Source organism: Flagellimonas flava, assembly GCF_900129665.1.
GTDB lineage: Bacteria > Bacteroidota > Bacteroidia > Flavobacteriales > Flavobacteriaceae > Flagellimonas > Flagellimonas flava.
The window spans coordinates 864,111-979,453 of sequence record NZ_FQWL01000001.1 but is presented as its reverse complement, the minus strand read 5'-3'; the positions used below and the strand labels follow the sequence as shown (position 1 = coordinate 979,453).

The window sequence follows — 115,343 nt, the reverse complement described above, 5'->3', positions numbered from 1 at the left end:
ATGTCGTCGCTGATGAGTTTCACTTTCAAGATAGTCTTGAGAAATTGAAGCAAGAGTTGCAGTCGGTTTTGGACAATTATGATGTGGTACTTCTTAGTGGAGGGGTATCCAAAGGTAAGTTTGATTTCTTACCCGAAGCCTTTGAAGCCCTCGGGGTGACCAAAGCGTTTCATAAAGTACTTCAACGCCCTGGAAAGCCTTTTTGGTTTGGTAGACATAATACCTCGAATACAGTCTTGTTCTCTTTTCCGGGCAATCCGGTTTCAACCTATGCCAACTACCATATCTACTTTATACCATGGCTTAACAAAACTTTGGGAGTGCATGCACCGGGATTTGATGTATTTTTAGATGAGGCTCTTGCGAATACAACGGATTTGACCCTTTTTATTGGCGTCTCTACCAATCTGGAAAATGGTAAGTTAATTGCACAAAGGATTTCCACAACAGGTTCCGGGGATTTGTTAGCCTTGGCAAAATACGATGGATTTGTAAAGATTTATCCTGGTCAAAAGATTGAAAAGAATGCACTTGTGCCGTTTGTGCCGACCAAACCCTTGGGAGAATGACACATGAATTAAAACATATTGTAAAGCAATTTGAAACCAGGAAAGAAGAGGAGAGCAGGGCAGTTCTAGCTACTGTTGTCGCTCTGGATGGTTCATCGTACAGAAGACCTGGAGTGCGAATGCTGTTGTTTGATAACGGCGATAGGGTTGGAGCAGTGAGCGGGGGTTGCGTGGAAAAGGAAGTGTGGCGACAGGCCACTTCCGTTTTGACTTCTGGGACATCCAAAATCATGGTGTATGACGGACGATACCGTTTAGGTTGTGAAGGCATACTCTATATTTTATTGGAATTGTTCGATCCTAGCGCAGCTTTTTTTTCTGCGTTTTGGGATACCATTCAGGAAAGAAAAAACTTCAAAATCAGTTCATTTTTTAAAAAGGAATTGAGTGAGAGCTCAGGATACCATACCGTTGTTGATTTTGGAGGAACGGTGATGGCCATAAATCAATTGGAGAAGAAATCAACCGAAGGTTTATCCTGTTTTAAGCAAGAAATGTATCCTTGTTTTCAACTTTTGATTATTGGAGCGGAGCACGATGCCGTTCAATTGTGCAAATATGCTGCTCTTACAGGATGGGAGGTTACAGTGGTGGCCAACCCTAAGGAGGAAAAATCAGAGGTTGACTTTCCTGGAATCAAGCGCTTGTTAAATATAGACCCAGAGTTGTATCGACCAGAGGTTGATGCTCAAACGGCTGTATTGGTAATGACCCATAGTTTTGTCAAGGACCTTCAATTTTTAATGACACTCCAAGACCAAAACTGTGCGTATTTAGGCCTTTTAGGCCCCCTAAGAAGGCGTGAAAAGCTTTTTGACGAGCTTTTGGAAAGAAGTCCAGAAATTTCAGAAGAGTTTCTTGACCAAGTACATGGCCCTTCGGGACTGGATATTGGATCAGAAACACCGCAAGAAATAGCGATTTCAATTTTATCGGAAATTTTGGCTGTCATAAACAGAAAAGAACCTTCCTTGCTCAAATATAAAGTAGGCCGTATTCACACCTGAACCATGTCTTCAGATATTCATGCTATAATTCTTGCAGCAGGCGCCTCCACCAGAATGGGAGGTACCATAAAACAGTTGTTGCCATGGAAAGACAGTACCTTGCTTGGAACGACAATAAAACAAGCGACCCAAATAGCAGGTAAATCTCTTGTGGTTTTAGGATCAAATGTGGAGGCTATTCGACCTTCAATTCCCGATTCGGTGGAAGTAGTTGTCAATTCCAATTGGCAAAAAGGTATGGGAAGTTCTATTTCATTTGGGGTCGGACATATTTTGAAGTCGGGTCATAATCCAAGTGGTATATTAATATTGTTATCAGACCAGCCCTTGGTGGATAGGGATTTCCTCCATCAAATGAGGTCCACCTTTCTTTCAGGGAAATATAAGATTGTAGCTACCAAATATGGAAACAAGGCTGGTGTGCCGGCCATTTTCGACCATTCAATTTTTTCAGAGTTAACCGGGCTCGGTCAGGATTTCGGAGCTCGTGATATAATTAAAGCACACATCCAACAAACTTTTTCCATAGACCCTGTAGGAAGAGAAATAGATATAGATACCTTGGATATATATAATCAATTAATTGATAAATAATAATTTAATGATTAAAACCTATACTGTTACTTTAATTTTTTTATGGCTAATTTCTTTTGGGTATACGCAAGAAATGGGTTTTGAAGAATATAATCCTGAATCCACCTTGGTGGTCCCTGAACATCCAGTCCAAAGCGCAAAATTTCCGTTTATAGATGTCCATAGCCACCAATTTGGGATGGCTTCCCAAGATTTGTCCGAATTGGTCAAAGACATGGACGCACTTAATCTTAGTGTTATGGTTAACTTAAGTGGAGGTTCAGGAGCGGGGTTACGGGCGATGCTCAAAAATGTTAATGATAACTATCCAAACCGATTCGTAGTCTTTGCGAATGTTGATTTTAGTGGAGTTGGCAGCTCAAATTGGGGAGAGCTAGCAGCTGCTCAATTGGAGCTGGATGTTAAGAGCGGGGCGAAGGGTCTTAAAATCTACAAAAGTTTGGGGATGCGCTATAAGGATACCGATGGTAATCGTGTTTCCGTTGATGACCCACGCTTGGATCCTATATGGGCCAAGTGCGCAGAACTGGGCATTCCCGTATTGATCCATTCTGCCGATCCAAAATCATTTTGGGACCCTATGGACGCACAAAATGAACGTTGGTTAGAACTTAAAACAAGACCACGACGCAAGCGATCGGATAACAATCCTGCCCCCTGGCAGCAGATTATTGACGAACAGCATCGAATGTTTAAGAGGCATCCCAAGACAAAATTTATAAATGCCCACATGGGGTGGTATGCCAATAATTTGAAAAAACTGGGACAGCTATTGGATGAAATACCTAATATGTATGTTGGTATTGGGGCGATTATCGCTGAATTGGGAAGACAACCGCGCCAAGCAAAACAATTCTTCATTGCTTACCAAGATAGGATTCTGTTTGGCAAGGACAGTTGGAAACCGGAAGAATTTCCAACCTATTTTAGGGTTTTGGAAACTGCTGATGAATACTTCCCCTATTACAAAAAATACCATGCTTTTTGGGCCATGTATGGCTTGGATTTACCAGATGAAGTACTCCGCAAAGTGTACCATGAAAATGCACTAAAATTAATTCCCGGTTTGGACACTTCCCTTTTTAAATAAGTCTCAGTTTTATGTTTTGATACTTTTTTACCTGGATCAAGGCTGGATAAATGCATAACATTGGAGAAAAATTCTTCCACATGATAAAATGTATCTTGCCCAAAGGTCTTTTTTGCTGCTTTATCATGGTTAGTTTTATTCTCTCGTGCTCTAGCGGTGACGACCCCAACGGGGATGATGATGCTTTAACCGTTGACTCCATAGAGGGTTTTTATACAGGTTCCTTGGAATTAACGCTTTCCGGTGACGATATTACTGTACCGGTTTCTTTGACGGTGAATGAAACTTCCACAAATAAATTTGCAGGGGACTATTTTGAAACCAATGATTTTATGGCCTGTTGCAGCACCAATGGAAAAGATGGAACATTCAACTTTGATTATGATCCAGCTACGATGGCCATTGAGAACTTCATCATTCGCGTGGATTTTAACATTGACCCCACCAATCCATGCACCGGAACTTACACGGGCTCGGGTAGTATCGAAAGAAATGGCAATGCCAATCAACTGGTGGCGCAAATCATTGTTGATGATTGTAATGTTTCGAGTACACCTGCAGTTTTGAACCTAACCCAGTTGGGAGGCTCATAGTTTATCCTTAAATCGTTTTTGGAATTCGTTGGGTGTTATACCTTCGAGGGCCTTGAATACCCTGAAGAAAGTGGCATTGGATTGAAAACCGACCAAAGTAGACAATCCTTGAAGGCTGTAGTTTTGGTAGTTTTCATCAAGCAATAAACTTTTAAACTTCTCAACACGCTTGGCATTCAGGTATTTCTTGAAACTTGTATGCTGAGATTTGAAGAACTGCCGCAATTGACTAACATCGAGATTAGTTCTTTCGGCCAAGTCAGAGATACTAAGTGTTGGATTGGCATACAATTGTTGATTATCAAGGGTGTCGTTTAGCTTTTTCTCAAAATCGGAGTGGTCTATGATCATTTCATCTGGGTTCAGATGTAGTAATCGAGGCACAAAAAGGGATTTGAATTTGAAAAACTCAGTAATGGAAAAAGCTAGGATAAAGGTGTTCGCCAGAACTCCCAAGGGCATAAAAACATATCGGTTTATCCATAAAAAATTGGTGGCAAAAAACTCTGATTGAATCCATATCGGTAAAACCGCGTATAAGTTCACAATAAAGTAATAGCCCAATACCATAAATGTAAAAACCTGGTATCGCTTTTTTATTCTAAGCGACAGCTGTATTTCGTGTTTCCTGCTAAAATGGTAAAAAGCCAATACCAAATAGAAGAGAGAAATTAGAAACAACACATTATAGAGTATGATTCCCATAACATAATAATTGGCCATAAAGAAAGACTTAAATCCAAACTTTAGGGTCATATAGGACACATGGAACATTAATGGAAATGAAAGGTGCAGGGCAAGGTGTTTGACCCATTTCTCCTTCGGCAGTTGAGCCGAAATGATGTAACTATAGACAAGGGGAGGAAAGAGTAGATTTTTACCAGCACCAAAGAGTAGGCTCAAAAGAAGGTTTTCCTTAACGGTATTCCAAAAAATATTATTGATGAACACTCCTCCGACAATAAAACAAAAGACACCTAGGACAACAAGTCGAAATTTGTTTTTATAAAAATAGAAGAGTGCCAGACACATCAGCTGAATGCTGATACATAAAGTCACGCCATTAAATATTAAATCGGGATAAGCTTGGTTCAAGGGTTATGGATTTACCCAAAAATAAACAAAGCTGAAGAAGGTAAGCTATTGCCGGTCTTCCGGTTTCTTGTCCTGAACCTCATATTCTTGAAAAATACCACATGATACCGGACGTTTGATTAATGATTTCTTCGACTTTTGTTTCACCAAAAACTCGATTTCCTTATTTAAAAACTGCATGGTAAAGAAGTTTATTTTCTAACGTTTCCTTGCGCCATTTATTTTCTCGGTATCATCCTTAAGCACTTTTCATGCGACTTTCCACATACTCCAAGACAACCATCCAGTTCATTTTTAGAATCAAAGCAGCAGTGGGCACATTATTTTCTTCGATGGCTTGAATCACTGCTTCATTTTGATTATCTACATTTTCATAAAAGGTCGAATCGTTTCCAAAACCTTGCTCATAGAAGAGAAGTCTTGTTTTTAGCTCCTCAAGAATCTGAAGCAAAACTGCGTTCTGACAGTTACGCACCAGAAGGTCATGGAATTGAAGACGCGCCTGTAACCTGCCAAAGGGAGTATGTGCTTGTTGAAGGTCAAGCTGCCTTTTACGTAAAAGGGAAATGTCGTCCTCCGAGAAGTTAGAACTTTCTAAGGCCATAATTTCCAATTGAGCTATGGTTTCATATAGGTTTTTGGCCTCTTTTCTACTTAATTGAGTGACCACGAATCCACGGTTTGGGATTGCAGATATGATTCTGGATTGTTCCAATTGGCTCAAGGCCTCTCGGATTGGGGTAACACTTACACCGATTTTTCTAGAAAGGGAGGCGAGGTTTATTGTTTTTCCCACTTGAAGTTCCCCCTTTTGTATTTGAAGTAATAGATGGGATTTTACCCTATTTCTGAGTATCTGAGGTTGCAACATATCCAAATATACATAATCGTATACGATTTGTACATAAACTATACCTTAAGTGCTAGTTGTTAATATCTTAGCTAAACATAAAACCTAACAAGATGAAAAAAATCACCAACCTTTGTTTTCTAGTAGGATTTTTTTGTCTGATTGCCCTTGGGTGCAGCAACAGCTCGGATGATTACAATGTACCAAGGGATGAAGAGGAAGAATCGCTTATCCACATGCAAATGGTTACGGACACCGTTGACGTGAACGGATAGTCTACTTAAAGCGCAAAACAACCACACCCACGCCAAGAATTGCCTTATTCCTGTTTTAGTGTATTGGATTTATTCCTTATTTTCAGCACTAATCATTGATAAGGTAATTTTTTGTTCATGAAAGTCCGTTCTATTCCCGTTTTTCTCTCAATTATGTTGTTGCTCTCTTCTTGCAAGGAAGAACCCGCTTCAGCAGCTAAAACCCTTTATGAGACCCAATTGTTCAAGGCGGTTCAACTGGCACCGGTATTCAAAGATTCCAAGGCGTTTGTGGATTTGGTACCTAAAAGAGGTTTTTTGGAGTTGGAAAAATCATATCTAGCTCAAAAGGATTTAGAAGGATTTGATTTACAGGTGTTTGTGGTTGATAATTTCGAGGATAGATCTATGAAAGCTTTGGAGTTTGAGACGGATACAACCAAAACAATGTACGAACATATCACCTTGATGTGGAACAAACTTACCCGTGGGCCCGATGAGTTTGTGGCCAATTCTTCACGAATAGCGCTGCCCAATAAATATGTGGTTCCTGGAGGTCGATTTCAGGAAATCTATTATTGGGATAGTTATTTCACACTTGAGGGACTTTTGGTTGATGATAGGGATGACCTAGCTAAAAACATGGTAGATAATTTTAGCTTTCTTATAGATTCCATTGGATTTATACCAAATGGTACACGTGATTACTACAACACAAGGTCCCAGCCACCTTTTTATGGTTTAATGGTGGGTGCTTTGGCACGAAAAGACTCCACCTTAATCGCGAAATATCTGCCCCAACTTTTGAAGGAGTATCGATATTGGATGGAAGGCGAACAAAATAATTCGGATCATAAAAGCTTGAATCATTTGTTACCGGTAGCCGACGGCCGCTACCTTAACCGATATTGGGATAGGGGAGATACCCCCAGACCTGAAGCCTACAAGGAAGATCTTCATTTGGCCAGTGACCTTGAAACAGATTCTTTAAAACGGGAATTGTACAAAAACCTTCGGGCTGCCGCTGCTTCAGGGTGGGACTTTAGTTCCCGATGGTATAGTGAGCAAGATAAGTTCGGCTCTACAATAACCACTTCTTTGGCTCCGGTTGACCTAAATTGTCTGCTATATTATCTTGAAAGCTTAGTTGCTAGGGCCGCAAAAATGGAAGATAACACCGAACTGTTTAAGGAATTTGAGCTAAGGGCCAACAGTAGAAAAAAACTGATTCAGGATTACTTATGGAATGAGGAACAAGGTTTTTTTATGGATTATGATGTTATGGACGATAAGAGCATGCCGCATCTGACCTTGGCCGGTCTGTTCCCACTATATTTTAACATGGCCACTGAAGATCAGGCCATGAAAGTCAAAGAAATTACCCTCAACCACTTTTTAAAGGACGGTGGACTTGTAACCACTCTGGAACATTCGGGTCAGCAGTGGGACGCACCCAATGGATGGGCTCCATTGCAATGGATTGCAGTGCACGGATTACTGAACTATGGATACAAGGAGGAGGCGATGGAAATTATGCAACGTTGGCTCCATCTTAATGAGAAAGTGTATAAAGACACAGGAAAAATGATGGAAAAATATAACGTGGAAGACCTTTCCCTTTTATCTGGTGGGGGAGAATATGAGACCCAAGATGGCTTTGGTTGGACTAATGGTGTTGCATTGGGCTTTAAAAAGTTGTTGGAAGAGCTTGACGAATAAATTCAAGTAGTTCCTGGTAAGTTTTAGAGCGCTGGCCAGACCAAATGGTATAATCCCAATCAAAAAATGTCAAAATCTTTGCTGTTCATTCCTGATATCTCCGGGTATACCAAGTTTATCCAGACTACCGAAATAGAGCATAGTCAACATGTTATATCCGAATTATTGGAGGTTTTGGTCAATGCCAATACGCAAAACCTCAAGCTCGCCGAAATAGAGGGAGATGCACTGTTTTTCTACAAGGAAAATGATATTCCTTCCCAAGAAAATCTTCTGGCTCAGATAGAGGGTATGTTTACGGCTTTCTATAGCCATTTGAAGATGCTGGAGAAAAATAGAATTTGTCCCTGCAATGCTTGTGCAACGGCACCTAATCTTCAACTTAAAATCATTGCCCATAGCGGGAACCTTCAGCATATTGAGGTGCAGGGAAACAGAAAGCCTTTTGGAGAACAGGTAATAAAAGCACATAGACTACTTAAGAATTCCGTGGATAGCGATAACTATGTCCTCATCAGTAGATCTTTGGCATTGGACATTATGCTGTCACCATATTATTCCAGTAAGATTTATCGCTTCAGACAAGGTTCAGATACCTATGATGAGAGGGATGTGGAATACATCTATTCCTTCATCGACCCTTCGGAATTAAAATTGAACAGCTTCGTTCAGCCAAAATCCGTAACGCTGGAGGCACCTCCCCAAATTACTATGCAAGAGACATTTCCCATTGCTGCGGAAGAGCTTATGGAATACATTACCAATTATGCAAATCGTCATTACTGGCAAAAGGGAGTTGATAAATTGGAATATAATGAGTTGGAGGTAACCCGGGTTGGCTCTGAACATACTTGTGTGGTCAATGGTAAACACTTGGACTTTGTAACTGTCACTAAGGATGCGGACCCCAATCACTTAATCTATGGGGAGCTGACCCATAGCCATCCTTTTTTTGAAGACCTTTATCAGTTTTATACTTTTATCCCAAAGGCTTCCAACAGTTCTCTGTTAAAGATTGAATTATACTGGAAAATCAATTCGCCTATTAAACGGTTTCTCTTGGGGGCATTTGCAAATAAACTCACCTTAAAAAATGTAAAAGAGGCAGTTCATAGTTTGCACGAATTCATTAGGGCCAAATCGGTCTGACCAGACCTTTCCATTCACAAAGCAGGAAATTGTATCTTCATAGGGTGCAGTCGGCAGGATATTCAGGAATACCTTTGGCAAAGAAATTGGGCATAAAGTCAGGCCATTCCATTTTACTATACAATGAGCCTTCCCATTATCTAGTCTTATTTGAAACCTTACCGGCTGATGTAACGTTTCAAAAGGATGCGACCGGTGAAGTTGATTTCATTCACATCTTCTGCACCTCTTTAAATGAATTGATGGAAATTGCTCCCAGATATAAGGCTGTCTTAAAAAAAGACGGATTACTCTGGGTGAGTTGGCCTAAGGGCAGTTCTAAAATCCATACCGATTTAAAGCGCGATGCCATAAGGGAATTTATGCTTTCTACGGGTCTTGTTGATGTTAAAGTGGCTGCTGTGGACCAAGATTGGAGCGGATTAAAATTCGTATATCGAAAGGAGGACAGGTAATGTTCAACTTTTTTAAGAATACGTACTTTTTTTCACATTTTTTTTGGAATTAAGGCTGATGCTTTTGGTTATCTTTCGTTGCTAATTCAACCAAAAGTTCTGATAATGAAACATTGCACAAAAATTTGTTCTGCACTACTTTTTCTATTCTTAATTTCTTTTTCCCTCACAGCCCAAAAAGCTGATTCTATTCTCTACAATGGATTGGAGTTCCGCAGTTTGGGCCCAGCATTGACCTCAGGGCGGATTGCTGATATTGCCATCCACCCAAAAAACGAAAGCATTTGGTACGTTGCCGTGGGTTCGGGAGGAGTTTGGAAAACTGTAAATGCGGGTACGACCTGGACGCCCATTTTTGATAAACAGACAAGCTATTCCATAGGTTGCGTAACCATTGACCCTAATAACCCCAGTACTATTTGGGTGGGAACAGGTGAAAACGTAGGTGGTAGACACGTTGGTTTTGGTGACGGAATCTACGTAAGCCACGACGAGGGCAAAACTTGGAAAAATAAGGGGCTGAAAGCTTCCGAACACCTTTCTAAAATAATGGTACACCCTGAAAACTCTGATATTATCTGGGTGGCGGCCCAAGGACCACTTTGGAGCAAAGGTGGTGAAAGAGGGTTTTATAAATCCGTGGATGGGGGTGAAAGCTGGAAACGTACCTTGGGAAATAGCGAGTGGACCGGGGTTACCGATATGGTGATGGACCCTACTGACCCAAATACGCTTTATGCAGCCACTTGGGACAGACATAGAACTGTTGCCGCCTACATGGGCGGTGGGCCCGGCACGGGAATCCACAAGAGTACAGATGGAGGTGAGACCTGGACCAAGCTAACAAACGGTATTCCCACTTCCAATCTCGGGAAAATTGGACTTGCAATTTCTCCATTTGACAATGAAACACTGTATGCGGCGATTGAGTTGGATCGTAAAAAAGGAGGGGTGTTCATTTCCAAAAACCAAGGATCCTCTTGGACAAAGCAGTCAGATGCAGTTTCAGGCGGTACGGGACCCCATTATTATCAAGAACTTTATGCTTCGCCACATCACGAGGGGCATTTATACCTGATGAGCAATTATGTGCAGGTGTCCTATGATCATGGAAAGACCTTTGTTCAAATGAATGAAGACAAAAAGCACGTGGACAGCCATGCAATGGCCTTCAAAAAATCAGACCCAAATTATGTGTTATTTGGTACCGATGGAGGTCTTTATGAATCTTATGACCTAACGAAGACTTGGAAGTATTTTTCTAATCTTCCCATTACGCAGTATTATAAGGTTGCCGTGGATGACGCTGCGCCGTTCTACAATATTTATGGAGGTACACAGGATAATGGCTCCCATGGTGGCCCGTCAAGGACCCGAAGTAGTGAAGGAATTCTAAATTCGGATTGGTGGATTACCCTTGGCGCCGATGGACATCAATCGGCCACCGAACCTGGCAATCCGGATATTACATACGGTGAATTCCAACAAGGGTGGTTATGGAGAATTGATCAAACAACTGGTGAAACCGTTTTTATCCAACCCCAACCAAAAGCGGGTGAACCCCATGAAAGATTTAACTGGGATGCCCCAATTTTGGTGAGCCCACACAATCCAACCCGTTTGTATTTTGCTTCGTACAGAGTTTGGAAATCCGAGAACCGAGGTGATGATTGGACTCCAATTTCCAACGATTTGACTCGAAATGAAGAACGTTTGGCCCTGCCAATTATGGGTAGACAGCAAAGTTGGGACAATCCATGGGATGTTGCAGCCATGTCAAACTATAATACAATTACCTCTTTAGCGGAATCTCCAATTCAGGAAGGACTTTTATATGCTGGAACGGATGATGGAATTCTTCAAGTTACCGAAGATGGGGGAACTAGCTGGAGAAAGATTAATCTTGGTAATATCAAAGGTGTTCCAAATAGAGCATTTGTAAATGATGTGCGCGCTGATCTATATGATGCGCACACCGTGTATTTGGTATTGGACAATCATAAAGAAGGTGATTATAAACCATACCTATTAAAAAGTACGGACAAAGGAAACAGCTGGACTTTCATTAATGGAAACCTCCCCAAAAGGTTGGTTACTTGGAGAATTGTTCAGGACCATAAGCAACGAGGACTTCTTTTTGCGGCAACAGAATTCGGAATTTATTTTACCAAAAATGGAGGAAGTTCCTGGCTACAGTTGAAAGGGGGCCTTCCAACCATTTCGTTCAGGGATATTACCATTCAAAGAAGGGAAGACGATTTGGTCGCAGCTTCCTTCGGAAGAGGTTTTTATGTCTTGGATGATATCTCCGCTTTACGGGATTTTGATACTTCCAAAAAAGGTGAAGCTACTTTGTTCAAGGTTAAACCGGCCTATTGGTACATTGAAAAGGATGGAGTTTATGGACAAGGTAACGGACAGTATGTGGCCCAAAATCCGGCTTATGGAGCCACATTCACCTATTATCTGCCCAACAAGTTGAAGACCAATAAGGAGCAACGTTCCGAAAGGGAAAAGAGTTTAAACAAACAAAAAAGCAATGTGGCATTTCCAGGTTGGGATGCTTTGGATAAAGAAAAAAATCAGGAGAAGCCTGCCTTGGTTCTTATGGTGAAGGACAATAATGGTAACGTGGTAAACACCGTTGCAGGAACCAATAAGAAAGGATTTAATCGCGTTTCTTGGAACCTGACCTATGCCGATAGAACCGGAATAACACTAAAAGAACCATCGGGCGATGATGAAGATTTCTTCGGATCTCCTTACTTGGCCACACCTGGAACATATTCGGTTGAACTCTATGAAAGAGTGGATGGGGCTTTAAAACAACTTTCTGTTGCCCAGAACTTTGAAGTGAAGCCTTTGGCTAAAGGAGCCTTGCCGGCTAAACCTACCAGCGAAATCGATGCTTTCAGGGAAATGTATCAGTCCTTCCAGCAAGATTTATCCGCTACCAATCATGTTTTGGAAAACAGTATTTCAAAAGTAGGTGCGATGAAACGAGCTTTGGATGAGGCCACAAATCCGACAGCGGCTTTATCGTCTAAAATTCATGCGGCCAAGAGCCAATTAAACGCCCTTAAAAAATCTATGGGTGGAAGCCCTTCCAGGAATGAAGTAGGGGAGAAGACCCCACCTTCACCAGGAGAAGGCTCGTTTATTGGGTTGGTTGCGTTACGAAATACCTACGGACCTACTGGAAACCAAAAAGGTGCTTTAGATCGAGCTAGCAAGCAACTGACAGACATTAAACAAGAATTGAATGCACTTGTTAAGGGTACGATTCCTGCTCTGGAGTCTGAATTGAAGGCAGCCGGTGCTCCGTGGATCGAAGGTCAGGGCTTAATTGAAAACTAAAAGAATAATGAAGCGATTTCTCCCAATCTTGGTCCTAGGCCTTCTGGTTTCTCTAGGACTCCAAGCTCAGTACACAGCATCAGATTGGGAGGATCGCGACCAATGGATGAAAACCGGGACCCTATTGCAATTGATGGACTTGAATCAGGGCAGTAGGGTTGCGGATATTGGTTGCCATGAGGGTTACCTTTCCATGCATCTATCCGAATCTGTTGGAACGGACGGTAGGGTTTATGCAGTGGATGTGCGTTCCGATAGGTTGGAAACCCTGCGTTCCAATGCCAATGATAGAAGGCTTCGAAACATCATCACCATTCTAGGAGATTATGACGATCCAAAGTTGCCCAAGGATGAACTTGATGCAGTTTTTATCATTGATACGTATCATGAAATGGATTCCTATCAAAAGATTCTGCGGCATGTCAAGAATTCCCTAAAATCGGGAGGTAAATTAATGCTGTTGGAAAAGTTGAAAAAACGCGTTGTGGGCAAGTCAAGACAAGAACAGGTCACCGCACATTCCCTTGGACCTGAATATGTCCGTGATGAATTGCGGGATGCAGGTTTCAACATTATCAATGAAGTGGAAGACCATGGCGATTGGGAACGCGAAACCACTAAACAAATGTGGCTGATTGTGGCCCAAAAACCTTGATTTTTTCAGTATAGAAGTCTACTGTCGGCGGTATACGTAACCTCTAATTCCAGGGAGGTCCTCACCAACATTATTGGTCAAACGATCATCAGAATTGATTTGTAGTGTACCCAATACGCTACTTCCGGAAAAAGTAACTTGCGTGCTGCTTCCGACCCAAGTTCCACTTCCTGTAATATTACTGTTACATTGAGCAAAGAATTGATCGTTGGTGATGGCTGTGATGGAAATTCCTGATTGTGTCAAACTCCAGGTCAAATCTGAATTCAGGGTCAAAGTTCCCGTAATACAGTCCACTTCGTCCAACAAATTGGTGGAACTGGAACCGTCTTGGTCAATATCCTGGGACGAACTTATATTTACCTCAACCAACTCCCATTCACCTATAACGGCTAAATTCAAGTTGGTTTCCGGCGTTCCGGAATCGTCACTTCCGCAAGCTGTCAGGAAAACAGCAAATATCAGGGGAAGGCATTTTTGTATCATTTTCATAGGTTCTTTTTTTCTTCAACCTAAAATAATACAATTTCCCACAAATTCTCCAATCATTTAAGGCTTTCCTTGTGGATTTAACGATTATCGATTTTTAGTGTGATTTTACACTAAAAATGCCATTTTTCCCGTTACTCCACCATAACCCCATAAACTTAAGTACGATGAACTTAATAGCTAGAAGCCTTAAAACGTTAGGAATCTTAATTCTTGTCTTTGCGCTTTTCAATTCTTGTAGCGAGGATGCGAATCCTATTGGAACCGACCAGGAGCTTTCGCAAACAGAACTCCAAACCATTTTAACCACGGATGAGGCAGCTGGAACAGTGGACAATGCACTTGCTGAATTATTTGCGGGCGGTGCCCAAGCAGGTAAATCTGCCAAATCTGCAAATGATTGTTATAGTGCGGAATATACAGACACTGGATTTGTAGCCACCTTTAACAACTGCGCCTTAAATGGAACAGAAAATATAAATGGAACACTTACGGTTACCTATGAGGTCGGTAATGAAACAGCTGCTTTTACCGCTACCTATGAAGACTTTTATGTAGGTACTATCAAACTTAGCGGAACACGGGCCTATCAGTTAAACTCCAATGTGGAACAGAATACCATTTCCTTTACAGTAACCAGCAATATGACCGTAGAAATGGAAGATGAAAGTGTTATCACCGAAACCGGAACCAAAACTTTTGCTTTTACCTTTGGTGAAAACCTTGGAGATAGCTCTTTCAGTTTATCCGGTAGTTGGAACGTCACTGCAGATGGGAACACCTATACAATTGAAACTGTTGACCCACTTGTTGGCGGATTCAATTGTGAGCACTTGACAAATGGTAGCATGGTCGTATCTAAAAATGGTCTTGAAATCACAGTTGATTTTGGAGATGGTGAGTGTGACAATGTCGCAATTTTAACCTATCCTGATGGAACAACGGAAGAAATTAATCTGTAGAACAACATAAATTCCATTTAGGACACCGCCAATAGGCGGTGTTTTTTTTATTCGAAATCGAAGAGGCAAGAGATGGGGTTACCTTACTTTTTGATAAATTGTGGTGCTGAAGAAATATAAGATTATGCTGAAGGAATTGGTCAAAGACCAACGCGAGTTTTTCGCATCACAACAAACCAAGAATGTAAAATATCGTATCAAGTATCTAAAGCTGCTGCAGAAGGCACTAGTAAAGTATGAAGATGTTATCTGCGAGGCGCTTTACAAGGACTTCAAAAAACCAACTTTTGAGACCTTGGCTACTGAGACACAATTAGTGCTTTCCGAATTAAATTATATTCTAAATCGTTTGGAACTGTGGGCCAAACCTAAACGGGTAGGTTTTACTTGGGCCAATTTTCCCAGCTCGGATTGGATTTATTCGGAACCTTACGGGAATACCTTGGTCATTTCTCCTTGGAACTACCCTATTTTGCTTACACTCTCGCCTTTAGTTGGAGCCCTGGCCGCGGGCAACACCGTGGTGATCAAACCATCAGAATTAAGTCCAAATACATCCGCTATTATCGCGAAGATCATAGCTGAAGTTTTTCCTGAGGAGTATGTCTCTGTTGTAGAGGGTGGGGTATCTACTTCTGCGGCTTTATTGAAAGAGCGATGGGACTATATTTTCTTTACCGGTAGCTCCAAGGTTGCTAAAATAGTCTATAAAGCCGCTGCGGAACATTTGACCCCGGTAACCCTGGAATTAGGAGGTAAGAACCCCTGTATTGTAGATGAGTCAGCAGCCATTAAGGTTGCAGCCAAACGAATTGTGTGGTCTAAGTTTATGAACGCTGGGCAGACCTGTGTAGCACCCGACTATATCTTGGTTCATAAAAAGGTCAAGGACAAATTTGTTGGGGCACTAAAGCGGCAGATTGCCAAATTTTATGGAGATGATGTTCAACAATCTTCGGACTATGCCAGAATCGCTACGGACAATCATTACAAAAGTCTAAAGCAAAAGCTAGGGGGGCAAGAGATTTTGTTAGGGGGTATTTGTAACGATTCCGACAGATATGTTGCGCCCACTTTGATAAATGAACCTTCATTGGATAGTGCATTAATGTCCGATGAGATTTTTGGGCCAATTTTACCAATTATCTCCTATGAAACTGAGGCGAATATAGAAAACACCATTACAACATACGATAAGTCCTTAGCGCTCTATGTGTTTTCCAAAAAGAGAAAATTCCAAAAACGGATTATTAACCGCTACGGATTTGGTGGAGGGGTGATCAATGATGCGGTTATGCAAATAGCCAATAAAGAACTGCCTTTCGGCGGGGTAGGGCAGGCCGGTATTGGCGCATATCACGGTAAGCATTCCTTCGATTTATTTTCCCATAAAAAGGCCATTATAAAAAAACCGAATTGGTTGGATATTCCATTACGTTATGCGCCTTATAAGCTTCCGATACGATTGGCCAAACAATTCAAACGACTTTTTTAAAGCCATAAAAAATTATCTTCTAGACGGTTAGACTTTTATTAATCAAAAGTTAAACTGTTCGGTTTTGAAAGTTTTCCTTCTATCTTTAAAGTAAGCGACTCACTTTTTAATAGTATTACTATTATGAAATCTACAGACACCACCACAAAAAAAAAGATTTCGGTTATTGCCGATATCTCAGCCAATCTTGAAAATGTTATAGCCAATGCCACAGAATTGGCCAAAGCAATCAAAGGAACCGTTGAAGTTTTGTATGTCAAGGCCCCAACAGATATTGTAAAAGGGGACAATCAATTGTCGGCAATGAGGACGTTGCACCGGGACACTAGGGACACGGAGTCCAAATTACGTTCTGCGGTTGAAAAGTTCAGTTCAAAGACTGGTTCCAAGGTGACTTATAAAATTGCCTATGGAAACACCAAGAATACGATAAAAGCATATTTGGAAAAGGAACAGCCGCATACTGTTGTACTGGGCAAACCAAAATCTAAATTTCCTGGTATACCTGCTAGTGGAATTCCCAGTTTTATTATGACTGCCTGTGATGCCAATGTGCTGGTTACAGGGGATGATCAAAAATTGCACACTTTTGAGGATATATCCTTGGGTGTTTATGGAAATAGTTTTGAAGACACTACCTCTGGGGTTCTTGCTGATCTTAACAAGAAAACTTCAAAACCGGTTAGGTTGTTCAGTGTTAGAAGCGAGCAAGATGCCGTTTCAAACGAGGAGAACAAGGTACAGGACGCAGTTTCCTATGTCTTCACCGAAGGTGCCAACGTCCTGGATGGGTTGGCCTCCTATGTGAAACGCACCAATACCCAACTGTTCTGTATTCCAAGAAAATCAACTAAGGAATCATATCTACAATCGGATCGGGCGCGACAAATTGTTCAAAAGCTCGATGTGCCAGTCTTGATTGTGGCTTAGCATAAAAAAGACCGCCAATTGGCGGTCTTTTCTTTTCCCTAAAAGGGTTATGTACAACTAGAACTCAATTTCAAAAAATAGACTGCTACTTTCATTATCTTCAGTTACTTCTTCTCCTTTAAGCACCTCCCCATTTTCGTTTTCCAGCATTAGGTTGATTTTCCAATACCCCGTCATGGTCAATGACAATTTTCCATCATAACCCTGGTTTGTGGGATTGAAGGCTAAATCTTCATTATTTGGCGAGCTGTGATTTCCCATCCCGGGCATACGAGGGTCGATTTTTATCTTATAGTTCTCCACTGCCGGAAATGACATCATATTATCCATCTTGAACAGCATCGCTGAAAAATCATTGACTGCTACTTCTGGCTCCAAGGGCATCATCGCCAATATGTAGCGCGTGTCATCTGTACCCATGAATACGGACACTCTCTTTTTGTCGTCAGCAGGAGCTTTTACCTCAATACGTTCGGTTGCATTGTAGGTTTGCCCATCAACGGTATATTCCATTTCCAATTCCCAGTATTCATCCGCGTTTCCTGGCATCTGAAATACTGTAAATCCCTTATAAACAGAAGCATTATCCGTTTTTTCAATGTTGGAGGCCGGACAAGAATGCATCATTTCCGTCATATGCATCATGGGTTTCCACGAGACATCCGCATTGGAAAAGTAGCTACCCGAAGCCTCATCTTTGATACGTAAGAACAACTCATTATATCCAATGGTGAACTGTTCTCCCTCTGAGTAAACCTCTATGGTATGGTTGTTAGACGTCATCTTGGTCAATAGCGTATATTCCGATAGGGGATTTTCGTCGATAACAATGGGATCATCACTACTGTCGGAACAGGAAGCAAATGTGAATAGTAGCACTAAGGCGACAGACAAAAATTGTATTGATTTCATAATTAAAGTATTTTCTATTTGTATTGATTTAATTGATTGCATAGGAAACTGTCATGTAAAAATTCCTTCCCATTCTGGGAATATTGTTCCAATCCGTATAGGTGGAATAGAAGGTGTCGAATACGTTTTCAACTCCGGCCTTTACATACACATCATCCTTGTTTATACTGAAAGTCTTTCCAAAGGACAAGGAGAAAACAGTGTAGGCATCGGTTCTGTCCTCGCCAAATTCAGGATTGAAGTTGGTCTGATCAGCCGCTCCGCGCATACTTAGGGTTCCGGATAACTTTCCTGAATTGTACAGTAATTGCCCGGAATAGGATAGGGGACTAATAAATGGCAGATTTCGATTGTCCTGATCTGTTCCACGGTGATAGGACACCAAGCCAGTACAACGAAATGATGGACTTATCTTGTAATCCGCATCCAGGGCAACGTTATAAAGGGTGGCATACTCAAGGTTCCGATAGACTTTAACACCTTCAGCCCCAATGGTCATGACGCTCAAATCCGGATTCACTTCCCCAATAATATAATCCATGGTGTGGAAGTAGTTGGCATCCACTCCAAAGGTGATTTTCTCCAGCGGGAGTGAAAGTTTAAGCTTGGCTTCCAGAGCCTTTTCATTTTTCAAATCTGGGTCGCCGATGTAATCATGGTTGTCAAAACTGTTGAACAGGTAAAATCCAAAACCTTCCGAAACAGAAGGTGCACGGTCTCCGTAGGATACACCGCCACTAAACTCCACTGTGTTGAAATTTTGGAGGTATTTTGCACCTATACTTTTAAGAAAGCGCGTTTGCCGTTGTTCCATTTCAGGATAAAAGATTCGTAGGCTATTCAGCCCAAAGGAATCAGCCACATTGAAGCCCTGAACTGCCACTCGGGTGGTGAGCTTTAAGGTGCCCTTTTTAAGCTTTATACCGTCCTCCGCATATAATCCGGTATTTAAGGTGCGTACATCCGGCCAGGTGAGCATAAACATTTCCTGCTGGTTGGGGTCGTTGGGATACATGGTCATTTCCGCAAGGGACCTATTGTAAAATCCATCAAGTTTTACCAAAAAATTGTGGTTGTCCAAGTTCAATCGTGCTTGGGAATAGTAACCATAGGTATCACTCCAACCGGGCATGTCCATCCTTATTGGAACATCTGGTCGTTGGCTGTCATCCATGATATGCGTAATGGAATTGGCGTATAGTTTGGTCTCCCACTGTTCAAACTTTCCAATAAAATCAGTTTGAATCCAGCTTACAGAGCCAATAAACGCCCTTGCAAGGGATACATCCATCGGTAATGCGGGATAACCAACGTCACGGGCTTCGTCAAAAATAAAAGAGGCCAAGAGCTTTTGCTCGTCTGTTACTTTGTATCCCACATTTGCAGAAAGATTATATTTTTCAAACTGCGAAAAAGCTATTTCTTGGCCGTTACCGTCCACATAATTTTCAGCCTTTCTGTAAATGACATCGGTATCCAAGTAGAATTGTTCATTGGAATAATTCAGCTCGCCTCCAAATATCTGGGCCATATTATTAGCTTCTATTCCAGTTTCAACAGAGCCATTCCAATCCAAAGGTTTAAAATTGCTTTTTTCCAATCGCAGGTCGATAGCACCGCCTATAGTGGACCCCTGAACGGCTCCTTCTTGGCCACCGGCAATATGTACATCGGATAGGTTGGACACATCCACATAGGAGGTAATAGGATCCATTTTATCGGTACAGGCCCCAAAGATCCGCATACCGTCTATGGTGATGGCCAATCGTTCGGAACTCATATCGTTCAATACCGGCTCCCATGCATAGGCGCCTCGCTTGATCATGCTCAACTTTTTTGAGGATTCCAGATAAGCATCCAAAGTAGAAAGTGGTTTTTGGTGTGATATGTGCTCCAAGGACCATTTATAGGATGATATCAATATCACCTCCTCCAAATTGACTGGCAGAATGGATTTGGTAACGGGGTCTACCTGATATTCCTGGGCATTTACTTGATGCTGGACAAGGGTCAAGCATAAGAATATGGTCACAAATATTAACTGTTTCGGGTTCTTTACCATGCGGTAAAGGCTACCCAGTCGATTTTTGATTTTCATCGATTCGTATTTATTGGGAAAATAGGGTAGGGGTACCTACGCGTTCCTTGCTTGCGCCCGGAATACGCCAGATACGATCAAAAGGCCTAGCAGCTTTCCGGGGGCTGGGTAATATCCACGGCCCAAAGGGTGGAAATGAATTGATTGGAAAGATAAAAATTGTGTTGATTTTGATGCTCAAGTGAAATTACCACATCAAGCTCGATCGGGGTTTGGAAAAAAATGGGATGAACTATCTCAGAATTGCCGTTGTTTTCGCCAAAAGGATTGTCCTGATTCTGTTCCGCGCTCTTTTTTAGTTGCTCGGCCAAATAGCACTTGCCATTACACTGCAATTGAGGTTTGGCCTTGTTGACACAGAGCACGGTGGTGATGTAATTGTAATTGACCACATATTCAACAACCGGGGATAACGGCTTTATGAGCATGGTAAGCGCAATAATTACAATTACACAGTTTTTCATGGGAACAAATGTAGATAGGGCGGTTCCCAAATAACATGACAATTATCAGATAAAGGATAAAAATATCTTTTTTAGAATTGGCCTTTTATCCATAAGTGCGACAAATGTTTTCTAAGGTTGGGGCATTTGTATACATTTACCCCAAACTCCCCCTAAGTTTTATTTTTCTAACCTTTAAAAGCTCAATCGTATGCTTAGATTTTCTATGGTATTTATGCTATTGTTTGCATCAGCTCAGATTTTGGCACAAGCCAATGGTGAAATTTTAAAAAGGACCAAATTGACTTCTTTTGATGATTTGGTGGATTATATCAACACAAATGAAGTTCGGGACAGCATTAAACTCGATGCTAACCGTTTTGAGTACTTCGATAAGGTTCAAGTGCATGGAATTACCTACTGGAGCGATAGTTTAAAAGTTAATGGTTTTTTATTGCAACCTAAGGCTCGGGGTAAGTATCCGGCCATCATCTACAACCGAGGTGGAAGCTTGGATTTCGGTTCCCTTACACATGGGGTAGCTTCCATTGGATTGGGGGAATTGGCACGAATAGCCCATGAGGGTTACGTTATTGCTGCCAGCCAGTATCGAGGAAATGGTGGGAGTGAAGGAGCTGAAGAATATGGCGGAAGTGATATCAAAGATGTATTGAACCTGATTCCGGTTTTGGAATCAATTCCCAATGCCGATACAACTAAAATGGGGATGTTCGGATGGAGTAGGGGCGCCATGACCTCGTTTCTGACCATTACACAGACCGACAGGATAAAAGCAGTTGTAGTGGGCGGTCCTTCCACAAATCTAATACGAAGTATTGTAGATCGACCTGGTTTGGATCTATGGTGGTCGGAATTTATTCCCAATTACTCAGTGAGCAAGAAGGCCATTCTTGAAAAAAGATCTGCCGTATACTGGGCGCATGAATTACCCAAGAATATCCCCATTTTGATGTTCCAAGGTGGAAATGATGAGGCCGTATTAACCGATTACGTTCTGGATTTTGCCAAGGAACTTACCAAACACAAAGTGCCCTATAGGCTGGTGAAATTTGAGGATGGCTCGCATTCCTTAAAAGAGCATCGGGAAGAAGTGTATGAGGCATTGTTTGCTTGGTTCGAGAAATACTTGAATTAGGTATAATGATTTTTTGATGTTTTTAGCTCTCTCTATGTCTATAGAGGTATGGCCTTCTATGCGCCACACCACCTCTGGGCTCCAAGCGCTCAAAAACATCATATTCGAACATTTTCTTTTGGAACCGACTCCGATCCAACTGCTTTTGATGGATAGTCTGAAATGCACCATGTAATTCGGGCATGGTAAACTTCTTTGGCAATAAATGATAGGCTAGGGGGTATGCGGCCAAATCGGATTGAAAAGCTGCCAATGCGGCCGTGATAATTCTTTCATGATCCAACAATAATTTAGGAAGTTGCTGTACGCTATGCCATTGACATCGTTGAGTAAAAAAGTTGGGCTTGGGATGGGCCAACGCCTTATTGACCAGGGCATAATAGGCAACAGAAATAAAGCGCTCCTGAATCCATAAACCTTCGGTTTCAGGCAAGCTAAGATGAGAAAACAGCTGAGCAATTTCATTTTTGAAGGAACGATCGCTTTGCCCAAACGTATGGAACTGTTTGAGAAAGATGTTTTCCAGACCAATACGTTCTATTACGTTTCTATGCGCAGCTGTATCTAAATCCTCTTCTTTTAGCACGTAACCTCCAGGTAACATCCAGACCTTATCGGATACCTCTAATAGCAATACCTGCAGCTCATTGGTTTCGTACCCGAAAATAACACTGTCCACTGAAATATGGGGTATAAAAAGGTGTTCCCCAGATTGGATTATTTTAAGAATTTCCTTGGGCTTTTTTTCCATGAGAGGGTAATGGTTTGCAAGTAAAATGAAACTTCTATTTGCAAAATTAAGAAAATATATTTACTTTGTGTCAAATTGTCACAATGATAATTTTCATCAATCAAAGCATCGAACATGAAATTACATATCAGATACCCGGTGTTACTGGGCCTGGTGGTCTTGACCATTGGGGCAGTGCTGTACGGCAACGGTATATCCATTAAGCCAGTGGCCCAAGACTTGTTTACTATGAATTTGGACTCCTTACATTCGAAACAAATGACCCTTTCCGATAGGAAGGTATTGAGCTATGCGATATATGGCGATCCGCACGGGATTCCCGTTTTTTATTTTCATGGAGGCCAGGAGAGCCGGTTGTCCAGTGCATTTATGGATAGCACCGCGGCCCGATTGGGCGTCAGAATTATTGCCCCGGAACGCCCAGGTGTTGGCAGATCAAGCTTTCAAGAAGGTAGAACGTTTTTGGATTACCCCAAGGATATCGAACAGCTTGCGGATCATCTAAATATTGATACTTTTTCCATTTTTGGGTTGTCGGGCGGGAGTCCGCATGTATTGGCCTGCGCCCACAAACTGGATCATCGGTTGAACAAGGTTGCCATTGTCTCGGGAACGGCACCACATGATTATAAAGGGAAGCTGAAAGGAATGTGGTTCCCCATAAAGCTTATTCATTGGTTTGCCAAAAGCGAAAAGGATAAAAACCTTAGAGGGTTTATCGCCAATGATTATAAAACTCTGGACCAGAAACCACATCGAAGGCTTAGACAGCTACAACGTTTTTTGCCAAAACCAGACCGAAAGTTGTTAAAGGCAGAGCCTGAGTATGGTATAGAATTTATAAAAGGAAGCCGAGAAGCCTACAGGCAGGGTATAGATGCCGTGGTACAAGAATGGAAATTGTATGTGAGGGATTGGGGGTTTAAGTTGCATGAGATTGAAACACCCATAAGCCTTTGGTATGGTGATAGGGACAAGATGACCCCAAAATATAGAGGGCTGCATTTGAACAAGGCACTTCCGAACTCGGAACTCATTTTGTTAGAGGACGAGGGTCATTTTTCCCTAATACGAAATCATTTAGGGGATATCCTTAAAGGACTAATGTAGCGCATGGAGTGGAGTTAAGAATATTCTATTTGACATAATATAAATTATAGTACAAATGTCATTATTTAGTATTTTGGTTGGTATGCCATTCGTAAGCTATAATTCTATTATGTAAAATATCCCTCAGCATTTCGTCATTTATTGGAATTATGAACGGGGCCATGAAACTTTCCCTGGCGGTCGGCTGCGCCGCATATTTTCATTTGTATCTATAATTTGCCGTTATATAAAATAGCCGCTCGGCCAACACCACATTGCTTTCATAAAAAGTAAATGCCCTTGCATTTATTTTTATACGCAATTCTCAGCCACTTGGCCAGCGCCATTAAAAGCTCAGCTTTTCGTTTTTATTGAATCTTTTCGTTTAATTGAAAACTTGGAGAAGAAAAATTTCACGGGTTTTTCGTCAGCTTGTCGCAAAAGCTTAAAATTTAGCGGAGCGTAAATTTCTAAGCACTTGCTAAATCTTACTAGATAGTAACTTCACTAGCTTTTACGCTTTAAATACTCTATTCTTTCCTCCCCTCTCTCCTTTAAGTACCACCATTCGGTATTATCTTTTTTTCTGGTTGTTTTTACAGCACCAACCTCGTGAAGAAGTTGTCTTATTTCGTCTTCGGTATAACCGCCAATATTTTGTTTAAGAGCTTTCATAGAACGATCTATGAATTTTTTGTGCCAAAGTAAATCAGTCAATATTGATTTGACGGTTTCCTTGCTCTGATTTTCTAATCGGAACATTTCAAAATTATGTTGGAATTGTCTCTTTTGAAGACCGTAATTTATCCAGCCTGTTAACAGTCCTCCAACAACCACTCCTATTAAAGCCCATATTGCATCACTCATATTTCAATATTTTGTGTTAATTCCTTTTTATCTTTTTTCTTGATAAAAAAGAAACAAAAAATCAAGAAGAAAATATGCTTCCCCGCTCCCTTTGTGTCTTATAGCTTCGCTATTTGGGCGTTTCACGCCCTAACACAAAGCCGAGGGCAATCGCTCTTTGTGTTGACCACAAATTCACTCCCCGCCGACCCGCATTTTCTTCATGCCCAAGCCCTTGCCTACTTGTTTGACCAAAATTATATAAGTCCATTATAGATTTATTTTTATAATCTAATTGGAAACCATTGATAGAAAACTTCGTAGGCCATCTTTAATTCTACTACTATCCATTTTCTTAAATCCATCTACAATACTATCTATACCAGTTGGAGTTCCGCGTACAATTTTGTTGTTGTGAAAAATTGCAAGTTCATACCTAATTAGACTATTTGTATTCAATTTTATAGCAACTCTCCTTTGATTTAAAATAAATGGTGGAGGTCCTGCAAACTCAATAACAGGTTTATCAAATAAAATTTCAATTATTTCTTTTAGCGTTCCTGTGTTCTTCAACTGTTCTATTCTAACCCATTGCCAATACCAATTTAAGAAGCGGTTTATTGATCTAATATTTAGCTCATTTATTTCTACCCCATTATCAATAAATGACCACATGGTTTCAGTGGCAGTATCAATTGCCATCAAGAAGAACTTTTTTAAATTCTGTTCTATAGCGATATTTTTCTCTTTACTAAACTTATAATCGTATAATAAAGCGTAGGTGTCTGCTTGATAATCTGCTTCTTCTATTACCTTTGGGAACTGCCCAATTCCATTTGCTATAGATCCAATCAAATTATGTGCTTCTGGACAATAGTGCAATCCTTCATGAAATAAAAAAAGCCGACCAGCTTGTAAAATATTCGCTCCTTCTATCTTTCCGAGCCTGCTATTTAAACTTACGAACATACCATCATCGATTTTCCATTTGAGCCCAGTTTTGTCATAGTCGAATCCATCACCAACGACATTTTCATCCAAATCGATACTGTCATTTTTTAATGAAGTAGAAAAAAGCTGTGGTAATTTTATCCAAAGATGATGAGCATAATCCTTTAAATTAGATTCTTTCTGTGTAATATGGTCCAACCAATTTCCGTAAAGCCCTTCACTGTTTCCAATAAAAGTTTTAAGGTCATTTTGAAGTTGATCCTCCCATGATTTTCTAATTTCGGCTGCCATTTTCCTGTCATCTTCTGTGTAAGCAATAACATCGTCAGAACTTTTATCTATTAAAATGGCTTCACGGTATTTTGGGTTTTCGTCCCTGCTAAATTGATACGTTTGGATATATGGATATATATTAGGATTAATCCTAGTCCCAATAGCAAAAGCTACGGCTGTTGTCGATGCTACAAACAAATGTATTTTATCTTTATCTGGTAAAAAGTTGCTGTAAGCAGAAAGAATCACCTGAAATGAATCAACTATCTCATTCACCTCATTTTGGTTTGAAATTCCATCAACATGAGGTTGTTCTAAAGTCAAATCAAATTCATTTGTTGGATTAGGAAGTACCTCTAGAGAATGTTGAGGTTCAATCCTAAATGATGTGCCAACACGAATAAAAACCTCTCCTTTTCCCTTTTCAACTTTATCAGGAAGACCGATAATTTCTTTAACCTTAAAATTATAATTTTTCGGTTTTTCAATTTCCAGGTACCATTCATTTTTCTTGTGATGGTATTGATAAAATAAATATTGATTATAGTTACTACATAAATAACCAAGGTGAATTGCTAGAGGTATTGGAGCTAATCCAAAATACGCAATTCGTGAATTAGAATTTTCCCTCAATATTGGCTCTATTTCAAGTTTGAATCTACGTTGTTGCTCTAATGCCAACTGCTCATAGGGTAAATCATAAAGATCAGATAGTTTGACTTCAGTAATATCAAAATGTATAAAAACAACATTCTCTTCCTCAATATTAGAAATAGCCGATAAACATTCTTCTTTTGATATTTTTTTCTCTAAACCTGAATGCGCAATAATGATTAATTTTTCTTTCATATCAATCAATTAATGGAGATGGTATTGTATTTTCTAATGTTGATTTAAACAAATCAATTGTAAATGGTTTATCAATTTCAATCGCCTTGTAAATCGCCTGTTTTGCAACTCGATGAATTAAATCCGAAAAACTATAGGGTACGCGCTGGTCTTTAATATAGTTCATAACATCATCAAGTTTAGATTCATCATATTCAATGTCTTTAAGTATGTATCTAACAACTTCCTCTGCTTTTTCACCAGTTGGTCTTTCAAACACTAAATGCAATGATGTTCTTCTCCTAACGGCTGGATCAAGGGCATCAACTCTATTTGTGATTAGTATTACTGCAAGATTGACCGCATCTTTTCTAATCAGGTCAATCTGTTTTATCAGAACATTAAGCCCTGCTCTATCTTCATGATGAGCTTGATTTTGAGATCTGCTCGTTGCAATATCATCTGCTTCGTCAATAATTAAAATGCCAGATTTATCTTTTCCAAGCTTTCTCTTGGCTTGGTCGAAAGCTTCTGTTATTCTATTTGAAATCTCACCAACCAAACCACTACCTCTTATATTAGATGGTGTTTCAAAAGCTATAATTTTTTTATCTAATTTACATGATAAGGGTGTGCCTATTGATTGAGCTAAAGCGGTTTTTCCACAGCCGACGTCACCAGACAAAATAACCAAAGGGGTGCCTGAATAAATTTGATTTACTAGTGCTATCTCCTTTTTGTGATGTTTCGAATGCCAGTTTTTAATCTTATTACTGTCCAGCAACAAACTTAATGAAGAAAGCAAATTTGATTTATTTTCATCTATCCCTATCAGCTCATCATATTGTTTTTCAGAGCTTTTATTTGGATGTTCAGTATCGAATAGGTTCACCATGTTCCAATTTTACTTTGTGTTAAACCATAACCTTCCTTAGAATATGATTTCAGAACTTCTTTAGTTCCCGATAGAGCTGTTCCTGTTCCCCAACCCCAATCTTCTAACTGTCTGTCTACTTCATCTATGTTGTTACTGTTTCTATCTAAATCGACTAATAAATTCACCTTAGTGTCACTTGACAGCATCCAATAATTAATTCTCCCTGAATCTTCATCCGAATAAACCTGACCATTGGATTTCACTTCATAATGTAAACCTCCAATTTCTTTTCCTCCAGGAGTCTTAAACTGTAACTGAAAATATTTTAAAGCCTGCTTATCCAGCAAATACAAAACATCGCTTTTTATGCTATTAACCCTTTCTAGGCTTATTAAACCCCTATTCATGAGGCCTAATAAATCTTCTTGCACTTTCCCCATAACATATCTTGCTCTCGCAGCAGTATATGTGGTTGATTCTGATCTAGTATAACTTGTGCTCATATATTTATGTGGTGTGATTTTTAAAAGAATTACCAAATAACTTAACTAATTGGTCCATTGATTTAGAATCTTCTCCTTCTAAATCAAATCTTATAATTCTATTCCAATTGTCCCTTCCATGTTCTAACCAATTAGCAAGCTCATCTACTTTTAGCGCGCCCCAATTCTTTACTATATTATTTTTAGTATTAACAGGGTCAATTACGGACCACAAAGTGAAATCTTTGCTAGGGGAATTGTAATCGTTAAAAAGTATAGCTTCTCTTGTTCGAACAATATGAGCTAAATAACCGAACCACATGGCTAAAGTTTCAGCGTAGGTCTTTTTTACCGATAATTGGTCAAAAGCTTTAGCTGCTAATAAATTAATTACAAAACTCGGCGGGGCATCATCCCCACCAAAAATATATGACCCATTGGCTTGGGTATCTCTCCACCATTTAAGCAAACGTAGGCATTCATTAAACTTAACTCTACCTACCTCGTCATTACTGGTTTTAGTACGTTTTTTTATAAATCCAACATGTCTTTTAACAGAGGTTTTAATCTTTTCTCCAGTAGAACGTACCAATATTTGTTCATCAACATTATCTCCTTCTAACATTGGAACAATATCCAAATTTACTTTATCAGAAAATTTAAGTTTAATTGAACTTTTTGTTCTCTCCTTTTCAACATCAGGATAACAATCATCAACAATTTTATAGAATATATCCAATAAACTATGCAGTGCAAATCCATCTTGATTATCCTTGATTACAAAAGGTAAGTCTACATCGAGCCCTTCCACTTCGGCATCACCTCTAAAATGTCTTCTTAAACCAGTTCTGGTGGTAAATGATCCTGCGTTAGGTGTTGATACAACAATTAGGTTATACTCATCTGATTCTGCTTTTTCTTTAATTTTTTCTCGAACCTTATTCGATCTCTCTTTAATTTCGTCACGCTTTGTTGCTTCAGGCCTTATCCAATCAGCAAAAGTTGTTATTCTTTTGTGTAATACGGAATGTGTGGTTAATTCACTCATATCTATTTTTTTTAGTAAGGTATCACTGCTTCAACAACACCTTGTATTTTTAAATCGCTGGTCAGTATGATAGGCTGATGTTTTAAGGTTTGTGGAATTAGGATTCAAGACTATCTGTGACCGTTGTTTATAAATTTTAAATGTTCTTACCTCTAATTTTCCAAAACCAGCCTTGGTTCATAAATAGCAATCAAAACTTACCCATTCTTTTTTTGATTGTATTTGGGGTTATTACCGTTATGATTTTTACGATAATTTTTTAGCTGGCGTTTTTCCTCTCTAGTAGCTCCATTTGGGGTTTTTGCTTTTCCTACTACTTGTAGATGTGTAAATTTTTTCCCTGATTCTTTATGCTGAACTTCTCTCAACTTTGGATTACTAGTTGTTCCTTTATAAACAATTTTTCTTCCAACTTTAAGGTTGTAGTTGTATGTTGTTCTTTTTGTAGCCATAATTAATAATGTTATTTATCCCTAATACTTAGAAGCGTGACATTATCAATTTCTTTGGGAAAGCTACCCTATTTAGATGCTGGCATGATTCCATTTTCTTTCATCCAACCTAGCTTATTTTTAATTTCTTCCTTGGAAAATTGCTTTTTTGAGTCGTCAAATTTGTAAAAATAAGTGAGCAGTGTTTCAATATTTCTTGAGTCATTATTCTCGTTAATTTCTAGAATACAATAATATATTGTAGCAACTAATTCTACTTGTCTAGTTTTTGTATTTCTAAAAAGTCCAATGACTTTATTAATAGCCTCATTCTGTTCACCAAAATATCTAGAATAATAGATTTTGTATTTTTCAGTATGGGATGTTCTTGAATAAATAGGTTTGTGATAACCCTTACTATTATCAATTCTAATATCGAACCATTTTTGCTTTTTGAATTCTTTATTTATGGAATGCATGAAATTATTATCAAAAGGACCAGCTGCAAATTTTGCATATCTCTCTTGAAGATTCATGTTACAAGCGTGTTCACATAAATAGACTAGTTTTTGAAATTTCACCCTCCCGAATGTCAGCTCTTCCTTTAGGGCATTCACAATTTCAGCAGCAAGTACAGCTCTTTTAAAATATGTTATAGATCGTTCCTTGGCTAAGGAAGAATCATAGTCGTCTAAAGCTTCAAGCTCTTCTAATTCATTTTCGGTTTGAGGCGTGACGTATCCAGCAAGTATTAGGCCTTTTTCAAAATCCTCAATAGTAAAGTAGTTCTTTTTATTATTGGTTGATTTCATCTAAGGCAAGTTTAATTTTTTTAATAGCTCTTTCACGTATTTTTCTAATAGTATCTTTCTTAACCCCAAGACGTTCCGCTAAAGATTCGTTAACATCATCCGGTAAATACTTTTGTCCTCTTTTATACTCTAGATCTGTAATGACAACTTCTTTTTCTTTTTTGTTTAATTTTCCTAAAATATCCTTTGCTAAATCTCTTTTAGAAGCTAAAGCTTCAGGGTCGATATTTTTAGCTTCAGCAACTAAGTCATCAAAATAAGAATTAACTTGAACTTCCTCTTTTTTTTGAGAATTATGATAATCATAAAATAAGCGAACCAGAAATTTGTACAACCACCCAAGTATAGCTTTTCTTCGATTTTGAGTGTTTAATTTCGTTTTATCAAAAGATTTATATTTTCTAATTCGTTCAAAGATTTCATGGGCAATCTGTTTGCCAACGTGAAGGTCAACGTTCCTTGATTTACATTTGATTATACATTGTTCAAGAACCGAATCGTAGTATCGATCGACAAATTCGTTATACGCTTCGTCATCGTCTTTAGAACAAATACGTTCAAGCAAACCAATATCATCTAGGTTCTTTATATTGGGAGAAACCTTTATCTTTTTAATAGACATACTCTAAAGCGTGACAAACGCACAAATTGACATGTTAAATTGTCTGTAGAATTCATATAAGCCAGATAAAATGTACAATTTGAAATTTTTGTTAATCGAATTCCCAATAAGCGGCAAAATCAGGCCTAATTTCTTCAATAGATGATTCTCTAATCGAAAGCATCTCCCTTTCTTCTATTTCAATAACCTCCCAAAAAATACAGTACCTTTTTCTTTTTTTTCTTGATTTGTATAAGTCAAAAGCGATATATTGATATCCACCATCTCCTTTCTTTGTACCCCAAGAGTTTTTAACGAGAAAGTAGCATCTACCTTTTTCCACTTTATATCCTGAAACACACATGGCATGCCCTCCTCTTCTAGATACTTTTGACGATGACTCCACCTGTTTATGACCATTACTTAAATCTCTTGGGGTGCTTAGGGCAACAATACAAGGATTACCTTTATCAATGGCTTTTAAAACAGCTAAATAATCCCTTTTTAGACTTATTACTTTCGATATTCTAAATCTACCTAGTTTCTCAACATCCTCGCCTATTCTACTTTGGTTTTGCGGCCAATATTCTTCTTCCAAAATGAAATTGTCTTGTGCTGATCTAATAGCTGTAGATGTACTAGCCTTTCCATAAAAATCCCATAGAGATCTTTCTGATAATTCATATACCCCACCAAGCTTATTTTCAATTGCTGCTGTTGTAGCAAAAGATGTGCAAGTCCCATTCCATTGCCTCTTAACTGGTGTGTCTCTATCTCTAAGCGAGACTACTCTATCCGGCCCCCAATCTTTAGGAAAGGAACTTAAAAATTCGGATTCATCAATGGACTCGATTTCTTTGATATTTTCAAATCCAATAATCTGTTCTATTGGTGTAAAAAATAAATTCGGATTTTCCATTTAACTTACTTTTTGAAGATATTTACTTTTTATCAAGACGTCGAATAATATCTTCTATCGGTGTTGTATCAATACTCACTTTAAAGCTTCTTTCCATTCTAGATGATTCAGTATAAAATTCAGTTCCTAAAGAAACTCCAGAACCAATCAATGGAAATTCCTTCACCTTAATTTTTCTGCTTCTTTTATTATATTTCTTGTGTACATATTCTGTTACCGTTACTCTGGTAATTAACTCCACATTTTTCATAGATTTTGGAGTTTTGAATTCCTTCTTTAATTTTTTTAAATCAAGTTCCTTTTCATCAATTATAACATTTGAAGTTTCACTAACAGTTCCGTGGTAAATCTGATTGTCCTTAAGTGATCCATCAGCGATAAAAAACTTTAATGTTGCTGTCATATTTTTTGTGATCTTTAATTCGGATAACAACCCATCTTTCCCCGGATTAATTATTTCTGGCTTAATCGAGTCATTCAAATAACTAAATAGTTCGACCTCATACTTTTTAGAAGATTCATTTTCATCAACCAATTTTGCGGTGTGACCAACTATTTTAAGCAGGTTATATCTTGATTGACTCTTAATAAATTTGTCGTCAATCAAATCTTTAATAGTTTGAGTTGTTTCCAACTTATTAAGTTTTAATTCATCTGAAATCTTAATTTCATCCTGAATCTCGGCCTCAATATGGATACTATTTTGAATAGAGCCTTCTAAATCCTCTCTTTCAAGATTTTCTTTTTCGTAAAGAGCGAGTTTTTCATCAATCTCTTGTTGAGTCTTTTTATCCACTTTATCGTCATCGCAGCAGCTCATAACTGTCATACCTATTATGGTCACTAGTAAAAATTTAAATAATGGTTTTTTCATTTTTGCAGATTTATTTTAATGAATAATTTATAGTATAAACTTTAGCTTTAACAGCATTTAGGAGCAACCATTTGCTGAATATCAAATGATTAGTAAAGGGGGAAATACGTTGTAGGAAGTCAATATTTTGGAGTATTACAATATAGAAATTGGCTTTGAGAATCCGTTACATAAAAACCTTAGAAATTCTGGGGTTTTTCCGCAATTTTAGATGGTAGATTCTAAACACAGGAAATAAATCCTTGGACTTTAAACAAAAAATCCTTCCAATATAAATTAGAAGGACTTTTAATCATTCAAATAGGATTTCTCAGGCTCTGAGCACAGAAAGTCTAGAAGATAATTTCAGTAAAAAATTGACATGAACACTTGTTTTAGACACACAGTCAAAAATGTTCTTTTTGGATAAGCCCAATACGCTGTTTTCGATACTGCCAGATAACATTCCTTGCAAACCATCTACATGGCCCTCCAGAGAATTTACGTCGAAATAGTCATCAATAATGGCAATAATTTCAAGAATTGCCTTCTTTTGTTTTGAGTTTTCTAAGGAGAGTTCCTTCTGTAATTGTTGGTACCATTCTTCATGGATTTCGTTTTTTCTTGTAGACATAAAGAAAATTTTAAAAGCGGAGCCACCCCGTCAGCCCTGTCTACACAGTCTAGGACTGGAAGCGGTACTTTCGCGGCCGCTGGACTTGTGAGCGACTCCTTATCGATAAATAATTGTTTTAGAATTTTCCTAAAACTGTGTAGACGCGATAAATATACAAATGTTTATCATAAACGGCAGTACTTCCTATCCATTCCACACACATTACCCTCCCCTCCTACCTCGGGTCGTGTAAAAAGTGTTCCATTACCTTTTTAAAAGAAGATTTTTAGAAGAAATTTTTCAGGAAGTATTGTACCAACTTTCGCTTTTACCAAAGCTCAAGTTACATAACGCGGAACATTATAGTACAAATTCTTCAACAAAATGAGCATCAGTCATCAAGCTGATAATTATCATAGCAAAACAAGCTTTTCAAACCTACTTTTAGAGGGTTAAAGATAGAACGCCATGAAATTTTTTCCCCTGCTTTTTTCCTTGGCCCTTTTAACGTCCAGCTATGGTCAAGACCCTAAAGTAAAAGACCAAAAAACTACGCTTGGTTTCGAGTTGGATGCAGTGCCTTACATCTTTAACGGGTATTATGCTTCTGCCTGGGTTGGCCATGACCATTTTAGGTACAGGGCGGTACTCACCAAAATTGAGACCCCGGGTTTTATCCTGGAAGATGGTTTTACCAATAATGAGATGAAGGTTTATGCCGCCATTGTGGATTATTTTTTCAAACCTGGATTTGAAGGTTGGTGGATTGGCCCTGGATTGGAGTATTGGGACGCCACAATACAAACCGATGCCAAATTGGAAACTGCGGAATACAACAATACCATATTAACACTGGGCGGTGGATATGTATGGAAATTTCACAAGAATTTTTACCTAAACCCGTGGGCGGCGGTTCATCTTCGTATTGCAGGTGACAAAGAGGTGAGCGTAGATCAGCGTATCTATGAGACACCCTTGCTAATTCCGGAGATTTCACTCAAATTAGGCTGGCATTTTTAGTACCCATGACATCTAAAAAAAGGGATTCATGAAAATAGTAACGGTAACCCCTGAAAATGCAATCAAAGACCTGAAATGCTAGGGATTTAAGGACAAGACACTGTGGTTTGATAAGCGCTATGACGAGGGAATGCAAATAGAAATACAAAAGAACGAGGTGGATAAAATGATTGGGGTTATCGAGTATGTCCCCGCTAAATTTACATGGCGCCCAATATATATGTCCAGAAAACATCTTAATCTTTGGCAAATGCCGGTACCACGGTTTCAAAAATGGGTTTCATGATTTTGTCATCATTCCTGTCGTGACCCGTTATGACAATGGTTAAATCAAGCTCTTCTACCACCATAACACGCTGGCCACCACCTCCCCAAGCCAAGGTCATATCATAACTTTTGTTGCCCACCTGTACTGGGGTATGGTACCAAAAATAGCCATAACGATAATTCTTGGGCATCCAATCTATGGCAGGTCTTACAATACCGCTGGTAGCTTTTTCCAGATAGGCTGCAGAAATGAACTGCTCCCCATTCAATTTACCCTTGTTTTGCACCAAATACCCCAATTTGAGCATGTCGCGAGACATAATACTGGCCTGCGATCCCGCTTGAGGCAAACCACTGGCATGATTGAACCATTTATAATTGGTAATACCCAGTTTACTGAAAAATTCTTGCTGTATAAATTCCTCAGCTGTTCCGGGCACCACGGCTTCAATAACCGTCATTACCATCATGGGGTTATAATTTCCGTACAAATAGGTCTGGGTCTCCTTGGTAATGGGCTCGCTACGTTCAAGCAGTGTCTGCACCAGCCCCTGCCCTTTTAGTTTGACAGAATCATTTTCAACCTCTTTCCATTTTTCGCGGTCGATCGTCAATCCCCCCTGCATGGTCAATGCCTTATGTAGGGTGATTTTCTCCGCTCCTTGTGTGAATTTTGTAGGGTCCAAGTCTTTCAAGAAGTGAATCAAAGGTTTGTCCAGGTCACCCATGCTTAAATACCCCATTTCAATGGCTCTTCCCAACACCAAACTGGTATACCCCTTTACGGCCGAGGCTTGTCCGTGTGGCAAATTGATACGACCCTTTTTGTAATAGGATTCATATACCAATTTGTTCTTGTGTGAAATGAGTAGTGCATCGTAATTACCATATTTACCATCAAAAATATCTTGGGACACCTGTACAATTGCATTCTTTTTAGCCTCGGAAAGGTTGAACTTACCTACAGATAGGCCATCTTCCCTATCCGCTGGCTCTTGATTGATAAATGGGATATTTAGGTGCGGAATGGACCAGAATGAGACCTCATTGTCAAGACTTGAAATAGGATTCATCAAGGATGACAACCATGCCACACTGCGAACTGCCGTTGCAGGGAATGCGGTACTATGGTCACCATCAATCACTTCTTTATATACGGATAAACCATCATCCCGTCTATCATTTAATAATTTAATAAATGCCTCCATTGGTGCAACCACTCTCTCTTCTTCCAATGAGCCATGGGCAATAAAAACATTCGCATTTAGACTGGAGTTTTTATTTGACGACTCATAAGGTCCAAACTTGGTGTTAAGTTCCGTTAAGTAATCAAGTTCACCTTTAACCGTTGGACTACCAATGATGTAATTCTTGAAGGTATCGGGTTGCGACATTAGTATATAGGCACCAAATTCACCACTCAATGAGTATCCAAAATACGTACGGCTGTTGGGGTCAGTGCGGTACGTTTTATCAACATAGGTAATGACATCATTGCGAATAAAATCCAGATGATTAGTGGCTTGACCATATTGATATTTTTTCTGAATTTCAGGGTTGCTACTTTTTCTCATGGAGTAATCACGAAACCTACTTACATGAGCTCCTCTTTCGTTTTTCAGGTCTTCATTGATATCCAATTGCCACGAAATTCCAACTAGGATAATGTCTTCCAGCATGAATTCTGTAGCACCGGACAGCATTTCGCGATGCCACACGGCATCTGTATAATAAAGCACGGGATACTTTTTATTAGGGTTCTCAGCATAATCCTCTGGCAACTCTATATAAAGTTCATAGCTCCTTTCAGTTTTTGTGTCCTTTATAGGGACTACCTGGATCTGTGGTAATACCAAGGAAGCGCTGTTTGTTGTTGATGCAGTTTCTTTTTTGCCATTATTCTGTGCAACGGCATTGTTTGTTAGTATAAGAAGTAGTACCAGTAGCCCTTTCGTTATGCTTTTCATTGTTTTATTTGTTATATCTGTCTGATAAAAGTATCGTATAAACCCTCCCGGATTTCGTAAACGGGATAAGCCTTGGTATTAAATGATGAAATCACTTCATCATTGATAGAGGCGTTTTGCAAGAAATTATGAAGGTTTGTGTTTGAACGTGGTACTTTTGTCCTTAACTAAAAGAGTTCATGCTACAAAAGTCTTTGAAGAATACCATCCTCATTAACCTGGGTGCCTTTGTATTGGTGCTCACCCTTGAGCTATTAGGTGGATGGATGCACATAGATAAATATGACTCGCTTTATTCCTTTTATTTATGGGGACTTAGTTATACTGTAAGTATTATGACAGTGATATGGATAAATCATTTTATCCTTATCCCATATCTTTTTGATAAGAAAAAATATGTTTTATACGGATTCCTACTTATTGGAGCCATATTTCTTGGAGTCAGTATAAAAATATATCCAAAATTCAACTGGATCGGTATTACTAAAATGTCCTCTTTTCTTATTTACACTACAGGTACTGGTATGGCAGCTTTCTTTTTGCGAAGAAGCATGCGCGTTCAAAGAGAAAACAATGAAAAAGAAAAATTACAAAGAGATCTGGAATTGAACTACCTAAAGGAACAGGTAAATCCACACTTTTTATTTAATTCATTGAATAGCATTTATGCCCTTTCCAGACAGCAATCCAAGGAAACTCCAGAGGTTGTCATGCAACTTTCGGAATTAATGAGATATCAATTGGAAAGTGCTAAAAAGGACTTTGTTTCGCTGAAGGAAGAGCTGGAGTTTATAGAGAATTATTTATTGCTTGAAGAAAAACGGTTGAGCAAACGGTGTGCCATTGAATTTTCAATTGAAGGAGAGTCATCAAATTATAAAATAGCGCCCATGCTACTCATACCGTTTGTTGAGAATGCGGTTAAGCATGGGGCTCAGGCCACCAATGCACAGAGCACCATTGACGTGAATGTTTCCATAAAAAATTCCAGGCTTCATGTTCATGTTGTGAATTCAAAACATAATGTAACACCCAATTTAACAAGAATGGGAACTGGACTCGAAAATGTGCAGCGGCGACTAAATTTATTATATCCGAACGCCCATGTATTAAAGATCAATGATATGGAGGCAGCATATCATGTAAATTTAACCATTGACATAACCGAATAGTAGGAATGATGAAAATTGCCATTGTTGATGATGAACAGTTAGCACGGGAAGTGCTGGAAGAGTATTGTTCTAAAATAAACAACTTTGAATTGGTCCTAAGTACCGGGAATCCGATTGAGTTCGTGAATTTTATTCAGCAACATAAAATCGACCTCGTTTTTTTGGATATTGAAATGCCGGAACTCAATGGCATGGGAATTTTGCGTTCTATGATTCAATCGCCTAAAGTGATATTAACAACGGCATATTCTGAGTATGCCTTGGAAAGTTATGACTTTGGTGTGGTAGATTACTTATTGAAACCCATAAAACTCGAACGCTTTTTACAGGCAGTAAATAAAGTTTCCAATTCAACAATAGCAGAACCCAAACCGAATAAGAAACAGGAAGAACTTCGCATAAAGCATGATGGATTACCGATTGCCCTTCCACTGAAATCAATTAGCTACATTCAAAGTTTCGGGAATTATTTGAAAATTTTTACAGATACCAGAATGTATCTTATCTCCGAGACACTTATTAATATCACGACATTGCTATCTGAAAACTTTCAACGTACGCATAAATCTTATATTGTCAATTTGGACAGAATTACCAAAGCTACCCGAACGTATTTATTGATTGAAGATAAAAAGGTGCCTGTGAGCGCTATGTATAAGGTAGTCGTTTTTGAAAAATTGAAGGCTTTAGCGAAGCCGTGAATACTCCTCCTCACTCTCCTACTCCGCTCAAAGAGCTCAGAAGCATTGGTTAGCGGTTCGGCATAAATCCTATCCCTTTTTTAGCTACTTCTTAAGTTTTAATTACACAATCTTTAACGGTAATTGGTTTTTGTAAAGATATTTTTGTCTTCAACCAATCAAACATATGAGACGTAGATCACGGTTACTCCTACTCTTTCTATTCCAATTTGCCTTATATAGTTATGGGCAAAACAAGTCAAAAAACCAAACGGCAAACACCCAACTCTCTGAATATTTTTGGGATAGAACCGAATTTAAAGCAGGGTTTGTGGGCACCGTTTTTTGGAGCAATGGCCTGTCAATAGGTGCGGAATATCTCTGGAAAGAAAACGAAAAAACGAAAACTCGTAAGGGTATAGTACGAACCAATACCCATCAGCTCCTGTTCAACGGAAATTTGGGGTTTGTAACCAACTTTGCATCAAAAACGGATACTGGAGCATACACTAATTTCGGACTCATTTGGCGCCGAACCAATAAAAAGGGAAAGCAATTTAGCATAGAACTAAATCCCTTGGGGTATTATCGCTCTTTTTTACCAGAGACCTACGAGGTCAATGGCGATTCCGTCGATAAAGTTTTCTTGCCAGGGCGTGGATATTACGCTCCCTCATTATCTGTTGGAATAGGCAAACAACGTAAAGGCAAAGTTCGTTCCGGCAGTTATTTCAATATTAATTATAGTCCACGATTTAACTACAATGCAGGAACACTCCCAACCTTCTCGTTACAGTATGGTTTCCGGTTCAATTTTAAAAATAGAAAACAATGAAACAGCCATTAATCGATAACATCAAAATAGTAGTTCTGGCAATAGTTACACTGTTTTTCAATGCTTGTTCTAACGACCATACGCTAACTGAACTCGATGCTACAGTTTTTGTGCGTCATAAAGGTGCCGATATGCCGGCCTATATCAAGGGAAATGCCAGTGAAAAGATATTCCTTATTACCCTCCATGGTGGTCCTGGAGGTTTGGGATTAGGTTTTAGAGGAAATGCATTCAAGCAGATAGAGGATAACTATGGCGTGGTGTATTTTGACCAACGTGGGTCTGGAATGTCACAGGGAAATTATTCAGAAGATGATGTTACGATTGATTTAATGGCAGAGGATGTGCTCGCTTTGGTCAAAGTTATAAAGCGTATTTATGGCAATGATTCCCGGTTCTTTTTATTGGGACATAGCTGGGGAGGTGCGTTGGGCCCGGCAACCTTGTTAAAAAACCAAAGTGAATTTTTAGGTTGGATCAATGTGGATGGAAGTCACAGCCCCAAAGACCTTTATTTTGAATACATAAGAAACTTTGAGCGCGTAGCAGCCACGCAAATTGAACTTGGGAATAGTGTTCCTTTTTGGGAGTCCGTTTATGATGAATTGGATATGGTTGATGCGAATGTTGTGACTCTTGACGATTTTAACCGTTTGAACAATCTCGCATTTGATGCTGAAGATTATCTAAAAGATGACGACCTAATTAACAATGCAGAAAATGGAAACGTTAAGGTCTCTGATTATAATGTACTCACCTTTATTTGGAACATATTAAAAATTCAATCCATCTTGGACGATGATATTATAGGTGAATTGACCTTTACCGACAGGCTTTCAGAGATTACGATTCCCTCATTGATCCTTTGGGGAAGATATGATATGGTGGTTCCGGAATTGTATGCCCAGGAAGCCTTTGATAATTTAGGTTCCAGCGAAAAAAGGCTTGTATTTTTTGAACGGTCGGGACACTCGCCCATGTTCACGGAATCAAATCTGTTTGCGGAGGAAGTACTACAATTTATGAATCAAAATAAATAGTGCTATACAGTTTCCACTCCGCACATCTGCCTGCCTGAAGTGCAATAAAGACGGACCATAATACACTTTATATTTTAGGCTTAAATGTTTGCCGAGGCTAAACCATTGTTTATAAAAAAAGACTAGTCACATGCACCCATGGTAAAATTCTCTATTCCATGGCATGCAGCGGTAGATGGGTTTTCATAAGTGACTCCATTGCAGCCACAGACCGGGTTGATTTCAAAAGTAACCACGCAATCTTCCTTCTTGCTTTCGACACAATCTCCATTGTCCCCGTCATCATTGGCGCAACTCGCGCCTAACAATGTCAAAGCTATAATTAGCGGCAACCACTTTTGCATGAAAATTTGCTGATTTGTTTTTTATATGGATGGAGACATTCTGTAAACGTTGCGCAAGCTTTCTGAATTTCGGTTCAAAGGTGAAGAAATAATCAAATTATAGAGATGAAAAGCTGTTCAATAACGAAACAGAATGGACCTCAAAGATGATGGGATACTATTGCTCAGGCACTAAACGTATAAGTCTGCCAGGGCCCTCCACTACAATGTACAGGTAACCATCTGTCCCCATTTGCGCATCACGTACCCTGCCAATACCATTCAATAGGTTCTCATGGCCAACCACCTCGTTGCCATCCATTTTTAAACGTTGGAGGTATTCGAATTTGAGCGAACTGACGAAAAGGTCATTTTTCCAATTTCCATAAAAATCGCCCGAAACAAATGTCATTCCGCAGGGAGCTATGGAAGGAGTCCAATAATGCACTGGTTGTTCCATTCCATCCAATTCTGTAAGATCGGTAAATGTGGTCCCATCATAATTGATGCCGTATGAAATAACGGGCCAACCATTGTTGTTCCCTGCTTCCAAAATATTGATTTCATCACCACCTTGAGGTCCATGCTCGCCTTCCCAAAGTGCTCCTGTTTCTGGATGCAGGCTCATTCCTTGAGGATTTCTAGTACCATAGGTAAAAATTGAATTGACCGCTCCCGAAGTGTTATAAAAAGGATTGTCGGTAGGAATCTGACCATCGTCATGGATTCGGTGTATTTTCCCTATAGCATTGTCCAATTCCTGGGGGTAAACATCCCGATATCCACGATCACCTACGGAAACATACAAGTAGCCATTGTTGTCAAATGTCAATCTTGATCCATAATGGTGAGTACTATTGAGATACGGAAGTGCAGTAAATATATTCTGCACGTCTACCAAATTGTTGCCCTCTAGCCTGGCTCTTGCAACAGCTGTGGTTCGTTCGGATGAATTATTGGGATTAGCTCGGGAATAAGACAAATATACAAATGCATTATTTTCAAAATCGGGATGTATGAGCACATCCAATAACCCTCCCTGCCCTTGTGAAACAGCAGCTGGGACACCGGTGATTTCGCTTAATTGCTTATTATTATGTACCAAAAACAACCCTCCACCACGCTCGGTCACCAAAATTTCACCATTGGGCAATTGTTCTATCCCCCAAGGAATGCCGGGTATCTCATCGGTAATGGTTTCCAGTCGAAAGGTAAGGTCATCCGAAGATATCAAGCCAGATAAATCAGGGTTCTCTTCTTCCAACATCGCCTTGGTCTTCCCATCGATTTCGGTAAGAATATAGTTGGCTAAGTCTTCGATTTCTTGCGCGCTTAATGCAGATTCGTATGCTGGCATACCATTACTTGAATACCCATCGTTTATGGATTGGATAACATCCTCTGCAGAATTCCCGTAGGTCCAATCCCGCTCAACAAATGAACCGAGGTCTTGCCCATGGCAACCTCCACATTGATTTCTATACGTTAGGGCAACATCTGGCAAATCAACAATTTCATTGTCCGGGTCACTTTCTTCTTCTTCGGGCAATACGGGTTCCAGCGAATTGTTACAGCTCAGTAATATGGACACTAAAAACACCCATGCCAATTTGACTATAGTCTTTGACCATTGGAAAGTGTGGGTTAATTTGAAATCTAGGTCAGAATAGCGATTTGAGGTGATTGGGGCCATAAGTATCCATTTAAAATTGGGGATGAAAAGTTATAGCATGAATTACCAAGACAGTGCTAATTTATAGTGTCCTAGTAATTAGCGCATTAACGTTACATATATGTAACGTTGGATATTAAAATAAAGTATTGGGCCCGGTTCCTGTAATGGTATTTGTTATAGACAAATTACCAATTCTTGGAAGAATTTTGGAAATAATGCTTTAACCCATATGAAACTCCAAGGGGCACACTTCAATACAATAAAGTTTTGATCCCATCTTCCAGTTCAAAAATAGATTTTACTTCTTCTGCGTTTAGTGGCTTGTTAAAAACTGCAAGCTCATCCATTAGTCCAATGTATCCAAGCCCTAACATGATTTTCCCGTTTTCTGGTTCCCATGTAAACGGGTCATCTACATTTTTTATTTCGCCTTGAAAATTGCCATTGATGTATAGTTTATATGCAGGATGAAGCGTATTTATGTTTGAAAAAACCATAGCAACATGAGTCCATTTTTCAGACTGAAATGGAGACGGGTCTACGGTTACCGTGCGTCGGTCCCAATCAGTTTCGTCGCTATCATTATTCGGGTCCCAAACAGCAATATCCCCCATTGCCCCCATCCTAAATCTTCTAGGGGCATGATCCGTGAAATCGACCCATAGACCTGCATCACTCCATTTAGAATCTGTAATGCATATTGGATCACAATAATGTGGCGCCAAGGCTTTGTTCGGGTCTAATCGCAACCAAAATGATACGGTTCCGCTCCAGGAAGCAGCATTGTAGCCCACATTTTTGTGGGCTTTGTAAAATATTGCGGAAGTTTTAGCTTCTTTAAAATGAATCGCATCACCAACAAGACCTTTGCCTTTTGCCAAAACAACATTACTGTCTTTTAAACCTGCTACGGACGTGGTTGTTTTTTTATAGTTTTCTGCGGTGTATATCATGGTATCTCCAACGGCTATGTCGGCAGAGGGTTTGCCATCAAAAGAGCTAAAAAAAAGTATATGGCCTTTTAACCCGTTCTCTTGGGAAAAGGAAACAAATGGAAGGGAAATAAATAGTAAAACCGTTATCAATAAGGTCTTGGTATTATTAATCTTCATAACTAACCCAATTTTCTCAAAACTAGTGAACTAAATAACCTTGTTATTATGTATTAGTTGATTCGTTTTCATGGTATGGTTGATATTTTTTCAACTAAATATGATAATTTAAAGGCCAAACACATGTCCATTAAATTGCCATCTTTCTTTACATTAGATAAAAACACCCTCTGCTTTTCTAAAAAACATGTAAAATGCGTGATTGTATTCATGTGGTGTTCTACCAGTTGTTTTGGACAAGGCGGAAACAATTTGGATGCCCAAACATTGGACCCCGCGATTTCCACACAACCTGCGCTGGTAAAACAATTGATAATTCCAGGGCTCCTTACCGGAACAGCTTTGTTAATTAACAACAGTTCTTTTGAAAGGGACCTTCAACCTAAAATAAATAAGGGTCTTTCCACCAATATTGATGACTACACACGGTTTGCTCCCATAGCGGGAATGTACTTGGCGGATGGATTGGGAATACCATCCAAAAACCATTGGTTTGATCAGACAAAAAATGCAGCTTTTTCACTAGTGATCACTCAACTGATTACTACTGGGTTAAAGGTGAACATAGATAAAGACCGCCCAAATGGGGCAAATAATGAAGCCCTTCCATCTGGACATACTTCCTTGGCCTTTGCAAGTGCCACAGTATTCTATGAAGAGTTTAAAGAAACCAAACCACTATTGGCCTACTCAGGCTATGTATTTGCCCTGTCTACTGCCTATCTTCGAATGGCGAAAAATAAACATTGGCTATCTGATGTGATATTGGGCTCCGCAGTAGGGATAGCGGTGACAAAGTTGGTATACCACCTGGACCATCTTTTTGCTTGGAATCCCTTTGTGAAATCTGAAAAACTGGTTGTTTTCCCGAACTTCGGTAACGGAACAACGGGCTTAAGTCTAGCGTTTAGATTTTAACAAACAATTGCAGGCAAAATCGTAAACAATCGATACCAAAAATAGCTTTTGGAAATAAACATGAACTGTTTGAAAACAGTGGAATAAGTAAAGGTTGTATATAAGCGTTTTAAACCCCTTACCGTTGCCGGGGTCGGAATACCTTCATCTCCTCTTGATTTGTTTCCATAAAGGGGCCACCTATCAAATCAATGCAATATGGGATGGCAGGAAACACTGCTTCAAGACATTCGCGAATAGATTTTGGTTTGCCGGGTAAATTGACAATTAAGGTATTCCCCCGGATTCCAGCAGTTTGACGGGACAGAATGGCGGTAGGCACATATTGTAGGCTTACCTGTCGCATCTGCTCACCAAAACCGGGAAGTATTTTTTCACAAACCGCAGTCGTTGCTTCCGGGGTGACATCACGGACAGCTGGTCCTGTACCTCCCGTTGTTACCACCAAACAACAACCCTCGTTATCAGCCATCCGAATCATTTCCTTTTCCAATAGCTCTTGTTCATCTGGAATAACGGCATACTCAGATTTCCAAGGACTGGCCAACCATAGGTTCATTAGTCGTTTGACCTCCTTACCGGGTAAATCCTCGTACTCACCGCGACTCGCACGGTCCGAAACATTGATAATACCGATTTTTATTGCCATACTATCTGCAGTTTAGAATTGAATTGGTTGGCATATTTTAGATGCCAAAATTAAACGAAATAGGCAACCCAGGTTGTTTTAACTTCTCTTTTTAAACAATAATTTCCTTGTATGTTCCGGATGCCCATTATATGTGTTACGGGATACTTGCAGGACCATATGGGACACGGGTCAAGATTATAGGTCATTCCTTGACTTATCAATTATGTAGGGCAATTTGCCCAGAAAATGGACTTTCTGACGAAAAATCTGAAAGGAATCTTTTTGGTTTCAACAACAAGCCCTATATTTTGTAAGAAATCATGTCATAAACCAATCAACCAACTGATTATTGCCAGTGATTATCCAAAATAAAAAATTCCCCCTACGCTACCTTTTGGCTTTTACGGCCCTTTTGGGGTGCAGTGAAAGTAGTCAGGATGATGAACCGGATATTATTATCGAAGCCCCATCAGATTTTGAGGTGAAAGTTGAGTCCTCAAACTATAATGGAGCCCAAATAAGCTGGAGCGAGTCTTTTGACCCGCAGAATCAGACGGTTTCTTATGATCTCTATTTTGAAGATGAATTAGTTCAAAGTAATCTGACCGTCCGCAATTATGATTTTACTAATCTTGAACCTTCCACCACGTATGCTGGAAGTGTGGATGCAAAAGACACAGATGGCAACATTACTACAGCTCAATTTTCCTTTTCAAGCACCGCTAACGAAGCCCCGTTGGCTTTCGAACTTGAATCGGTAACAGCAGATAATATCTCGGCAATTCTTAGATGGACCGAAGCTGTTGACCCTGAAGAGGAAGAAGTAACTTATGAGGTTTCCGTGGACGGAGAAATTATGGAAAGGGGTCTGACAAGGGAAATCTTTCAAGTCCGTGATTTAAAGGCAGCAACAGAGTATGCTGTACAAATTGTGGCATTGGATACCACCGGTAATGAAAGAAAGCTGGATTTTACCTTTTCCACTGCCAACGGAATCTACGAGGGAGATGTAAGCTTACCTTCCCAACAGTCCATAGAAAATTTTGGTAATCAAGGGTATATACAGATCACTGGGAATCTGCGCATTTCAGGTTTAGGTGGAAGTTCTAACGTTTCTGATCTTTCTCCCCTTGGCACTCTAAAGGAGATCAACGGTCACTTGGATATCAATTTCATGCGAGATCTTAAAAGTCTTTCAGGTCTTACGCTAGAGAAAGTCGGTAAAAGCCTGCGAATCAACAATAATTATTCGTTGGAAAGCCTGAAAGGCCTGGATAATCTCAAAATTGTATTGGGGACTTTGGAGATTGAGGACAATCGGGAGCTAAAATCGGTGGAACATCTGGACAATTTGGAAACTGTAGGGAATTACCTTGCCATCAGATCGAATTATAAAATTACCCGGGTATCGGGCTTCAACAGATTAAATCTAGCTGGAGGCATCGATTTTTTCAACAATATCATTCTGGAACAAGTGGATGGATTTCAACAAGTAATCAATTTGAGCGATGACCTAAGATTTAGTGATAATTTCGAGCTTCACACCATAGATGCTTTCCATAATTTGCAAAGTGTTGATAGGTTTTATGTTATCGATACCAAAATTACTGACATCGATATGTTTTCTTCCCTGAAAATGGTTCGCGGAGTCCTTGCCGTCGCTTCCAATTCGGAACTTGAGCATATTGATGGCCTGTCCTCCTTGGAGGAAATCACATATGGAAATTTAGAAATAGGTAGTAACCCAAAAATCACAAATTTGGACGCTTTGGAAAACTTGCAGACCATCGGCGCCACTTTGAGTATAGGGAACAATACACTGCTTTCAGACTTTTGCGGCCTCAGCAATGTTATGCAGGGTTTTGTGCCCTCTGCCATTTACTTTATTGTCAACAATCAATACAACCCTACCATAGAACAGATAGCCAATGGACAATGTAAACCTTAGAAAAGGATTAAGCACTTTTTTAGTCGTATCTACCTTGTTTTTTTCTTGTTCCGAATCTGGGAACGAAGAACCGGTAAGTGAAAGAAACCAACCGCCATCCAATTTCTCTATCAATGTTTTAGATGTTCAAAGGGAGTCGGCCGATTTAAATTGGACCAAAGCTACGGACCCCGAAGGAAGTACAGTATTTTATGATCTCTTCCTTAATGACGAAAAGATTTTGGACAATACACAGGAACTTAGTTATAGCTTTTCCAATCTTGATGAAGCAAGTGAATATAATGGAAAGGTAGTAGCCTCAGATCCAGAAGGCAACGAGGTAACCCAGAGCTTTTCCTTTACAACCTTGGAAAATGGCACACCCTCAGCTTTTTTTGTGCAGGTGGATCGGGGGAACCATACCTACACTAGGGCCAGATGGTCCGAATCAACAGACCCGGAAGGTACCGAGGTAGTTTATAATATTACGCTTGATGGTAATGTCCTCGCTGAAGATCATAGGGATTTGGAATTTCTTCTACCCGAGCTAAAAGGGTTGACAACATATAACATAGTGGTAACCGCTATAGATGGGGATGGAGTTTCAACTACTTCAGAGCTATCCTGGACAACCCAGGCAAAAGTACTTGAAAGTTCCATAAAATTTGAGAATCAAATGGAACTGGATGAATTCGGTGAAAAAGGATATAACCAAATTGAGGGTGACGTATATATTGGTTCCAACTTTAACCTAACCGATATTACGGATTTAACCCCTTTATCTTCAGTGTCCTACATCAGAGGCAATCTTACCGTTACCAGAACAAGTTGCCAAAACCTGGATGGATTGGAAAACATAAATGATCACTGGATTTTTACGGAAATAAAAATTGTTGACAATCAGGAACTCCTAAATGTTGATGGACTTAGTGGGTTTGTAAACCCTTACTACATCTATATTAATTTCAATAACAAATTGCAAAATATAGAGGGCCTGTCCAACGTGACGGGGACCACAAAAGAGTGCACAATTTCCAGCAACGATGTGTTACTGGATATTAGAGGTTTACGAAACCTTAGAAATACACCAAAGGTGGAAATAGCACATAACGACCAGATTACAGATTTAAGTGGTCTTGAAAGTTTGATAAGCGTAAGCCAGGGAGTCTATATTTTTCAGAATGAACGGTTGGAATCCGCTAAAGGTCTTAATAATTTAAAATCGGGAGGTTTCGTGATTTTTGACCGAAACCCCAATTTAAAGTCCGTAAGCGATTTAAAAAACCTGGAGTCCGTGCAATCTTTTGAAATAATACAAAGTCCCCTCTTGCAAAGCCTTGACGGCCTGGAAAACCTTAAAGAGGTTACCAATGCCTTGCGTCTTAGTGGAAACAAAGCGCTGATATCTTTGGAGGGAATAGAGGGAGTAGAATTCAAAAATAACAGCAGAAATTATTATCATTTTGCCATTGTGGACAGCCCCCTTATAACTGATTTAGATCCACTGGCAAATTACAGCATCCCTTCCGGGAACATTAATATCAGAGAAAATACTGGTTTGACGGATTTATGCGGGATTACACGGCTTGCTATCGACTTCAACGATGAAATAAATGATAATCTGTCGATCAGGGACAATGCATTTAACCCAAGCTTACAGGATATTATAGATGGTAATTGTTCCCAATAATGTCAGGGTTCATTTCCCATTTTGCTGTAATCCTACACCAGGTGGGGATTACCAATGGTATTGTAATAATCCTCCATTATTCAGGCACATTGATAGTCCAATCATAGTCTTCAACCAATTCATTCAATAATGGAATCTGTCGGTCCAAAACAACAGCCAGATCATTAAAAATGATGAGTCCATTTGTTTTCGGGTTATTATCCTGCCCTTTAAAAACGGCATCCAACAAAGCGGCTTCATTCAAAAATCTGGAATTGGTCAAATCAACATGGGTAAGGTTATCCCAACTTTCTGGGGCGGTCACTTGCTTTAAATGTACGGATGACAAATTCAAAAACTCCAATTGGGTCTGTTCAATAAGATCTAATTCCTCGATGTAGTTGGCATACAGGTTCAAAGCCTTAATTTTTGGATTCGTCGATAGGTCCAGTTGGGTAAGGCTGTTATTGGTGATGTAAAGATTTTCGAGGTCTACATTTGCACTTAAATCAATTTCCTCCAGTTCGTTGAGCTGGAGTACCAATGTGGTCAGTTTTGGGTTTTGGGATACATCCAAGGTATTCATTTTATGTCCCCTGATGGTTATGTGGTACAATTCGGGATGTAAGGCTAGGTTCAAATCCTCTATAATACCAGTAGCACCTAGAAATTGCAAGTTGGTCAATGTGGACAGCCCCTGGATTTCAGTATCGTAATCATCACTAATAATTAATAGTTCCAGTAAAGGATTTTTAGAAACATCGATGGAAGTTAAATCACCAAAACGAACACTTAGTTGAATCAAATCAGGAAATCGTTCTATAATGGGGTCTATGTTGGTCAAAGTATTATCCCCCAAACTCAAATGGGTTAAACCTGGCAATTGTTCCAACTCCAAACTTTGGATTTTGGCACCAATACCATTACCTGTTATCTGTAAATTCAGTCCAGTTACTTCTGCGGCATCTGTAGTACTCAATGTTATGGTGTAGTCACCAGCTGTTGCATACCGATGCTCAATTTTGTCACTGGAAGATTGCACTTCAAAGGGTGCTTCGGCGACCTCCTCACTCCCATCGCCCCAATCAATATGATAAAGCGTGCCATACCCCTGCTCCACCGTTAGGTCTATAAATCTTGATTGAGCCAATACACCCGATTCAGAACGGATGTTAAATTCAGCTACCTTTTGATTTTTATAATGTCCGAACTGAAGAATTAATGGATCATCCAAGGTGAAGTTCTGCAATTCTTCTTGTGAAACGTATATTTTTATGCGTCCATGGGCTGTGTCCTCCATTTGGAACAGGTATGTACCCTCGGAATCTAAATCCACTTCTATTTCTTGGACCTCGTTATACGGAATGGCACTTAGTTGGCGGAAAATTCCATTTCCCTGGACTACGGTCAAATCCCCTGCACCGGAAGTGCTGGTATTGGTCACAATCTGAATAGGCAATGATTGTGTTGTTACCACAGGATCGGTTACTTCTTCCTCTCCGCAAGAAAAAATGATGATAAAAACTAGAGAAGCTAATAATGTATTGGGGAATTTAGGGTAGAATGGCATAGGCTGGGTTTGGTTATTGATTAACGTAGGATTGGTAAGATTAGTGCAAAAGTAGAGCTTATTGATCTCCGTGACCTATTCCGATTCGGACTGGATGGGAAGTTATTGACCATAGCCCTTGCTATGGATTTAATTGCGAATATTCTTTCATGGTTTGGGTCATCTAAGAAAATTGTAGGTTTTATAAGTCCAATTTATGGAAATATAGGGTTTTACCTTGCGGATAAGTTGGTTCACAACAATCATTTAGATTCCATCCTACATTCTATTAATTTGGCTTTCAATAGGTCCATGGACATACATGGCAATGAAATTAACATGAAAAAAGCGTTCTTATCTTCAATTCTTATATGGATTTCCTTTTCTGCGGCACTATGTGCCCAAGAAACCTTCCGTGATAATTTCAGTTCCTCGTTCTATTCCAACAATGACGGTTCACAAACCTTTTCAGGAAATTGGACGGAGACCAATGATGACGGAAGCCCAACAGGTAGCAGAATTAGGATTACTGGAAATGAATTAAGATTTGAGGATATAACCCGAAACAGCCAACGGATTCAGCGTTCAGCCAACTTGGCAGGTGCAACAAGCGCAACCTTGTCCTTTGATTGGAGAACTTCTGGGCTTGACGGTGGTTCTGGTGGAGAACAATTGAGTGTCCAAATGTCAAATGATGGCACCAATTTTACAACCATTGGTACGTTTACAGGAACTCAAAGTGGCAGTTTTAGTCAAGATATTTTGGTTTATGCTTCTGCGAATTCCACAATCCGGTTTATCAATGTGGGCACATGGCAATTTGGAGATTGGGAATCCAATGAGTTTGTTTTTATAGATAACGTGCTCATTACGGCTGCTTTCGATCCCTCAATAACTATAGAAGATGTTTCAGTCGACGAGGATGCAGGTACTGTTTCCTTAACTGCGACCCATACAGGGCCCAACGCTAGTGGGACATTTTCTGTTGATTATCAAACAACAAACGGCACTGCAACCTCTGGGACAGACTATACGGCCAGTACAGGCACGTTGAATTTTAGCGGTACTTCTGGCGACACAGAACCCATTATAATCACCATTTTGGATGACGCCATATTTGAAGCGGCAGAAGATTTTGACATATCGTTTACAAGCTCAACGGATGGGGCAGTGACCATTTCAGATACGGCGACCGTAACCATCAACGATGATGATAACAATCCCAACAACCCTAGGCCTTATGAAGAACGGGTTGCCATCAATTTGATGGGGAATTTTAAAATGTTGGGAAACACCAATCTTTTATGTACATCTGGCTGTCCGGCAAGTCCAGTATCCAATAATCCATCCGTGGTTATGGGGTATGCCGATGTGGATGGTGACGGTGCAACTGTAAATTCCTCTAGTAGCAACCTTAATTTGCCCGTGGGTTCAACAGTTTCTTGGGCTGGTCTGTACTGGGGAGGGGTTTATAATAGTACTTATGGGGGTATTACCAATCCATCTGGTTCTTTAAATATTGACCAAGTGAAGTTCATGGATCCAACGTCTGGGTCATATACTACGATAAATTCGGAAGTGCGTAATATTGAAACAACATCTTTTGCAGGATGGAATAGTTTCATGGCCTATGCCGATGTAACTGCCCAAGTCCAAACTGGAGGAAATGGAAATTATTTCGTAGCCGATATTGCCCTTGCAACAGGAAGTTCGTTCACGGGCCCACATGGTGGATGGACCTTAGTCGTAATCTATTCCGACCCAGCGGATACCTCAAGAAATGTAAGTGTGTGGGATGGTTTTGATTTTTTTGGTTTTGGTGCTAACGATTCTTTTACCGTGACAGGGCTTTTGACTCCATCCATAGGTTCTTTCGAGACTCACGTAGGTTATTACGGAATGGACGGAGAGGCTAGCAGCACAGGTGATTTTGTAAGTGTTGAGGGGACTTCGCTATCCAATGCATTAAATCCGGCCACGAACATACTTAATGGAACAATTTCTGAGTTTGGAGTGGACCTAGGCACTAGAAACCCCAATTTTGGCTATAGTTGGGGAGTGGATATTGATGTTTTCGATGCTACAGGTCTTGTGGCCAACAATGCAACCGATATGGATGTAGTTCTGGGCAGTAGCCTGGAAGGTATATGGGGTGGAGTTTTTGTGACATCAAATGAAATTGCATTTCCAACAGTTGCCACATCTTCGTTTTCTCCGGATACTGTTTTCCAGGGATTGGAATCAACCGTGACCATCACCATTGAAAATCCATCCAATGGGGTATCCCTTTCCAACCTAGCACTTACCAACAATCTCCCCACCGATATGACTATTGCTCCTACCCCGGATGCCTCTTCTTCCTGTGGAGGAACTATCACTGCGGTTTCCGGAAGCAATAATTTCATGATTACAGGGGTAAGTCTGCCAGCAGGGACAACATGTTCGTTCACCTTTGATGTTGTGACTTCTTCTTCAGGAATCTTCACCAATACCATTACACCTTTGGACATCACAAATGACCAGAACATTCCGCTGTCAGGAACAACATTTTCCAATTTAACGGTAAACCCTAGACCTTCTACGGTCATTACAAATAGAGAAATCACTTTTAGGGTGAATCCGAATTAATGTTTTTCACTCCAAGAATAGTTTGAGTTCTACCTGCTTGAGTTTATTTAAAACTCTTATCCTTTTCCGCATAGCCTCTTTGCCCATATTTATGTACCTTTTGGTTTAATCTTTACACGATGATGCGATTTTTTACCACTAATCGTATCAGAAACCATATGAAGATATTAACAAAAGGAGAGTATTACGGAAGTCAAAATTCAGAAAGCTCGTTTAACGGAGTTCTGTTGTCCCAGTACACTTATCTGACGGATAGAACGGATTGGCATTACCATGAAAACCCTTATTTCATGTACGTTCTCAGTGGTAATATGAAAGACTGTAATACCAAAACCAGTACTCAGTGCCCAGCCGGAAGTCTAATGTTCAACAATTGGCAGGAACCACATTATGGCTCCAAGCATTCAGATAGGGCCAGTGGATTTCACCTGGAATTTGAGAAAGATTGGCTCGCAAAAAACGGAATTGTTATAGACCTTTGGGAAGGTAGCCAGTTGATTCAAAACCCTAAATTACATTTTCTGTTTGCCAATATCTATCGTGAGTTTGTGATGTCGGATAAGCTTAGTCCCGTAACTGTTGAGGTTTTATTGCTACAAGTGTGCGATGCACTAAGTCATGTAAAGCAATCAAACGCAAATGAAAACCCTGAATGGGTAGCCAACTTGAAGGAGATACTGCATTACGACACATCTGAATTAAGCCTCCATTACCTGTCAAAGGAGCTCAATGTCCATCCGGTACATTTATCAAGGGCGGCAAGTAAATACCTTTCCATGGGCTTGGGTGAGTACATAAGACAACAAAAACTTAAAAAAGCCTTCCCCCTTTTATTGGACCTTTCCCACTCTTTGACCGAAATAGCTTATCAAACGGGGTTTTCTGATCAAAGTCATTTTAATCGTGTTTTTAAGCGCTATTTTGGTACAAACCCCAAGGCCTATCGCAAAATGATGATGAAAAGCTTCTAATGTTAATTCCGTACAATTATCAATCCAAGCTATAAGCTATTTTTACCCTTCACTATTTATAATCCTATGCTCAAAAAGCTATTTATTCTGGCATTAGTTGGTCTCTCACTGCAATGCTGCGCCCAAGTCGAAAAAAAAGATTACGAAGGAAACTGGGTGGGTACCATTTCCGACAAACACAGCTTTAATTTCACAGTAACTTTGACTCCCTTGGAAGAAAATCAATATCAATTGACCATTGCCAATGAAACTACCCTTATTGACCGAAATATAAAATCTGACCTTGATGGTGAAATCCTCCTGACCTTAGATACAGACCTGAGCGTTCATTTGTTCGATGACGCCAAGGAAGGGGTATTGGCCGGTTTTATAAAATCAGGGCAATTTTTCTATCATGTTGCGCTAAAGTTGGATAAGCAAAACAATCAGTATACGGGACAATGGAATCCTTTCATGTTCAATGATGGCCTTTTCTCCAATGCTTTTGTCCTTTATGTGGAAAATTTGGATGACGGAAGCATGGCGGCCTACCCCATTTTTAGCGATACGCGTTATAGAGGGGCTTACGCACTAGACTTTCGCATGCAGCAGAATATCTTGTCATTTAGGGATTCAAATACCGGCTTTAGGTACAAGGCTTATTTTTTAAAGGACACTATAAAGTTGGAATTTCTTTTAATGGACGTGTTGGTCACTGACATTGCTCTGAGCTATTCGGAAGATGGAATTCCACTGGGCAATACCAATGCACCAAAAAACCAAAGTGCAAATACGCCGAAAGAGCTTAATGATGGCTGGAAGGTGGCTAATATAAATCGCTGGGGCATCGACAGTAATAAGTTGAACGAGCTTATAGACAGCATCAATACAGGACAATTGGTAAATATGCACAGTATTCTGATCTCAAAGGAAAACAGTTTGGTTTTCGAGGCATATTTTGATGCATTCAATGCCCAAATTCCACATACATTGATGTCCGGTTCCAAGAGTGTTTCTTCCGCAATGATAGGCATAGCTATTGACGGGAAAATCGTTCGGGATGTGGATGAAAAATTATATGGTTTTATTCCTGAAAAATATCAGTATACCATAGACTCTTTAAAATCCAAGATTACTATAAAAGACCTGTTGACGATGAGTTCTGGATTTGATGTGAACAATCTTGCGCAGGAGGATTACTATCAAAATCCAAACAATCCCAATAGCTGGCTCCAAACGGTTTTGGAAGCTCCTATGGTAAAAACCCCAGGCATGTATGCTGATTATGGGTCTGCCAATCCATTTTTACTGGGTGTCTGTTTAAACGAGCGATTAAATCAGCCTCTTGAAATTTATATGGATGAAAAGTTGTTCGCCCCATTGGGGATAACCAATTATATTAACTTCGCTGACGATACTGGTCTTCTACCCTATTTTGGTGGTGGGATGTTATTGACACCACGAGACATGTTGAAGTTTGGGCAACTTTATCTAAATGGCGGAACGTGGAACGGCCAACAGATTATTTCAGAAAATTGGATTGAGAAGTCGTTCAAAAAACATACACGATTACAAGATTATCCGGACAAAAACGAATATGGCTACCTGTGGTGGCATGACTCTTACAATATCAATGGTAAAATTGTTAAATCCATTGAGGCAAGAGGTGCGGGAGGGCAATTTATTTTTGTCGTCCCAGAACTGGGATCCGTGGTTGTAATGACCGCCGGAAACTTCAGAAATAGAAAAGGGAATCAATCCCGAGAAATTTTTGAAAGATTTGTTCTTCCTGCCATTATAAACTGAAAGAACCCGCGCGGTGCTATTTTTTATAAACCGTATTCCCCTCTTTTATGGTTTCAAGGACCAATATGTTCTTGATTTCAGCTTCATCTACCTTTAAGGGGTTTTTGTCCAAAATGACCATGTCTGCCAGTTTACCTTTTTCCAATGTCCCCTTGGAATCTTCTTCGAAATGCTGGTAGGCAGACCAAATAGTTATGCTTTTTAGTGCTTCATAGGGGGTTAGCTTTTCGCCAGCGCCGATGACCACACCGGAGCGAGACTTTCGCTCCACTGAAATACCAACCATTCGCATCAGATTAGGAAGGGCAACGGGGGCATCCGTATGGGTGGTGACTCTTAAACCTTTATCGATTGCCGTTCGTAATGGACTTATTCTGTCTCCCAACTCATCCCCAATAATCTGTTTGTGCCAATCTCCCCAATAAAAGGTATGCAAAGGAAATAGTGAGGCTATAACGTTTAGGTTTTTTAAAGAATCCAGCTGGTCTTCCCTAATGTACTGACCATGAATCAAAGTGGTTCTCCTATCATCATTTCCGTACTCATCGGCCGCAATCCTTGTTGCCTTGATGAATTGGTCTATTGCCGCATCACCATTGGCATGTGACAATACTTGCCAATTGTTCTTAAATCCCATTTTGAAAAGGTCTATGGCCGTGTTCTCGTCAGGAAAGGCGGGATATCCCTTGTATCCTTTTTCGGTACCATGAGGCCTCAGTACATAAGGCTCTGTTCTCCAAGCAGTCCTTCCTTGGGGAGAACCATCCAAGGTTATTTTCATTCCTCCAATCCTATAATGGTTTTGATAGGTTTTACTGTTCCATTTGGTGTCCATAATGCCATCTACATACGCATAGTCAATGTAGGATACTACATCCAGTTTCATGATATTGGCTTCTGCGGCATTAACAAACATCGTCTGGTCCATAGCTCTTCCTTCCTGGGCCGTGGTATATCCATAAGAAAGGGCCATTTCCTGACCGGCTTCGAAAAACCTACTTGCCGCTTCATCTGTAACAGGCGTCAGTGCCCTTGTATAAAGCGGTAAACCAGCCAGTTCCTCAAGTACTCCGTTGGGTTCATTTCCGTTTTCCCTCCGTATTATTCCGCCCTCGGGGTCTTTTGTCTCGGCTGTTATGTCCAATAATTCCAATCCTTTGGAATTGACTACAGCAAAATGACCTGAAATATGAATGATCATAATGGGATGCTCCGTGGAAACTTCGTCCAAATCGTGCTTGGTAGGAAAACGATTCTCTTCCAATACCGAATCATCAAAGCCCAACCCAAAAATCCAACCTGTCAAGGCCCTGTTTTCTGGAGTATTCCAATCTTTAAGAATTTGAATCAGGGCCGCGATATTGTTTGCGCCAGCATCTGGCGGCGGCAAGATTTGGGCTCCAATTGCCTGGGCAGAAAAAGAACCGTAATGGGCATGTCCGTCAATGAACCCAGGAACCAAGGTTTTACCTTCCAGGTTAATCATTTCATGACCATTCCCTGCCATTTCCATGGCTTCGACCGAATTCCCAGCAAATACTATTTTACCTTCATTCACCACTAATGCGTCCACATATTCAGGAGCCTCTCCGACCATGGTCAAAATATCACCCCCATAATACACAACGGAACTGTTTCCTAAAGACTTTTTTTCATTATTGTTGCATGAAAGCTGGAGGCCAAGGCCAAAAATTAAAGCAAAGTAGATACTGGTTCTCATTCGTCTTGGATTTAAATTTTGGTTCGTGCTTAATGTGTTTTCGAAAAACTATCGAACAATGGAAAGGATTGAAATCAATTCAATGTATCCATTTCAAAAAGTACCTAGTTTAAATATAAGGGGGATTAATCTAAAGATACCACATTCTTAGAACTACGTTTCTTAGCATCCACATTTTAATTTCGATTTAGATGAACCTAACGATTCAGCCAACTTTTAAAATCATTGGTTTTGGGCCTGCTAACGATAAACTCTTGGTCACGGGAATGTGCCACGGTAAGTATTAAACGGTGATTGAAGTATTTTGCTATTTTTTGAATGGCTGTCTTAGATACCACCTGCCCCCGGTTGATGCGAAAGAATTGATTGGAATCCAAGGTGGGGCAAAGTTCGTCCATGGTTTCATCAATAATCACCCTTTTATGTTGGGTGATCCCAAAGGTGATACTGTCCTCTGAATACGCATACAGCAAATCCGAGATACGCAATTGTGCAAACCCATCACCTTCTTTTACCAAAATACCCTCACGTTGTTCTGTGGATTGCATACTGGCCAAAAAGTTATGAAGAGTCTCTGGATTAAGGGTGACATTAGGTTTGGATCGTTGGAATTTATGCAATGCCTGTTGTAAATCTTCCTGCTGAATTGGCTTTAGGAGGTAATCTACACTATTTACTTTAAAAGCCCGAATCGCATATTGATCAAAAGCGGTGGTGAATATAATAGGACATTGCAGTTGTACTTTTTGAAATATTTCAAAACTGAGTCCATCGGCCAATTGGATATCCATGAATACCAGATCAGGGTTTTGGTTACGTTGAAACCAACCCGTACTTTCTTCCACCGTATCAATAATACCCAACAACTCATAGTCAAAATCCAAAGCCCGCAACAGGTTTTGTAATTGATTGGCCGCACGAACTTCGTCTTCAATAATCAGTATCTGCATAGGAATGTTTTTGATCGGCAATGGTCAACAAGGGTAATTCCACTTGAAAATGTCCATTATCCTTGGTAATGCCCACTTTTTTATCCGAAATCAGAGCATAACGACGCTCAATATTTTTAAGCCCAAGTTTTGTAGTGGGAAGTTGGGTAGATTTGGATTGAATCTTATTGCGAACCGTCAAGTGTTGGTTTTCAACTACCACATCAACATGTAATGGTTTTGCCTTGGAAACCACGTTGTGCTTTACCGCATTTTCAAGCAGGAGTTGAAGACTCATGGGAATAATCAGATAATCCTTAGCACTTTCTGTTAGCTTCCAATCTACAACGAGGTTATCTCCAAACCGTTCTTTTTGGATATGGATATAGGCCTGGGCAAACCTTAACTCTTCACGAAGTGAAATAAGATTTGAATTTCCTGACTCGAGAATAAAGCGATAGATTTCAGACAATCGATTCACAAATTCTTTAGCCTCTTCCCTGGTATTTTGATCTATAATGTCCCGTAGTGTATTAAGGGTATTGAAAAAAAAGTGGGGTTGCGCCTGATTGCGCAGGGCGTCCAATTGCGCTTGCACTATGGCCCGTTTGGCCTGCTCCTCTTCCCGAATGTATTGTTTTAAATGAATGTAATAATAGATGGCTTCATAAATGGCCATGGTCATAGTGCTTATCAAAATTATGGGCAATACAATCCTAGATCTAAGTGGATGGTTATAGTTGCCGGTAAAAATATAACTGAGGACCGCATTCCCCGAATAATCTACAGCCAACACCGTAATAACTATCGAAAGAAAGAAAAGGGGAATGCGCTTGGAATTGTCCTTTAGACTTGGATATCTTTTCCGAAGTCCTATGAGTATGGTCCGCATAATCAACCAGTTTACGGTTGAGAACATTAATGAGACGCTCCAATTAATGACTGCTTCAATAAAGGGCAGTCTGCTGAAAGAGCCACCGGAAAACAGGTAATCGGTCACAAAACTTAGCAGCACAATTCCCAATATCATAAACCAGATATCGTTGAAGGCTAAATATTTTAAGCGTCTTTCCCTGTTTAAAAATCCCATAATGTTGGATTATAGATTGACCAAAGGCATGCCCTGTTTTGCTTGATAAAAAGTGAAGGCAATCCATGATCCGTACAAAAGTCCAAAAAGAATGACTACGAGATTTTGGGCCATCTTTGAGGCCTTCCACTTTCTGGTAAGCATCACTGCGAATAAAGGTATAATTTGAATGCCATGCAATCCAAAAAAATGGGCGACGCGTAAATCTCCTGCTATGGTGCTCCAATTGAGCAAGGGTAATCCCTCACCTCCATCGGCCACTCCTACATTATGGGCCATCTGGCCAATCATTTGCCCTCCTACCCAACTTCCGAACAGAACTACGATCCAACCTAGCAAAATTCCCCATTGAACGGGTCTAGGCACACTCATCTTTAGGCGTATGGTTTCTACAATATAGAAAATCATGGTAAAAACAACGATGCTTATCAATAAACCCATAATTCCAAAGAGTATACCATCCAATAAATTGGATTGGTTGTAGTGTGATTGCACCCCACGGGACGCCTGAAGGACCACAATAATAATCTCAATCGCCAAAGGCCACGAAACCAGATTGTTCACAATGTTTCGCTTTCTTTTTGAAAACGGATAGAGCGTTGCCAAAAAACCGGAAGTCAATAGATAGATACCTCCAGAAATGGAAAACTTTAAAGGCTTGATCCATACGTTTATGCCTGCCAACATCCGGTCATCGAATAGTAAACCAAGAATACAAACGGCAGCCAAAACAAAATGGAAAATACCTATGGCATATAAAATGGGGCTATTCTCTTTTATAGTATGAAGTATTTCTCTTAGATTTTTCATGATTTTTGAAGTTTAAAGGTTCTAATGATCATGAAAAGCACAAAGCCCACTGGCCCTAACATGAAAGTGGCGAACAGGCAAGGCGCCATCAACAGTTGGTGAATTCCCAGGTTTTGGTTTTGGTTGAGCATCCACATTCCAATGAGTAGGTCAAAGGCTAGGTAATGAACCCAGCCGGCCATTACGGCATTTTCAATTGTGAATAAAGACATGACTGATGATAAACTCCCAAAGTCCAGGCCTGCGCCGGTTTGAATATGCACTAATATGTAGTACACATAAAAAAGAGATAGTAGAAGCGGTATTACTTTATGATCTATCAAAAAACGGGTGACCTTCCATTTGGGAAGTATGATCATTAAAAGCCACATGGGCATCGCCATGGTATTGGCTATTGAAAAAACGTCTGCGGTTTCCATTGATGTTTGGTTTTACGGTTAAACATGTACCAAAAATCAATTTTCGACCCAGTATTTTGAAGTCGTTTCTGTTGAATCATCGCGGAGGTTGGTTGAATTGCACTACCAATTAAACCAATGTGTAAACTTAAGGGTGAGGGACCAACTTTTTCCAACGTTGGGCTCCAAAAGCTGGGTATTCGTATACACTATGAACAGATCTGATGCGGGTTTATACCTCCATTGAAACCGGGAATTAAGATTAAAATTCCTTGATTGCTCATTATACTGGAACAAAGTCGCAAAAAACAGCTTGTTGGTAAAGGTAACATCCACCTCGGAACCAATTAACCAAAATTCAGTATCGTTCCATGGGGCCGGTAGGCTTATATGATTATAGCTGAGATTGGCGTTCAAAGCCACATGGGGTTGAAAACGATACCCCAGTTCGGCATTAAGATTAGCAAGTCGGCCATCCAAATAATATCCTCCATAGCGACCACCTACAGTATAGGTAAACATACTTTGCGGTTTGGAACTATAATCCATACGAAGCGCATTCCAGCGGTGTTGTGTCCCGATGTCCAAAGAATCTTTCCCCGAGCGCGTGGGATCAAAAGGTGCCAATAGCTCAACATATTCGTTACTAAGTCCTACTTCAAAGCTGCTTCGGTTTCGGAAACTTAACAGGTACTCCAATTCATTGAAGTTATCCGTTCGCTCGAATTTTTGATTCAAAAAATAACTGCTGTTCAATTTTGGACCATGGCTCACCAATTTACCCTTTCCATCTTTTGGAAAAAAGGTGTGTCCCAAAAAAGCATTTAGGTTTATATAGTCCCTCCGGGGCACAAAACCCACTTCTGCGGTATAGTTTCCTCCTACTGATTCCTCTTGAACGCCCCAATTCCATATACGGCTTTTATACTCCAAATTTGCTGCTTGTGTTATCCCGTTTCCATCAATTCGATTCGGCGCAAAGGACTTGAGTACAAAAGCCTTCCCCGTCCATTGATTGTTGGAAGAGGCCAAATTATATTCCACCCCCAAATTCCGGTTAAATTTTGGGAAAAGGGTAAGCAATGAGTCCGCCTCGTTAGGATAACGAAGTGATTCTTTGTTCACAAACATGAATCCAATACTTGACCTGCTGAACACCCTTCGCTGCAAAGAAACCACCGCAAAATTCTGATTGGGCCTCCCGATATTGTCAATGTTGTCCGTTTGCATATCCATAATGCCCAAACGCCAGTTCTCATTTAGGTTCCCACTTAACCTTGCACCTGCCTTAATGGGTACCCCAAGCCCAATACGCCTAGAAAAAAAAGGTCGGATTGTTGGATATCCGAAATTGGCAAACAGATCGGCATTTTCTAAGAAAAACTGACGCCTTTCAGGGAAAAACAGCTCAAACCGGTCCAGATTTGTAACTTGACGGTCAACTTCAACTTGTGAAAAATCTGGATTAACGGTGAGATCTAGATTTAAGGAAGAACTAAGACTAATTTTTATATCGCCCCCTATCCTTTTCTCAAAAGTATTTTGTTCATCGAAATCTTGGACAGCTCCTCCCAGAATATAGGGAATAACCGAAAAATTGGTCCTTGGTGCCGGGGGTGGTGTATCCCAAACCAACACACCGGTATAGGCCAGTGAAGCGGTAGGGAATTGACGCGGAATTGGAGTCCAGCTTGATTTCTCACTGGATTTCAAATCCAAACGACTAAAGTTGATGCCCCATTCCGTGACTCCATCCTTATATCGAATGGACTTAAAGGGGATTGCCATTTCCAAAACCCATTTGTCCGGATCTTGCTTGACTTTGGAAATCCATTTGGAGTCCCAGTTTAAATCTACACTTCCTCCGCCAAACATGGTGCCATCCCATTGGGCCCCTGCGGCATTTGAGCCAAAGGAAAAACCTGTGGTTTGATTGTTAAAGGGATCCATGAAAAGCAAAAAGTTGTCATTCTTACCGAAGGAAAAATCACGTCGTAGTGATTCCACGAAATATTGACCGTGCTTACTGTTAAAAAATATGGCAGCCAGATAAATGTTCTTATCATCGTAAGTCATCCGAATCTCGGATGTTTCTTTGGCCTTACCAGTGTCCATGGGCAGGACCATAAAAAAGTCATCGGCTACATCTGCCTGCTGCCAGGCCTGTTCATCCACTATGCCGTCAATGCTAATGGGTTGTGTGGTTTTACGAATGTGATAGCGAAAATCGGCGTTCTTTTTTTGGGCAATGCCCTCAAAGACCCAAAAATTTAGAAAGAACAACAGTATTGCGGTGTTCCTAAAAGTTTTAAAGGTAGAATCTAATCCCATGGTTACTTAGGGTTGAAATTAGCCTTTTATGCAGCAACCTGATCACTTTTTATCTGAATGACATTAAAGCGGGTCTGAAGAACAAAAGTCTATCCTTAAATTTGGTCTGTTAGCGTGATGTACAGTAAACTAAAAACTATGGTCAACTACTCGGATTCTAAAGGTACTAGCACCTTTATCCAACCTCTACCATTGAAAATTTGACCCTTTTTTTCATTTATTTATGCTTTGAATCACAAGACACTAAATAATGGGACGACTTTTTACATTTATATTCATACTATGTTGCACGGGGGTATCATGCTTATGGGCCCAGCAAGATGTTTTCATTTCGGAATACTTGGAGCGATTTGAAAACTCCCGAAAATATCTCATAACCGTAGCGGAAACAATGCCCGAGGACAAGTACAACTTTAGACCAACCACAGAATCTCTGAGTTTTGCCGAGAATTTAATGCACATTGGGTATGCCATGGATTGGCATAGTCAGTCCCTTTTGGGCGGAAGGCAATCCAGAGAATGGAATACTGACAAACGCTATAAAGTGGCAGCTAGGACAAAAAAGGAAATGATTAAAATCCTAGACGAAACCTTTGAAGCAAGTTTACAGCTCATCAAACAATTTGATACGGAGCAATTCAATGATCAATTGGATTATTTTGGCCTAACTCGGACCAAGCGACAGATTTTCTTATTACTTGCGGACCACATCAGCCATCACAGAGGGCAGCTTCTGGTGTATTTGCGGTTAAATGGGTTTGTTCCCCCACGTTATGTGCTTTATCAATGATCAGACAAGGACGAAACAGTCCACATTATTATGCTGCCAAAGCATTGATGCCGGACACTTCGGACTTATTGTTCTAGAAAAGAACTGTTGTTTTGCCTCTTCTTTGCCATCACCGGAAATCAATAGTATGATTCGTCTAGATGAAAGAATGTCCTGCATCCCTAAGGTTATTCCTTTACTAGGTTTTAGCACTGTGGCCCTGATCATACCATGCTGTTGTGATTCGGTTGACAAGGATGCAATATGGCAATGAGGTTGTAGTTTAACTGCCGGTTCATTAAAGCCCAAATGACCATTTTTTCCCATTCCCAGAATACATAAGTCTATAGGGCCTTCCTGTTTAAGTAATTGTCCTATTCGCAAACATTCTTGCTCCAAATCACTATTTCCAGCATCAAACTTTAGATAACGGCCTTGATCAATTTTTAAAGGTTCCATAAGATGTTGTTGTAAATATTCATCACAGGAGCCTTCAAGGCTTGGTAAACCTATCCACTCATCAAGAGGGATAAGCCGCAGATGATGAAACAATGAGCTGTTTTGGGTTGCTATTTTGGCCAACTGGTTGTAAAGCGGTATTGGCGAGCTGCCCGTTGCGGCGCATAGTAGCAAATCGGGATGTTTATGCAATTCCTCCATAAACAAGGATGCCGTTGCAACACCCAGTTCCTCTTTTTTGGCATATTCCCAAACCCTCATGGACTCTCTTGGGTTTTCAAGGATGCAGCAAAACGCAGGGTAAGCCACCCACAAACACCTCCAATAAACAACAGTAAAAGAGCAACCTTATACCCGCCCAATACGGCATGACCAACACTAAAAAGCAGGCTGTTTAGAAAGATTACCCCAAAAATGAAACCTAACCAAGAACCTTTAGTGGAGCTATGGTCAACCAGATCAGGTAGCTGTTTTGCAATAGGACCCCACCAGCCTTTGGGTCTAACTTTTTTATAAAATTTTAGCAAGGTTGCATTATCTGTGGGTTTGGTCAAAAAGGTTACGACAATGGCGATTCCGGTGCACACCAACAGGAGAATCGTGGCCCTAATAAGTGCAACATCTTCATGATACCAACCATTGGTAATTTCCAAAACATGATCGCTGATCCAACCAAACCCATGCATCCACCGAACCCATAAAAAACCATTGGCCAGGATTAAGGCGGACAACATACTCGCGATTTCGGACCAAGCATTGATTCTCCACCAAAACCAACGCAACATCAAGATAATTGAAATTCCGGACACAATTTCAATGATATAGACCCAGGCCCCCGCAATGCTATCCATTTGCCAAGCGGCCATGGCACTAATCAAGAGCAAGAGTACAATGCTAATTCTTGAAACCAGCAAATAATGCTTGTCGTTCGCGTCTTTTTTTATAAAACGCTTGTAGATATCGTTCACCATGTAGGAGCCTCCCCAACAGAGATGGGTATCCATGGTACTCATAAATGCAGCCATAAATGCAGCTACCAATAATCCCTTAAGACCAACGGGCAAAACTTCGTTGATCATCATGGGATAGGCCAACTCAGGATCGGCCAACAATGCCTCTGTCGCTTCGGAAATGGGTAAAATAACTACGGAACCCAAACCTACCACGATCCAGGGCCAAGTTAGAATCACAACTCCAGCAACCGCAAACCATAAGGAAGCCTTAATAGCATGTCTTTCATTCTTTGCGGAGAACAGGCGTTGTACTATGTAGCCATCGCCCTGGGCCTGACCGAGCCATAGTATTCCCACCAAACAAACAAAACCGATCATTTCGGTAATGCTCACGTGGGAGATATCTGGAAACATATCCAAAACTCCTGCGGGCACATCGCTCCTACTCGCAATCTGAGTTCCCAGCTCCGTGGGTCCACCAACTTGCACCATCACAAAAATGGCCAAAATAATCGTTCCCAAGGTTCCTGCAGAAAAGTGTAACATATCCAAAACAACAACACCCTTGATGCCTGAACTTAGGGTATGCAACAAGGCAAATGCAAGTGTTATTCCCAATGCGAATTCGGCGCTCCACCCTAGCATGATATTCGAAAATTTAAGCATGGCCAGCATAATCCATCCCATGGTGAAACAGTTCTTAAAAATCCCAAAAAAAGCTGCTGTAAATCCACGGAGTAGAGAGGCCGACTTTCCGCTGTAACGGAGTTCTATCATTTCAGCATCAGTAAGAATCTCGGACCTACGCCAGTATTTGGCATAAAAGAACACCATCATGATAATGCCTGCTCCCAAATACCACCATAACCAATTTCCATAAATTCCCTTGCTACGGACCAGCGCTGTAACTGCCAATGGTGCGTCTGTGGCAAACCAAGTGGCTGCAATGGACGTACCCAAAAGCCACCAAGGTAAATTTCTGCCAGCAACAAAAAAGTCTGTGATATTTTTGGAGTTGTGTTTCACCACAAAAACCCCAATAGCAATACTCAGCAGTAAATATCCGATTATTACCGCCCAGTCCAAAAATGCTAATTCCATATAATTCTTTTTATGTCGATGCCCATCTAGCTAATCGAGTTGTGGTAAAACATCTTTTTGAAGGGTCAACATTTCATTACACATTGCTACGGCGTTTCGATAAGAATCTACGGTTGGCTCAATGAGAATGGCCTGTAATAGTTTATCCTTGGATTGCTCCACATAAGCTTCCACCAATAACTTATGAATACTTGCATGTAAGCGGATCGTGGCAGCAATACCTTCCGGAATTGGTTCCATTGACAGCGGTTGAATACCTGATGCGTCGCAATAAGCTGGGACCTCCACAACCAAATCATCCGGAAGATTGGGAATAGCTCCCCTATTGGGAACGTTCACCGCCTCTAGCCACTGTTTCTTATTCGACATTACGGATTCCATGATGAGCGTTGCTATTTCCCCTGAACTTTTGAAGCTCCCATCTTTATTTTCCAACTGTATTTCTTCTGTAGACCCAACTGGCAACAATTTTTTGCTCCAATCCTTGGTCCATTCCCTTTCGTAATCTACCTGGTCAACCGTATACACTCCCTCTGGGATTTGGTTATTTTCCCATGGATGTCCATCATAAGGGTCATAAAAGAACTGTAGTTGAGGAATTACAAATTCCTCCGCCCATCTAAGATACTCCCCATAATGGTTGGAGGCAGGCGAAGGCCATTGTCCGAATCTTCGAAACAAAATCCGCCCCAAGGCCAGTTCATGCCATTGGGCAAGCCAGTCCCCTTTTTGTTCGACTTCACGGAGTTTAGGATATAAATCCTCACCGGTTGATTTTTGTTTTATTTCCTGGAACCAGGTAAAGTGATTGATTCCGCAAGCTTTGGTTTGTAGGTCTTCCAAGGGTACTTGGAGCAGATTGGATAACTGCTCCCTTCCCATAAAAACGCCATGACAGAGTCCTACGGCCTTTATGGAAGTCAATCGAGTTACCGCTTCACAAATTTTATGTTCTGGATTGGAAAAATTCAGCAGGATGGCATTGGGACACAGTGCTTCCATTCGCTTTGCCAAATCCATGATTACCTTGATATTTCTCAGGGCATGGAAAAGTGACCCCACTCCCCCATTTTCACCATAAACCTGCTTAAATCCATACTTTCTCGGGATATGAAAATCTTGCGACCAGTAGACATTTCGGTCCTTTTCAAGGGCACATATCACAAAATCCGCTTCTTTTATGGCCTCATCGCGATTGGTTGTAGCCACAATTTTTGCATCCCGCCCCAGCTTCCTAGCAACATATTCTCCGTGATTTACCACATGATCTAGGTGTGATTTTTCAATATCCATCAAATGGATTTCCAAATTATCCTTGGTGAGCGTGTCACTTATAAGAATGTCCTGCACGATGATTGGGCCAAATTGCAGACTGCCCGCACCTATATATGCGATTTTTACCATTATAGCTATTTAGATGTCTTCCCTAAATACAAGAGAAAATACGTTTTAAAAGATAGCTATTTTGGCAGGTACGGTGAAATTAATGTTGATCAGCTTATTGTAGTTGGCTCAAGAGCTCTATAAATTGTTTTAAACTAAGGGCTGGATTATTGCAAAAGATACCCATAAACGATTTGGGACAAAATGATTTAGTTATCTGCGATCAACCAAGCAAAATCATTGATCAATTCGTTCAACTTGGTTTGTGTTTCGTTATCCAAATCGCTGGAACCCGGGTTGTTTTTAAAATCCATATATCCATCCCTAATGGTATTAGCAACCGCTTGTTCATGGATTTGGGAAACTATTTGCCCCAGCTGAACCCCATCAAATTGGTTACCCCCAATTTCAATATCGAAGAGTTTCGTGGCAGGCGTTAAATCCAGAGTACTGAATTCATTATTTTCTATAATCAACCGTTCCAATGCCGGATTATTGGATAAGTCTATAGCAGATAACAAATTATCGTTTATGTAAATATCCCTCAAAACTTGGTTTGAAGAAATATCAATTGTGCTAATCTGATTTCCGTATAAATCTATTCTATTAAGACCGGTATTTGTTGAAAGGTCAATACTTGTGAGATTGTTGTTTCCAAAATTTATTTCTACAAGGCCCGGGTTGTTCGAAATATCTACGCTAGATAAAGAATTATCACTGAGGTCTATCACAGATAATAATGGATTGTTCAAGATGTCTATAGAGGTTAACTGATTTTCCCTGGCAAGTAATTTTTCTAGCTTAGTGTTTTTAGAAACGTCCAAATCGGCAATTTGATTTCCGGTAACCCAAAGAAATTCTAAATCTAAATTTTGGGAAACATCCAAATCGGTTAATTGGTTATATCTAAGCCAAGCCGTTTTAAGTTTTGAGTTATTGGAAAAATCTAAACTCGTTATTCTATTATACCCCAGTGATAAGACTTCCAAAACCGCATTTTGGGAAGTATCCAACGTGGAAAGTTGCCCTGCATAAAAATTGCACTCCTTCAAAAATAAAAGCTCACTTACATCCGCGCTGGTCAGGTTGCTCTGGAGATCGGTGTTCTGGTCATTGCAAACAAGCTCTATATGCTCCACCACTTCCAAAGGTCCTGATATACTTATAGTGTACTCCTGCTGCTCCGGATAGGTATGTTTTAGCTCATTATTTGCCAAACTTCCGCCCCTTTGGGTTGATATATAGTCTTCTATTGTTCCATCTCCCCAATCTATAGTATAACTTGACCCCGTCAGAGACTTTAAAACAAGAGTTTTTTCAGTAATCAAGTCCGAGTCATCTACCGTTAGAGTAAAAAAATCGGTGGATAGTGGAAATGAATAGTCGACGGCACTATATCCAAAGTCCGCCGCGCTGTATCCATCCGCCTCTATATTTTTTGTTGAAGAGATTTTGGTTTTATCTTCTTCCACATTGAACTGAAAAGGAAGCGCAGTACCAGAAAGCTGGGATAATGCGGAGCTTTGCATTGGAATGACAGAAACAACCATCTCATTGGCGTCGATAACCAAGAACTCGGTTAAACTGTAATTACCAGCGGTTAGCAGAATCTCATCTGTTTCATAGTTGTCCCCAATCTTATTTAGGGGAAACTTTTCCCTTGTATAAATTTCCCGGGAAGCATTATCAGAAATACTTATCAAAGCAAATACAGGCTCCATGTTCTGCAAGTTTTTTTGCGAAGCACTTGGTGTAATTTCTATTTCGAAGTCTATTCGAAATACTTGGTTTCCCTCCCCTAACGGAGCTTCACTTTCTTTCGAATCTGAAGAGCAGGAGAAAACAAATGGGAGCAAAATCAATATTATGACTCCAAGTTTTATGCAATTGGGAAACTGTGGGGAATTCAATTTATGGGAAATCATACAACACCGTTTGGATATAATTGTGAAATAGTGTATAAATCAACGTAAGATTAAAGAATGTATTACAATACGCACAAAGTAATACATATATATCTTAACCAAGATATATCTGAAAACAAAAACAGAATTCAATTTACACTTAAGGTCAGTGCATCATATTTCAAGATTCTATCTTGAATAAGGTATCCATCCTTTAGTTATTCAGTAAAGAAAACAAGGTAAGAACTAAAAAAATTATGAGTACCTTCTGCAAAAAATAAACCAATGTTCCTAAAAGCTACCGCCAAATCTTTATTAGCGTCCGTCCTTATGCTTGGACTGTTAGTTTCGTGCAAACAACAAGTGGAAGAAAAAAAAGTGGAAGAGACAACCCAGGACAATACGACAAAAATGATTCAAAACGAAAAAGTGCTTAGACACGTGGTCATCTTCAAGTTTAACGATGACTCTAGTGAAGAAGATGTGCATAAACTCAATATGGCTTTTAATGACCTTCCCAATAAAATACCGGTTATAAAAGATTTTGAATGGGGACTTAACGACAGCCCGGAGGATTTCCATCAAGGTTTTACCCATTGCTATCTATTGACTTTTGAATCTGAAAAGGATCGAGACTCTGTGTATACTCCTCACCCGGCCCATAAGGCGTTCGTGGAAAGTTTACAGCCGCACGTTGAAAAGGTGTTCGTTGTAGATTATTGGACCAACCCATAGCACAAACACTACATCTTAGAACTTAAAGCGGAACTTGGGAATATCGATATTCCTCAAGGTCTGTTGGTGCTGATTTCAACACTTGGGATAAATCCTTGTCTGTTGCTGAATAAGGTATCGCTTATCCTCCTAGTTACATATCTATAAACCTTTGTTACATATCAGGAACTGAATTGTTTTTAAGGCCATTAAGTTTGGAAAAGCATTTGGAACGGGCATAAAGTGCCTTAGTTTATTCAAATTCTTCTTCCCCCAATACTTAAAGTCCAACACAAAATCAATTTAGTATGAAAACATGTAGTTATTTCACAAAGACCATACTGGTTCTAATGGTTGTCCTTTTAACAGCCTGTTCCGCAGAAGACGGAGCCACTGGTCCAGCAGGGCCACAAGGACCTCAAGGGGAACAAGGAATACAGGGTCCAGCAGGCACTGATGGAACCGATGGCATAGATGGAATTGATGCCAATTCGACCGTGATTTCATCAGGATGGTTTGAAATCAACACCTGGGACACGGATTTGAGCAATTTTAAGTTTCATCGGATTCCTGATTTGATTTTAACGGAATTTCAAAGGGAAAATAGCGTCATTTTGGTGTATCGAAGGTATCAACTTGTCCCCACGTTTACCACCATCGACCTGTTGCCTTTTTATGAGCTTGATGTGACAAATGGTAGTATTGGACTGGCCATCCAAAGTAAGGTATCTGGTAATGGTCTATTCCTTCAAGTTCAGTCCTTTGGTCGCGCTTTGGTCGATGAAGAATTCTTGGGGCCAGAAACCCAGTTCCGGTATATGGTCATTGAACCTGAATCGACCGCGGATAAATCAAATACATCAGACTATTCCAAAATGACCTATGAAGAGGTTGTTGAACTTTTAGGCATTAACCCATAAAACACAATGAAATGAAAAATTACGGTTTATTTAAAACTATTGGTCTTGTAATAGTAACATGCCTGATTCTAGGTTGTAGTGGCGAGGATGGAGAAATTGGACCAGAAGGGCCCCAGGGTGAACAAGGAGAGCAAGGACTTCAGGGGGAACCTGGAAATTCGAATGTTATTGCGTCAGAATGGTTCGGAATTGAAACCTGGGAAGATGATCGTCCATTCGGTAAACTTCATCCTATCCTTGAACTCACGAATGCCCAATTGGAAAGAGCGGTAATACTAGTATATCGAAAAGACACGTACTCTCCGGGCTTTAGTCTCATAAATATGTTGCCAACTGAAACAGTTAGAACACGCACTCGGATAAATATCCCAGTCCCAGAAAATCAATTGGAGATTATTGTAGAAAGTCTGAGTAACGACTTCGAGGTCCCTTCCAATGAATATCTTCCCCCCGAAATTCAATTTAGATATGTAATTCTTGAGCCTCCCTCCACTTCCGGCAAAGTTCCTTCTGTTGATTTCTCAAAAATGACCTATGAAGAGGTTGTTGATTACTTAGGACTAAAATCATAAAAACAAAATAAGATGAAGAACATAAGTTTTTTTGGAACTATTGGAGTGGCTATATGCCTAGTTCTGTTTTCCTCCTGCAGTGCAGAAGACGGGGCAGACGGGGCCATTGGGCCGCAAGGAGAGCAAGGAATTCAGGGGGAACCTGGAGCAAACGGCAATGCCAACGTTATTGCTTCGGAATGGTTGGATGTTTCATTCACCCCTCTTATACGTGATGTCCTTACAGCTACCCTTATGGACGATAGAATAACCACAGCAATGACAAACAATTCGGTCTTTTTACTTTATGGCAGGAATGGTGCCACACAACCGGAAAGTACGGTTTCCATCCCATTCACAGAACCAATTTTAGGGGTTTCCTTTTACTATATTCTGGATACGTCCATTGGTGAACTTGAAATTTTAGGAGTGTCATTGGACGGGTCGACACCAACTGTGGGTGTGATTAACCAAGTTCGATTCGTTATTATTCCCTCTGGCACGAACTCCTTGTCACAGGAAAATCCCACCTATGGTGAATTGGTCAAACAGCTTGGTTTGGATTACGGGGACTGAACTATCTGGGCTGTTGGTGACAAACCTGTTTTAACAAGACAGATGACTGCATTTCAATCAGATTTAAAAGTAATGAACTAATGAACAGTAAGACAAGAACACAAAACTTCTCAAAGTTCTATTTAGCTATATGCGCGCTATTTTTCTTGGGATGTTCCAATGACGGGGACAATACTCCCCCTCCCCTTTCGGAATGTGAAACAGGATCCAATCCCAACGTTACTTTTACCGCTTCCTTCACCAATCTTGATGATATAGATCATATAGAACCTTTGGGAGAGCTTCAGGCATTCCATAATTATTCAGCGCATACCTATGTTTTTATCAAATCAGATGTAGCCGAGGTTCCTGTATACGCACCAGTGGATATGGATTTGACCCATGTTTCCTTTAATGGCGTTGATTATCAACCTATGTTCCGTGCCAGTTGTGAAGTTGTACTCCGCTTCGGACATATCACCAATCCCATTGCCTCGATACGCGACTTGGCCACCAATGAAGGTATAGGACTGTTTGATTCCGACACCCCCACATTGCTTCAATTCCAGGCAGGAGAACTTCTTGGGATGACCTCTGGTACAGCAGAGGCTAAAAGTTTCGACTTTGGAGTTTATCATGAAGATAGGCCCCAAACATTTTTGAATAATGACCGGTTTCACCCTGTAGAGACCTTCAGATACTCCACCTGCCCATATGATTACTATTCGGGAAGCCTTAGAACTGCCATGTTCGACTTATTTGGCCCAAAGCCCTTGAACCAACCGTTGGATTGCAGAGGGCCAAGAGGCGTTGCCGGTACCATAGCCGGACCATGGTTTGATACGGTAGAAGTATTTTCAACACCCCATTTTGGACAAACGGAATTTTCTCCCTTGTTAATAGCAACCACATTAAGTGGGACGGTTAAAATTGTGCGGGGGACGGAATCTACGGTACATCGAACATCTTTTGGGGCAGCTACCTATGCTGATCCGGAGGAAGTAACAACCGAACATTGCTATGAGGTAAACTCGGGCGGATATTTCTATTTTCAATTACAGACAGATGGAACATTACATGTTGTTCGGCAAACCTCAGGGACTTGTCCCTCCGAATTTCCAACCTCAGGATTCCTGACCTACTATAGATAAATTTGAAGGCATAAGAAGCTTACTGACTCCTATCCAACTGTTCCTATGGTTTTTGTACCTTTTAACATTACAACCTCAAAATGAAGCATTTAATTTCCATATTGTTTCTATGCCTTGGTCTATTAGTTTCAAGGGGGCAATCGAAAAAGGAAATTGATTCGTTAAAGCAATTGTTGGCAAGAAACCAAAGTGTTCAGGAATCGGTCGCCCTGAACGAACAACTTTTTGTTTCGTATCTCTATGCTTCTCCCGATTCGGCCAATCATTTTAGAAAAAACATCAAAGCCATATCTGAGGAAAACGATTATGTCAAAGGGAGATATCTGTACCATTCGCTAAGTGGTAGGTATCATTTCGCGAAATCGGATATTGACAGCGCGTTTCTCCATATTGAAGAGGCTTCCAAAATTGCTGAACAGCTTCAAAACAAATCCTATTTGGCAGACTGCTATAAGAAAATAGGAGTGATTTACAATATCAGAAGAAACGATTCGCTATCGACAAAGTACGCCTATCTAGCTTTGAAAAATGCAAAAGAGACCGATGACTGGAGAACGCTTTCCTCCATATATATTTTACTTGGCAACCAAAGCTTTGAACGTACCGAATACCCTGAGGCCCTTTCCCATTATTTAAAGTTGGATTCCATTTATACATCCCAAAATGAGCTGGATAAATCACTGGCAGCGGCTTATATCAATGTCGGAATGATATATTCTGAACTAAGAGATTCAAAAGCCGTAAACTATATTGAAAAAGGCATTGAGGTTTACAAGAATTTGGAGATGGAAGAGGGAATGTACTATGGAGAGGTGGCTTTGGCAACCTATTACGATTTACTCCAAAATGATGAAAAGGCCATTGAACACTCCCTTAAAGCCAAGGATTATTATGAGACCTATGGAGACTTGCGTATTCTAAGCAATATTTATAGAAGATTGGGTGGCGCATATTTACAGTTGGATGATCTGGAAAAAGCCGAATATTATCTTTTAAAGGCTTCCGCGATTCCCGAAAACTCTCAGGTAGGTATACATAATGTTTCCAACCAGACCAACTTAGGAGATTTATACTGGCATAAAAAAGAGTATACCAAAGCCATCTTTCATTTTAAGAAAGCGGCGGAACAGATAGAAAATGGGGTTGAAAATGATGCAATGCCCATTCAACTTCCCAATATCTATCGAGGATTGTATGATGCATACAAAGACAGCAAGGATTATAAAAATGCGCTTGCTGCACTTGAGAAACAAAAGGAATTGGAGGCAAGTATCCAAAAATCCCAGAACCAGTTGGAGGTTGAAGAGCTCAATAAAAAATATCAGACCGATAAACAACAACAAGAGATACAACTGCTGACCTCACAATCTGCTTTGGCCGCCCAGAAATCGGAAAATCAAAGGAACTTATTTATTGCTGGCATCTCGGTTTTGGGACTGGCCTTTGTGACACTCTTTTTATTATTCCAAAATAAGCAAAAGACCAATCAAAGGTTACGGGAACTGGAATCGGCCAAATCAAAGTTTTTTGCTAACATCTCCCATGAATTTCGAACGCCCTTAACCCTAATTTCAGGGCCTGTGGCCCATCAATTGTCCAAGCCAAACCTATCTGCAGAGGATAAAACAGATTTACATCTCATTCGCAGAAATTCGGACCGGCTGCTCAACCTTGTCGATCAACTATTAGAGCTCTCGAAGATTGAAGTTGGGCACCGAAAACTTATGGTATCCAAAGGAAATATGGCCCTCTTTCTTAAGTATTTGGTAGAACCATTCCAATATCAGGCAGAGCAAAACGGTATTTTACTTCAAAGTTCGATTGACGAAACAAAGGAGGTATGGTTTGACCGGGAAATTGTTGAAAAAACAATTGGAAACTTACTTTCCAATGCCATTAAATATCATGAGGGCCCTGGGCCTATAGATTTTAAGGCAGTACTTAAGAATCAAGAAATCACTATTTCGATTGTCAACGGAAGTAACCATATCACCAAAGAGGAACTTCCACAGTTATTTGATAGGTTTTATCAGAGCAATATGCTCAATCCAGGTGTTGGTATTGGTCTTTCCCTGATTAAGGAATTGGTACAACTCTCTAAAGGTAAGATCAAGGGGTTCAAACCCGACCCAAAGACCATAGGTTTCGAAGTGACCCTGCCGACATCGATGGCAGCCTTTGCTAAGTGTGATTTGATCCATGGGAATGAGCCCATTGAAAATCGCCTGCTGCCCGAGCTTGAACATTTGAATGAAGATTTGCCTACGGATGACTTCGAGGACCCCAAACTTCCGGTCTTATTGATCGTGGATGACAATACGGAAATTAGGCTTTTCATAAAATCCCTGTTCCTAAAAGAATATCAAATTATAGAAGCAGAAAATGGGCAACAGGCTGCAGATTTGGCTTTTAAGCTTATTCCAGACTTGATCATTTCAGATATTATGATGCCCATTATGGATGGTATTGAGTTTAGTAGGGTACTCAAAAGCGATGAGCGGACTTCCCATATTCCCATAATACTTTTGACGGCAAAGTCTGGAGAAGAGAATGAGCTAACTGGGCTCAAAGCAGGGGCAGATGCCTATCTCGTCAAACCCTTCAAAGAGGAAAAACTTAGAATCATCATTCAACGTCTAATGTCTATCCGGGAAACCTTACGGGAGCAACTGAACAAGCAGGTTATCCTCAAACCTCAAGAAATTGAGTTGACGGACCCTGACAATTTACTCCTAGATAGGATCCAACGGGTCTTGGACCGCAGTTTAACCGACGCTACATTCAATGCCAGCTCATTTTCGGAGCAGGTCGGCCTTAGTCGCATGCAACTACACAGAAAACTCAAAGCTCTTACTGGTTTTTCCACTTCCGAATTTTTACGGATACAACGACTTAAGATGGCCACTAAACTGCTCAAAGAAGGTAATGCCAACATCTCAGAAGTAGGCTACGCAGTTGGCTTCAATCAGCCTGCCTATTTTTCCACAGCCTTCAAACAACACTTTGGCTGTTCCCCGTCCGAATACACCAAAGGTAATTTGGTTCAGTAGGGGTTTCACAACTAGAAATATCGCTCTTTCAGAATATTCAAATGATGGACTTCATGACCGATAATGGATTTTAAAAAATCCTTCAGGGTAACATCATACTGCCTTGCCCTCCCTATTAGGTTCAGTTGATTTTCAGAGAGGGTTGCTATAAAACTTACACTTGAGCTCCTAACATTTTTGAAATCGCTAACTAAAGTTGAAAACTGGAGCTGATCAAAGCGACTGTTGTTGACCAAGGCATTTTGGTCATATCCCCAAAGCTCCATTTGTTGGTTTCTACTTAGAAAAAAGGCCCTTGACATCTTTATCCTTTCGTGATCGGTGATATGGCCCACCACCTGTTTTATGCTCCATTTACCAGGGGCATAACGGTAGTTTGCTTTCTCCTCCTCTATGCCATCCAGAAATTCAACGATCTCTTTGGGGTTATACAATGTTTTCAAATCCTGATTTTGAACCTGTTCAAAATAATATGGAAATCCATCATGGGGATTATAGTTACTCATAAACTATACTTATTGGGAATCTATTTAAATCCATGGGTTTTGATCAAAAATAGTCTTCATAAAATGATATTGCAATCTTTACGAAATGCTAAAATCTAAGTTTTTTACATAAAATTCTCTTAAAACCCAAGGTGGTATTCGTTCACTCCTTTTCTGCCTTAGGCAATTAATTTAGTTTTGATTGAACTGGAAAAATCAAAAAATGCAATATCAAATAGAATCCTTGTATGAGCCACTTTACTTCTACATTAAGAAGCGGGTAGGTAATCAAGAAGATGCGAAGGACCTTACCCAAGACGTGTTTTATAAACTGTCCAAGTCCGAATTGGATTCTATCGAAAATGTGAGGCATTGGGTATTTACCATCGCAAAAAATACCATCACAGATTATTACCGTCAAAAAAGGATTTTTACCGAAAATGCTGATAACAGAGTTATTCCTGACGTGGCTGAACCGCATGATGTTTCCAAAGAATTAAGTGAATGTATTGATTCATTCATTGATTTCCTTCCAGAAGAATATCGTACCCTGCTTAAACTTTCGGAATTGGATGGAATTTCGCAAAAACAAATTGCGGAACAGACGGGGATGAATTATGTTACGGTTCGTTCCAAGATTCAACGAGGAAGGAAAAAGTTGAGAGCTATTTTCGCCCAGTGCTGTGTGGTTACCCAGGGTGGAAAGGGCAGTATACTAGGTTACGAACAACGTATCCCTTGTAATCAAAAAGGCGTCTGTCGTTGAAAAGATAAATGCGAATTTATCCTTGAACTGCCGCATGGCAGTTTTTTTTTGCATCAATTTAATGTTCTCCCGTCTATAGTGCTTAAAGAAATCATTTAGTAAAAACAGCATGAAAACTCAACAAAGAAATCTAATCGTAACAATTTTGTTAGCACTTGTTTCAAACATCGGAATGATTCAAGCCCAAATCGCGGATGAGCCCAATTTGAAAAAAGAAAGTTGCACCCAACAAGAGTCAACCTCTGGATGTTCCCCAACATCATGTCGTGGCGCTAAAACCAAATTTGGGGAGGCCAAAGTGATTGGCAAGTTGCGGTTGGACTTGATTGACCTGAAAGCAGATATGGAAAAATCCGTAGTGCCGGCATTTGATCCAAGGTCATACGACATCCACGGAATTGTTGGAGAGACTGATGAAGAAAGTTTGGACATAATTGTCAAGGAAGTCCAAATCGTTGAAAAGGAAATTGCCAAAAAGCTCAACCCCAAGCTAAATGCGTTTGCACTGCCTGAGAGCAAGGCAGGACAGATTCAATATTTATCAAAACGCATCCAGGATTTAAGGGCTCTACTTTAAGTAATGGTCTGATGCTATAGAACTGGCTCCAGCCGTAGGGGTCGGAGCTGGTACGTTAATTTTTATTCCGTGAATTTTCGAAAAATCGTTAGCCTCTTCATTGCTCTGGCTTTTTTGGTACTTGCCATAACAGGTATCCTGTCCTACCTTCAGGCATATTCTAGACCTATTGCAAGCTTGCATACCGTATTTGGCGGGTTGTTTGTCTTGGGAGTTCTATTTCATCTAAGCAATAATCTAAAGGCTTTGATGCGGTACTCCAAAGCAAAATATATATTGCCCATTGCAGGTACTGTGGCAATGGTATTTCTTGGTGCCATGTATGGAGTAAACCCTATTTCATCCTTAATGGATTATGGAAGCAAACTTAAGGCCAAGTCCGTTTCAAAAGTGGGTCAAAACAACTATTTGGTACTGGAAATGGGTCATGAAAAAGAAATTAAACTAGATATTGACCTTTTGCGTGCCGAACACTATTGGCATCCACAAATGGCTATCTGGACCGAGGATACCGAGGGTAATTATCTTGAAACAATCTTTGTTTCAAAGGCAACGGCCAAAGGATTGTTTTTTGGAGGGCGAACCAAGGAAAATTTTAAAACCTTTGATGAAAAACAAAAGTCAAGAGGGGAATATAGACGAGTAAATGCACTTCCTGTTTGGGCCCATAAGAGAGGTGTAAGCAATGCAGATGGAATGTATGCTCCATCAAGCAGGAATCCCCTACCCGACGCGATTACAGGTGCTACTCTTGATGATAGTTTTAAGCTATATACCTCTGTAGCGTATTCCAAAGCCTTCGTTTTAAGGTTGGAACTCAATGTAGCCTTTGATGACAACGAATACTATTCTGAGTATGACTTCCCAGATGATGCAACATTTCATAATGGAACAGGGCAATTAGGCCAACCTTCCATCATTTTTGAAACCAAAATAGAAATCAAAAAGGAAAAAGAACATTACCTAATGAAACTTGTAGGTCATGGGCATCATTCTGGGCAAACAGGAGAATTATATACGGATTTATCCACTCTTACCACAGCAAAAGAATTGGTTGAGCGCATCGTTGTAGGAGTGGAGCATGGGACTTTAGAGCATCATATTGTCGAAAACAAATAAAATGTCATAAAGCCATCCTTGAGCTTAGTTCAGCAGAAATCTTACTATAAACTGGTACGCTTAATTGCAGTTTTTTACCCTCCTCAACAACATAGTGTACAAGGGAGTAGACTTCAGTCTGTTTTTTCTTCTTTTGGATATCACTATGAAGGGATGAGGTAGCCTCTGCTGGCAAAGACTCTAATTTATGCAATATATCATCCTTTGCGGTATTAGCTACAAAAATCCCCTTATTCCGTACCACAACGGAAATCTCGCTTATCAAAGAAGATAGTACATCCCTTTTCTTTGGGTCCGATAGTATAGGACCAAGACCTTCATCGAAGTAAGAAGTAGCCGTCGCCATGGCCGAGATAAAAATGAATTTTTCCCAGATGATTTTTAGAATATCAGAGGTCAAGGTCGCTTCTATGTTCGCCTGTTGAAATAAAAGTCGTAGTTGCTCCAATCGTTGATCATTTTCGTTTGGGACCCCGAAAAAAAGCTTCTGAATGTTCCCAAGATTTTCGACTACACCTGGTCGGGACAATCTTGAAATAATGTACACGCAACCCTCACAAATCAGATTTTTGGGAACCAACTTTTGTGTTCGCTGTCTGGCATTGACACCGTTTAGCAAAGGTAAAATGACTGTTTTGGAATGAATACAGGGTTCGAGCTGTTTCACTGTTTCTTCCAAATCGTAACTTTTTGTACATAGAAGAATGTAATCTACCGGACCTATTTGGGAAGGATTATCGCTAGCCATTTGGGGAATAGCAGTAAGCTCCATACCCCCTTGTACCACCTTAAGACCCGATTGGATAATCTCCTTTAGATGTTCTCCTCGCGCCAAAAAATTGACATGAACTTCCCTCCCGTCCTGAAAACGACTTGCTAACAGGCCTCCAAAATAGCCCCCTACCCCTCCTATTCCAGCCACTAAAACAGATACTTTTGCCATTGATACTTTACCTTAAATTTTAGTTGAAGTTAAGCATTACGATTTTTTGAAAATGCCAAATCACCCAACCTAGGCGATCACAGGATTTGGAAAATTCCAACAAACGAAGGGCAAAATCATTGGAACCAGCGTAAAATGGGTTGACCAAAACTATAATATTGCGGGAAATAAAAATTATCTGTTAGATTTGCTCGTATCATGCACTTGTAAATCTTCAAGGGCTAAGGAATAAGATGGCCTATTACAACACCGTAAGGTACCAACTGCCTAAACATCAAAAATGAATATTAAACCTGAAATTACCATCGCATCTCCCGGTAGAATCAATTTAATAGGAGAACACATTGATTATAATGGAGGACATGTACTTCCGGCTGCCATAGATTTATGTGTTCGGTTGTATTTCAAAAAGAATAACTCTCCAGAGTGCACTATTTACTCAAAGAACGTGGGTGATCGTTTTAAAATCGATTTGAAAAATATTGAGATCAGTGAAAAGGAATGGCACAATTACTTTTTAGGGGTAATCCACTTTATTGAACAGAAATATCCCAACACTATTTCCAGTTTCGACTGTGTGGTGGACAGCGCTTTACCAATCGGTTCTGGGGTAAGCTCTTCTGCAGCTCTGGAATGTGGATTCGCCAAAGGTCTTGATGAGCTTTTTGACATAGGTTTATCGGAGATGGACATCATAACAATGGCGAGGGATGCGGAACATCATTTTGTGGGTACTAAATGTGGTATCATGGATCAATTTGCGGTCGTAAGGGGAAAAAAAGACGAGTTGATTCGGTTGGATTGTAACGACCTATCCTTCAATTATGTGCCCGCCCAGATAGCTCCTTACGCCCTTGTTCTTGTGAATAGCAATGTATCCCATAATTTGGCCACTAGTGAATATAATGTAAGAAGGCAGGAATGCGAATCTGGAATGCAGCATATTCAGAAAAGGTATCCGCAATATAATTGTTTAGCGGAAGTTCCCCAGAAGGTGGTCAAAGAAATTGAATCCACGGTACCGTCAAAGACATTCCAGAGGTTACTTTATGTGATCCAGGAAAACATACGAACCAAAGAAGCCTGTTCAGCCCTTGTTGACGGCGACATGATTACAGTTGGCCAGAAGTTGTTCGAATCCCATGCAGGACTAAGTGAACTTTACGAGGTAAGCTGCACTGAACTGGATTTTTTGGTCGATTTCGCAAAAGGTTTCCCTGGTATTATTGGAGCACGCATGATGGGTGGTGGTTTTGGGGGTTGCACAATCAATCTGGTCCATCAATCAAAGGTTAATGAATTCATGGAGAAAGTTACAAAGGCGTACCAAGAACAGTTTGGTATTCAGCCAACGCCATTCACCGTATCCATTGGAGATGGGGTAAGACGAATCTCTTAGGATATTGTGTGGAGAATCTGGATTTTAATGAATCCTCAAATACCCGGGTTGATTCCCAGGGTATACTAGCGGCAACAACCAAGTGAGCCCTTCTACCAAATTCAATTAGTACTTTATAAAAAGACCTATAAATAATTTTTAATCAATTAATTAGAATCCAATATTAGTTTATTGGACAAATACATATATCTAGTATATGGCTTGGAACGTTCCCCTGCAAATTCATAGGCCTTTCCAAAGTGGTACGTTGCCTTCTCTTGATTCCTGGTCTTAATATAGTATTCGCCCATGGCCAAATTGGCAATGTAATTCTCCGGTTCTTTTTTGAGCATTTCAGATAGGATCTCAAAAGCCTTTTCCCTATTGTCTTCCAGTAGCATAAAGCTTAATGGGTAATAATAGTAGTATGGAAATCCTTCTCCTAGGGCCAATGCTTCGTGCTCCACAGCCTTACTTTCGGCACCCATACCTTTTTTGGCCAATAATTTGGACTTCAGCATGAGATTTCTGAATTCTTTTCCAAGCTGTAGGGATTTCTCCACATACCTGAGGGCCTTATTTATTTTACCCGAATCCCTTTCCACCGTAAGTTCTGCCATCTTTATATAATCATCAGAATTCTTCCCTTTTTTGGATTTCAAATCCGACAGAACATTGGCCGAAACATCGGTGCTAATCTGGAAACCGCATCTTACATTGGACCACTGTAATTCCAAATGTGCGGATCCAGACTCTCGGGTTACAAACTGGTAATTCAACCACTCCTGATATGGTCCTGGAACCGGAGTTGCCGTTACGCGCAGGGCATCCTCCTCCTTTTGATAACTAAAGCTTCCCCATTTATCAGAATCATTGGAAAAAATAAATATCCATTCCTTTTCTTTTACAAAAACATGAAGCCCGTATTTTCCCCTTGGAATGGGTTTGCCCTGTATTTTGACATCGTGTTTAAATTCAATGGTAGTATTTTGATTTGAACCCGCACGCCATGGATATTCTACCCCATCCACTACAAAATCATATGGAACTATACCGCCAAAAATCTTACGGTTTTTGGCAGAAGGACTATGATAGACCACGGTTATATCCGTTGTGCCAATGCGCTGTGTCACACTAGCCCTCTGACTTACCTTTGTGGCCACAAGCATATCCTGCGCTGTAATCGATATGGAAGTCATAAGGAAAACACCAAGTAAAAACAATTGCCTGATTTTCATGAGAGGTTTTTTTAGGTATAGCTTATTTTATTTTTAAACCTTTATCTTCCTGAAATCTTCCAGTAACCAGCCATCCACCAAAATCCTCAGAGACTGCCAATAAGAGTGTGTTCTTTCCTTTTTTAAGGTCAACATAAACGGCGTCAAAGAGTCCTATTGTTCCTAGGTATCTATAATCCCGGGACCTAAAACGATTGGTTCCCTTATAGATAGGCTTTCCATTTAGTATGACCACTACTCTATCGCTGTATCCAAATTCCAAAAGTTTGGTTTGGGCCTCATCAGATGTAACCGTAACCTTTGCAAATACGGTATTCATGGGATCATCTTCCAAAGTCAATTTTCGAGATATATTAGCTGCGACGCCTTCTTCGACCTGAACCTTATGCTTCCATTTTCTTTTGCTGATCAATCCATCGATGCTACCCACATCTTCCAAGAGTTTTTCATCAAACTTGTCAGATAGCTCCCATTCTGGGATTAAACCCTCAAGGGCTTTCCTTTCTTTCGGTTCGAAATCCTTAATCTGGGGAGTTTCATGATTAACCCGAATATTGGCTAAATGTACCCCGCTTATTCCTCCACCTGAAAAACTGATACCCCCAGCCTTTGGTTCATGGTAAAGATTCCAGGAAAGATTGGGTTTTTCTGCGTGGTCCAAGAATATCTGGGCCTTATTGTCATTCACCGCAATCTTCACATGGGTCCAACGGTCATGACTATACTCATATGGAAAGGAATACTTGGGACCAAAATAGAGCTGCCAAGCTGTTAAACCTTTGATTATTGGTATGGTTTGATTGGCATCGGGATTTCCGGATTGGTGGGGCCTGATATAAAAAAGTTCGGCATTGTCATCATTCACCCTAAACGAGACCCCGGGAAAGCCCCTGTCTTTTTTAAGGTAGATGTCGTATTCAATGGTCCCATTTAAAAAATTGGCATCTTTCAATGTCATAGACCCTGAATGGAGATAAATAGCGTCGCTCCCCTTGTAAGGTTCCAAGACATAACCCTCAGCCTGAATATCCCACTGCGTTGTATCTAAAGGGATATTTTTTTGACCATGCAAAGCCATTATGCCACAGAATAAAAGTGTAGATAAGATTGATATGCGTTTCATGATGTTTATTTTTTGATGCTTCGAAATAAGCCCAAAACCGTGGTTAAGCTGAAAACAAGTTCGTTCAAGTTGGTTCATTCCCGTTCAGACATCAATATTTTTGTGATCTTTGGAGTTCGAAGTCACACTATGTATACAGAGCACAAATTGGTCAAGAAGTGTTTGCAGGAAATCGAGGAGAGCCTAGGTTGGGGAGCCTCAGATTCATGGCATAATGATATGTTTGTGGAACTTAGCGAACGTATCCAGCAACAAACCAAGGTGCTTTTGAGTCCCGTTACCCTTAAAAGAGTCTGGGGTCGTATTGATTATAAGAGTGCGCCTAGCATAACCACTTTAAACACACTTTCCCAATTTGCCGGATATGAGAACTGGAGGGATTTTAAAGCAAAGTCGGATATCAAAAGAACTTCCAGAATATCCAACAAGGTGAGCTCCAATCTAGGAATCATCATGCTTAGTGCCTCGGTAATGACCGTAATCTTCATTTCCTTCTTTTCCTTAAAAGGACCGGGAAATATCCCACTACCTATAGATTCAGAAAGCTTGGTCTTCACAAGTCGGCCCATTGCCAAAGGATTACCTAACTCCGTGGTCTTTGACGTTGATCTTGGTGAGGTGCAATCCGATAATATCCGTATTCAGCAGTATTGGGATCCCACTAAAACCATATCGCTTAAGCCCGGACAAAAACAGGCTACCGGTCAGTATTATTATCCAGGATATTTTAGGGCCAAACTTTTGGTCGATGGAAAAGCACTTAAGCAGCATGACCTTTTTATCAAGACAGAAGGGTGGCTGGGAACCTTGGATTATAGACCAATTCCCAAGTATATACCTTCCCGCCGGATAGAGGGCAATAAACTGGACTTTCCCAACGACATCTTGGAAGAAATTAGCAATAGCAGTGAGCCATTGACATCCACCTTTCATTTGGTGAAGGATATGGAAGATATCTCAGGAGATAACTTCATATTACGTAGCAAGGTTCAAAATGTGTACAACGACAAGTGGGCGGTATGCAAAAAGTTGGTGGTAGTAATTCTTGGGTCAAAAGGTGCCATGACCATTGGCTTTTCTGTGCCAGGTTGTACTTCTGAACTGGGTGTTATGATGAACGATGTTTACGTTGATGGAAAGGAACATGACCTTTCCAAAATGGGGATTGACCTTTCTCAGCCTCAGGAAATTGAGATTAAGGTAAAAAACAAAGAACTTCAAGTCTTCGCGGGTGGCAAAAAAAGTTTTGAGGGCAGTTATAACGAAAGTGTTGGCAGAATTGCCGGTCTACGTTTTCGTTTTTTAGGTGCTGGCGAGGTTTTGGATTATGAACTTGCGAAGTTATCAGAGGAGGTGGTTATTAGTTCCGATAAGGCCAACTTATAATACTTCAGGCTTAGTCCGCAAACTGGACTCTGATCAGGGGACTGCTCATCATGCTATGAAAGGTTTTGACATTCATGTGAAAACTAGATGAAATCTCCTTGGTAAAGTTCTTTAATTCTTCAAGTTTGTTGTCGTCATAATAGACCCCATTCAAAAGAACTCCCGAAATCCGTTGCGTATTGGAAATATCCACCAAAGGATTGGAATCCAATAGCACTAAATCAGCGACTTTACCAGGTTTTATTGTACCATAATCCGAATCTAAATCAGCGTAGTTGGCGGCAACCCAGGTTGCTGTCTGCAGAGCCTCTAAATTGGACAATCCACTTTTGACCAAGTCCTGAAGTTCATCATGAAGGCTAAAGCCCGCAAAAACATAGGAGTCCGTTACGTCCGTACCTGCCAATATGGGCACACCCAAATCACTTGCCATTTTTACCTGTGCCTTGGCCGCTTTATAAAATGAACTGCTTACACCAACATTATCGCCTTCCAAATTTCGTTTACTATTACTTTGCGTATCAATGCCCCACCAAAGTTTTTTGCGGACCATCGTGACATACTCAAGATTTGGGTTTTCCCTAAAATCTGTTTCGTGGGCCTTGGCCTCAAACTTCAGCGTTTGCAAAGTTGGGGTCCAATAGGCCTTATTTTCCGCCATGTGCTGCATAAGGTCTTTGGCAATTGTGGTGTCAAAATCATCTACCATAGACTTTTTAAAAACCGAAAACTGACTTTTCCAATCTACCGGATTTCTAAGTTTGTCCGCATTTGGAAAGGCTTCGAACATAAAGATGCGTCCATGCTCAAAACTTTTTTGTCCTAGCTCTATCGATTCCTCAAGACTCAGAAACATTGGTTTATGACCAGCCAGGTGCATTCCATACTTCGGAGCCTCAAGTGCAAGTGCTCTGTACGTTTCTGGCGAAAGTTGTTGGTAGACCTTAATAAAATCAACCTCTTGGTTTTTATAGTAACGAAGCAAGGAATCCACTTGGGATGTATTCTGGAGCTTGAAAAAATTGGGGAATCCATCTGGAACGGATGCCTCACCATCCATTTGATAACTGCTTTGGAGCACATACCTTGGCGTTACCCGCTTATTTTTCTCCAATTCATCGTTCCACTTCAATCGCTCTCTGCTGCCTACCCAATAACTGTCCGGTTCGTTAAGTTGACCGGACATGTCCCGAATTCCCGTGACCCCATTGGCCACATAAAGTGGATAATGCAGCCATTCCGAATGTTGGTTGGAATGGGTGTGCATATCCCACAATCCTGGAATAACATATTTTCCCGTACCATTTATGGCCAGAACATCTTTTTTAATCAATGCTTTGCTCTCTCCCAAATAGATAATTCTATTGCCGCGAATATGGATGTCCTGGTTTTGAAGAATGTTTCCGGTTTCAACATCTACAATGTTTACGTGTCGTATCCAGACGTATTCCGATGTAGGAGGAACTTCCAAATTTGGCATTGGCCAAGCCAAGCCAATTGCATAGGTAAGAAGAAGTAAAACGACAAAGGCCACAATAACCCTAAGACTCTTGATAAGTGATTTTAGCATGAAAATGATTGATGTTGTCTATAGGACGAAAAAGAGAACGTCCTGTTACAAAATGCCACCGCCAAACCTCCAAATTTAATTGTGAACGGCGTAATTAAGCAAAATACTGGCTACCTAATCCCACCAATCTTCTTGATGGTTGGCGAGCAAGGAATTCAACTCTATCATGGCCCCAATCTTTGGGGCTATCATGGGTAAACCAAGAGAATTGGCCTTTATGGCCACCCTTTCTATAGGGTCGGTCCATGAATGCAATGCCAACTTAAAGGCTCCCCAATGGATTGGCATGATAACATTGGCTTTCAAATCTATTCCTGCTTGGGCCGTTTCTTCAGGAAACATATGGATATCGGGCCATAGTTTGTTGTATTGTCCACACTCGAGCATCGCAAAGTCAAATGGACCATAAGCCTCTCCTATTTCCTTGAAATGGTTGGCATAACCACTATCACCGCTAAAGAAAATACTTTCAGTTTCAGATTGGATCACCCAAGAAGCCCACAGTGTACTTTGGCCATTACTGAATTTTCTACCTGAAAAATGTTGCGCAGGGGTGCATACAAATCGTAAGTCTTCCAAACTGGTATCTTGCCACCAATCCAATTCCTGAATTTTATCTTGGGGAACTCCCCATGCCTCAAGATGTACCCCCACTCCTAAGGGCACATAAAATTGATTAACCTTATTCTTCAAGCTTTTGATGGACTTATAGTCCAAATGGTCATAATGATCATGGGAAATCAAAACAGCATCTATTTTTGGCAACTTTTCAATGGCAATGGGAAGTTCTTCATTGAACCTCTTTGCCCCTAGCAAGGGATGGGGTGCGGGGACTTCTCCCAACATTGGATCTATTAGAATGTTTTTGCCATTCATTTGAAGCAAAAAAGCAGAATGCCCAAACCACATTAGTCTAGTCCCACCATGGTATGATACCAAAGAAAGGGAATCTACTGTATGGTTGGGTAATTCTTCGCTCGGTCTACCCTTTTCCACTTTGGTGAAAAAGAATTTTCGAGTCATTGATAATATTTCAGAAAAGGTGGGGTCCTTGGGAACATCTTTGTCGTTTTTGAACTTCCCCTCTTCAAATTGAGAAGAGTCCGTATATTGGGATTGCCGTTCTTTGGATACATCCCCTCCAAATGAGGGATAAAAATTAACAAAGGCGAAGTAGGCTACTATCAAAAGACCTATAATAATCCCAATGGTTATCAACATTCGTTTAAAGAGTTTTAGGAGTTTTTTCAAAGCAGTGCATTAAGCGTTTTTGACAATAAGATTAATATCTCTGTTTTCCAAGTGTTTACTTTTTTGAGAATGGAACAAAGTATGAATCATTGCCAGGCCTATTCGTGTTGTAGTGGTAATGTTATTTGACCTTTTCAGTAAAGGAAATATGGGCCTTGTAAGCACATAAAAGGCATTGTACCATCCCGTTTTGGATTTGATTCCCCGTTCTGGAATTATCAAACCAGGCCTAAAGGCGTAGGCGTCCTTAAAACCTTTGTTCAGAATATAGTTTTCCGTCCTTCCCTTTATCCTGGCCCACATGGACCGTCCTTTTTCGGAGGTGTCAGTGCCGGTTCCAGATACATAGTTAAATATCATGCTTGGATTCAGTTCAAATAAAACATCCGCAAACATTTTAGTAATATCATAGGTGATTTGAGAATAAATTTTCTCATCCAACCCTACAACCGACACGCCCATACAGAAGAAACAGGCGTCATATCCATTGATCTCATTTCTAATTGAACCCAAATCCATAAAATCTTTCAATAAGATCTCTTTTAACTTCGGATGTTCCATTCCCAAAGCAGTCCGATTAACCACCAAAACTTCCATAATGGAATCATGGTCAAGACATTCCAACAGCACGCCTTTGCCAACCATTCCCGTGCTTCCCGTGATGATAACACTTTTCATAATGCAATTTAAGACAATACCTCCTTAAGGTAAATGGAAAATGGAAACTGAAAACAATCCAAACCTGCTAATAGCTTTAGTTTCAACTGGAAAGATAAACGTCTAAAAGCAGGGATTGTATTACGAATAGTTCCTTGCAGTAAATGTACGGTAATGTCGGCCCTTAAACTGATTTAGAACATCCGATTGGGTCGATGTAAAAGATATTATAATCGTTTTGAACTACTTGGCAGTAAAAACTCTTCAAAGGCCCTTGTAAATTCGTCCCCCAAATTACTGTTGGTAAATACGATAAAGCCAAATTTTTGTTCTGGGCTGTAAATGAATTTACAATCGTAATCCCCATTGTTGCCTCCATGCGCAATCAGTTTTCCAAAAGGGGTTCTTTGGACGAAAAAACCATGGGAAACATGTTGTGGAACCTCAGGGTCATACAATTTCTGCTCTTGGGTCAACTCCGTATACGGGTCGTAAATTAATTGATAAGAATTTTTTGAAAGTCCCTTTTCATTAATAAGTCCCAACACAAATGACTTAAACAAATGGGCATTGGTCGACATGGCCGATGCGGGGCTGGCAACACGTTCTTTCTCCTTGACCTGTGGATATTGGTGCATATGCCCCAACGCAAAGCGATCTTCTTGTTCATCGGTATAAAAGAAATGGGAGTCTTTCACCTTAAAAGGCCTTGCCACTTCTTGTTCATACAATGTCCGAAGGTCTTTTCCTGTAATATGCTCCACTACCCTTCCCAAATAGTTAAAGGCTTCCCCTGAATAACCAAATGCAGTTCCTGGCTCGAAATTCAATTGAATTTCACCACCACTTTCCCATGTGCCCGGGCCACCCCAAGCCCAATTGGGCAATCCAGAGCGATGCCCCAAAATAATTCTCGCTGTCAGCAGTTTGGAGCGCTCATCATTTTCAATATTGGGAAATGTGAGGTATTCATGTAATGGTTTATCCAAGTCAATGATACCCTTTTCGGCCAACCGCAACACCAGCACTGCAAACACAGATTTTGTAATGCTTGCAGCCTCAAAAAGCGTTTGATCATTGATAGGTTCCTTGGTAAAATTGCTGTTGACACCAAATTCTTTGTCGTAAAACACTTTGTTGTTTCGGATTACAGCAACGGAAACGGCTGGGATATCCAAATATGACTGCCAAGCAGCAACAAACTTGTCTATATCTGATTCGGAGACATAGGAAATGGGCAATCCTTCCGCTGCTGGTGGATTGATTTGTGGCTGGGGTTGTTTTGCTACAATTATGCCGGATACCGATATCGTAGTATCGGGCTGCACCATGAATGTCTGCAATACATCGTAACTAAGCTTATGGGTATTCTGATTAAACCCAGAGGAGTACATCGGGCTTGTAAAGTATCCATTCGGGCTGACCTTATATTGACCAATGGGAATAATAGCTTGGAAATGACCGGTAGTATCTACCATGGTTTTAACCCACAGATTTGGATACTCTTGGGATACCAAATCTATGGAATTGACACGTTCCAATGGACTAAGCTCGGTCATATCAATCATGCCACTTACTTTGCCCGTTCGAGTTTGGGACCCTAGCAAGAGTACGTCACCTAATTTTTGCGAACCAAAGCTTTTACCAAAACCATCTTTCCAAAGCAATAGGGTTTCGTTACTACTACTTCGATCGTGGTCAATCATCATAAAATCCAAACCTAGGGTATTATTGACTTTAATTTGGCCCTCCATTTGGATTTCCCACTCATACTGAATGCGATTCCCCATCCGTTTTCTTGCCACTTTTGCTTTATCCAAGGTCAAGAAATGGTTCTCCGTCCTATACGTTCCAGGTTTGTGGTGCACCTCCAAAACTCGATCAGATGCCACATAGAACAAGGGAGAACCTCCCTGGATGTTGTGGAGTGCATCCACGTATAATAGCATATGGTCTTGGGTGGTATGACTTTGACCATTATCCCCAATAAAATCATCGTCCAAAACTTCAATAGCTACGTAAAGAAGTTGCTCCTTTTCTTTATAGGCGACAGCAAACTGAGCTGAAAAATCTTCATTGGATTCATCGTCATTACCATAAAAATATTGCATCCGGTACCAGTTCACCGTTTCGGGCCAATCCTTGAGATTTCCATCCAGATCAATACTGGCAACCGGGTATGCAAGAGCGACCTCTTGTGAAACAACATTGCTGGTGACGAAGACTGCGGATAAAGCAAAAAGAAACATCTTTCTCATAGAACACTTAAAAAGTTAGAGACACCGATTCATTGGTGCGGGGGTTGATAAATTGAAGTATGGGTTTGGATTCCTTTTGATAGGTGACCAAAAACTGAAGATAAGTTTCATCATTTTTAATGGGACGTGTTGCAAATGCTTTTTCGAATAGTTTGGACAAATCTTCGGGGGATTTCGCAGCCATATCCAAACTGTCTAAAAACAGGTATCGATTACACGTTCTATGTTGATAGCCTGCCGTTTTATAATCCGAATTTTGAATTGGAAAATTGGTGTGATAATACACTGAATCCATTTTCGCAGTGTGCACGTTGACTTCGTTTTTTGAAATCTCCAGATTCACCACTTCTTCTCCTGAAACGAGCATCAGATTTTGTGCTATAGCCATGGGGATATGCTCAATAAAATGCCTGGCCTCTGAAATGGATTCCATCTGTAACAGTTTCCGCACAACAAAAACCAAAGGCAATCCCTCGATGTTCATGTTAAGCATAGGAAGAGAATTGCAGCTAACGGCCAGATTCTCTGACACACCACTCAGGGCAATGCTCCCTGGCATAGTGAACACAAAGTGATCTCTGTGCCGCAAGAGAATAGGCTGGCCCGATCCGTGGAGAAATTTTGGCAAATCCTGATTATAGACCAGAATGTTTTTATCCGTTCCGCGATACGCCATATTGGAACAGCTTTCATAATTGGAGGTGCAAAAATTATAGATTTCCTCCCCAAGATTAAAAAGCAATACTAAATCCCGGTCTAAACCAGCTCCATCGGCTATGCCATTTATCTCTTCAAGGAGCTCGGGGGCATATTTTTCAATTGCTTTGACAAAACCGGTATGCTTGTGCACAATATTGTGCATGCTATCCTGGTCTATGTTCAGTGCATCGGTAATCCCCTTGTGCCATTCATTTACCTGAAGGATAACTTCCTCCTTAAGTGCGGAGCCGTGGTGTTTTCCGTTGGCATAAGCATCACTGTCTTGCTCAATGTAATAAATGGATTGAAAACTATGCTCTTGTTTTTTAGGATCCTTTTTGGGTGAACATCCAATAAAAACCAAAATTAGTACTGCAAATAGGGAGTTTCGCACTGGACACATTATTTAGTTGGGATAAAAGTACCACATGCTATTTTAGCTAAATTGTATAATAGCGAAATGCTTCTTTTTGGTCTGTGATAAAGACCTTGTTCTGGCTCAATTGTTTGGGCGAAAAACCCCAATATTGTTTAAAGTCCTGATTCAAATGGGATTGGTCATAATATCCATGTTTGTAGGCTAAATCCGTTAGGGTAATGCTATTCGTATGGTGCTTGAGTTCCTCGCTGAAATTCCTGAATCGCATCCCAATGGAATATTGCTGAGGGCTCAATCCCACGGCCCTGCCAAATTTGGTTTCCACGGTTCGGGAGGATTTTTGAAACTTGGAGACTATCTTGGTCTTTGCTCCTTTAAAATCCGGATACTGGGCATCGAATAGTAAACAGGCTTCCCTGATCAGTTGCCACCGCCAAGTGGTTTTTGCCCGATCTTCCAACTCCTGACTCAGAATATTAATTATTTTTTTTCGATTCATGATCGGATGAAGCCCGATCAGTTTGGTATGGAGACTCTTATTCACCTCTTGGAAGGGTACCGTATGATTTAGGCTTTCCTTAAAATTAAAATCTGACAGCATGGAAAGCGCCCAAGGTTCAAGTTTGATAAAAGTAATATGGGTCTCGGGCAACAATTCTACATCCAAAGGACTGTCCATTTGCCCTCCCAAATAAATGCCCTTTCGGAAGGTTTCAACGGTGTTGTTTCTGTAAGTTCTATACCCATTGCCCTGCACAAAAGCCAGTTCAAACCGCCCATCGCCCACCAAAAGTCCGGTATTGCGTTTGAATAAGGAAGAGGTGTTTTCCAGGATCCAAACCTTTCTGATAAAGGAATGGTGTTTTTGACTTGGCGACATATCAAATCTTATTGCAAGTCAAGTTAGGAAAAAGAAACAATATCAAAAACCTACGGAAGTAGTTGTAAATAGATATGTTAGAAGTTAGTTGGGTAGAAAACAATTAAGGTTTATTGGTCACCACTAGCTCGTCATGCTCCCACACACCGCTGGCCACAACATCGCCTTTTTTGCCAAAAAATGCACCCTCACCAGTACGTTCATCATCTTTCCAGAGGCCAACAAATTTTTCACCATTGGGCCAGTGATAGGTCCCCTTTCCAGAACGCTTGTCATTTTTGTAGGCACCCACATAGTATTGACCATCATGCCAGTAAAAGGAGCCTTCACCATGGCGTTCATTATCCTTCCACTCCCCAATATATCGGCTACCTGTATTTAGAATAGCAACACCAAAACCATTGGCCTTACCGTTTTTGACCTCACCAACGTAGTGCATTTGACTTCCTTTGGAATTGGAAAAGGTCAAATATTGACCAGAAGATTTTTGTCGTAATTGACGTTGCATTCTAGCAATCCTCGCCTTTGCTTTTTCAAGAACAAAGCTCAACGAATCAAATTGTTGTATTTCTTTCGGAGATACATCTGCCAAAGTCTTAAGAGAATCCAGCAACTCCATTTGGGCCAATTGCGCAGAGTCTTTTTCTGGTCTAGCCTTTAGTTGCAGTAGCTTTTTGGTCAACGAAATGCGAAGTTCCAGTTCGGTCCCTTCCATAGCCTCGTCTTCCCCAAACTTTTCTTGATAAGCCTTTAATGCCCCAGAATAGTCATCTCCATCTATGATCATGGCATCAATCTGTGTCAATTCCTGACCATCAACACTCTTCGCATTCATCAAATTCTGCTGTTCTATCTTTTGAGCCTCGAGTTGCTGTTTCAAGTCTTTGGTTTTCCCATAATAGTAGCAAGAAATGCCAAAAGCGAGCACAAATAATACAAAAACAAACTTGGTCAGGTATTGATTTTTCATGATAGATGTCTAAGACTATGCATGATATACGTTCTTAATCATCAAAATGGATGGCGGGAAGCTTATTTTTTACCCTTCTAATGTCTGGGGAGAAATATAAATGGAACCTCATAGTCCAACTTTGTTTGAAAATTCCACCATTTTCCAAGGTCTGTCCTTGGGAATACATAAGTCCTCCGGCAACCGTCAGCCTCGGGGTTAAAATATAACCTAAGGTCGTAGTCAACCGTAAATCTTCCATTGGACTCGCTACAACCGCTTTCCCACTTTGCATGATCAATTCCGCCTCCGGAGATACATATAGGGTCTTTGGTTCCAACTTGTGATTGTTCAACGGCACCTTGGCCCGGAACATATAACGCCAACGATTTCTGAAAATGTATTCGCTGTCGTCAGCAAAACCTTTGGTCCATCTATGTTCTATTCGAATTCGATGGTAGAACATGGCACTGTAGACCGGTTGTGCAAATTGATATTGGTGCCAAATTCGAAATTCTGGCACAACAGGACGATCGTCTGAATCCTCATCCGTATTAAAATTTACCCGGAGTACCCCGCCCAAACTAAAGTTTACTTTTTTGGAATAGATATAACCAATGGCATGGCGGTTGTAAATTTGACCTATCTGGCCAATGAAGGGTGTGTCCTCAGTTTCTTCGAACCTAAAATGTGTCTGTGCATCCCAGAACAAACGTTTGGAAATCCGAATGTTTCCATAGGTGTTGAACCAAATTTTGGTCTTTGGGTCCTTAAACTTGGATTCTTCTGGCAAAACCTCCCCTTCCTGTGCGCTGACCGAACCAAACATCAAAATAAGGCCAACCAATCCAATGGAATACTTATATAGCTTTTTCATGACTAGTCTTCCAAAGATTGAAGGTTGAACAAATTGAGTATGGTGGCCGGGTTCTTTTCCTTGCGAAGTTTCCGTTCCAATTTAGAGGTATCGGCATCACGCAGTTCCAACATGCGTTGGTCCAGATTGGTTAAGAGGTTACTTATATTTTGTGCATTACCGCAGTTTAGACCATCTATTACCTTATTAAGGACATGGGGAATCAGAACATTCTTATAGGCTCCGGTTATCCGCTTTTTAACTTCCTCATTCATAATATTGGCCATAAACGGATTCCATACGGCGTCCATATAAGTTTCCTGAATATGCTCCCATTTGCTCGGCAGATTCGCTATCTTCAAGGCCAGACCATCCAGCTGTTCCAAGCACTTCATTATCTGCTTACCTTGTTCAACTTTTTCGGGACTGTCCTCCATATTGGAGTATGATTTTAGTTGGTCCTCGGCAAAAGATTGAATTTTTTTCAACGCCTTGCTTTCAAGTCGGCTCGTTTGCGCTTGAAGTGAGTCAGTAAGCTTGTTCAAATGGTCCACGTTCGCAATCATGGTTTCTTCCAGGCCAATGACTTCCTGTAATCGACTTTCTTTTTGCAGTCTATCATTTAATAGTTTGGCTATGGAATCCAAGCTAGAAGAGGCGTATTGCAACATCTTCTCAGCAGAAAGAATATCCAAGGCTTTTACATCATAGTTTTCCAAATCCGGACCGCTAAAACTTCTGGTCATCTGATTGGCAGAATTAAGGATTTCCAAAGTTGGAGATGGCATTCCCTTGGGCCACAAATAATCCAGTAGTTGTTTTCTTGGAATGAATTCCAAAAGGTTTTCCCGTTTATAATCCAATAGTTTTCCATTGGGCTCAAGGAACCTAGTGTGAAGCTCTTGGGTTACCGCATATAAAAACTGTGCTTCCCCGTCGGAACGTCTTAGAATATTCAGCTGGGTGTCGTTTAGTAAGGATTGACTTATCTCAGACGACCGGGCGTATAGTTTTTCTAGGCTTTCAATTGCACCCGTTTCAAGAGAATCCAATGGATAATGACCTACCTTCACCTTAAATTCCGGTAAAAATTGCGATTTCCCCATGGCAGAAAGTATGTCATCAATCTCCTTGTAATGACCGGCATTTTGGGCAAGCAACTGACTAATTCCAGTGGTTTCCAGTTCTATAGACCCCAGACTTGCATTCCATAATTGGAGGATTTTCAGATATCGGGCATCAAGATTAATCACCTTTTCCTCAGGTAGCGAGCTCCCGTACAAGGACCAGGCCTCGGTGGCAGCATCATTAAGCTTTTCCACCTTTCTGAGCAGTCCATTGTCAAAAAACCAGCTTTCAGAAGTTCCCGAATCATTATCGGTATAGAGTGTCCAGACATCATGCGCCAGCCCATTTCTCAAGAACCGTCCCACCAGGGTGCTGGTCTCGTTTTCTATTTTGAAGCTTTTTTGGGGTATCCCATTTTCAAAGGTTATGGTGCTACTGAACAATTTTTCCTCAATCTCAGAATTCTCAATTTTTTTGGAATCAAACGTCCACAAACCGTTTGGCCTTCCCATGCTTATGGTTCCCGAAGCACCATTGGTAGTGCCACTTACGTTCAATCGATATTGCAAATCGATTACCTTGGTGCCCTCTCCGGATTGAAACTCCCCAAATTGAAAGTTCCAGTCCCCATTGGGATACCCATTTTTGAATCCTCCGATAAATGAAAAGAAATTGTCCTTATCCTCCAATAGCGCGTTTAGATTGGAGCGAATCATACTAAAAGGGCCATCAAGGATGGTATCCCCTTCTACGACCTGAAAGTCGTACTCGGCCTCACCTTGAAATTGACCTACGGTCAACGGGCCTCTAAAATGTTGCTTTTCCTGTGCTACGCCCCAAAAAGAGCCATACAAACATAAAAGCAACAGCAGTTTGGTTATTGGTTGTGTTCTCACATTGTTGATTTTCACCTGGTATAGGTTCATTCTAAATACGCATGTAATTTAAAATAGGATGTTTTTCAAAGTCATTTTCTCAAAAAAAAATGAAATCTTAAAAAATACCATGTCATTCTCTCAAATAGCACAACCGTCAATTCAAAACGGGCATTGGTCAATTGGGCACTTGGTCCCAGAAGTAGGATAGGTAATTTTTCAATAGCTATTTAATAATAACCAAGAACCAATCCCTATGAAAATTTCTTTTTATGTATTGCTTTTGCTCTTGCTAGTTTCCTCTAGCTGTAAAAATCAAGAAATGGAACATGCGCTGGCCGAGATGAAAGTGGAACTATCAGAGACAGAAAAACTAATACAAAACAATAATTTGGCATTGGAAGCAAGTCAAAAGCGTATTCTGCTTTACGAGGAAGTCGAACAAAACCTGGTCCAAGCATCCAATGAGGATTTCACCCTGCATGTTGATAAAACCGAAGATGACCAACTTCGACTTTCTCTTTGGGAATACCCCAATCCCACGTCTAAACTTCCCCAAATTGTACTTTATAGTGGGGAAATTAAAAAGACGGGGAATTGGGGAGTTAAACAATATTCCTTTGATGAAAAGGAACAACGGTTTATTGTTGAAACGGTTCCTCTACGTCGCGGTTCCAAAAGGTACCATGTGTTTTTGGAACGACTTGACAGCGGAGTTCCAAAATATTATGGTAAAATGACCGACCTAAAGACCTCGCAGCGCTAATATGCTACCGCAGACCTTAGGATTTGAAGTGTTCCAAGTCAATCGCCTTCTATGTGTTGATATACCGCTTGAAGAAGTTCGTCAACCAATTGATAACGAAGCAATGGACCGTTTTGGGACCTACTTTGGTTATTCAACATAGCAATACTCACTTTGGTTTCAGGGTCGTAGAACATATAGGACCCATAACCGCGCATTCCCCCGGTGTGCCCCCAATGGGATTTTCCGGCGAAGGTAACTTCCCGTATCCCAAGCCCATATCCGGTAAAAATAGTATCGTCAATGGGCTGAAAATCCAACATCTTTGTCTTGGTAGGTTCAGACAGTAGCGTTCCGTTAAATAGATGCTGCGGCCACATGGACAAATCCGAAGCTGTTGAGAAAACATCGGCAGCGGTATAGAATATACTATGATACGCTGGTCCAAATTCGGCCAAGATGTTTTGGAGTGTTCCGTCCCCATTGCTGTCCCGCCAAGGTGTGGCCACTGGACCAACAAGGTTTTCATTGGCAGGAAAATAGATGGAGTTCATTTGCAATGGACCAAAAAGTTTTTCCCTAAATACTTCACCTACGGTTTTCCCGGTAACCGCTTCTATGATCAAACCCAACACCAAATAATTGGAATTGGAATATTCATACCGCTCCCCTGGAGCAAAGAATGGTGTTCCCACATAATCTACCAATTCCAACGTAGGGATTGGTGTGTTTAAATCCCCCTCTACCCTTGGCCAGATATCAGGATGCCTAAAGTAACCGTGAAGTCCGGTAAAATGCCCTAACAATTGTTCAATGGTAATGGAATCGTCAATGTTTTCAGTATCTAAAGTGAGCCATAGGCTAATGGGATCATCCAAACTTAAGGCACCCTCCTCACTTAGTTTTAGTACGGTGGCTGCCACAAAGGTTTTGGTAATGCTGGCAATTCCAAATCGCATGTTGGCAGCTATTGGAGTGTCACCGCTGGAGATCCCCCCTTGTAAACTCCACTCTTCCACTCCATCTATCCTAATGGAAACCGATGCCCCCAGTAATTTATCAGTTCCAATTTTTTCATCAACCAGGGTCTGTAATTCTTCGGCAAACAAAGCCTCTTGATCCACTGGTGGTGTCTCATCGACCTCATTGCTAGAGCATCCTGATAGAAATACACTGGACATTAAGGTCATAGCTATTAATAGCAATGGGGCGCAGCCGAGTTTAATATGAGTGAAATATGTTGGTCTTATACAGGTCATAAACTTTATTTTGAAGCGTTCAAGTATTTTTCAGGAATTTTATGTTCTTCATTTTCGGCGGCCCAGGTGGTGCTAGCAATCCACCAGCGACCATCCACCCATACCAATTGATAACAATTAATTCCCTTTTTATCATAGGTCCCTGTAAGATTTTTGGCATGGTAGGACTGGAATGCATTTGCCACTCCGTTGAATTCATTGACGGTTAAACCGGTAACTACTTCATCAAAGCCATCCCTGCCATATAAGGGGCCAACATATCGTATAAACTCTTCAACCGAGAAAGATCTTGCGCGATTTGAAGGGTTCTTGGCTTTGGGATTCAGCAAAATCTTTTGGGCAGTCGGGAGAAATAAGTTCCTATAGGTATCCCAATCTGGCTCCTCGCCAATTTCAACGGAAATAACTTCCAACATTGTATTCACCGTTTCTTCCACGGTCTGATACTTTTGGTTTTGTGCATGGGATAAAAACCCGAGGGTAAACAGGAATAAAAAAAGTAGTTGTTTCATTAAGCGGTTCATTTATAAGTTAAACTCTTCCAAGCCATTTCCAGAGTGGTTGATACCATATCTTCCGTGACTTCGAACTCGTGATTCAGTTTAATCTGAATTATGGTGGATAAGCTGTTGTAAAGCCAACGCATGATTAGTACAGGATTGGTATTAATAAGCATACCTTCTCTGATGCCCTCTTGGATCAAATCAAAAGCTACTTGATAATATCCACGGGCATACTCCCTGAGTTGATTTGAGATCAACGGGGAATAGCTGTAGGTATCATGAAACCTAAAACGATTGGGAAACTGCGTATAATAATCATAGCCCTTTCTCCATAGCAAATCAAAACGAGACTTAAAATCAAGCTGTTCCTCTTCATGGGTAAAAGCAATGTGCTTCCCCAAGGATTCTAAAATCTCGAGGTAAACGCCCTCAATCAATTCCTCCTTACTTTTAAAATGATGGTAGATGGTTCCGACAGCTACTTGGGACTTTTCTGAAATCAGCGCCATGGAAGTTTTCTGGATTCCTTGATCCACAAAAAGTTCTAAGGAGGTTTCCAGCAGAATGGCTCGTTTTGAGGTAGTGTTAATCATATAGACTGAATGTTCATTCGGTAAATTACAAAAACTTACCAAATGAACAAATCAGTCCTTGTTAAAATTGAAGTCAGGCCATCAGAATAGAAACAATTTCTTAATAATTCGTTTTCTCATTTTGAAATAGACCTTGCCGTAATCCTTGGATGCCGAACGTAATCCGGAATTTGAAAAGATGGCGACGGTCATATCCTGTTTGGGAAAATAATAGAGGTCCGTGGTTATACCTATTCCCCTACCCGAGTGTCCCATCAAAAATTTGTAAGGAAAGCTTTTGTCCGCCATTAGTCCCAGCCCATAATCTGGATTTTTTTCGTCGTTCCATGTCATCATTTCCTTTAGGGTATTTTCGTTCAAAATTTCACCGTTCATAAGCTTCTGCAAAAATCGGCTCGCTTCTTCAACAGTGCTATATACCCCATCATCACCACTGTACCAGTTTGTAGTCTCGATAGTCTCCGCGGAAAGATTCTCCGTAATGCCATCCTCATTGATATCCCCATAGTGCTCCACCAGTCTTTCGGGCGGTGTCTCCTTATAATAGGTGTCCTTTAAGCCGTACTTTTCAATTAACTCTTTCCGCATATAGCTCGAATGTCCTTCTGGGACAACCTTGTCCATGATCATGGATAGCAACAAATAGTTGGTGCTGCTATATTTATATTCTCCCAGGGGTTTGGTATGTTCGGTAATTCCGTAGGCATAATCCCTCAAGGCATCCATGTGGGAAAGTGTGTCCAGCTTTAGGTTTCCCGTTAAATAAAGTTCATTCAACTTTGGATTTCTATTGTAATTGTATAATCCGGAAGTATGCCCCAGCAGATTTCTAACGGTGACATCTTTTGCCGTTGGAAACCCTTCAATGATTTCTTGGGGCAAATACTTTTCAATCTTGTCATCCAAACCAATTTTCCCATCCTGGACCAATTTTAAAACAGCGACGGCAATGTACATTTTTCCAATACTTGCCAAACCAAAGATATTGTCCTTGTCCAAGGGTGTCTTTTGTTCCAAATTGGAATACCCTGAAGTTCCCACCCAGGTACCCAATTTTGGACTTTTAATGTAAATGGATACACCCACAAGTTTCTCCTTGGCAGCATCATCCATATACTCTTGAATCTTTGCCAGTTTTTTTTGTGGTTGTTGGGAATAACTTAGGCTCAATGCCAATCCACATGCTATGGCTGCAAGCACAATCGTTAATTTAATTTTTTTCATGATTTCTTGTTTTTTGATTACTCCAAAGGAATTTATCCTGCCGGGCAATCAAAAGAAAAAAGGACAAGAACTGGGCGAAATGCTATTAAATAAGGTCCGAACTGCTATGGTACCACTTTCTGAATTGCGCGGCCTTCAATCTACTCACGGTTATTTGATGCTCTTCCAAGGGGCTCATCAGACCAATATCTATTTTGCCGTAGGTGGATGGGGAAATAGACGCAATCCTATCCTTCTTGACTATCGCATTCCTAGATGCTAAAAAGAATTGGTGTTTTGGCAGGTGGGACGTTAAGCTGTCCAAGGTTCCCGGATACACCGCTCTCGCCGCTTGATAATACACCCATACCACTCCATGTTGAGTTTCCGCATGAATGACATCTGCAATGGGGATCCTAAGATTTTCATTTCTTCGTTGGAGCTCAACGTATGCGTCGGATTTATCCAACTCCACCTTAATCTTGTTTAGCGTTTCTTTGGAATCGTCCAATTCATGTTCAGCATGCCTCCAATTTCTATAGAAGTGTACAGCCCATTTGATTAGTGTAAGTAACAGTGCTACGAGAAAAACACTCAGGTTGATGATCACAAGCTCTTTTGCAGTATAAAAATCATCACCTATCAACCAAATATATAGATTGCCTACCCCATTTAAAATCACCAACAAGGTGAGGGTCAAGAAGCTTAGTTGGTAGACAAATCGCTTCCCCAATTGTCTTGTCCAAGGAATACGATTTTCCAATTTGCCATCTATAAAACGGTTGATTTCTGTAACCAGAATAGAAAAGGCTATGGCCGTTACAAACTCCTGAAGAATAAAATCGGGATTGTTGGGCTTAAAAATAAAATTGATGAGAATGTTGGCAATACATCCCAAAAGCAGTGGTTCTAAAAACCGCCAAAAGTCAATTTTAGCCATTCCCATCCAATATAACTATAACTTTTCTGCCAATATGGATATCATAGTCTTGATTCCCTCCCGATAGTTGCCCAATCGCAGGTTCTCATTGGGGCTATGCTGGTTATTATCCATATTAACTGTAGGAACGATAACGGCTGGAACGCCCAAGGTATTTACAAAAGGAGCAATGGGAATAGACCCACCTCCCATTCTAATTTTTATTGGTTTCTCACTAAATGCCTTGTCCAAAGCGCTATCCAACCAATTTCCGACTTCGGAGTCTATCTCTGTACGAAAGGATTGATATGAAATCTCATGGGTAAGAGTGGCGATACGATGGTGGGCCAAGCGCTCCTCCTTTGTGGGCACCCTGTCCAAAACCAGATATCCCTGATCTTGAATATGGTCTCGCACCAAATTGATTAAACGTGCAGGATCAGATTCCAACACCAATCGAATATCAATTTCAGCTCTGGCCCAGCCGGGTACAATCGTCCGAGCCTTTTCATCAATCCATCCAGATTGCATCCCACGGATATTCAAGGATGGATATTGAATGGCCTCCTGATAATTGGCCCCTACCTTATCTATAGCCGCAATTTGCAGTTTTTCACGGATAACCGTTTCGTCGTCGGGAACACTTTTCAATATCGCCTTGGCCTTCTCGTCCAAAACAATACCGTCATAATATCCGGGTATGGTTACACGCCCATCTTCATCTTTCATGGAGGCCAGCAATCGAGAAAGTCGCAAGGCCGGATTGGGAGCATAGTTGCCATAATGGCCGCTATGCTGCGGAACAATGGGACCATAAGTGGTTAAGGTCACGGTTGCGATGCCCCGAGCCCCAAATACAAGGGTAGGTTCATTGGTGATGTGTCTCGGCCCATCGAAAATAACCATCATGTCCGCACTTAAGAGCTCCCTATTGTCCAAAACCGCTTGGGGAAGGCGTGGAGACCCAAGTTCCTCTTCAAAATCCATGATTACCTTGATGTTGTAGTTTGGGTGAATGTTCTTTTCCTGTGCCGCATCCAAAGCCGCCAAAAACATGGCCACCGGCCCCTTGGCATCTGAAGCGGACCTAGCAAAAATCCGCCAATCAGGGTCAAAGCTTTCGATTTCAAAATCTTTAACCGCTTCCCACTCCCCCACTTCATTTTTTCTCTTGACCACGGGGAGATATGGGTTTTTTTGAAACCATCGGGTAGTGTCCACGGGCTGGCCATCAATCTGCAAGTACACCAATACCGTTTTTTTGGCTCGTTTTCCATTTAGTTCTGCCAAAAGCAGTGGCGCCACAGCTGTTGGGATTCTTGTAGTAGTAAATTTTCGGTGCTGGAATTCCCGTTCGCACCATTGTACATTTTTCTCCAAATCTTCAGGAAAAAAAGCATCGTTCGGGATGCTCAAAAGCTCAACCAAAGATGGAAAGGATTTTTTGGTATAAGCATCCGAAAGGGCATCTAGCTCCCCTTCCGCCCATCTTTGGGAAAAAGCTGTAGTGACTAGTAGAAAACAAAAAATGGTCTGTGTTAATTTCATAGGAAAGTTCGTTTTATCAATTGATCAATCTGATGGATTTAGATTTTTTCGTAAGGCACTTGGCCTAATCTTGAATCGGTTGTAAAAAGCATTTGAAAAATTGCCCACGCTGGAATAGCCCACTTCATAAGCAATAAAAGTAATTTTATCGTTTGTGTTTTGAATCTCATTATATGCCCTTTCCAGTTTGAGTTCAATGCAAAAATCCACAACACTTTTACCAAAGATTTCCTTGAATCTGGTTTTGAGCAGATATTGATTCATTCCCACAGCCTCCGCTACATCTTTAATTGAAATTCGTTTATGTTGATTTTGAAGAATATAATCCTTTGCTTCCAAAATTTTCTGCTTCGAGTCATCTGTGTTCTGGAGTTCTTGGGAAGTTCGTTCCCGCAAAAGAGGAATGGAATGAAAAATAAGGTCTATCAATTTGGCTTCAATATAAACCTCCCTTAGATTCCCCGTGAAAGGGTTTTGTTTGATATCCTGGATGATTTTCCTCGTATTGGAATCCAAGAGCGCATATCCCTGGTCGAGAAAATACTCATCGTTCATTTCAATCACACGCCTTAAATCCCTCAATTCCTTAAAATCCTTTAGAAATGAATTTAGGAAATACTCTGGTTTCACAATAAAACCAAAACTTTCATAATTACAGTTTTTGGGAAAGTGGATGGCACAATTACCAAGTCGTTCATAAATAACTGTGAAGGTGTTGGGCTTAATTTCAATATTATCAATTAAATCGGCCACTACGGTGCGTGTATTCCCCGCCAATTGAAAATGAAATTGCAACCATTCTTCGCTTACCTCCTTGTAAATTACCACTTTCTGACTGGTTTGAAGCTTGGTGAAGTAAACCAGAAATCCATTGACCTCCAATTCTTCTTTATGACCTTGATATCCTTCCCCCTGTAAATTCAAACCCTTTTTTTACTAAGCTAAAAAAAACTGTGCAACAAGCCGTTCCTTTTTCAAATAGCATAACCAAAATCCCATATTTAATAAGTGAAAAAGAGACATGGAAATTAGTTTTGAAGTAAACTGAACGCCCATGTCCAAAATAATTTCCTTGGTACTTCTTGTTTTTCTATGCTTCACCGGAGTAGATGCCCAGAACGGTTTGGCCATTAAAAAGGCAAAGGGAAAAATAATTGTTGATGGAATCATGGATGAGGAGGACTGGCAAATAGCCGCCATAGCAGATAATTTCTCACAGTATTTTCCTGCGGATTCGGTTCCGGCCAAGGCCCAAACCGAGGTTAGGATGACCTATGATGACGACAATCTGTACATTTTTGCGAAACTGTTGAATTTAGGTCCTAGGGAATACGTTACTCCTTCCCTACGGAGGGATTTTAGGGGTGAGGCCAATGATGTGTTCAGCGCTGTCATTGACACTTATGCCGACCGGAACAATGCCTTTTTGTTTGGGGTAAATCCGTTTGGTGTACAACGCGAAGGTTTAATTGCAAACGGAGGAAGCACACTAAGTTCGGATACCTTTTCCACAAGTTGGGACAATGTCTGGTATTCGGACGCCAAGGTATTTGATGGCTATTGGACGGTTGAAATGACTATTCCATTTAGAACGCTGCGCTATAAAAAGGATTTGGATAACTGGTACATCAATTTTTATCGGTTTGATAGCGCCTACAGCGAACAATCCACCTGGACACCCATTCCACGAAACCAATTTATCATTAATCTTGCCTTTACCCAACAGCTCAAATGGGATGAACCGCTGGCATCGGCCAAAAAAAATATTTCTTTCATCCCCTATGGGATTTTCCGGAATTCCAAGAACTTTGAAGCGGATACACCCACAAACAATACACTGGATTTTGGTTTTGATGCCAAGGTAGGATTGGGGCCCGCCATGACTCTAGATCTAACCGTAAATCCAGATTTTTCCCAAGTTGAAGTGGATCAGCAGGTGACGAACTTGGATCGTTTTGAGATTTTCTTTCCGGAGCGTCGGCAATTCTTCCTGGAAAACGCTGACCTCTTTGGTGGTTTTGGCATAGATGGGACCCGACCTTTCTTTTCGCGCAGAATTGGGGTAACTAGGGATGAATCCACAGGTCAGAATGTTCAAAATGAAATATATGGTGGGTTGCGGCTAAATGGGAAATTGAACCAGAACCTTCGGTTGGGGGTTTTGAACGCTCAATTGAAAGAAAATGAAGCCATTGGTCTGCCCTCCACCAACTACCTGGTTACCGCCTTGCAGCAGCGAATCCTTTCCAGATCATATTTGAGCGCTACCTTCATCAACAAACAGGCCTTCGTGGATTCCATTGGTGGTAATTTTACCCTTTCTCCCAACAGCTACAACCGTACTTTGGGACTGGATGTCAACCTGGCTTCTAACGACAATGTTTGGAACAGCAAGGTTTTTTACCACCAGTCCTTTGACGAGAGCGATGCCAATTCCAGTTATGCCCTGGGAGGCTTTTTAAACTATAGTACCTATCGATTTGAGTCGAATCTATTGGGACAAAGCATTGGGGCCGGTTACAATCCGGAAGTTGGCTTTGTCAGGCGGACCAATATTTTTCAAATGACACCCCAATTGTGGTTTAATCAATATCCAAAGGAGGGGCGGATACAAAAACATGGTCCTGGGGTTTCCGGTGATATCATTAAAAACAACAGGTCTTTTGACGATTTGGATTGGAATTTTTCCCTTAACTATAGATTCAATTACAGAAGCACGGCTTACTTGGAATTGGGTGCCCAAAAACAATTCACGTTATTACTGAACCCTTTTGACCCCAGTGGTCTCAACGGAACGCCCTTGGATGCAGGAACTTCCTATTCCTATTCGTTTTTGAAAGCAACTTATAGATCCGATGCCCGAAAGATATTCTCCTACAATCTCACTTCCCAACTTGGGGAATACTTTAATGGAACCCTTTACAATATTGGTGGAACCCTAACCTACAGGTACCAACCCTTGGGTTTTACTTCCCTGAACTTTGCCTATAACAATATCCGATTGCCAGGACCCCAAAAAGATGCGGATTTGCTATTGATAGGGACTCGATTTGATTTTACGTTCACTAAAAGCGTGTTTTGGACCACTTTTGTCCAATTCAACAGTCAAATACAAAACGTGAACATTAACTCTCGCTTGCAATGGCGCTTTAAGCCAGTATCCGACGTCTTTTTGGTGTATACCGACAACTATTTTGCCGAAAGCCAGACGGAAAACGGAGGAATTATTGCTCCTAGCATCCGTTTTCCAAGACAGCGGGCCATTGTGCTAAAAATTAATTATTGGTTGAACCTTTAGATCTTAGGTTCCAACATAGGAAACCCTATAAATCGCATCCCCAAAGTCATCCGAAATCAGCATGGAACCATCCTTAAGGAATAGAAGGTCCACAGGCCTTCCAAATTGGTCCTGGGTTGCATCATTTAACCACCCATCAATGAAAGGCTCATAACCAACCGCTTCGTTTCCAGAAAGGGTCACCATGGTAATTCTGTAGCCTACCTTCAAAGAGCGGTTCCATGAACCATGCTCTGCCATAAAAACCTTCCCTTCATAGTTTTTTGGGAACATATTACCCGTATAAAACTTCACCCCCAACGGGGCAACATGTGCACCCAAAGCCTGGACGGGGGCTATGTAGTTGTCGCATGGGTGTTCCGCATCGCCAAACTCAGGGTCTGCGATTGTCCCTCCATGACAAAAGGGGTATCCAAAGTGCTGACCAGCTTCCGAGGCCCTATTTAATTCGCAAGGAGGGACATCATCCCCCATCAGGTCTCTTCCGTTATCAGTAAACCATAAATCTCCCGTTTCAGGATGCCAGGTAAAGCCAACCGTGTTCCGGACGCCCTTGGCATAAATCTCCCTATTACTACCATCCGGGTCCATCCGTGTTATGGTAGCATAGCGTTCGTCTTCGGCGGAGCTTTCGCAAATATTACAGGGAGCCCCAACGGGAACATATAACTTTCCATCTGGGCCAAACGCAATGTATTTCCAACCATGATGGAATTCCGTGGGATAATCATCATAAATCACCTCTGGCGCAGGTGGGTTGTCTAGGTCTTGTTCCACATCGCTATACTTCAATAATCTATTTACCTCGGCAACATAAAGATCTCCATCCCGAAAGGCAATTCCGTTGGGTACTTCAAGTGTGGAATCCAATACTGTGATTTTCTCAGCCCAAAAATCACCATCCATATCCTGAAGCGCATAAACAGTTTTCTCATTTCGGGTACCAACGAAAAGAGTCCCATTATCACTCATGGCCATGGATCTTGCACCATCAATGCCTTCGGCATATACCTCTATTTTAAATCCTTCAGGAAGGTTTAGGCTATCTAGTGGTAGGCTGGTTTGGTGTACCCTTTCCTTGGGTTCCGCAGCTGTTTCCTTCTTTGGAGCTTCTTTTTTACCATTACAGGCCATTAGAATTAAGGTGATAAAAACCACAAGGTTGAATCTTCTAAACATAATCGGTTTTAATTTGTTAGTTGTTCCTATAGAGCATTGGTCGTAAAATCTTGGTTAACCAATCTGGAATGCTTTACAATCCCATTTCTATTTTACTGACCCGTGAAATTAATGAAAAAAATTCTGGCTTCTCACCTGCTATGATGTCGGTTCATAGGGTTAAAAAAACCAGTGGACAGCCTATTTATTGAAAATTAAAAGGTCAACTGGCTTTTCAATGTTCATATTCAGGTCTTCTCATGCTGGTTTTAGGACAAAATACGGTTTGGATGTGAAACAGTTCGGACAAAAATGGTCTTTTGCTACTTCATTAATCAATATCATATGAACAGAAAATCATTCATAAAGAAAAACCTCCTAGCTGGAGGTCTAATGGCAGTGCTACCCCAAATAACAACAGCCAATCCAATTTTTCAGGAGGAGCCAATTTTTGATCATGAGCTGATTACGGACTTTGTGTTTGCGGCTCATAAAAGCTTGGAAGAAACCAAAAAAATACTTGATAAATACCCTCTGATCCTGAACTGTGCCAACCAATTTAAAAAAGGAGATTTTGAGACTGCGGTAGGCGGCGCAAGCCATATGGGGCGTAAAGACATTGTGGACTTTCTAGTTTCAAGGGGAGCGCGATTGGACATTTTCAACTATGCCTTTTTGGGCTACGGGGATTTCATCAAAAAAGTGGTTACCGACCATCCCCATCTTCTGCGTGCTCCAGGTCCACATGGGTTTAGCTTGCTTCACCATGCGGAAGTAGGCAAACATCCAGAGTTGGTTTCATGGCTTCAAGACAAAGGATTGACTGAAAAAATATTCAAAGGTATCTTTTAAAGGAAACCATGAGCTTTGAATCTTTTACTGCTGGCAAATCTTATCTTTGTTAGGTCGCTTTGTAGGTTTAATTGAGCACATATGCTGTCCATGATCAGTGAAAAGAAGTTTTACCTATGGTCCACCGTTCTTTTGGTGGTCATCTTCGGTATTACCTTGGTCCAAAACGTAATTCGCTATCAGCACCATAGTAGCTATAGCATTTGGACCTCCATTGTTTACCTTCTTTTTTCAATTTTGCTCTTTATCCCTGTTATTGTCCTTACCGTTAGGGTACAAAAAATAATTAAAAAACGGTTCCGAAGCACTTTTTGGTTGTTGGTGACTGGCTCCGCTTTCCTCACCTTGGGTTTGTTCTATTTAATATCCAATGCGATTCTTCATAGTATTGGGTATTTTGACCACTATGTTGATATGGAGTATGCACGTTACTATTTTGGGCGTGAAGCACTTTATCATCTGCTTCTGATTTTTGTTGCGGCAATTTATGTTTGGACAAAAGCTGCAAAAAAAAGAACACTGGATGTTTACAAAGGCAGAAAAATGATCAAGCTTCAAGTTGATGATGTGGAATGGATTGAAGCAGAAGGACATTACCTAAACTTGAATACCAAAGGGCAGGTCTATCTGAAAAGGGAAACTTTAAGCGCACTTTCAAAAGAGTTGGCACCTGACTTCATTCGAATCCACCGAAAGTACATGGTAAACAAGAATTGTATTCAGTCTATGGAAAAACACAAAAGAGATGAATACCTGGTTTTGTTGTCTGGAAAACGTCTTAAAATAGGACAATCATTTAAACCCATTGACTGGTAAGTCCATCTTACCGGCAGATTGCCTTATGTCGTTGAATGGCGTATTGGGTATTTCCTATCCGCCATCTGCCTGCATTTAAGTAACCCATATTTATGGGATAAGAATTGTATTGACCGTTTGCAAAATTCACTATGAGCGACGGAGTTCCTTGAATTTGTTCCACTTTCCAGGTTCCCACGTAAGCTCCGTTACTTGCGCCATGTGCATTTCCGCCATATCTACCTTCTACACTGTATGATGCTTCCTTGCTAACATTAAATGTCCCATCACCACAAAAATTCACATAGGTCAGGGAACTTGCTGTATCGTCCAACACAAGGGACGAACGCTGGTAGTATACCAATTGACTTCCCGCGATGTAACCTGTAAGTTCGGGGTAGCTCCCACCATCCATTGAAACGGAATGGTTGTCGGCCGAACCTCCTGTGCCTGATAATACGAAATAAGGTTTTAAATCCACATTGGCCAATTCATGCTGTTGACTTGTTTGGTGATACACGATAGTATTTCCTTGGGCTTTTACGGAGATACCTCCAGCTATGGCGCTGGTAACATAAGGAATAGCCGAACTTCCCGCAAACAATTCTCCTTTAATGACCTCACCTTCCATTTCACCTCTAAAAGCGAACAAATTGCCTCCAGAATTCACCACGCCTTGATATTGCCCATCTTCATACTTGACCTGTGCAGTCAATTTTTGGTCTTCGCTTAAGAAAGTTCCGGTAAACCGTTGGTCCTGTGCATACGCATTCTTAAGAAAGAATACAAACACCAACAAGGTCAGTACACTTAAGTTAGGGGCAGTTAAAGATTTCATGAAAAAGACTCGATAAAACTTGGCAATTAGCTAACTCAAGGCAAGTAAGAAAAAAACACCGCACTTAAAAAGAGAGTATTTATAAACGGTCTATTTCTCTGTATCAAAGGCCTGGAAATCCCCAGAATAGGAAATCCCTGAACGATGTGTGCTGTTCACATTGATTGTACTGAAACTATTTGGCACCAATTTGGCCGCAATGGTATAGGTCTCCGTGTTGTTGTCCATGGTCATTTTCAGTCGATACCCTTTGCTTTTTTCATCCTTTTCCAATTCCATTTTTTTAGGTATGCCATCAAAACGAATGGCATTGTTCAAGGTATTGTAGCCCCCTCCTATTTGACGGTCACCGTAATACGGTAAGTACACGGAGAGACTATCACCAATAACCCGTAGATAGCCCGGATTATCCAAGAGGTTTATCCGTGAAGGAGTATCCTCTGGGGCCAATAAACCCGCATTGGCCAATGCTGTAAGGCTGTTCAATGAAACAGGTCGCGCCCATCTGGCCCTAATCTCATAATTGCCATTATGTACCAAATCTTCAAAAGCCTTATACTCCTCAGGGGTAAGTTCGCTTACGCTCGAAGATGACCCACACCCCATCATAGTGAGCACGGCAATCATCCAAATAGTTTTCTTCATATAGTCCATTGCTTCTTTTTTTGTTTTCCTTTAAGATACGAAATCAACCGCATTGTTGTCAAGCACCAAAAATTATTCCAAGATTACCCCTATATTTAATCCAACCAGACCTCTTTTTATGAAATACAATTACCTACCGATTTGTACTGCGTTCTGTACGCTCGGTTTCTTCTTCACCCAAGCCCAGCAAACTCAACTTATGGATTCCATTTCAGATAGGCCGCAATTTGAAGCCGTTGTTCTGGAAAATGATCCCCAGATAGATGGTGAAATCATCAATGATCCCATTTGGCAGCAAGTTCCTGCCATTGAAAACCTGATTCAATTGCGTCCCAATTATGGGCAGCCCGTATCTGAGAAAACAGTGATACGTGTAGCTTATAGCAAGAGCACTTTTTACGTCGCTGTCGTCTGCTATGATTCCGAACCGGAAAAACTCGTCGTCTCAGATTCGCGTAGGGATGCCGACCTCAACGATGAGGATAGTTTTTTGTTTATCATAGATACCTATCACGACCGCCAAAATGGGTTTTTATTTGGAACCAATGCCCAAGGAATGGAATATGATGCACAGATAGACAATGAGGGAAAAGGCAATTTTAACGCCAACAGACAACAAGGAGGGGTTATTGGAGGTACCAACATCAATTGGGATGCTTCTTGGATGGTACGAACGCAAATGGGGGATTTTGGCTGGAGTGCAGAGTTTGCCATTCCATTTCGTTCGTTGCGGTTCGCAGCAGGATCAAACAAGACTTGGGGACTGAATTTTAGACGAAATATCAGTAAGAATACAGAAACAGCCTACTGGACCTCCCTGCCCCTTGGCTTCGACATGAAACGCCTGTCCCTTGCTGGGAAGTTGACCGGTCTTAACCTTAGAAATCCCGGAAACCTTAAATTGATTCCCTATGCGTTGACCCAATTTGTAAACAATAAAGCTGTAGACCCCTCAGAAACGGACACCAATTTTGAGGTGGGAGCCGACATCAAATACAGCATTACGCCAAGCTTGACACTAGACCTCACTTATAATACAGATTTTGCACAGGTGGAGGTGGACGATCAGCAGGTGAACTTAGACCGTTTCAACTTATTTTTTCCTGAGAAAAGGGCTTTCTTTTTGGAAAACGCGGGACAATTCAGTGTGGGAAGTCCGGGAGAAGTAGATCTCTTCTTCAGTCGAAGAATCGGCATTGGGGATGATGGCGATCTTGTGCCTATCATCGGAGGCGCAAGACTTTCTGGTAAAGTAGGGCAAACCAATGTGGGTTTTTTGAGCATGTTCACAGATGATGTGGAAGAAGCGGCCATTGTTAAGAACAATTTTACGGTGGCAAGGGTCAATCATGATTTTCAAGGAACCCGATCCTCCTTGGGTGGTATATTTATCAACAGGGAAGGCTTGGGCGATATTAATGATGACCATAACAGGGTTTTCGCCATGGATGGGAAATGGGGTATTGGCAACAAAGCAGAGATTACAGGGTTTGTGGCCAAAAGTGTAACCCCTGGTATCGAAGAAAATGACCATGCTTTTAAAATCTTAGGTAATTATAATTGGAATGGCTGGGATTTGCGAGCAGGATATACTGAAGTTGGTGAGGGGTTCAACCCTGAAGTTGGATTTTTACAACGGACTGCTTTTCGTAAACCAGAATTTCTGATTTGGAAGGCGCACCGATTAAAGAATGCTGGTAATTTGTTGGAGATTAGGCCCCATGTCTCCTATCGGGGGTACTGGAATTTTGATGATGAGCTGGTAACTGGATTTCTGCATGTTGACAATCATTGGGAATTTAAAAGCGGATTTGAAATCCATACCGGAATAAATTTCACTACGGAGCGCGTTTTGGAGGAATTTACACTTTCCGGCGTACCCATTCCCGTGGGCAATTACAGAAATGAAGAACTGCAGTTTGTGCTCATTACCAATCCCAACAACGCATTTTCATTGAGCACACGGACTTTTATCGGGGGTTATTTTAATGGAGATAGGGTCTCTAACAGCGGAACGGCCAATTACAGGATTGGAGACCGTTTTATTTCCTCCTTAAATTTTAGTCATAGCGATATACAATTGGATACAGGCAATTTTACAGCACTTGTAGGCGGATTGCGGTTATCATACTCGTTTACCCCGAGGATTTTTCTACAAAGTTTGATTCAACGGAACAATGTATCTGAAATCACCTCAGTGAATGCCCGCTTTGGATGGTTGCAGAATGCAAACACGGGACTTTTTGTGGTTTTCAACATTGTAAAAGATGACAATGATCTGGATTTATTGAACAATCAGACCATCACTATAAAGTACACCCACCGATTTGATATCCTAAACTAAACTTGAGGTTACGACTTATTGTCCCAAAGGTTATCACCAAGAATCTTGGGCATGACTTCTTTCTTGTAGTTCCGACTCAAGGGAATTTTGTGGGCCTGTATTTGAATTTCGTGTTGTGCTACACCCTCTACCTTATCCAGTGCCACAATGAAGGATTTATGCACGCGTAAAAAAGCAGTGGAATCCAGCTTTTCAGCTACGTTTTTTAAAAAGAGCAACGTAAGGTATTTTCGTTTTGTGGTTTGAATGACCACATAATTCTGCATGGCCTGGACAAAGAGGATTTCATCTTGAAAAATCTTCTCATATTTCCCATCGCACTTAATAAAAAAACAACTTCGCTCCTCCTCTCGCTGTGAGAGAACTTCCTGGCCATTAAGCAATGTAAATTGTTGTTTTGCCTTTGTGGCAGCCGAGAAAAAGCGATTGAACGAAACTGGTTTCAATAGATAGTCCAGCACATTGAGGTCAAAACCCTCAATGGCATAATTGGGAAAGGCCGTGGTGAGAATGGTCATGGGTGGTTTGGGATTGGACTTTAGGTATTCCAACCCGTTCATCAGGGGCATTTGCACATCCAAAAACAAAAGGTCAACTTGCTGTCCTAGTAATTGTGGAATCTCCAAGGCGGAACTCCCTGTACCCACACATTCCAAAAAGTCCACCTGCTCAATATAATTGGTTATGCATTCTCTAGCCAAGGGTTCGTCGTCTATCACTACGCAATTGATCATCCTACTGCCTTTTTAAGCTGAACCTGCTCTTCTTTTTTAAGCTTCAAATCCAGATGCACTACATAGGAATCCTCTTCTTTGGATACCACCAAATTGTGTGATTCCGGATAAATGATGGCTAATCTACGCTTTACGTTTTTAAGCCCCAGTCCACCGTAGGAAACTCCCTTGGGCAACTCATGTCTAAGTTCAAAATTTGCACTATTGGCTAAATGAAATATCAAACTCCCCTCTTTTACCTGGATTCGAAGCTGTATCCATTTCTTAAGTTTTCGGTCTTCGGAGATATGTTTAAAGGAGTTTTCAATAAAAGGAATCAAGATAAAGGGAGCGATACTATACTCCTCTGAAATGGTGTCTGGCCAATCAATCTGCAGGTCAAAGTTTTCGTTTTGCCTTAGACTTTCGAGTTCCAACAAGCTTTTAATGTAGGCCAATTCATTTTTCAATGGGATTTGGTTGGCATTGCATTCATACAACTGATAGCGCAAAAGATTGGAAAACTTCACCAAGGACTCCGATGCCATCTCCGGGTTTTTATCAATCAAAACAAAGATGGAATTGATCGTGTTGAACAGAAAATGAGGATTGAATTGCGACTTTAAGAACTTGAGTTCGGTCTCCAATTTTTCCTTTTCCAAAGCTTTTTGTCGTTTTTGGGTATCGATCCAAATCTTGGTCAATTTGATGCTCATCCCCAAAGTAATGGCCCCAACGCAAGAAGGCAAAGCATTGTGCTTAAATAAGGTTACTGGGGTTTCCGGAAAAACATTGAACAATTCGTAAACCGTTTTATCCGTAAGCAGGGAAGCCAAATAGTAGTTAAAAGTGATGCCGACCGACATGAAAAGTACCACCCCGATCACTGAGGTGAAAAACAAAAAATACCTTCCCTTTTGAAGGAATTTGGGAATGAGCACGTACAAACAGAAGTAGACGCCCACGGCTTGATAGACGACATAACCCAAATATTTGACCACGCCATGTGCTTCATCAAAATATCCGAGGACCTCCACTAAGCTTCCCGCATAAAGGCTCCACCAGGCAAGGTGATAAACTGCCCAAAAAAGAACATGGTGCAATTTAAACCGCCATAGGACCGCAAAAAATGAAGACAGGTTTTGTAAAGCCATTGGTATTCCTTCTTGTTCCAAGATACAAAGGACACCTTTATCCATCAAATACCCTCGCTTTTGATTGACATCAGGTCAAGAATAATTGACGAAAGACAATTTTAGCACTTCTT

At 40.7% G+C, this 115,343-nt stretch carries 104 protein-coding genes (1 of these 104 only partly in view); 44 read left to right on the top strand and 60 right to left on the bottom strand.

The features are described from left to right. The 5 genes from BUC10_RS04490 to BUC10_RS04470 all read left to right on the top strand — a co-directional run. Positions 1-569, top strand: partial view of a molybdopterin molybdotransferase MoeA gene (locus BUC10_RS04490; protein ID WP_073176731.1) — the 3' portion only. 637 nt of this gene lie to the left of the window's left edge; only the last 569 of its 1,206 coding nucleotides appear in the window; its start codon lies beyond the left edge, outside the window; its stop codon occupies positions 567-569. Then, the gene (locus tag BUC10_RS04485; RefSeq protein WP_073176729.1) at positions 566-1,576 is read left to right on the top strand and encodes an XdhC family protein; all 1,011 of its coding nucleotides are present in this window, start codon (positions 566-568) and stop codon (positions 1,574-1,576) included. Before BUC10_RS04490 ends, BUC10_RS04485 begins: the two co-directional genes overlap by 4 nt. 3 nt (positions 1,577-1,579) lie before the next feature. After that, positions 1,580-2,170, top strand: coding sequence for a nucleotidyltransferase family protein (locus BUC10_RS04480; RefSeq protein WP_073176728.1), 591 nt, complete (start codon positions 1,580-1,582; stop codon positions 2,168-2,170). 7 nt (positions 2,171-2,177) lie between these two features. Further along, positions 2,178-3,260: an amidohydrolase family protein gene (locus tag BUC10_RS04475; RefSeq protein WP_073176726.1), complete on the top strand. Its 1,083-nt coding sequence runs from the start codon at positions 2,178-2,180 to the stop codon at positions 3,258-3,260. Between the two features lie 80 nt (positions 3,261-3,340). Next, complete coding sequence (locus tag BUC10_RS04470; RefSeq protein WP_131819047.1) at positions 3,341-3,853, top strand: hypothetical protein; 513 nt, start codon at positions 3,341-3,343, stop codon at positions 3,851-3,853. Here the strand turns inward: BUC10_RS04470 and BUC10_RS04465 are convergent. The 3 genes from BUC10_RS04465 to BUC10_RS04460 are packed head-to-tail and all read right to left on the bottom strand — an operon-like array spanning position 3,848 to position 5,819. After that, on the bottom strand, positions 3,848-4,948 hold the full coding sequence (locus tag BUC10_RS04465; protein WP_131819046.1) for a helix-turn-helix domain-containing protein: 1,101 nt from the start codon (positions 4,946-4,948) through the stop codon (positions 3,848-3,850). The two genes, BUC10_RS04470 and BUC10_RS04465, sit on opposite strands and share 6 nt — an antisense overlap. 45 nt (positions 4,949-4,993) lie before the next feature. After that, a complete protein-coding gene (locus BUC10_RS18005) occupies positions 4,994-5,128 on the bottom strand; it encodes a hypothetical protein (protein WP_262493185.1) in 135 nt (44 codons plus the stop codon). Positions 5,129-5,186: 58 nt separating this feature from the next. Then, positions 5,187-5,819 (bottom strand): GntR family transcriptional regulator, encoded by a 633-nt coding sequence (locus BUC10_RS04460; RefSeq protein ID WP_073176720.1) that lies wholly within the window; start codon positions 5,817-5,819, stop codon positions 5,187-5,189. 92 nt (positions 5,820-5,911) lie between these two features. Between BUC10_RS04460 and BUC10_RS17805 the strand changes: the two genes are divergently transcribed. From BUC10_RS17805 to BUC10_RS04435, 6 genes are all read left to right on the top strand, one after another. Next, complete coding sequence (locus BUC10_RS17805) at positions 5,912-6,073, top strand: hypothetical protein (RefSeq protein ID WP_165614852.1); 162 nt, start codon at positions 5,912-5,914, stop codon at positions 6,071-6,073. A gap of 117 nt (positions 6,074-6,190) precedes the next feature. Next, the gene (locus BUC10_RS04455; RefSeq protein WP_245812774.1) at positions 6,191-7,771 is read left to right on the top strand and encodes a trehalase family glycosidase; all 1,581 of its coding nucleotides are present in this window, start codon (positions 6,191-6,193) and stop codon (positions 7,769-7,771) included. Positions 7,772-7,837: 66 nt separating this feature from the next. Beyond that, entirely contained in the window at positions 7,838-8,920 is a 1,083-nt protein-coding gene (locus BUC10_RS04450) for a DUF2652 domain-containing protein (protein ID WP_073176718.1), read from the top strand. Positions 8,921-8,949: 29 nt separating this feature from the next. Further along, positions 8,950-9,375, top strand: a complete 426-nt coding sequence (locus tag BUC10_RS04445) for a DUF3052 domain-containing protein (protein WP_245812772.1) — start codon at positions 8,950-8,952, stop codon at positions 9,373-9,375. A gap of 105 nt (positions 9,376-9,480) precedes the next feature. Beyond that, entirely contained in the window at positions 9,481-12,732 is a 3,252-nt protein-coding gene (locus tag BUC10_RS04440; protein WP_073176714.1) for a WD40/YVTN/BNR-like repeat-containing protein, read from the top strand. A 7-nt stretch (positions 12,733-12,739) separates the two neighbouring features. Next, on the top strand, positions 12,740-13,387 hold the full coding sequence (locus tag BUC10_RS04435) for a class I SAM-dependent methyltransferase (RefSeq protein WP_073176711.1): 648 nt from the start codon (positions 12,740-12,742) through the stop codon (positions 13,385-13,387). Between the two features lie 18 nt (positions 13,388-13,405). Here the strand turns inward: BUC10_RS04435 and BUC10_RS04430 are convergent, their stop codons facing one another. Next, on the bottom strand, positions 13,406-13,879 hold the full coding sequence (locus tag BUC10_RS04430) for a hypothetical protein (protein ID WP_073176710.1): 474 nt from the start codon (positions 13,877-13,879) through the stop codon (positions 13,406-13,408). Positions 13,880-14,043: 164 nt separating this feature from the next. Between BUC10_RS04430 and BUC10_RS04425 the strand changes: the two genes are divergently transcribed. The 3 genes from BUC10_RS04425 to BUC10_RS04415 all read left to right on the top strand — a co-directional run bounded on the left by BUC10_RS04425 (position 14,044) and on the right by BUC10_RS04415 (position 17,263). Then, positions 14,044-14,838, top strand: a complete 795-nt coding sequence (locus BUC10_RS04425) for a hypothetical protein (protein ID WP_131819045.1) — start codon at positions 14,044-14,046, stop codon at positions 14,836-14,838. 124 nt (positions 14,839-14,962) lie between these two features. Beyond that, positions 14,963-16,333: an aldehyde dehydrogenase gene (locus tag BUC10_RS04420; RefSeq protein WP_073176706.1), complete on the top strand. Its 1,371-nt coding sequence runs from the start codon at positions 14,963-14,965 to the stop codon at positions 16,331-16,333. 123 nt (positions 16,334-16,456) lie between these two features. Further along, a complete protein-coding gene (locus tag BUC10_RS04415) occupies positions 16,457-17,263 on the top strand; it encodes a universal stress protein (protein WP_073176704.1) in 807 nt (268 codons plus the stop codon). Between the two features lie 57 nt (positions 17,264-17,320). On the opposite strand, the gene BUC10_RS04410 is transcribed toward BUC10_RS04415, so the two are convergent. The 3 genes from BUC10_RS04410 to BUC10_RS04400 all read right to left on the bottom strand — a co-directional run bounded on the left by BUC10_RS04410 (position 17,321) and on the right by BUC10_RS04400 (position 20,737). Next, positions 17,321-18,175, bottom strand: a complete 855-nt coding sequence (locus BUC10_RS04410; RefSeq protein ID WP_073177182.1) for a hypothetical protein — start codon at positions 18,173-18,175, stop codon at positions 17,321-17,323. Positions 18,176-18,203: 28 nt separating this feature from the next. Then, positions 18,204-20,273 (bottom strand): TonB-dependent receptor, encoded by a 2,070-nt coding sequence (locus BUC10_RS04405; RefSeq protein WP_084732535.1) that lies wholly within the window; start codon positions 20,271-20,273, stop codon positions 18,204-18,206. A gap of 86 nt (positions 20,274-20,359) precedes the next feature. Next, positions 20,360-20,737, bottom strand: coding sequence for a hypothetical protein (locus tag BUC10_RS04400; RefSeq protein ID WP_073176702.1), 378 nt, complete (start codon positions 20,735-20,737; stop codon positions 20,360-20,362). A 190-nt stretch (positions 20,738-20,927) separates the two neighbouring features. On the opposite strand from BUC10_RS04400, the gene BUC10_RS04395 reads away from it, so the two are divergent. Continuing rightward, on the top strand, positions 20,928-21,872 hold the full coding sequence (locus tag BUC10_RS04395) for an alpha/beta hydrolase family protein (protein ID WP_073176699.1): 945 nt from the start codon (positions 20,928-20,930) through the stop codon (positions 21,870-21,872). Between the two features lie 22 nt (positions 21,873-21,894). Here the strand turns inward: BUC10_RS04395 and BUC10_RS04390 are convergent, their stop codons facing one another. Beyond that, the gene (locus BUC10_RS04390) at positions 21,895-22,623 is read right to left on the bottom strand and encodes an NUDIX hydrolase (RefSeq protein WP_073176697.1); all 729 of its coding nucleotides are present in this window, start codon (positions 22,621-22,623) and stop codon (positions 21,895-21,897) included. Between the two features lie 114 nt (positions 22,624-22,737). Between BUC10_RS04390 and BUC10_RS04385 the strand changes: the two genes are divergently transcribed. Next, positions 22,738-23,733 carry an alpha/beta fold hydrolase gene (locus BUC10_RS04385; RefSeq protein WP_073176695.1) on the top strand — a complete coding sequence of 332 codons (996 nt, stop codon included), beginning with the start codon at positions 22,738-22,740 and terminating at the stop codon, positions 23,731-23,733. A 486-nt stretch (positions 23,734-24,219) separates the two neighbouring features. Here BUC10_RS04385 and BUC10_RS04380 read toward each other — a convergent pair whose 3' ends face one another. From BUC10_RS04380 to BUC10_RS04330, 11 genes are all read right to left on the bottom strand, one after another. Beyond that, positions 24,220-24,579, bottom strand: coding sequence for a hypothetical protein (locus BUC10_RS04380; RefSeq protein ID WP_073176693.1), 360 nt, complete (start codon positions 24,577-24,579; stop codon positions 24,220-24,222). Between the two features lie 270 nt (positions 24,580-24,849). Next, positions 24,850-26,631, bottom strand: a complete 1,782-nt coding sequence (locus tag BUC10_RS04375; RefSeq protein WP_073176691.1) for an SAVED domain-containing protein — start codon at positions 26,629-26,631, stop codon at positions 24,850-24,852. Position 26,632: 1 nt separating this feature from the next. Then, complete coding sequence (locus BUC10_RS04370) at positions 26,633-27,505, bottom strand: ATP-binding protein (RefSeq protein ID WP_073176689.1); 873 nt, start codon at positions 27,503-27,505, stop codon at positions 26,633-26,635. Beyond that, the gene (locus BUC10_RS04365; protein WP_073176687.1) at positions 27,499-27,990 is read right to left on the bottom strand and encodes an HORMA-1 domain-containing protein; all 492 of its coding nucleotides are present in this window, start codon (positions 27,988-27,990) and stop codon (positions 27,499-27,501) included. The genes BUC10_RS04370 and BUC10_RS04365 overlap by 7 nt, the downstream gene beginning before the upstream one ends. Before the next feature lie 4 nt (positions 27,991-27,994). Continuing rightward, entirely contained in the window at positions 27,995-29,017 is a 1,023-nt protein-coding gene (locus BUC10_RS04360) for a CBASS oligonucleotide cyclase (protein WP_073176685.1), read from the bottom strand. A 197-nt stretch (positions 29,018-29,214) separates the two neighbouring features. Beyond that, positions 29,215-29,469: a hypothetical protein gene (locus tag BUC10_RS04355; RefSeq protein WP_073176683.1), complete on the bottom strand. Its 255-nt coding sequence runs from the start codon at positions 29,467-29,469 to the stop codon at positions 29,215-29,217. 68 nt (positions 29,470-29,537) lie between these two features. Continuing rightward, positions 29,538-30,260 carry a hypothetical protein gene (locus BUC10_RS04350; RefSeq protein ID WP_073176681.1) on the bottom strand — a complete coding sequence of 241 codons (723 nt, stop codon included), beginning with the start codon at positions 30,258-30,260 and terminating at the stop codon, positions 29,538-29,540. Next, entirely contained in the window at positions 30,244-30,882 is a 639-nt protein-coding gene (locus BUC10_RS04345; protein WP_073176678.1) for an RNA polymerase sigma factor, read from the bottom strand. Before BUC10_RS04345 ends, BUC10_RS04350 begins: the two co-directional genes overlap by 17 nt. Before the next feature lie 91 nt (positions 30,883-30,973). Next, a complete protein-coding gene (locus tag BUC10_RS04340) occupies positions 30,974-31,780 on the bottom strand; it encodes a C1 family peptidase (RefSeq protein ID WP_073176676.1) in 807 nt (268 codons plus the stop codon). Between the two features lie 22 nt (positions 31,781-31,802). Next, positions 31,803-32,654 carry a hypothetical protein gene (locus BUC10_RS04335; RefSeq protein WP_073176675.1) on the bottom strand — a complete coding sequence of 284 codons (852 nt, stop codon included), beginning with the start codon at positions 32,652-32,654 and terminating at the stop codon, positions 31,803-31,805. A 310-nt stretch (positions 32,655-32,964) separates the two neighbouring features. Continuing rightward, a complete protein-coding gene (locus tag BUC10_RS04330) occupies positions 32,965-33,267 on the bottom strand; it encodes a hypothetical protein (protein WP_073176673.1) in 303 nt (100 codons plus the stop codon). A 450-nt stretch (positions 33,268-33,717) separates the two neighbouring features. Here BUC10_RS04330 and BUC10_RS04325 point away from each other — a divergent pair, with 450 nt between their 5' ends. Next, positions 33,718-34,269, top strand: coding sequence for a hypothetical protein (locus tag BUC10_RS04325; RefSeq protein WP_073176671.1), 552 nt, complete (start codon positions 33,718-33,720; stop codon positions 34,267-34,269). 236 nt (positions 34,270-34,505) lie between these two features. On the opposite strand, the gene BUC10_RS04315 is transcribed toward BUC10_RS04325, so the two are convergent. After that, a complete protein-coding gene (locus BUC10_RS04315) occupies positions 34,506-36,503 on the bottom strand; it encodes a serine hydrolase (protein WP_073176667.1) in 1,998 nt (665 codons plus the stop codon). A 179-nt stretch (positions 36,504-36,682) separates the two neighbouring features. Between BUC10_RS04315 and BUC10_RS04310 the strand changes: the two genes are divergently transcribed. The 4 genes from BUC10_RS04310 to BUC10_RS04295 all read left to right on the top strand — a co-directional run bounded on the left by BUC10_RS04310 (position 36,683) and on the right by BUC10_RS04295 (position 40,230). After that, positions 36,683-37,675 (top strand): sensor histidine kinase, encoded by a 993-nt coding sequence (locus BUC10_RS04310; protein WP_073176665.1) that lies wholly within the window; start codon positions 36,683-36,685, stop codon positions 37,673-37,675. Positions 37,676-37,680: 5 nt separating this feature from the next. Then, positions 37,681-38,376, top strand: a complete 696-nt coding sequence (locus tag BUC10_RS04305) for a LytR/AlgR family response regulator transcription factor (RefSeq protein WP_073176663.1) — start codon at positions 37,681-37,683, stop codon at positions 38,374-38,376. A 166-nt stretch (positions 38,377-38,542) separates the two neighbouring features. Then, positions 38,543-39,190 (top strand): hypothetical protein, encoded by a 648-nt coding sequence (locus tag BUC10_RS04300; RefSeq protein WP_073176662.1) that lies wholly within the window; start codon positions 38,543-38,545, stop codon positions 39,188-39,190. Continuing rightward, positions 39,187-40,230: an alpha/beta fold hydrolase gene (locus BUC10_RS04295; RefSeq protein ID WP_073176660.1), complete on the top strand. Its 1,044-nt coding sequence runs from the start codon at positions 39,187-39,189 to the stop codon at positions 40,228-40,230. The genes BUC10_RS04300 and BUC10_RS04295 overlap by 4 nt, the downstream gene beginning before the upstream one ends. Positions 40,231-40,352: 122 nt before the next feature. Here BUC10_RS04295 and BUC10_RS04290 read toward each other — a convergent pair whose 3' ends face one another. The 3 genes from BUC10_RS04290 to BUC10_RS04280 all read right to left on the bottom strand — a co-directional run bounded on the left by BUC10_RS04290 (position 40,353) and on the right by BUC10_RS04280 (position 43,340). Next, entirely contained in the window at positions 40,353-40,574 is a 222-nt protein-coding gene (locus BUC10_RS04290; protein WP_073176659.1) for a hypothetical protein, read from the bottom strand. A gap of 157 nt (positions 40,575-40,731) precedes the next feature. Further along, positions 40,732-42,246 carry a PQQ-dependent sugar dehydrogenase gene (locus BUC10_RS04285; RefSeq protein WP_084732534.1) on the bottom strand — a complete coding sequence of 505 codons (1,515 nt, stop codon included), beginning with the start codon at positions 42,244-42,246 and terminating at the stop codon, positions 40,732-40,734. A gap of 233 nt (positions 42,247-42,479) precedes the next feature. Continuing rightward, positions 42,480-43,340: a LamG domain-containing protein gene (locus BUC10_RS04280; RefSeq protein ID WP_073176658.1), complete on the bottom strand. Its 861-nt coding sequence runs from the start codon at positions 43,338-43,340 to the stop codon at positions 42,480-42,482. 210 nt (positions 43,341-43,550) lie between these two features. Between BUC10_RS04280 and BUC10_RS04275 the strand changes: the two genes are divergently transcribed. Continuing rightward, positions 43,551-44,258 (top strand): phosphatase PAP2 family protein, encoded by a 708-nt coding sequence (locus BUC10_RS04275; RefSeq protein WP_165614851.1) that lies wholly within the window; start codon positions 43,551-43,553, stop codon positions 44,256-44,258. 118 nt (positions 44,259-44,376) lie between these two features. Here BUC10_RS04275 and mog read toward each other — a convergent pair whose 3' ends face one another. Then, complete coding sequence (gene mog / locus BUC10_RS04270; RefSeq protein WP_073176656.1) at positions 44,377-44,907, bottom strand: molybdopterin adenylyltransferase; 531 nt, start codon at positions 44,905-44,907, stop codon at positions 44,377-44,379. 337 nt (positions 44,908-45,244) lie between these two features. On the opposite strand from mog, the gene BUC10_RS04265 reads away from it, so the two are divergent. Both BUC10_RS04265 and BUC10_RS04260 read left to right on the top strand, forming a co-directional pair. After that, complete coding sequence (locus tag BUC10_RS04265) at positions 45,245-46,837, top strand: fibronectin type III domain-containing protein (RefSeq protein WP_073176655.1); 1,593 nt, start codon at positions 45,245-45,247, stop codon at positions 46,835-46,837. Continuing rightward, on the top strand, positions 46,818-48,506 hold the full coding sequence (locus BUC10_RS04260; protein ID WP_116465737.1) for a fibronectin type III domain-containing protein: 1,689 nt from the start codon (positions 46,818-46,820) through the stop codon (positions 48,504-48,506). Before BUC10_RS04265 ends, BUC10_RS04260 begins: the two co-directional genes overlap by 20 nt. Before the next feature lie 76 nt (positions 48,507-48,582). On the opposite strand, the gene BUC10_RS04255 is transcribed toward BUC10_RS04260, so the two are convergent. Next, complete coding sequence (locus BUC10_RS04255) at positions 48,583-50,055, bottom strand: PKD domain-containing protein (protein WP_073176653.1); 1,473 nt, start codon at positions 50,053-50,055, stop codon at positions 48,583-48,585. A gap of 123 nt (positions 50,056-50,178) precedes the next feature. Here BUC10_RS04255 and BUC10_RS04250 point away from each other — a divergent pair, with 123 nt between their 5' ends. The 3 genes from BUC10_RS04250 to BUC10_RS04240 all read left to right on the top strand — a co-directional run bounded on the left by BUC10_RS04250 (position 50,179) and on the right by BUC10_RS04240 (position 55,418). After that, positions 50,179-52,662 (top strand): DUF7933 domain-containing protein, encoded by a 2,484-nt coding sequence (locus BUC10_RS04250; protein ID WP_073176652.1) that lies wholly within the window; start codon positions 50,179-50,181, stop codon positions 52,660-52,662. A 158-nt stretch (positions 52,663-52,820) separates the two neighbouring features. Beyond that, the gene (locus BUC10_RS04245; RefSeq protein ID WP_073177177.1) at positions 52,821-53,633 is read left to right on the top strand and encodes a helix-turn-helix domain-containing protein; all 813 of its coding nucleotides are present in this window, start codon (positions 52,821-52,823) and stop codon (positions 53,631-53,633) included. A 66-nt stretch (positions 53,634-53,699) separates the two neighbouring features. Then, a complete protein-coding gene (locus BUC10_RS04240) occupies positions 53,700-55,418 on the top strand; it encodes a serine hydrolase domain-containing protein (RefSeq protein ID WP_073176650.1) in 1,719 nt (572 codons plus the stop codon). Positions 55,419-55,434: 16 nt separating this feature from the next. On the opposite strand, the gene BUC10_RS04235 is transcribed toward BUC10_RS04240, so the two are convergent. From BUC10_RS04235 to BUC10_RS04210, 6 genes are all read right to left on the bottom strand, one after another. After that, positions 55,435-57,138, bottom strand: coding sequence for an amidohydrolase (locus BUC10_RS04235; protein WP_073176648.1), 1,704 nt, complete (start codon positions 57,136-57,138; stop codon positions 55,435-55,437). A 197-nt stretch (positions 57,139-57,335) separates the two neighbouring features. Next, entirely contained in the window at positions 57,336-58,088 is a 753-nt protein-coding gene (locus BUC10_RS04230) for a LytR/AlgR family response regulator transcription factor (RefSeq protein WP_073176646.1), read from the bottom strand. After that, a complete protein-coding gene (locus tag BUC10_RS04225) occupies positions 58,069-59,157 on the bottom strand; it encodes a sensor histidine kinase (protein ID WP_073176644.1) in 1,089 nt (362 codons plus the stop codon). Before BUC10_RS04225 ends, BUC10_RS04230 begins: the two co-directional genes overlap by 20 nt. Positions 59,158-59,166: 9 nt before the next feature. Continuing rightward, complete coding sequence (locus BUC10_RS04220) at positions 59,167-59,967, bottom strand: hypothetical protein (protein WP_073176642.1); 801 nt, start codon at positions 59,965-59,967, stop codon at positions 59,167-59,169. Then, positions 59,964-60,386 (bottom strand): ABA4-like family protein, encoded by a 423-nt coding sequence (locus BUC10_RS04215; protein ID WP_073176640.1) that lies wholly within the window; start codon positions 60,384-60,386, stop codon positions 59,964-59,966. Before BUC10_RS04215 ends, BUC10_RS04220 begins: the two co-directional genes overlap by 4 nt. A gap of 102 nt (positions 60,387-60,488) precedes the next feature. Next, complete coding sequence (locus BUC10_RS04210) at positions 60,489-62,696, bottom strand: carbohydrate binding family 9 domain-containing protein (protein ID WP_073176638.1); 2,208 nt, start codon at positions 62,694-62,696, stop codon at positions 60,489-60,491. A 250-nt stretch (positions 62,697-62,946) separates the two neighbouring features. Here BUC10_RS04210 and BUC10_RS04205 point away from each other — a divergent pair, with 250 nt between their 5' ends. Further along, complete coding sequence (locus tag BUC10_RS04205) at positions 62,947-63,486, top strand: DinB family protein (RefSeq protein ID WP_073176636.1); 540 nt, start codon at positions 62,947-62,949, stop codon at positions 63,484-63,486. Here BUC10_RS04205 and BUC10_RS04200 read toward each other — a convergent pair whose 3' ends face one another. The 4 genes from BUC10_RS04200 to BUC10_RS04185 all read right to left on the bottom strand — a co-directional run bounded on the left by BUC10_RS04200 (position 63,487) and on the right by BUC10_RS04185 (position 69,286). Next, complete coding sequence (locus tag BUC10_RS04200; protein ID WP_073176634.1) at positions 63,487-64,185, bottom strand: galactosamine-6-phosphate isomerase; 699 nt, start codon at positions 64,183-64,185, stop codon at positions 63,487-63,489. Further along, a complete protein-coding gene (locus BUC10_RS04195) occupies positions 64,182-65,978 on the bottom strand; it encodes a sodium:solute symporter family protein (protein WP_073176632.1) in 1,797 nt (598 codons plus the stop codon). Before BUC10_RS04195 ends, BUC10_RS04200 begins: the two co-directional genes overlap by 4 nt. Before the next feature lie 30 nt (positions 65,979-66,008). Beyond that, positions 66,009-67,382 (bottom strand): family 4 glycosyl hydrolase, encoded by a 1,374-nt coding sequence (locus BUC10_RS04190; RefSeq protein WP_073176630.1) that lies wholly within the window; start codon positions 67,380-67,382, stop codon positions 66,009-66,011. Positions 67,383-67,570: 188 nt separating this feature from the next. Then, on the bottom strand, positions 67,571-69,286 hold the full coding sequence (locus BUC10_RS04185; protein ID WP_073176628.1) for a leucine-rich repeat domain-containing protein: 1,716 nt from the start codon (positions 69,284-69,286) through the stop codon (positions 67,571-67,573). A 264-nt stretch (positions 69,287-69,550) separates the two neighbouring features. Here BUC10_RS04185 and BUC10_RS04180 point away from each other — a divergent pair, with 264 nt between their 5' ends. The 6 genes from BUC10_RS04180 to BUC10_RS04155 all read left to right on the top strand — a co-directional run bounded on the left by BUC10_RS04180 (position 69,551) and on the right by BUC10_RS04155 (position 76,206). Further along, positions 69,551-70,000, top strand: coding sequence for a Dabb family protein (locus BUC10_RS04180; protein WP_073176626.1), 450 nt, complete (start codon positions 69,551-69,553; stop codon positions 69,998-70,000). Between the two features lie 287 nt (positions 70,001-70,287). Beyond that, positions 70,288-70,899, top strand: a complete 612-nt coding sequence (locus tag BUC10_RS17800) for a collagen-like triple helix repeat-containing protein (protein ID WP_073176624.1) — start codon at positions 70,288-70,290, stop codon at positions 70,897-70,899. An 11-nt stretch (positions 70,900-70,910) separates the two neighbouring features. After that, on the top strand, positions 70,911-71,471 hold the full coding sequence (locus BUC10_RS04170) for a collagen-like protein (protein ID WP_073176623.1): 561 nt from the start codon (positions 70,911-70,913) through the stop codon (positions 71,469-71,471). A 12-nt stretch (positions 71,472-71,483) separates the two neighbouring features. Beyond that, the gene (locus BUC10_RS04165; RefSeq protein ID WP_073176620.1) at positions 71,484-72,026 is read left to right on the top strand and encodes a hypothetical protein; all 543 of its coding nucleotides are present in this window, start codon (positions 71,484-71,486) and stop codon (positions 72,024-72,026) included. An 80-nt stretch (positions 72,027-72,106) separates the two neighbouring features. Then, positions 72,107-73,156: a hypothetical protein gene (locus BUC10_RS04160; protein WP_131819043.1), complete on the top strand. Its 1,050-nt coding sequence runs from the start codon at positions 72,107-72,109 to the stop codon at positions 73,154-73,156. Positions 73,157-73,236: 80 nt separating this feature from the next. Next, positions 73,237-76,206 carry a response regulator gene (locus BUC10_RS04155; RefSeq protein ID WP_073176616.1) on the top strand — a complete coding sequence of 990 codons (2,970 nt, stop codon included), beginning with the start codon at positions 73,237-73,239 and terminating at the stop codon, positions 76,204-76,206. Between the two features lie 11 nt (positions 76,207-76,217). On the opposite strand, the gene BUC10_RS04150 is transcribed toward BUC10_RS04155, so the two are convergent. Further along, a complete protein-coding gene (locus BUC10_RS04150; protein WP_073176614.1) occupies positions 76,218-76,712 on the bottom strand; it encodes a DinB family protein in 495 nt (164 codons plus the stop codon). Positions 76,713-76,914: 202 nt separating this feature from the next. Here BUC10_RS04150 and BUC10_RS04145 point away from each other — a divergent pair, with 202 nt between their 5' ends. The 3 genes from BUC10_RS04145 (at position 76,915) to BUC10_RS04135 (ending at position 79,153) form a co-directional block, all read left to right on the top strand. Then, positions 76,915-77,457 carry a sigma-70 family RNA polymerase sigma factor gene (locus tag BUC10_RS04145; protein ID WP_073176612.1) on the top strand — a complete coding sequence of 181 codons (543 nt, stop codon included), beginning with the start codon at positions 76,915-76,917 and terminating at the stop codon, positions 77,455-77,457. A gap of 172 nt (positions 77,458-77,629) precedes the next feature. Further along, complete coding sequence (locus BUC10_RS04140; protein ID WP_073176611.1) at positions 77,630-78,034, top strand: hypothetical protein; 405 nt, start codon at positions 77,630-77,632, stop codon at positions 78,032-78,034. A gap of 69 nt (positions 78,035-78,103) precedes the next feature. After that, a complete protein-coding gene (locus BUC10_RS04135; protein ID WP_073176610.1) occupies positions 78,104-79,153 on the top strand; it encodes a DUF4405 domain-containing protein in 1,050 nt (349 codons plus the stop codon). A gap of 4 nt (positions 79,154-79,157) precedes the next feature. Here the strand turns inward: BUC10_RS04135 and BUC10_RS04130 are convergent, their stop codons facing one another. Continuing rightward, entirely contained in the window at positions 79,158-80,096 is a 939-nt protein-coding gene (locus BUC10_RS04130; RefSeq protein ID WP_073176609.1) for a ketopantoate reductase family protein, read from the bottom strand. Positions 80,097-80,376: 280 nt separating this feature from the next. Between BUC10_RS04130 and galK the strand changes: the two genes are divergently transcribed. Next, complete coding sequence (galK, locus tag BUC10_RS04125; RefSeq protein WP_073176608.1) at positions 80,377-81,495, top strand: galactokinase; 1,119 nt, start codon at positions 80,377-80,379, stop codon at positions 81,493-81,495. Between the two features lie 146 nt (positions 81,496-81,641). Here galK and BUC10_RS04120 read toward each other — a convergent pair whose 3' ends face one another. Together BUC10_RS04120 and BUC10_RS04115 are read right to left on the bottom strand one after the other, a co-directional pair. Continuing rightward, positions 81,642-82,712: a DUF2911 domain-containing protein gene (locus tag BUC10_RS04120; protein ID WP_073176607.1), complete on the bottom strand. Its 1,071-nt coding sequence runs from the start codon at positions 82,710-82,712 to the stop codon at positions 81,642-81,644. 22 nt (positions 82,713-82,734) lie between these two features. After that, positions 82,735-83,835, bottom strand: a complete 1,101-nt coding sequence (locus BUC10_RS04115) for a hypothetical protein (RefSeq protein WP_131819042.1) — start codon at positions 83,833-83,835, stop codon at positions 82,735-82,737. A gap of 15 nt (positions 83,836-83,850) precedes the next feature. Between BUC10_RS04115 and BUC10_RS04110 the strand changes: the two genes are divergently transcribed. After that, a complete protein-coding gene (locus BUC10_RS04110) occupies positions 83,851-85,221 on the top strand; it encodes a hypothetical protein (RefSeq protein ID WP_073176605.1) in 1,371 nt (456 codons plus the stop codon). A gap of 10 nt (positions 85,222-85,231) precedes the next feature. Here the strand turns inward: BUC10_RS04110 and BUC10_RS04105 are convergent, their stop codons facing one another. The 9 genes from BUC10_RS04105 to BUC10_RS04065 form a co-directional block, all read right to left on the bottom strand. Continuing rightward, positions 85,232-86,791, bottom strand: coding sequence for an amidohydrolase family protein (locus BUC10_RS04105; RefSeq protein WP_073176604.1), 1,560 nt, complete (start codon positions 86,789-86,791; stop codon positions 85,232-85,234). 114 nt (positions 86,792-86,905) lie between these two features. After that, positions 86,906-88,012: an MBL fold metallo-hydrolase gene (locus BUC10_RS04100; RefSeq protein WP_073176603.1), complete on the bottom strand. Its 1,107-nt coding sequence runs from the start codon at positions 88,010-88,012 to the stop codon at positions 86,906-86,908. Positions 88,013-88,051: 39 nt separating this feature from the next. Next, positions 88,052-88,720, bottom strand: coding sequence for a Rossmann-fold NAD(P)-binding domain-containing protein (locus tag BUC10_RS04095; protein ID WP_073176602.1), 669 nt, complete (start codon positions 88,718-88,720; stop codon positions 88,052-88,054). A 206-nt stretch (positions 88,721-88,926) separates the two neighbouring features. Next, positions 88,927-90,957, bottom strand: a complete 2,031-nt coding sequence (locus BUC10_RS04090) for a serine hydrolase (protein WP_084732530.1) — start codon at positions 90,955-90,957, stop codon at positions 88,927-88,929. Positions 90,958-90,964: 7 nt separating this feature from the next. Continuing rightward, positions 90,965-92,050: a C45 family autoproteolytic acyltransferase/hydolase gene (locus tag BUC10_RS04085; RefSeq protein WP_165614850.1), complete on the bottom strand. Its 1,086-nt coding sequence runs from the start codon at positions 92,048-92,050 to the stop codon at positions 90,965-90,967. Between the two features lie 46 nt (positions 92,051-92,096). Continuing rightward, positions 92,097-92,915 (bottom strand): helix-turn-helix domain-containing protein, encoded by an 819-nt coding sequence (locus BUC10_RS04080; protein ID WP_073176599.1) that lies wholly within the window; start codon positions 92,913-92,915, stop codon positions 92,097-92,099. Positions 92,916-93,018: 103 nt separating this feature from the next. Next, positions 93,019-93,885 (bottom strand): MORN repeat-containing protein, encoded by an 867-nt coding sequence (locus BUC10_RS04075; protein ID WP_073176598.1) that lies wholly within the window; start codon positions 93,883-93,885, stop codon positions 93,019-93,021. A gap of 34 nt (positions 93,886-93,919) precedes the next feature. After that, positions 93,920-94,741 (bottom strand): DUF2490 domain-containing protein, encoded by an 822-nt coding sequence (locus tag BUC10_RS04070; RefSeq protein ID WP_073176597.1) that lies wholly within the window; start codon positions 94,739-94,741, stop codon positions 93,920-93,922. A gap of 2 nt (positions 94,742-94,743) precedes the next feature. Continuing rightward, positions 94,744-96,684: a hypothetical protein gene (locus BUC10_RS04065; RefSeq protein WP_131819041.1), complete on the bottom strand. Its 1,941-nt coding sequence runs from the start codon at positions 96,682-96,684 to the stop codon at positions 94,744-94,746. Positions 96,685-96,919: 235 nt separating this feature from the next. Here BUC10_RS04065 and BUC10_RS04060 point away from each other — a divergent pair, with 235 nt between their 5' ends. Further along, the gene (locus BUC10_RS04060; RefSeq protein WP_073176595.1) at positions 96,920-97,429 is read left to right on the top strand and encodes a hypothetical protein; all 510 of its coding nucleotides are present in this window, start codon (positions 96,920-96,922) and stop codon (positions 97,427-97,429) included. A gap of 38 nt (positions 97,430-97,467) precedes the next feature. Here the strand turns inward: BUC10_RS04060 and BUC10_RS04055 are convergent, their stop codons facing one another. The 7 genes from BUC10_RS04055 to BUC10_RS04025 all read right to left on the bottom strand — a co-directional run bounded on the left by BUC10_RS04055 (position 97,468) and on the right by BUC10_RS04025 (position 104,357). Beyond that, entirely contained in the window at positions 97,468-98,667 is a 1,200-nt protein-coding gene (locus BUC10_RS04055) for a serine hydrolase domain-containing protein (RefSeq protein WP_084732529.1), read from the bottom strand. Positions 98,668-98,672: 5 nt separating this feature from the next. Further along, the gene (locus tag BUC10_RS04050) at positions 98,673-99,179 is read right to left on the bottom strand and encodes a hypothetical protein (protein ID WP_084732528.1); all 507 of its coding nucleotides are present in this window, start codon (positions 99,177-99,179) and stop codon (positions 98,673-98,675) included. Between the two features lie 8 nt (positions 99,180-99,187). Then, entirely contained in the window at positions 99,188-99,763 is a 576-nt protein-coding gene (locus tag BUC10_RS04045; RefSeq protein ID WP_073176593.1) for a TetR/AcrR family transcriptional regulator, read from the bottom strand. 81 nt (positions 99,764-99,844) lie between these two features. Further along, positions 99,845-100,987, bottom strand: a complete 1,143-nt coding sequence (locus BUC10_RS04040) for a serine hydrolase domain-containing protein (RefSeq protein ID WP_131819040.1) — start codon at positions 100,985-100,987, stop codon at positions 99,845-99,847. An 85-nt stretch (positions 100,988-101,072) separates the two neighbouring features. Continuing rightward, complete coding sequence (locus tag BUC10_RS04035) at positions 101,073-101,906, bottom strand: LytTR family DNA-binding domain-containing protein (RefSeq protein WP_165614849.1); 834 nt, start codon at positions 101,904-101,906, stop codon at positions 101,073-101,075. Positions 101,907-101,921: 15 nt separating this feature from the next. Continuing rightward, positions 101,922-103,433 carry a M20/M25/M40 family metallo-hydrolase gene (locus tag BUC10_RS04030; RefSeq protein ID WP_073176590.1) on the bottom strand — a complete coding sequence of 504 codons (1,512 nt, stop codon included), beginning with the start codon at positions 103,431-103,433 and terminating at the stop codon, positions 101,922-101,924. 24 nt (positions 103,434-103,457) lie between these two features. Then, positions 103,458-104,357: a helix-turn-helix domain-containing protein gene (locus tag BUC10_RS04025; RefSeq protein WP_073176589.1), complete on the bottom strand. Its 900-nt coding sequence runs from the start codon at positions 104,355-104,357 to the stop codon at positions 103,458-103,460. Between the two features lie 130 nt (positions 104,358-104,487). Between BUC10_RS04025 and BUC10_RS04020 the strand changes: the two genes are divergently transcribed. Then, positions 104,488-106,731 carry a DUF5916 domain-containing protein gene (locus tag BUC10_RS04020; RefSeq protein WP_073176588.1) on the top strand — a complete coding sequence of 748 codons (2,244 nt, stop codon included), beginning with the start codon at positions 104,488-104,490 and terminating at the stop codon, positions 106,729-106,731. A 3-nt stretch (positions 106,732-106,734) separates the two neighbouring features. Here the strand turns inward: BUC10_RS04020 and BUC10_RS04015 are convergent, their stop codons facing one another. Then, positions 106,735-107,910 (bottom strand): PQQ-dependent sugar dehydrogenase, encoded by a 1,176-nt coding sequence (locus BUC10_RS04015; protein WP_073176587.1) that lies wholly within the window; start codon positions 107,908-107,910, stop codon positions 106,735-106,737. Positions 107,911-108,234: 324 nt separating this feature from the next. Between BUC10_RS04015 and BUC10_RS04010 the strand changes: the two genes are divergently transcribed. Further along, entirely contained in the window at positions 108,235-108,741 is a 507-nt protein-coding gene (locus BUC10_RS04010) for an ankyrin repeat domain-containing protein (protein WP_084732527.1), read from the top strand. Between the two features lie 81 nt (positions 108,742-108,822). Then, positions 108,823-109,557, top strand: coding sequence for a LytTR family DNA-binding domain-containing protein (locus BUC10_RS04005; protein ID WP_073176586.1), 735 nt, complete (start codon positions 108,823-108,825; stop codon positions 109,555-109,557). 7 nt (positions 109,558-109,564) lie between these two features. On the opposite strand, the gene BUC10_RS04000 is transcribed toward BUC10_RS04005, so the two are convergent. Beyond that, the gene (locus BUC10_RS04000; protein ID WP_073176585.1) at positions 109,565-110,374 is read right to left on the bottom strand and encodes a hypothetical protein; all 810 of its coding nucleotides are present in this window, start codon (positions 110,372-110,374) and stop codon (positions 109,565-109,567) included. A gap of 90 nt (positions 110,375-110,464) precedes the next feature. Next, positions 110,465-111,028 carry a DUF4251 domain-containing protein gene (locus BUC10_RS03995; RefSeq protein WP_084732526.1) on the bottom strand — a complete coding sequence of 188 codons (564 nt, stop codon included), beginning with the start codon at positions 111,026-111,028 and terminating at the stop codon, positions 110,465-110,467. A 190-nt stretch (positions 111,029-111,218) separates the two neighbouring features. Between BUC10_RS03995 and BUC10_RS03990 the strand changes: the two genes are divergently transcribed. Then, a complete protein-coding gene (locus BUC10_RS03990) occupies positions 111,219-113,363 on the top strand; it encodes a DUF5916 domain-containing protein (RefSeq protein WP_245812771.1) in 2,145 nt (714 codons plus the stop codon). A gap of 8 nt (positions 113,364-113,371) precedes the next feature. Here BUC10_RS03990 and BUC10_RS03985 read toward each other — a convergent pair whose 3' ends face one another. After that, a complete protein-coding gene (locus BUC10_RS03985) occupies positions 113,372-114,097 on the bottom strand; it encodes a LytR/AlgR family response regulator transcription factor (protein ID WP_073176583.1) in 726 nt (241 codons plus the stop codon). Continuing rightward, positions 114,094-115,230 carry a sensor histidine kinase gene (locus BUC10_RS03980; protein WP_073177169.1) on the bottom strand — a complete coding sequence of 379 codons (1,137 nt, stop codon included), beginning with the start codon at positions 115,228-115,230 and terminating at the stop codon, positions 114,094-114,096. Before BUC10_RS03980 ends, BUC10_RS03985 begins: the two co-directional genes overlap by 4 nt. Positions 115,231-115,343: the final 113 nt, after the last annotated feature.

Excerpts from the sequence above, each read along its gene's own strand:
- BUC10_RS04485 (WP_073176729.1), top strand. The coding sequence starts at position 566 with ATGACACATGAATTAAAACATATTGTAAAGCAATTTGAAACCAGGAAA.
- BUC10_RS04480 (WP_073176728.1), top strand. The coding sequence starts at position 1,580 with ATGTCTTCAGATATTCATGCTATAATTCTTGCAGCAGGCGCCTCCACC.
- BUC10_RS04475 (WP_073176726.1), top strand. The coding sequence starts at position 2,178 with ATGATTAAAACCTATACTGTTACTTTAATTTTTTTATGGCTAATTTCT.
- BUC10_RS04470 (WP_131819047.1), top strand. The coding sequence starts at position 3,341 with ATGATAAAATGTATCTTGCCCAAAGGTCTTTTTTGCTGCTTTATCATG.
- BUC10_RS18005 (WP_262493185.1), bottom strand. The coding sequence starts at position 5,128 with ATGCAGTTTTTAAATAAGGAAATCGAGTTTTTGGTGAAACAAAAGTCG.
- BUC10_RS04460 (WP_073176720.1), bottom strand. The coding sequence starts at position 5,819 with ATGTTGCAACCTCAGATACTCAGAAATAGGGTAAAATCCCATCTATTA.
- BUC10_RS17805 (WP_165614852.1), top strand. The coding sequence starts at position 5,912 with ATGAAAAAAATCACCAACCTTTGTTTTCTAGTAGGATTTTTTTGTCTG.
- BUC10_RS04455 (WP_245812774.1), top strand. The coding sequence starts at position 6,191 with ATGAAAGTCCGTTCTATTCCCGTTTTTCTCTCAATTATGTTGTTGCTC.
- BUC10_RS04450 (WP_073176718.1), top strand. The coding sequence starts at position 7,838 with ATGTCAAAATCTTTGCTGTTCATTCCTGATATCTCCGGGTATACCAAG.
- BUC10_RS04440 (WP_073176714.1), top strand. The coding sequence starts at position 9,481 with ATGAAACATTGCACAAAAATTTGTTCTGCACTACTTTTTCTATTCTTA.
- BUC10_RS04435 (WP_073176711.1), top strand. The coding sequence starts at position 12,740 with ATGAAGCGATTTCTCCCAATCTTGGTCCTAGGCCTTCTGGTTTCTCTA.
- BUC10_RS04430 (WP_073176710.1), bottom strand. The coding sequence starts at position 13,879 with ATGAAAATGATACAAAAATGCCTTCCCCTGATATTTGCTGTTTTCCTG.
- BUC10_RS04425 (WP_131819045.1), top strand. The coding sequence starts at position 14,044 with ATGAACTTAATAGCTAGAAGCCTTAAAACGTTAGGAATCTTAATTCTT.
- BUC10_RS04420 (WP_073176706.1), top strand. The coding sequence starts at position 14,963 with ATGCTGAAGGAATTGGTCAAAGACCAACGCGAGTTTTTCGCATCACAA.
- BUC10_RS04415 (WP_073176704.1), top strand. The coding sequence starts at position 16,457 with ATGAAATCTACAGACACCACCACAAAAAAAAAGATTTCGGTTATTGCC.
- BUC10_RS04410 (WP_073177182.1), bottom strand. The coding sequence starts at position 18,175 with ATGAAATCAATACAATTTTTGTCTGTCGCCTTAGTGCTACTATTCACA.
- BUC10_RS04405 (WP_084732535.1), bottom strand. The coding sequence starts at position 20,273 with ATGAAAATCAAAAATCGACTGGGTAGCCTTTACCGCATGGTAAAGAAC.
- BUC10_RS04400 (WP_073176702.1), bottom strand. The coding sequence starts at position 20,737 with ATGAAAAACTGTGTAATTGTAATTATTGCGCTTACCATGCTCATAAAG.
- BUC10_RS04395 (WP_073176699.1), top strand. The coding sequence starts at position 20,928 with ATGCTTAGATTTTCTATGGTATTTATGCTATTGTTTGCATCAGCTCAG.
- BUC10_RS04390 (WP_073176697.1), bottom strand. The coding sequence starts at position 22,623 with ATGGAAAAAAAGCCCAAGGAAATTCTTAAAATAATCCAATCTGGGGAA.
- BUC10_RS04385 (WP_073176695.1), top strand. The coding sequence starts at position 22,738 with ATGAAATTACATATCAGATACCCGGTGTTACTGGGCCTGGTGGTCTTG.
- BUC10_RS04380 (WP_073176693.1), bottom strand. The coding sequence starts at position 24,579 with ATGAGTGATGCAATATGGGCTTTAATAGGAGTGGTTGTTGGAGGACTG.
- BUC10_RS04375 (WP_073176691.1), bottom strand. The coding sequence starts at position 26,631 with ATGAAAGAAAAATTAATCATTATTGCGCATTCAGGTTTAGAGAAAAAA.
- BUC10_RS04370 (WP_073176689.1), bottom strand. The coding sequence starts at position 27,505 with ATGGTGAACCTATTCGATACTGAACATCCAAATAAAAGCTCTGAAAAA.
- BUC10_RS04365 (WP_073176687.1), bottom strand. The coding sequence starts at position 27,990 with ATGAGCACAAGTTATACTAGATCAGAATCAACCACATATACTGCTGCG.
- BUC10_RS04360 (WP_073176685.1), bottom strand. The coding sequence starts at position 29,017 with ATGAGTGAATTAACCACACATTCCGTATTACACAAAAGAATAACAACT.
- BUC10_RS04355 (WP_073176683.1), bottom strand. The coding sequence starts at position 29,469 with ATGGCTACAAAAAGAACAACATACAACTACAACCTTAAAGTTGGAAGA.
- BUC10_RS04350 (WP_073176681.1), bottom strand. The coding sequence starts at position 30,260 with ATGAAATCAACCAATAATAAAAAGAACTACTTTACTATTGAGGATTTT.
- BUC10_RS04345 (WP_073176678.1), bottom strand. The coding sequence starts at position 30,882 with ATGTCTATTAAAAAGATAAAGGTTTCTCCCAATATAAAGAACCTAGAT.
- BUC10_RS04340 (WP_073176676.1), bottom strand. The coding sequence starts at position 31,780 with ATGGAAAATCCGAATTTATTTTTTACACCAATAGAACAGATTATTGGA.
- BUC10_RS04335 (WP_073176675.1), bottom strand. The coding sequence starts at position 32,654 with ATGAAAAAACCATTATTTAAATTTTTACTAGTGACCATAATAGGTATG.
- BUC10_RS04330 (WP_073176673.1), bottom strand. The coding sequence starts at position 33,267 with ATGTCTACAAGAAAAAACGAAATCCATGAAGAATGGTACCAACAATTA.
- BUC10_RS04325 (WP_073176671.1), top strand. The coding sequence starts at position 33,718 with ATGAAATTTTTTCCCCTGCTTTTTTCCTTGGCCCTTTTAACGTCCAGC.
- BUC10_RS04315 (WP_073176667.1), bottom strand. The coding sequence starts at position 36,503 with ATGAAAAGCATAACGAAAGGGCTACTGGTACTACTTCTTATACTAACA.
- BUC10_RS04310 (WP_073176665.1), top strand. The coding sequence starts at position 36,683 with ATGCTACAAAAGTCTTTGAAGAATACCATCCTCATTAACCTGGGTGCC.
- BUC10_RS04305 (WP_073176663.1), top strand. The coding sequence starts at position 37,681 with ATGATGAAAATTGCCATTGTTGATGATGAACAGTTAGCACGGGAAGTG.
- BUC10_RS04300 (WP_073176662.1), top strand. The coding sequence starts at position 38,543 with ATGAGACGTAGATCACGGTTACTCCTACTCTTTCTATTCCAATTTGCC.
- BUC10_RS04295 (WP_073176660.1), top strand. The coding sequence starts at position 39,187 with ATGAAACAGCCATTAATCGATAACATCAAAATAGTAGTTCTGGCAATA.
- BUC10_RS04290 (WP_073176659.1), bottom strand. The coding sequence starts at position 40,574 with ATGCAAAAGTGGTTGCCGCTAATTATAGCTTTGACATTGTTAGGCGCG.
- BUC10_RS04285 (WP_084732534.1), bottom strand. The coding sequence starts at position 42,246 with ATGGCCCCAATCACCTCAAATCGCTATTCTGACCTAGATTTCAAATTA.
- BUC10_RS04280 (WP_073176658.1), bottom strand. The coding sequence starts at position 43,340 with ATGAAGATTAATAATACCAAGACCTTATTGATAACGGTTTTACTATTT.
- BUC10_RS04275 (WP_165614851.1), top strand. The coding sequence starts at position 43,551 with ATGTGGTGTTCTACCAGTTGTTTTGGACAAGGCGGAAACAATTTGGAT.
- mog (WP_073176656.1), bottom strand. The coding sequence starts at position 44,907 with ATGGCAATAAAAATCGGTATTATCAATGTTTCGGACCGTGCGAGTCGC.
- BUC10_RS04260 (WP_116465737.1), top strand. The coding sequence starts at position 46,818 with ATGGACAATGTAAACCTTAGAAAAGGATTAAGCACTTTTTTAGTCGTA.
- BUC10_RS04255 (WP_073176653.1), bottom strand. The coding sequence starts at position 50,055 with ATGCCATTCTACCCTAAATTCCCCAATACATTATTAGCTTCTCTAGTT.
- BUC10_RS04250 (WP_073176652.1), top strand. The coding sequence starts at position 50,179 with ATGGATTTAATTGCGAATATTCTTTCATGGTTTGGGTCATCTAAGAAA.
- BUC10_RS04245 (WP_073177177.1), top strand. The coding sequence starts at position 52,821 with ATGAAGATATTAACAAAAGGAGAGTATTACGGAAGTCAAAATTCAGAA.
- BUC10_RS04240 (WP_073176650.1), top strand. The coding sequence starts at position 53,700 with ATGCTCAAAAAGCTATTTATTCTGGCATTAGTTGGTCTCTCACTGCAA.
- BUC10_RS04235 (WP_073176648.1), bottom strand. The coding sequence starts at position 57,138 with ATGAGAACCAGTATCTACTTTGCTTTAATTTTTGGCCTTGGCCTCCAG.
- BUC10_RS04230 (WP_073176646.1), bottom strand. The coding sequence starts at position 58,088 with ATGCAGATACTGATTATTGAAGACGAAGTTCGTGCGGCCAATCAATTA.
- BUC10_RS04225 (WP_073176644.1), bottom strand. The coding sequence starts at position 59,157 with ATGGGATTTTTAAACAGGGAAAGACGCTTAAAATATTTAGCCTTCAAC.
- BUC10_RS04220 (WP_073176642.1), bottom strand. The coding sequence starts at position 59,967 with ATGAAAAATCTAAGAGAAATACTTCATACTATAAAAGAGAATAGCCCC.
- BUC10_RS04215 (WP_073176640.1), bottom strand. The coding sequence starts at position 60,386 with ATGGAAACCGCAGACGTTTTTTCAATAGCCAATACCATGGCGATGCCC.
- BUC10_RS04210 (WP_073176638.1), bottom strand. The coding sequence starts at position 62,696 with ATGGGATTAGATTCTACCTTTAAAACTTTTAGGAACACCGCAATACTG.
- BUC10_RS04205 (WP_073176636.1), top strand. The coding sequence starts at position 62,947 with ATGGGACGACTTTTTACATTTATATTCATACTATGTTGCACGGGGGTA.
- BUC10_RS04200 (WP_073176634.1), bottom strand. The coding sequence starts at position 64,185 with ATGAGGGTTTGGGAATATGCCAAAAAAGAGGAACTGGGTGTTGCAACG.
- BUC10_RS04195 (WP_073176632.1), bottom strand. The coding sequence starts at position 65,978 with ATGGAATTAGCATTTTTGGACTGGGCGGTAATAATCGGATATTTACTG.
- BUC10_RS04190 (WP_073176630.1), bottom strand. The coding sequence starts at position 67,382 with ATGGTAAAAATCGCATATATAGGTGCGGGCAGTCTGCAATTTGGCCCA.
- BUC10_RS04185 (WP_073176628.1), bottom strand. The coding sequence starts at position 69,286 with ATGATTTCCCATAAATTGAATTCCCCACAGTTTCCCAATTGCATAAAA.
- BUC10_RS04180 (WP_073176626.1), top strand. The coding sequence starts at position 69,551 with ATGTTCCTAAAAGCTACCGCCAAATCTTTATTAGCGTCCGTCCTTATG.
- BUC10_RS17800 (WP_073176624.1), top strand. The coding sequence starts at position 70,288 with ATGAAAACATGTAGTTATTTCACAAAGACCATACTGGTTCTAATGGTT.
- BUC10_RS04170 (WP_073176623.1), top strand. The coding sequence starts at position 70,911 with ATGAAAAATTACGGTTTATTTAAAACTATTGGTCTTGTAATAGTAACA.
- BUC10_RS04165 (WP_073176620.1), top strand. The coding sequence starts at position 71,484 with ATGAAGAACATAAGTTTTTTTGGAACTATTGGAGTGGCTATATGCCTA.
- BUC10_RS04160 (WP_131819043.1), top strand. The coding sequence starts at position 72,107 with ATGAACAGTAAGACAAGAACACAAAACTTCTCAAAGTTCTATTTAGCT.
- BUC10_RS04155 (WP_073176616.1), top strand. The coding sequence starts at position 73,237 with ATGAAGCATTTAATTTCCATATTGTTTCTATGCCTTGGTCTATTAGTT.
- BUC10_RS04150 (WP_073176614.1), bottom strand. The coding sequence starts at position 76,712 with ATGAGTAACTATAATCCCCATGATGGATTTCCATATTATTTTGAACAG.
- BUC10_RS04145 (WP_073176612.1), top strand. The coding sequence starts at position 76,915 with ATGCAATATCAAATAGAATCCTTGTATGAGCCACTTTACTTCTACATT.
- BUC10_RS04140 (WP_073176611.1), top strand. The coding sequence starts at position 77,630 with ATGATTCAAGCCCAAATCGCGGATGAGCCCAATTTGAAAAAAGAAAGT.
- BUC10_RS04130 (WP_073176609.1), bottom strand. The coding sequence starts at position 80,096 with ATGGCAAAAGTATCTGTTTTAGTGGCTGGAATAGGAGGGGTAGGGGGC.
- galK (WP_073176608.1), top strand. The coding sequence starts at position 80,377 with ATGAATATTAAACCTGAAATTACCATCGCATCTCCCGGTAGAATCAAT.
- BUC10_RS04120 (WP_073176607.1), bottom strand. The coding sequence starts at position 82,712 with ATGAAAATCAGGCAATTGTTTTTACTTGGTGTTTTCCTTATGACTTCC.
- BUC10_RS04115 (WP_131819042.1), bottom strand. The coding sequence starts at position 83,835 with ATGAAACGCATATCAATCTTATCTACACTTTTATTCTGTGGCATAATG.
- BUC10_RS04110 (WP_073176605.1), top strand. The coding sequence starts at position 83,851 with ATGCTTCGAAATAAGCCCAAAACCGTGGTTAAGCTGAAAACAAGTTCG.
- BUC10_RS04105 (WP_073176604.1), bottom strand. The coding sequence starts at position 86,791 with ATGCTAAAATCACTTATCAAGAGTCTTAGGGTTATTGTGGCCTTTGTC.
- BUC10_RS04100 (WP_073176603.1), bottom strand. The coding sequence starts at position 88,012 with ATGTTGATAACCATTGGGATTATTATAGGTCTTTTGATAGTAGCCTAC.
- BUC10_RS04095 (WP_073176602.1), bottom strand. The coding sequence starts at position 88,720 with ATGAAAAGTGTTATCATCACGGGAAGCACGGGAATGGTTGGCAAAGGC.
- BUC10_RS04090 (WP_084732530.1), bottom strand. The coding sequence starts at position 90,957 with ATGAGAAAGATGTTTCTTTTTGCTTTATCCGCAGTCTTCGTCACCAGC.
- BUC10_RS04080 (WP_073176599.1), bottom strand. The coding sequence starts at position 92,915 with ATGTCGCCAAGTCAAAAACACCATTCCTTTATCAGAAAGGTTTGGATC.
- BUC10_RS04075 (WP_073176598.1), bottom strand. The coding sequence starts at position 93,885 with ATGAAAAATCAATACCTGACCAAGTTTGTTTTTGTATTATTTGTGCTC.
- BUC10_RS04070 (WP_073176597.1), bottom strand. The coding sequence starts at position 94,741 with ATGAAAAAGCTATATAAGTATTCCATTGGATTGGTTGGCCTTATTTTG.
- BUC10_RS04060 (WP_073176595.1), top strand. The coding sequence starts at position 96,920 with ATGAAAATTTCTTTTTATGTATTGCTTTTGCTCTTGCTAGTTTCCTCT.
- BUC10_RS04055 (WP_084732529.1), bottom strand. The coding sequence starts at position 98,667 with ATGACCTGTATAAGACCAACATATTTCACTCATATTAAACTCGGCTGC.
- BUC10_RS04050 (WP_084732528.1), bottom strand. The coding sequence starts at position 99,179 with ATGAAACAACTACTTTTTTTATTCCTGTTTACCCTCGGGTTTTTATCC.
- BUC10_RS04045 (WP_073176593.1), bottom strand. The coding sequence starts at position 99,763 with ATGATTAACACTACCTCAAAACGAGCCATTCTGCTGGAAACCTCCTTA.
- BUC10_RS04040 (WP_131819040.1), bottom strand. The coding sequence starts at position 100,987 with ATGAAAAAAATTAAATTAACGATTGTGCTTGCAGCCATAGCATGTGGA.
- BUC10_RS04035 (WP_165614849.1), bottom strand. The coding sequence starts at position 101,906 with ATGGCTAAAATTGACTTTTGGCGGTTTTTAGAACCACTGCTTTTGGGA.
- BUC10_RS04030 (WP_073176590.1), bottom strand. The coding sequence starts at position 103,433 with ATGAAATTAACACAGACCATTTTTTGTTTTCTACTAGTCACTACAGCT.
- BUC10_RS04020 (WP_073176588.1), top strand. The coding sequence starts at position 104,488 with ATGTCCAAAATAATTTCCTTGGTACTTCTTGTTTTTCTATGCTTCACC.
- BUC10_RS04015 (WP_073176587.1), bottom strand. The coding sequence starts at position 107,910 with ATGTTTAGAAGATTCAACCTTGTGGTTTTTATCACCTTAATTCTAATG.
- BUC10_RS04010 (WP_084732527.1), top strand. The coding sequence starts at position 108,235 with ATGAACAGAAAATCATTCATAAAGAAAAACCTCCTAGCTGGAGGTCTA.
- BUC10_RS04005 (WP_073176586.1), top strand. The coding sequence starts at position 108,823 with ATGCTGTCCATGATCAGTGAAAAGAAGTTTTACCTATGGTCCACCGTT.
- BUC10_RS04000 (WP_073176585.1), bottom strand. The coding sequence starts at position 110,374 with ATGAAATCTTTAACTGCCCCTAACTTAAGTGTACTGACCTTGTTGGTG.
- BUC10_RS03995 (WP_084732526.1), bottom strand. The coding sequence starts at position 111,028 with ATGGACTATATGAAGAAAACTATTTGGATGATTGCCGTGCTCACTATG.
- BUC10_RS03990 (WP_245812771.1), top strand. The coding sequence starts at position 111,219 with ATGGATTCCATTTCAGATAGGCCGCAATTTGAAGCCGTTGTTCTGGAA.
- BUC10_RS03985 (WP_073176583.1), bottom strand. The coding sequence starts at position 114,097 with ATGATCAATTGCGTAGTGATAGACGACGAACCCTTGGCTAGAGAATGC.
- BUC10_RS03980 (WP_073177169.1), bottom strand. The coding sequence starts at position 115,230 with ATGGCTTTACAAAACCTGTCTTCATTTTTTGCGGTCCTATGGCGGTTT.